The sequence below is a fragment of the Anaerosinus sp. genome (assembly GCF_965318445.1).
Genome location: NZ_CBDNNH010000002.1, coordinates 288,358 through 369,569, shown reverse-complemented (window position 1 = coordinate 369,569; position 81,212 = coordinate 288,358). Strand labels below are relative to the sequence as shown.

Annotated in this window: 87 protein-coding genes and 1 other annotated feature; of the genes, 14 read left to right on the top strand and 73 right to left on the bottom strand. The window is 35.1% G+C overall.

What is annotated here, in order from left to right; all coding sequences use genetic code 11:
* Positions 1-299 precede the first annotated feature (299 nt).
* Together ACWZFG_RS02140 and ACWZFG_RS02135 are read right to left on the bottom strand one after the other, a co-directional pair.
* Entirely contained in the window at positions 300-1,244 is a 945-nt protein-coding gene (locus ACWZFG_RS02140; RefSeq protein WP_455576957.1) for a TIGR01212 family radical SAM protein, read from the bottom strand.
* Complete coding sequence (locus tag ACWZFG_RS02135; RefSeq protein ID WP_455576956.1) at positions 1,234-2,985, bottom strand: DUF4080 domain-containing protein; 1,752 nt, start codon at positions 2,983-2,985, stop codon at positions 1,234-1,236. The genes ACWZFG_RS02140 and ACWZFG_RS02135 overlap by 11 nt, the downstream gene beginning before the upstream one ends.
* 278 nt (positions 2,986-3,263) lie before the next feature.
* Between ACWZFG_RS02135 and ACWZFG_RS02130 the strand changes: the two genes are divergently transcribed.
* The 3 genes from ACWZFG_RS02130 (at position 3,264) to ACWZFG_RS02120 (ending at position 6,435) form a co-directional block, all read left to right on the top strand.
* Complete coding sequence (locus ACWZFG_RS02130; RefSeq protein WP_147668169.1) at positions 3,264-4,043, top strand: N-acetylmuramoyl-L-alanine amidase family protein; 780 nt, start codon at positions 3,264-3,266, stop codon at positions 4,041-4,043.
* 93 nt (positions 4,044-4,136) lie between these two features.
* Complete coding sequence (pepF, locus tag ACWZFG_RS02125; RefSeq protein ID WP_455576955.1) at positions 4,137-5,999, top strand: oligoendopeptidase F; 1,863 nt, start codon at positions 4,137-4,139, stop codon at positions 5,997-5,999.
* Positions 6,000-6,132: 133 nt separating this feature from the next.
* The gene (locus ACWZFG_RS02120) at positions 6,133-6,435 is read left to right on the top strand and encodes a zinc-ribbon domain containing protein (RefSeq protein WP_147668165.1); all 303 of its coding nucleotides are present in this window, start codon (positions 6,133-6,135) and stop codon (positions 6,433-6,435) included.
* Between the two features lie 136 nt (positions 6,436-6,571).
* Here the strand turns inward: ACWZFG_RS02120 and thrC are convergent, their stop codons facing one another.
* The 3 genes from thrC to pepD all read right to left on the bottom strand — a co-directional run bounded on the left by thrC (position 6,572) and on the right by pepD (position 10,257).
* Positions 6,572-8,065 (bottom strand): threonine synthase, encoded by a 1,494-nt coding sequence (gene thrC / locus ACWZFG_RS02115; protein ID WP_177505429.1) that lies wholly within the window; start codon positions 8,063-8,065, stop codon positions 6,572-6,574.
* 11 nt (positions 8,066-8,076) lie between these two features.
* Positions 8,077-8,559, bottom strand: a complete 483-nt coding sequence (gene ybaK, locus ACWZFG_RS02110) for a Cys-tRNA(Pro) deacylase (protein WP_455576954.1) — start codon at positions 8,557-8,559, stop codon at positions 8,077-8,079.
* Positions 8,560-8,784: 225 nt separating this feature from the next.
* Positions 8,785-10,257, bottom strand: coding sequence for a beta-Ala-His dipeptidase (pepD, locus tag ACWZFG_RS02105; RefSeq protein WP_455576953.1), 1,473 nt, complete (start codon positions 10,255-10,257; stop codon positions 8,785-8,787).
* Between the two features lie 236 nt (positions 10,258-10,493).
* On the opposite strand from pepD, the gene ACWZFG_RS02100 reads away from it, so the two are divergent.
* Positions 10,494-11,399, top strand: a complete 906-nt coding sequence (locus tag ACWZFG_RS02100; RefSeq protein WP_177505426.1) for an RluA family pseudouridine synthase — start codon at positions 10,494-10,496, stop codon at positions 11,397-11,399.
* Positions 11,400-11,444: 45 nt separating this feature from the next.
* Here the strand turns inward: ACWZFG_RS02100 and ACWZFG_RS02095 are convergent, their stop codons facing one another.
* From ACWZFG_RS02095 to ilvD, 7 genes are all read right to left on the bottom strand, one after another.
* Positions 11,445-11,855, bottom strand: coding sequence for a cell division protein SepF (locus ACWZFG_RS02095; protein WP_147668154.1), 411 nt, complete (start codon positions 11,853-11,855; stop codon positions 11,445-11,447).
* Positions 11,856-12,023: 168 nt separating this feature from the next.
* A complete protein-coding gene (gene typA, locus ACWZFG_RS02090) occupies positions 12,024-13,838 on the bottom strand; it encodes a translational GTPase TypA (RefSeq protein WP_177505425.1) in 1,815 nt (604 codons plus the stop codon).
* Positions 13,839-14,061: 223 nt separating this feature from the next.
* The gene (locus tag ACWZFG_RS02085; protein ID WP_418626837.1) at positions 14,062-15,666 is read right to left on the bottom strand and encodes an MBL fold metallo-hydrolase RNA specificity domain-containing protein; all 1,605 of its coding nucleotides are present in this window, start codon (positions 15,664-15,666) and stop codon (positions 14,062-14,064) included.
* A 227-nt stretch (positions 15,667-15,893) separates the two neighbouring features.
* Positions 15,894-16,811: a UDP-N-acetylmuramate dehydrogenase gene (gene murB / locus ACWZFG_RS02080; RefSeq protein WP_177505423.1), complete on the bottom strand. Its 918-nt coding sequence runs from the start codon at positions 16,809-16,811 to the stop codon at positions 15,894-15,896.
* Positions 16,812-16,919: 108 nt separating this feature from the next.
* Complete coding sequence (trmL, locus tag ACWZFG_RS02075; protein WP_177505422.1) at positions 16,920-17,378, bottom strand: tRNA (uridine(34)/cytosine(34)/5-carboxymethylaminomethyluridine(34)-2'-O)-methyltransferase TrmL; 459 nt, start codon at positions 17,376-17,378, stop codon at positions 16,920-16,922.
* Positions 17,379-17,531: 153 nt separating this feature from the next.
* Positions 17,532-19,055: a phosphomannomutase/phosphoglucomutase gene (locus ACWZFG_RS02070; RefSeq protein ID WP_177505421.1), complete on the bottom strand. Its 1,524-nt coding sequence runs from the start codon at positions 19,053-19,055 to the stop codon at positions 17,532-17,534.
* Positions 19,056-19,210: 155 nt separating this feature from the next.
* Positions 19,211-20,863, bottom strand: coding sequence for a dihydroxy-acid dehydratase (gene ilvD, locus ACWZFG_RS02065; protein ID WP_455576952.1), 1,653 nt, complete (start codon positions 20,861-20,863; stop codon positions 19,211-19,213).
* Between the two features lie 342 nt (positions 20,864-21,205).
* On the opposite strand from ilvD, the gene ACWZFG_RS02060 reads away from it, so the two are divergent.
* Complete coding sequence (locus ACWZFG_RS02060) at positions 21,206-21,481, top strand: TM1266 family iron-only hydrogenase system putative regulator (RefSeq protein ID WP_177505419.1); 276 nt, start codon at positions 21,206-21,208, stop codon at positions 21,479-21,481.
* Complete coding sequence (gene hydG, locus ACWZFG_RS02055) at positions 21,474-22,901, top strand: [FeFe] hydrogenase H-cluster radical SAM maturase HydG (RefSeq protein WP_177505418.1); 1,428 nt, start codon at positions 21,474-21,476, stop codon at positions 22,899-22,901. The genes ACWZFG_RS02060 and hydG overlap by 8 nt, the downstream gene beginning before the upstream one ends.
* A 189-nt stretch (positions 22,902-23,090) precedes the next feature.
* Here hydG and ACWZFG_RS02050 read toward each other — a convergent pair whose 3' ends face one another.
* From ACWZFG_RS02050 to cobO, 4 genes are all read right to left on the bottom strand, one after another.
* Positions 23,091-23,198, bottom strand: a complete 108-nt coding sequence (locus tag ACWZFG_RS02050; protein WP_147668137.1) for a flagellin — start codon at positions 23,196-23,198, stop codon at positions 23,091-23,093.
* Positions 23,199-23,255: 57 nt separating this feature from the next.
* Positions 23,256-23,408 carry a hypothetical protein gene (locus ACWZFG_RS02045; RefSeq protein ID WP_455576951.1) on the bottom strand — a complete coding sequence of 51 codons (153 nt, stop codon included), beginning with the start codon at positions 23,406-23,408 and terminating at the stop codon, positions 23,256-23,258.
* Positions 23,409-23,471: 63 nt separating this feature from the next.
* The gene (locus ACWZFG_RS02040) at positions 23,472-24,824 is read right to left on the bottom strand and encodes an amino acid permease (protein WP_177505416.1); all 1,353 of its coding nucleotides are present in this window, start codon (positions 24,822-24,824) and stop codon (positions 23,472-23,474) included.
* Positions 24,825-24,899: 75 nt separating this feature from the next.
* Positions 24,900-25,436, bottom strand: a complete 537-nt coding sequence (gene cobO, locus ACWZFG_RS02035) for a cob(I)yrinic acid a,c-diamide adenosyltransferase (RefSeq protein WP_177505415.1) — start codon at positions 25,434-25,436, stop codon at positions 24,900-24,902.
* A gap of 152 nt (positions 25,437-25,588) precedes the next feature.
* Here cobO and ACWZFG_RS02030 point away from each other — a divergent pair, with 152 nt between their 5' ends.
* From ACWZFG_RS02030 to ACWZFG_RS02015, 4 genes are all read left to right on the top strand, one after another.
* Positions 25,589-26,149 (top strand): TetR/AcrR family transcriptional regulator, encoded by a 561-nt coding sequence (locus ACWZFG_RS02030; protein ID WP_177505414.1) that lies wholly within the window; start codon positions 25,589-25,591, stop codon positions 26,147-26,149.
* A gap of 108 nt (positions 26,150-26,257) precedes the next feature.
* Positions 26,258-27,280, top strand: a complete 1,023-nt coding sequence (locus ACWZFG_RS02025; RefSeq protein WP_177505413.1) for an HlyD family efflux transporter periplasmic adaptor subunit — start codon at positions 26,258-26,260, stop codon at positions 27,278-27,280.
* Entirely contained in the window at positions 27,267-28,403 is a 1,137-nt protein-coding gene (locus tag ACWZFG_RS02020; RefSeq protein WP_455576950.1) for an ABC transporter permease, read from the top strand. The genes ACWZFG_RS02025 and ACWZFG_RS02020 overlap by 14 nt, the downstream gene beginning before the upstream one ends.
* Positions 28,400-29,533, top strand: a complete 1,134-nt coding sequence (locus ACWZFG_RS02015) for an ABC transporter permease (RefSeq protein ID WP_455576949.1) — start codon at positions 28,400-28,402, stop codon at positions 29,531-29,533. Before ACWZFG_RS02020 ends, ACWZFG_RS02015 begins: the two co-directional genes overlap by 4 nt.
* Positions 29,534-29,580: 47 nt before the next feature.
* Here the strand turns inward: ACWZFG_RS02015 and ACWZFG_RS02010 are convergent, their stop codons facing one another.
* Positions 29,581-30,072: a YajQ family cyclic di-GMP-binding protein gene (locus ACWZFG_RS02010; protein WP_147668122.1), complete on the bottom strand. Its 492-nt coding sequence runs from the start codon at positions 30,070-30,072 to the stop codon at positions 29,581-29,583.
* 11 nt (positions 30,073-30,083) lie between these two features.
* Positions 30,084-30,344, bottom strand: coding sequence for a hypothetical protein (locus tag ACWZFG_RS02005; RefSeq protein ID WP_147668119.1), 261 nt, complete (start codon positions 30,342-30,344; stop codon positions 30,084-30,086).
* Between the two features lie 442 nt (positions 30,345-30,786).
* Here ACWZFG_RS02005 and ACWZFG_RS02000 point away from each other — a divergent pair, with 442 nt between their 5' ends.
* The 4 genes from ACWZFG_RS02000 to fba all read left to right on the top strand — a co-directional run bounded on the left by ACWZFG_RS02000 (position 30,787) and on the right by fba (position 33,756).
* Positions 30,787-31,101: a hypothetical protein gene (locus ACWZFG_RS02000; RefSeq protein ID WP_147668117.1), complete on the top strand. Its 315-nt coding sequence runs from the start codon at positions 30,787-30,789 to the stop codon at positions 31,099-31,101.
* Positions 31,102-31,113: 12 nt separating this feature from the next.
* Positions 31,114-31,578: a hypothetical protein gene (locus ACWZFG_RS01995; RefSeq protein ID WP_177505410.1), complete on the top strand. Its 465-nt coding sequence runs from the start codon at positions 31,114-31,116 to the stop codon at positions 31,576-31,578.
* Positions 31,579-31,667: 89 nt separating this feature from the next.
* On the top strand, positions 31,668-32,558 hold the full coding sequence (locus ACWZFG_RS01990; protein ID WP_177505409.1) for an RluA family pseudouridine synthase: 891 nt from the start codon (positions 31,668-31,670) through the stop codon (positions 32,556-32,558).
* Between the two features lie 262 nt (positions 32,559-32,820).
* Positions 32,821-33,756, top strand: a complete 936-nt coding sequence (fba, locus tag ACWZFG_RS01985) for a class II fructose-1,6-bisphosphate aldolase (RefSeq protein ID WP_177505408.1) — start codon at positions 32,821-32,823, stop codon at positions 33,754-33,756.
* A gap of 90 nt (positions 33,757-33,846) precedes the next feature.
* Here fba and ACWZFG_RS01980 read toward each other — a convergent pair whose 3' ends face one another.
* From ACWZFG_RS01980 to flgC, 55 genes are all read right to left on the bottom strand, one after another.
* The gene (locus tag ACWZFG_RS01980; protein WP_177505407.1) at positions 33,847-34,734 is read right to left on the bottom strand and encodes a prephenate dehydrogenase; all 888 of its coding nucleotides are present in this window, start codon (positions 34,732-34,734) and stop codon (positions 33,847-33,849) included.
* Positions 34,731-35,747, bottom strand: coding sequence for a 3-deoxy-7-phosphoheptulonate synthase (aroF, locus tag ACWZFG_RS01975; protein ID WP_177505406.1), 1,017 nt, complete (start codon positions 35,745-35,747; stop codon positions 34,731-34,733). The genes ACWZFG_RS01980 and aroF overlap by 4 nt, the downstream gene beginning before the upstream one ends.
* A gap of 51 nt (positions 35,748-35,798) precedes the next feature.
* Positions 35,799-36,036, bottom strand: a binding site (T-box leader).
* Positions 36,037-36,088: 52 nt separating this feature from the next.
* Positions 36,089-36,541, bottom strand: a complete 453-nt coding sequence (locus tag ACWZFG_RS01970; RefSeq protein ID WP_147668105.1) for an N-acetyltransferase — start codon at positions 36,539-36,541, stop codon at positions 36,089-36,091.
* Positions 36,542-36,802: 261 nt separating this feature from the next.
* Positions 36,803-37,438 (bottom strand): endonuclease III, encoded by a 636-nt coding sequence (gene nth / locus ACWZFG_RS01965; protein WP_418627509.1) that lies wholly within the window; start codon positions 37,436-37,438, stop codon positions 36,803-36,805.
* A gap of 75 nt (positions 37,439-37,513) precedes the next feature.
* Positions 37,514-38,872, bottom strand: a complete 1,359-nt coding sequence (locus tag ACWZFG_RS01960; RefSeq protein ID WP_147668101.1) for a PFL family protein — start codon at positions 38,870-38,872, stop codon at positions 37,514-37,516.
* 32 nt (positions 38,873-38,904) lie between these two features.
* Complete coding sequence (locus tag ACWZFG_RS01955; protein WP_147668099.1) at positions 38,905-39,174, bottom strand: ACT domain-containing protein; 270 nt, start codon at positions 39,172-39,174, stop codon at positions 38,905-38,907.
* Positions 39,175-39,472: 298 nt separating this feature from the next.
* Positions 39,473-41,176: a proline--tRNA ligase gene (locus tag ACWZFG_RS01950; protein WP_177505404.1), complete on the bottom strand. Its 1,704-nt coding sequence runs from the start codon at positions 41,174-41,176 to the stop codon at positions 39,473-39,475.
* Between the two features lie 7 nt (positions 41,177-41,183).
* Complete coding sequence (gene ispG / locus ACWZFG_RS01945; protein ID WP_177505403.1) at positions 41,184-42,245, bottom strand: flavodoxin-dependent (E)-4-hydroxy-3-methylbut-2-enyl-diphosphate synthase; 1,062 nt, start codon at positions 42,243-42,245, stop codon at positions 41,184-41,186.
* Between the two features lie 29 nt (positions 42,246-42,274).
* Positions 42,275-43,306 (bottom strand): RIP metalloprotease RseP, encoded by a 1,032-nt coding sequence (rseP, locus tag ACWZFG_RS01940; protein ID WP_147668092.1) that lies wholly within the window; start codon positions 43,304-43,306, stop codon positions 42,275-42,277.
* A gap of 22 nt (positions 43,307-43,328) precedes the next feature.
* Positions 43,329-44,498, bottom strand: coding sequence for a 1-deoxy-D-xylulose-5-phosphate reductoisomerase (locus ACWZFG_RS01935; protein ID WP_177505401.1), 1,170 nt, complete (start codon positions 44,496-44,498; stop codon positions 43,329-43,331).
* A 14-nt stretch (positions 44,499-44,512) separates the two neighbouring features.
* Positions 44,513-45,346, bottom strand: a complete 834-nt coding sequence (locus tag ACWZFG_RS01930; RefSeq protein WP_177505400.1) for a phosphatidate cytidylyltransferase — start codon at positions 45,344-45,346, stop codon at positions 44,513-44,515.
* Positions 45,347-45,375: 29 nt separating this feature from the next.
* Positions 45,376-46,149, bottom strand: coding sequence for an isoprenyl transferase (locus ACWZFG_RS01925; RefSeq protein ID WP_177505399.1), 774 nt, complete (start codon positions 46,147-46,149; stop codon positions 45,376-45,378).
* 60 nt (positions 46,150-46,209) lie between these two features.
* Positions 46,210-46,377, bottom strand: coding sequence for a DUF362 domain-containing protein (locus ACWZFG_RS01920; protein WP_147668084.1), 168 nt, complete (start codon positions 46,375-46,377; stop codon positions 46,210-46,212).
* A 2-nt stretch (positions 46,378-46,379) separates the two neighbouring features.
* Positions 46,380-46,583: a hypothetical protein gene (locus ACWZFG_RS01915; protein WP_177505398.1), complete on the bottom strand. Its 204-nt coding sequence runs from the start codon at positions 46,581-46,583 to the stop codon at positions 46,380-46,382.
* Positions 46,584-46,588: 5 nt separating this feature from the next.
* Positions 46,589-47,146 carry a ribosome recycling factor gene (frr, locus tag ACWZFG_RS01910; protein WP_177505397.1) on the bottom strand — a complete coding sequence of 186 codons (558 nt, stop codon included), beginning with the start codon at positions 47,144-47,146 and terminating at the stop codon, positions 46,589-46,591.
* On the bottom strand, positions 47,146-47,871 hold the full coding sequence (gene pyrH / locus ACWZFG_RS01905) for a UMP kinase (RefSeq protein WP_177505396.1): 726 nt from the start codon (positions 47,869-47,871) through the stop codon (positions 47,146-47,148). The genes frr and pyrH overlap by 1 nt, the downstream gene beginning before the upstream one ends.
* Positions 47,872-47,976: 105 nt before the next feature.
* On the bottom strand, positions 47,977-48,627 hold the full coding sequence (gene tsf, locus ACWZFG_RS01900) for a translation elongation factor Ts (RefSeq protein ID WP_147668076.1): 651 nt from the start codon (positions 48,625-48,627) through the stop codon (positions 47,977-47,979).
* Positions 48,628-48,705: 78 nt separating this feature from the next.
* A complete protein-coding gene (rpsB, locus tag ACWZFG_RS01895) occupies positions 48,706-49,419 on the bottom strand; it encodes a 30S ribosomal protein S2 (RefSeq protein ID WP_177505395.1) in 714 nt (237 codons plus the stop codon).
* A gap of 175 nt (positions 49,420-49,594) precedes the next feature.
* Positions 49,595-50,068, bottom strand: a complete 474-nt coding sequence (locus ACWZFG_RS01890) for a DUF6115 domain-containing protein (protein ID WP_177505394.1) — start codon at positions 50,066-50,068, stop codon at positions 49,595-49,597.
* Between the two features lie 42 nt (positions 50,069-50,110).
* Positions 50,111-50,434 (bottom strand): hypothetical protein, encoded by a 324-nt coding sequence (locus ACWZFG_RS01885; RefSeq protein WP_177505393.1) that lies wholly within the window; start codon positions 50,432-50,434, stop codon positions 50,111-50,113.
* 38 nt (positions 50,435-50,472) lie between these two features.
* The gene (locus ACWZFG_RS01880; RefSeq protein ID WP_177505392.1) at positions 50,473-52,131 is read right to left on the bottom strand and encodes a DUF342 domain-containing protein; all 1,659 of its coding nucleotides are present in this window, start codon (positions 52,129-52,131) and stop codon (positions 50,473-50,475) included.
* A gap of 219 nt (positions 52,132-52,350) precedes the next feature.
* The gene (locus ACWZFG_RS01875; protein ID WP_177505391.1) at positions 52,351-53,103 is read right to left on the bottom strand and encodes a FliA/WhiG family RNA polymerase sigma factor; all 753 of its coding nucleotides are present in this window, start codon (positions 53,101-53,103) and stop codon (positions 52,351-52,353) included.
* A 23-nt stretch (positions 53,104-53,126) separates the two neighbouring features.
* Positions 53,127-53,489: a hypothetical protein gene (locus ACWZFG_RS01870; protein WP_177505390.1), complete on the bottom strand. Its 363-nt coding sequence runs from the start codon at positions 53,487-53,489 to the stop codon at positions 53,127-53,129.
* Between the two features lie 16 nt (positions 53,490-53,505).
* The gene (locus ACWZFG_RS01865; protein WP_177505389.1) at positions 53,506-53,991 is read right to left on the bottom strand and encodes a chemotaxis protein CheD; all 486 of its coding nucleotides are present in this window, start codon (positions 53,989-53,991) and stop codon (positions 53,506-53,508) included.
* A gap of 1 nt (position 53,992) precedes the next feature.
* The gene (locus tag ACWZFG_RS01860; protein ID WP_418627508.1) at positions 53,993-54,628 is read right to left on the bottom strand and encodes a chemotaxis protein CheC; all 636 of its coding nucleotides are present in this window, start codon (positions 54,626-54,628) and stop codon (positions 53,993-53,995) included.
* A 9-nt stretch (positions 54,629-54,637) separates the two neighbouring features.
* Positions 54,638-55,096, bottom strand: coding sequence for a chemotaxis protein CheW (locus tag ACWZFG_RS01855; protein WP_177505388.1), 459 nt, complete (start codon positions 55,094-55,096; stop codon positions 54,638-54,640).
* A 16-nt stretch (positions 55,097-55,112) separates the two neighbouring features.
* Positions 55,113-57,155, bottom strand: coding sequence for a chemotaxis protein CheW (locus tag ACWZFG_RS01850; protein ID WP_177505387.1), 2,043 nt, complete (start codon positions 57,153-57,155; stop codon positions 55,113-55,115).
* Between the two features lie 28 nt (positions 57,156-57,183).
* Positions 57,184-58,257 (bottom strand): protein-glutamate methylesterase/protein-glutamine glutaminase, encoded by a 1,074-nt coding sequence (locus tag ACWZFG_RS01845; RefSeq protein WP_177505386.1) that lies wholly within the window; start codon positions 58,255-58,257, stop codon positions 57,184-57,186.
* 6 nt (positions 58,258-58,263) lie between these two features.
* Positions 58,264-58,950 (bottom strand): flagellar brake protein, encoded by a 687-nt coding sequence (locus tag ACWZFG_RS01840; protein WP_147668052.1) that lies wholly within the window; start codon positions 58,948-58,950, stop codon positions 58,264-58,266.
* Positions 58,951-58,976: 26 nt separating this feature from the next.
* A complete protein-coding gene (locus ACWZFG_RS01835; protein WP_455576948.1) occupies positions 58,977-59,846 on the bottom strand; it encodes a MinD/ParA family protein in 870 nt (289 codons plus the stop codon).
* Positions 59,847-59,870: 24 nt separating this feature from the next.
* Positions 59,871-61,046 carry a flagellar biosynthesis protein FlhF gene (gene flhF / locus ACWZFG_RS01830; protein ID WP_177505384.1) on the bottom strand — a complete coding sequence of 392 codons (1,176 nt, stop codon included), beginning with the start codon at positions 61,044-61,046 and terminating at the stop codon, positions 59,871-59,873.
* Complete coding sequence (gene flhA / locus ACWZFG_RS01825) at positions 61,047-63,116, bottom strand: flagellar biosynthesis protein FlhA (protein ID WP_147668046.1); 2,070 nt, start codon at positions 63,114-63,116, stop codon at positions 61,047-61,049.
* Positions 63,117-63,142: 26 nt separating this feature from the next.
* Positions 63,143-64,294: a flagellar biosynthesis protein FlhB gene (flhB, locus tag ACWZFG_RS01820; protein ID WP_418627507.1), complete on the bottom strand. Its 1,152-nt coding sequence runs from the start codon at positions 64,292-64,294 to the stop codon at positions 63,143-63,145.
* Positions 64,248-65,033, bottom strand: a complete 786-nt coding sequence (gene fliR / locus ACWZFG_RS01815; protein ID WP_177505381.1) for a flagellar biosynthetic protein FliR — start codon at positions 65,031-65,033, stop codon at positions 64,248-64,250. Before fliR ends, flhB begins: the two co-directional genes overlap by 47 nt.
* 16 nt (positions 65,034-65,049) lie before the next feature.
* Positions 65,050-65,319, bottom strand: coding sequence for a flagellar biosynthesis protein FliQ (gene fliQ / locus ACWZFG_RS01810; protein ID WP_147668040.1), 270 nt, complete (start codon positions 65,317-65,319; stop codon positions 65,050-65,052).
* 14 nt (positions 65,320-65,333) lie between these two features.
* Positions 65,334-66,050 carry a flagellar type III secretion system pore protein FliP gene (gene fliP, locus ACWZFG_RS01805; protein WP_147668251.1) on the bottom strand — a complete coding sequence of 239 codons (717 nt, stop codon included), beginning with the start codon at positions 66,048-66,050 and terminating at the stop codon, positions 65,334-65,336.
* 65 nt (positions 66,051-66,115) lie between these two features.
* Positions 66,116-66,655, bottom strand: coding sequence for a flagellar biosynthetic protein FliO (fliO, locus tag ACWZFG_RS01800; protein WP_418627506.1), 540 nt, complete (start codon positions 66,653-66,655; stop codon positions 66,116-66,118).
* Between the two features lie 5 nt (positions 66,656-66,660).
* Positions 66,661-67,023 carry a response regulator gene (locus ACWZFG_RS01795; RefSeq protein ID WP_147668036.1) on the bottom strand — a complete coding sequence of 121 codons (363 nt, stop codon included), beginning with the start codon at positions 67,021-67,023 and terminating at the stop codon, positions 66,661-66,663.
* 41 nt (positions 67,024-67,064) lie between these two features.
* Positions 67,065-68,294: a flagellar motor switch phosphatase FliY gene (fliY, locus tag ACWZFG_RS01790; RefSeq protein ID WP_455576947.1), complete on the bottom strand. Its 1,230-nt coding sequence runs from the start codon at positions 68,292-68,294 to the stop codon at positions 67,065-67,067.
* Complete coding sequence (gene fliM / locus ACWZFG_RS01785; RefSeq protein ID WP_147668032.1) at positions 68,287-69,291, bottom strand: flagellar motor switch protein FliM; 1,005 nt, start codon at positions 69,289-69,291, stop codon at positions 68,287-68,289. The genes fliY and fliM overlap by 8 nt, the downstream gene beginning before the upstream one ends.
* A 47-nt stretch (positions 69,292-69,338) precedes the next feature.
* Positions 69,339-69,824 carry a flagellar basal body-associated FliL family protein gene (locus ACWZFG_RS01780; protein WP_418627326.1) on the bottom strand — a complete coding sequence of 162 codons (486 nt, stop codon included), beginning with the start codon at positions 69,822-69,824 and terminating at the stop codon, positions 69,339-69,341.
* 162 nt (positions 69,825-69,986) lie between these two features.
* Entirely contained in the window at positions 69,987-70,187 is a 201-nt protein-coding gene (locus tag ACWZFG_RS01775) for a flagellar FlbD family protein (RefSeq protein WP_147668030.1), read from the bottom strand.
* Between the two features lie 52 nt (positions 70,188-70,239).
* Complete coding sequence (locus ACWZFG_RS01770; protein ID WP_177505378.1) at positions 70,240-71,634, bottom strand: flagellar hook protein FlgE; 1,395 nt, start codon at positions 71,632-71,634, stop codon at positions 70,240-70,242.
* 79 nt (positions 71,635-71,713) lie between these two features.
* Positions 71,714-72,097: a TIGR02530 family flagellar biosynthesis protein gene (locus tag ACWZFG_RS01765; RefSeq protein WP_177505377.1), complete on the bottom strand. Its 384-nt coding sequence runs from the start codon at positions 72,095-72,097 to the stop codon at positions 71,714-71,716.
* A gap of 15 nt (positions 72,098-72,112) precedes the next feature.
* Positions 72,113-72,607, bottom strand: coding sequence for a flagellar hook capping FlgD N-terminal domain-containing protein (locus ACWZFG_RS01760; RefSeq protein ID WP_177505376.1), 495 nt, complete (start codon positions 72,605-72,607; stop codon positions 72,113-72,115).
* Between the two features lie 15 nt (positions 72,608-72,622).
* A complete protein-coding gene (locus ACWZFG_RS01755; protein WP_455576946.1) occupies positions 72,623-73,978 on the bottom strand; it encodes a flagellar hook-length control protein FliK in 1,356 nt (451 codons plus the stop codon).
* Positions 73,979-74,006: 28 nt separating this feature from the next.
* Positions 74,007-74,642, bottom strand: a complete 636-nt coding sequence (locus tag ACWZFG_RS01750; protein ID WP_177505374.1) for a MotE family protein — start codon at positions 74,640-74,642, stop codon at positions 74,007-74,009.
* Positions 74,643-74,679: 37 nt separating this feature from the next.
* Positions 74,680-75,198, bottom strand: a complete 519-nt coding sequence (locus ACWZFG_RS01745; RefSeq protein ID WP_177505373.1) for a lytic transglycosylase domain-containing protein — start codon at positions 75,196-75,198, stop codon at positions 74,680-74,682.
* Between the two features lie 4 nt (positions 75,199-75,202).
* Positions 75,203-75,649, bottom strand: a complete 447-nt coding sequence (fliJ, locus tag ACWZFG_RS01740; protein WP_177505372.1) for a flagellar export protein FliJ — start codon at positions 75,647-75,649, stop codon at positions 75,203-75,205.
* Between the two features lie 18 nt (positions 75,650-75,667).
* Complete coding sequence (fliI, locus tag ACWZFG_RS01735; protein ID WP_147668014.1) at positions 75,668-76,984, bottom strand: flagellar protein export ATPase FliI; 1,317 nt, start codon at positions 76,982-76,984, stop codon at positions 75,668-75,670.
* Complete coding sequence (locus ACWZFG_RS01730) at positions 76,984-77,769, bottom strand: FliH/SctL family protein (protein WP_455576961.1); 786 nt, start codon at positions 77,767-77,769, stop codon at positions 76,984-76,986. Before ACWZFG_RS01730 ends, fliI begins: the two co-directional genes overlap by 1 nt.
* Before the next feature lies 1 nt (position 77,770).
* A complete protein-coding gene (gene fliG / locus ACWZFG_RS01725) occupies positions 77,771-78,784 on the bottom strand; it encodes a flagellar motor switch protein FliG (protein WP_147668248.1) in 1,014 nt (337 codons plus the stop codon).
* A gap of 22 nt (positions 78,785-78,806) precedes the next feature.
* Positions 78,807-80,378, bottom strand: a complete 1,572-nt coding sequence (gene fliF / locus ACWZFG_RS01720) for a flagellar basal-body MS-ring/collar protein FliF (RefSeq protein ID WP_418627323.1) — start codon at positions 80,376-80,378, stop codon at positions 78,807-78,809.
* A 43-nt stretch (positions 80,379-80,421) separates the two neighbouring features.
* Entirely contained in the window at positions 80,422-80,721 is a 300-nt protein-coding gene (fliE, locus tag ACWZFG_RS01715; RefSeq protein WP_177505370.1) for a flagellar hook-basal body complex protein FliE, read from the bottom strand.
* A gap of 17 nt (positions 80,722-80,738) precedes the next feature.
* Entirely contained in the window at positions 80,739-81,179 is a 441-nt protein-coding gene (gene flgC, locus ACWZFG_RS01710) for a flagellar basal body rod protein FlgC (protein ID WP_177505369.1), read from the bottom strand.
* Positions 81,180-81,212 lie beyond the last annotated feature (33 nt).

Here is an 81,212-nt window from a genome sequence, read left to right as displayed (position 1 = left end):
AACCCGCACATCTGGCATAATTGAATCAAGTAATACATTACTTAATATCTACATTGTTTAGTTTTCAAGGAACACTTGATTGCTGGCGTAACCAGCTCATTTATATTATCAGAAGCGATTTGCTTTGTCAACATCTTTTTTAAAGATGATTGGTAAAGTTCACTTCCCGTGCCGCTCGTTAGCGACTTGTATTATATTACACGCTTCACTCTTTTTTGTCAATATTTTTTATGAAAAAATACGAGATTTTTTTATCCTCGTATTTTTGCTTAATCTTTTAACTATTTATATTTTACTTCCTATTTAACAAATCTTCTTACGGCACTACCATTTAAATAATTACAAAGTCTCCCTTGATAAGTACCACGCTCTTGCATGGTCTTTAGAATCGTATCGCGAATTTTCCACCAGCCAGTCTGCCAATTGCTAAATAAAGTATTACTTTCAGGCGCTCGTCCAATTAGACGCTGGACAACAATCTTATCATCTAAGTATTCGAGAAACGTGATAACTCGTTCCATGTATTCTTCTTTACTAATTAATTGTATACCTCCAGCTTCGTATTCCCTTGCCATTTTCGTCTCTTTAACAATATATAGAGCATGTAACTTGACTTGATTCATCTGCAATGCTGACATCATTTTTGCATTTTCTATTACATCCGTCATATCATCCCATGGCAAGTTTAAAATTAAATGGGTACAAATCGCTAAATCATATTTTTTAATCCGCATAACCGCATCAATATATTCTGCTAAGGTATGTCCACGATTCACTTTGATTAAAGAATGATAGTTCACGCTTTGTAAACCTAATTCAATAGAAATATCAATCTGATGTTTTTCTTTTACCTCTTTCATCATCGCCAGATAATCATCATGAATACAATCTGGTCGAGTGGCAATTGCAATTCCTACAATATCATCTTGACAGGCTTCCTCTAAATAACAGCGTAATTTTTCTACCGGCAAATACGTATTGCTAAAATTTTGAAAATACGCAATAAATTTTTCAGCTTTATATTTGGGCGAAATATGCGCACGATTGGCATTAATTTGCTCTGTTACCGTCATATCAGCTGGCAAATTTTCATAACCTGCACCAATTTCCCCACAAAAAGTGCATCCTGAAACTCCACATACCCCATCTCGGTTTGGACAAGTAAGTGGCAAACCAACGGGTAGTTTATAAACCTTTTCTCCATAACGTTTCTTTAAATCATCTGAATAAACATTATAAATCATGACAATCCCCTTGCAAAAAATCTTTTACCTCTAATTTTTGATATTGAATTTCTTCTTGCTCCAGCGAAAATAAAACAGCTGTCTTCTCTTCAATGATAACACCTGATTTGATTAAAGTAAAAATGTCAGTAGAGAAAAACTCAATATGATATTTTTTCTTAATGTCGCGCCATGTTGTAAATTTATAATTTTTAATATATTTTTCCGCCCAATTTTTTCGCCAAAAATCAGCATTCGCTTCATAATATAAATCTTCATTCCAATTAAGAAAAGCTGGACGTATGCTACCTTTATCAGTAGTTAACGCATCAAATTTCATCAATTCTTTTATTATCTTTATTTCCTTTGGCTCATACACTTCACAAAAATCATATAAATATTGATAAAGAACCTTTGTCGTATGGGCCACTAAATGTAGTTTTCTCATTATCCAATACTGTGTTAATTTTTCATAGAAATGAAAAGCATCATTATTCTCTAATCGAATAAGATACTCCGTCACATTTCTAAACCGCCCTGCATTATAATACAGCTCAAAAACCTCTTCGAATATCTGTAAAAATCTTATTTTTTCATAAGAAATATAACGATTTGCCAATACTTGATACGGTGCACTATCCATGAAGATATATTCATCCACTTGATGATTTTGTGCAATTCCCGATCCTTTTAACATTTTTAAAAATCCAAGTTGCAGCATATGAGGCTTTAATGCATACACATCATTAAAAGACTTTGCAAAAGAACGATAATCCTCTTTTGGCAATCCAATAATCAAATCTAAGTGCATATGAATATTATGAAAAGATAGAATCTTTCCCACATTCCCTACGATTTTCTCCCATTGATTCTTTCTTTGGATACTCTCTAAAGTTTCTAAGTTAGTTGATTGAATTCCAATTTCTAATTGTACCCTCCCCTTTGGCATTTTGGACAAAATATCTAAAACTTCTTCATCTAATAAATCAACCGCGACCTCAAAATGAAAATTGGTTCGACACTCCTGTTTAAGTAAAAATTTTAAAATCGGAATATAGTGACTTTTCTTTGCATTGAAAGTTCGATCAACAAATTTCACCTGGCGAACATTATGCTGAATAAAAAATTCTAATTCCTTTAATACACGTTCTATTGAAAAGAACCGTACGCCCTTTGTCGCACTAGATAGACAATATTGACAAGAAAATGGGCAACCACGAGAGCTTTCATAATAAATAATTTTATCTTTCAATCCATCCATATCTTGTTCTTGATATGGAAAAGGTATTGTATTCAGATCCTCGACAACGACCGCCCGTTTACCATCTACTTTTTTATTTTGTTCTATAACCCCTACAATATCTTTAATTTCCTGCTTACTTTGTAATCGTGCTAATAATTGATAAAAAGTTTCTTCCCCTTCACCAAGCACAATATAATCTACCGCTTGATGCTTTTTTAAAAATTCAATGCCATCATAAGAAACTTCCGGTCCACCACAAATGATTTTTGTTTCTGGCAATACCTTTCTTAGCAAACCAATAATTTTAATCGTCATTTCGATATTCCAAATATAGCAGGCAAAGCCAATGACATTTGGACGTTTTTCATAAATTTGTCCAACAATATCTAATAAATGATTATTAATCGTAAACTCTACAATTTCTATAGGCATAAGATCTTTACAATATTTTTTTAAATATCGCAAAGCCAATGAAGAATGTATATATTTTGCATTTAATGTTGTTAAAACTACTTTCATATAAATCACCTCGTATATCTTTCAATAGTGTATCATAAACACGTTCGTTGTCAAAAGAAGTTTTGCCCTTTTATTATCCATGTTTACTTTTGCCGACACGGAAGTATTAAAAGCAGATAAACAAACTCTTTGCTTTTGCGAGAATCGTTTATTTCGCTAGATATTCTCGTTAATTATAAAATAAAAAAACGTTGAAAACAAAAGACCCACATGATAATCACATTTTACTAAAAAGTAATCATAGAATACACCAAAACTACTAAAGGTGGTGCAACTCTATGCGAATTGTATTCGATGGACAAAAATTAGCTGATAATCTCCGAGCCAGCAAGGACTTATTAGTTACAGTCAAAAGTTTAGCCAAAGCATTAAATTGGCGAACTTCTTATAATCCTACGAAAGAAACGATTTACGTTTCTACAAATTTTAATGAGCAAATCCCAATAAATTATGATGAAAATTCAATAGAATGTGGAGAATTAGAAAGCTTACGATTACAAGATAAAATTATCTGTGTTGATGCAGGTCATGGCGGCGAAGATTATGGTGCCATGGGACCACAAAAAACAATGGAAAAAAACAACAATTTAGCAATTGCATTAAAACTACAGCAAAAACTTGAAGCCAATGGTGCTACCGTGGTCATGACTAGAACATCCGATCAAGCTGTATCTTATAATAATTTAAGCAAAAGAGAAGAGCTCTGCCAAAGAGTTATGTTAGCAAATGATACGAATGCAGATATCTTTATCAGCATTCATAATGACTCTTTTTCTAATAGCACAAATGCAGGCACTTCTACTTTTTATTATGACGAAAAATCTTATGTATTAGCATCTTGTATTCAGAATTCTTTAATACAAGAAATTCATACAAAAAATCTTGGGGTAAGATTTGCTAGTTTTTACGTTATCCGCTATACATCTATGCCAGCAGTTTTAGTAGAAGCAGCTTTTATCTCAAATCCAGAAGAAGAATTATTTTTAGCTAGTGAAGATGGTAGAGAAAAAATTGCTGATGGGATTTACCAAGGTATTGTTCGATATTTTAAGGTATAATCTCTGTGTTTTAAAAGAATAAGTTGGTATAATATTCATAGAACTATAATATAATAAAACTATTTCAATAATTCAAAGGAGCTAAAAACTTATATGTATTTATACAAAAACTGTTTTTTTCAAAATTTAACACCTGCTTCATCAATAAAAAAGTTACACGAAGTCCCGCTTCGCAGTGAAATTAGCAGTAAGGATCAATGGAAATTAAATCATATCTACCAAACCAAAGATGACTTTTTTAAAGATATTACAGAAATCAAAACTCTGTTAAAGCAAATGCTTAAATTTAAAGGAACGCTTGATGAAAATGCCAAGCAACTATTTGATTGTTTAAAAAACGCTGATAAGATCAATATCATTTTAGGTAAATTATATGGGTATGCACGTATGCATAGAGATATTGATGCCAAAAATTCAGATTATCAATCTATGACTTCTCAAATAGAATCACTTTTATCACAAGCATCCTCCGTTCTAGCTTTCATTGAGCCAGAATTGCTTGCTATGCCAGAAAATAAGCTTCGCCAAATGCTCTTAAGCAAAGCAAGTCTAAGAGAATATAAATTTTTCATCCAGGATTTATTGCGACTTAATAAACACGTTTTATCTCCACTAGAAGAAGAACTTTTAGCCAAAACAAGCGAACTTTTAAAAGCTCCTAACAATATTTTCAGTATGTTAACAAATGCAGATTTAAAATTTCCTAAAACACCTACAGAATCTGGTGAAATGGTAGCCCTTAGCGAAGGGCGCTATAATTCTTTAATTCGTTCAACTGATCGCGAAGTGAGGGAAACAGCGTTTAAAAACCTTTTTGATACTTATGCCGCCTATCGCAATACTTTGGCTACCACTTATGCCAGCTGTATTAAAAACAAAATTTTTTATACTAAAGCAAAAAACTATCCTTCTACGCTTGAAGCTGCATTAGAAATAGACAATGTACCAACTGATATTTATACAAAAGTTATTGATACAGTGCATAAATATTTTTCAAAACTTCATCAGTATATTAATCTTAAAAAACGCTTTTTAAATTTATCAGAGATTCATATGTACGATTTATATGTGCCTCTAGTAGAAAATGCAAATAGTAACTATCCTTATGATACTGGTCTAAAACTTGTAGTGGATAGCTTAAAACCATTGGGTGAAAAATACATTAACGATTTATTACAAGGCGTACAAAACGGCTGGGTAGATATCTATGAAAACCAAGGAAAACGTACAGGTGCTTATTCTTGGGGCATATATGATGTTCACCCATTTGTATTATTAAACTATGATAATAAATACGGCGCTGTTTCAACATTAGCACATGAACTGGGGCACGCAATGCATAGTTATTATAGTAACGAAGCACAACCTTATAATACGTCTTCTTATACAATTTTTTGTGCTGAAGTCGCCTCAACAACGAATGAAATTTTATTGCTTGATTATATGTTAGAAAATGAAAAAGATCCTAAAAAACGCATTTATTTTATCAATCAATATTTAGAACAAATTCGAACCACTGTTTATCGCCAAACCATGTTCGCCGAATTTGAAATGATTGTTCATCACAAAGCAGAAGCCGATGAATCTCTCACCGCAGATAGTTTTGAAAAAATTTGGTTAGATTTAAATAAATCTTACTACGGAAATGAAATCATTATCGATGATGAAATCAAAATTGAATGGGCTCGTATTCCCCATTTCTATCGTCCGTTTTATGTATACAAATATGTAACTGGTTATGCTGCCGCTACTACATTAGCGAATAATTTGCAGACCCAAGGACAATCCGCACAAAAAAAATATCTTGACTATTTAAAAAGCGGAGGATCCGATTATTCTATTAATTTATTAAAGGTAGCAGGCGTAGACATGACGGCATCTACACCGTTAGAAATTACTTTAGAAAAATTCTCCTCAAGACTTAAAGAATTGGAAGAATTACTAATAAACTCTTGACAAGACTAATATTTCACAGTATAGTAGACTACAGTAACTAATTAAATTGCTCTGGATAACTTGCGAGGCCTAACCAATCAACTTACCAGCTCAATTCGTTGGCGACTAATATTTTTAAGGAGGTTGGTTAACAATGACCTACCAAGACAAACAACTTACATGTAAAGAATGTGGAGCTGAATTCAGCTTTACTGCATCAGAGCAAGCTTTTTACGCTGAGAAAGGATTCCAAAATGAACCTTCTCGTTGTCCAGAATGTCGTTCTGCTAGAAAAGCACAAAATAACAGAGGCGGTAATGGCGGTTTCCGTCAACAACGCGAAATGTTCGATACAGTATGTAGCGAATGTGGTAAAGATACACAAGTTCCTTTCAAACCAACAGAAGGTAAACCTGTTTTCTGTCGCGATTGCTTCCAAGCACATAAAAGTTATTAATTATTATGGAGACCTATTAGGTCTCCTTTTTAATTGCAAAAACAAAAGCTGTTACACGATACAAATAGCTTTTGGGTTATAAATAAATAGGCTGTTACTAACCAATAAAGTTAGTAACAGCCTATTTATTTATAACCTACTTTACTAAAGACATAACAACCTTTTTCATATCTTCTTTTTCACATTGTTGTTTATGCAATATTTTAATTGTTCTTAAGGAATCCAATCCCTCAGGCACTTTCATCCCACTTATTTTTTCCAATGCATCTAGCATAGCAAATTCGTTGCCTTCGGTAACTTTTGATTTATCTAATGCGGCCAAAACACTTGCATTAAACTTGTACGGACTCGCTGTAGATACAATAACATTTACAGTTGTATCACCTGTAACTTTTTTATAACGATCCGCTACTTCCCACGCTACTGCAGTATGTGTATCTGCAACATATTGATGTTTTTCATAAACAGATTTAATTTTTCCTGCTGTTTTTGTATCATCTGCCCAGTCAGCCCAAAATACCTCTTTGATTTTTGCTAAATAATCAGCACCAACTGTATACTCACCATTTTTATTTAGTGATTCCATCCACGCTTTAACTTGCACTTTATCTCCTCCACCAATATGGAACAATAATCGTTCAAGGTTACTTGAAATCAAAATATCCATGGACGGCGAAGCTGTTTTATGGAATGCTCTATTTCTATTGTATGTACCAGTTTGTAAAAAATCAGTCAACACATTATTTGCATTTGATGCACAAATCAATTTATGTACCGGCAAGCCCATCTGTTTTGCATAATATCCAGCTAGAATATTGCCAAAGTTTCCTGTAGGCACAACAAAGTTAACTTTGTCCCCCATTTTTAATTTATTTTCTTTTACTAAATCAGCATATGCACTAAAGTAATAGACGATTTGTGGTACAAGACGCCCCCAGTTAATTGAATTTGCCGAAGACAACTGGAAGCCTGCTTCATTCAGCTTTTTATTAAACTCTTCATCATTGAAAATATTTTTCACACCGGTTTGAGCATCATCAAAATTTCCATGAACAGCAATAACAGAAACATTGTTTCCTTTTTGGCTGACCATTTGTAATCGTTGCATTTGACTAACGCCTTCTTGTGGATAAAAAACCATAATACGAATTTGATCTACATCTTTAAATCCTTCTAAAGCAGCCTTCCCCGTATCGCCAGAAGTTGCGACAAGGATAATAATCTCAGCTTTTTCACCTGTCTTTTTTAATGCTGTAGACATTAATTGAGGCAACAATTGCAATGCCATATCCTTGAATGCACTCGTCGGTCCATGCCATAATTCCAATACATTTGTATCCTCTGATAAATTAACTACTGGTGCAATTAAATCAATATCAAACTTTTGATTTCCATAGGCACGCTCTACACAAGCTGAAACTTCAGCTTCCGTATAATCTGTTAAAAATTCAGCTAAAATTTTCTTAGCACGATTTTGATAAGATAAGTTAATGAGACTTTCAATAAAATTATTTTCCAATACCGGTATATGATTCGGAACAAATAATCCTCCATCATCAGCAATCCCTGCAATAATCGCCCCTGCCGCTGTTAATTCTTTTTCGTTTCCCCGCGTACTTATATATCTCATATTTTTCTCCTTTACCTAATAGATTGCCGGATTAAATTAGCCATCATACCGTTTACAGCCTTTTTCAAATCATCTGGAGCAATTATAATTTGACATCCGCGTACACCCGCACTAACTGCTATAGTTTCAAAATTATCCATGCTTTGATCTAGATATACAGGATAAGCTTTTTTAGCTCCAAGAGGTGAAACTCCACCGCGAATATATCCAGTTAACCCTTGCACTTCCTTCAAGTGCACCATTTCAGCCTTTTTATTGTTACTAACAGCTGCCAAAGCTTTCAAGTTCAGCTCTGCACCACCTGGAATACAGGCCATCAAAACCCCATTTTTATCCCCGCGTGCTACTAACGTTTTAAAGACTCGTTCTAAAGGCATTCCTACTTTTTTAGCAACATTTGGTGCGCTTAAGTCTTCCAAGTCAACTTCATATTCTTTAAGTTCATATTGAATGTTAAGACCATCTAAGATCCTAGCTACATTTGTCTTTTTCATCCATTATGGCTCCTCTGTTAAAATATATCTGTATTCCCTCGCAAGTACATAGATACATTTTATCCTATTTTTCTTTCTATAATAGTCCACATTGTATACCAACATGAATCATTATAACGTATGATGTATCTTTTAGCAATCTTTAGATAAATAAAGTTAAATTTATGAATTATTAGTTTTAGATTTTTATTTGCTGATGGGGATTCACCTAGATTACTGCTTACTTTATAATTCTTTTACTCGCTTTAAAATCTCTATGATTAATTTTACATGTGGCACTAAAGTACACAATTCTAAATGCTCTTGTGGTGAGTGAATATCTTTTACATTTGGTCCGATTGAAATAATATCCAGATCAGGATTTTTAGCACTAAACCAACCTGCTTCTAAACCTGCATGAATCGATTCTTTTTTCATAGGAATTTTATTTTGTTCTTCAAATATTTTTACTGTTAAAGGAATAAGCTTAGAATTTTCATTTACTGGCCATCCTGGCGATTTTCCCGAAAAATTCATATGAAAATCACATAAACTTGCTATTTTCCCAAAAACCTCTTGAAAGTAATTAAAATATTTATCCACCGAAGTACGTGGGAAAATATTAAATTTAATCTGATCATTGTTTATTTCAACCAATCCCATATTGGATGAGCTTTCAACTAATCCATCTACTGCTGAAGACATTGTATGTACACCATCTTGCGCCATACAAATAAAATTTATTATTTTATCCGCTATTTTTTCCTCAATTACTTTCGTTGGCATATCGACTTTTTCTACTTGAATTTCAAAACCTATCTCTTTTGAGAAATGTTCTAATACATACTGTTTAACGTTAACAATCACTTCTCTAGCACGTCCAAAATATTCTTCATCCAAAACTAAAATAGTTTCACAAGTAGATGGGATAGCATTTCTTGCTGTGCCTCCGCTTAAATCTGCAATCTCAAATGCCACCTCTGCCTTTTTTAACTGATATAGAAAGTATCCCATAATTTTAATCGCGTTAGCACGATTATCATGAATCATTACACCTGAATGTCCGCCAAGCATTCCAGTCAAGGTAAATTTTAGCGCATTCTGATATATTGCCTTTTTCCATTGAATATCACCTGTAACATCAATATTAACACTGCCTGCCGAACTCATCGTCACTTTATCCCAATCTTCTGAGTCGCAGTTAATTAAATATGCACCATCTAAATATTTAGACTCTAAGTTTGATGCTCCACTCATTCCGGCTTCTTCATCCGTTGTAATAATAACTCTAAGCTCTCCATGTTGAATTGTGTCACTTGCTAGAATATAAAGTGCTGCAGCAACGCCGATTCCATCATCTGCCCCCAATGAAGTTCCTTTGGCTTTAAGTACATTGCCGTCATTGATTAACTCTATTGCATCCTGCAATGGATTATAGTCCTTACCAGGTTCAGCCACACATACCATATCCATATGCCCTTGCAAAATTACCCGTGGCAAATCTTCATATCCGGGAGTTGCTGGCTTATCAATAATAATGTTATTTGTATCATCTTGAATAACTTTTAATTCCTGCTGCTGTGCCCAATGATATAAATAATCACTTACAGCTTTTTCATGACCAGATTTACGAGGAATAGCAGCTAATTTTTCAAATTGTTTAAGCACCCCATTTAAAATTTTTCTATCTTTATCGTTTAATGTATCAACATAACTCATTTATTTTTCCTCCTTTTTTTGATTCAGTACTTATAAAAACCACTTATTTAACATAATTCATCTAGATGGTCAATTGTAAAGACTCGAATTTGCATGTGACAAATAAAAATTTACATTGCTATTGAATCATTATACTTCCATTATTTTTAAAATAAAATTCTTTTTCATGTAAAAATCGTATTATTTTTGTTATAATACTTGATGCAAAATAAATAAAATAAATCATTGAGGTAAAAATGAATACAAAAAAATCTTTTTCAACTTATGTAATAAATTTAGACTCTGCGAATCTTACAGTAGAAGAATACTTAAAAAATATTCTTCATTATTCTTCACGTAAACGCCAATTACTTACTCGAAATAAGGGAATTTATTTAAATCGAAAAACAACCTTTATGAAGCGTCAACTAAAAGAAAATGACATATTACGAGTCATGGACTTTCCAGATATAAGTTATGGCGTAACACCACAAAATCAAAAAATTGATATTCTGTATGAAGATGAACATGTAATCGTACTTAATAAACCACCAAAACTATTAACACATCCAACAGGACAAACAACTAGTAATACTTTAGCGAATTATTTAGCGTACTATTTTCAATCCAAACAAATTTTATCAACTATCCGACCTATGCATCGCCTTGATCGCGATACCTCAGGATGTATTGTATTCGCCAAAAGCGCACATAGCCAAACTCTGCTAACAAAGCAACTTGAACACCAGATTTTAAAACGTTTCTATCTTGCAATAACCGAAGGATGCCCGAAAGAAAAAAAGGCCACCATCAACCGCCCTATTGCCATACATCCGTCATTCCCTAATCAACGAATAACTTCGTCTACTGGAGAGACAGCAATTACTCATTATGAAGTAATCGAAAATTTAGCAGAGACCCATAGTCTTCTATCATTATCTTTAGAAACAGGTAGGACGCACCAAATACGCGTTCATTTAGCTTCTGTTGGTCTACCGATCTTAGGGGACTCCATGTATGGAAAAAAATCCAATTTAATTTCACATCAATCTCTGCATGCAGCAAAAGTTCAATTTAACCACATTGAAAGCAACCGAAAAATTTTAGTTCAAGCACCAATGCCAAAAGATATGAATGAGTTACTCATCCAGTTACGCAAATAAATTACAGGCAGTCAATCTGACTGCCTGTGTATTTCACTCAATATATTACCCTTGTGCATATGTAGGAATACTATAGCTGCATAATTCTTTATCAATATCAACATTTTTAGGAGTATACAATACGCTATATTCCGAAACTCTCTGTATAGATCCCTCTAAAATATAGCACACCCCATTTACAAAATCACACAATCGCTGCTGTTCAGAAACATCTATAAATTCATAGTTCACGAAAACAGCTTCCTTAGCTTTTAAATGGTCAGCAATTATATTCCCTTGATTAAAACTAGACGGTTCAAACACAAGCACCTTTAAAGCTGGTGCTTCATTCATATATACCTTCAGTGCCGGCCGTTCAGTCTTAGTCATTTCAGGTATATCTTCTTTTTCAATTGGCGCATCATCTTCAGGCATTAGTACATTTGCAATTTTATCAATCAGGTTGTTAGAAGACATCCCCACCGCCTCCTCTAATAACAAAATAATTAACTATCATTATGTCAGTATTCTTCATTTAATTCAAGTTTCCTGCAAAAAAGAATTTTTTCTGCAAAATTTAACAATAATTATTTTTTATTTAGTAAAAAGCACTTATTTCCTACGAAAATAAGTGCTTTTATTATTTTATTTTTGCGAATTTTTACGCTCACGACCACGTTGCAAGCGATCAAGGACAGCTTTACGTAAACGGATGCTTTTTGGTGTAACTTCAACCAATTCATCTTTATTAATATATTCCAACGCTTGTTCCAAACTTAAAATACGCGGAGGAACAAGTCGAATTGCTTCATCAGAAGAGCTTGTTCTCATATTAGAAACATGCTTTTTCTTACATGGATTAATATCCATATCCATTTCACGAGAATTTTCCCCAATAATCATACCTTCATATACTGGTTGATTTGGCGATACAAACATCGTACCACGATCTTGTACGCTATAAATACCATATCCAGTTGTTTCACCTTGCTCAAAGGCAACCAAAGCGCCACGTGTACGACCTGGAATATCACCTTTGTAAGGAACATACCCATGGAATAAATGATGCATAATGCCATTTCCTTTTGTATTCGTTAAAAATTCAGAACGAAAACCAATTAACCCGCGTGCTGGAATGACAAATTCCATACGAAGATATCCAGATAACTCATTCATATTCGCAAGTTCGGCTTTGCGTGTTCCCAATGCTTCCATAACAGTTCCCATAAATTCTTGCGGAACATCAATTGTTAGGTATTCCATTGGCTCACAAAGCTGACCGTTAATTTCTTTGTAAATTACTTCTGGTTTACCAACTTGTAATTCAAAGCCTTCACGACGCATTGTTTCAATTAATATAGATAAATGAAGTTCACCACGTCCAGAAACTTTAAATGTATCAGCATTATCTGTTTCTTCCACTCGTAAGCTTACATTTGTTTCAATTTCTTTAAATAAACGATCGCGCAAATGACGAGAAGTAACAAATTCCCCTTCTTTACCTGCAAACGGACTCGTATTAACTCCAAAAGTCATTGCTAAAGTAGGCTCATCAATATTAATGCTTGGTAAAGCCTCTGGCTGTTCAGCATCAGCAATTGTTTGTCCAATGCTAACATCGCCAAGACCAGTTAATGCAACAATATCACCCAAACCCGCTTCTTGCACTTCAACACGTTTTAACCCTTGATAAGTATATAGTTTACCAATACGTGATCTTGTTTCAACATCACCATTAATGATTACAACACTTTGGTTATATTTCGCACTACCACGAATAATACGACCAATCGCCACACGTCCAACGTATTCATCATTATCTAATGTAGTTACCATAATTTGAAGAGGACCTTCTGCATCGCCTGTTGGTGCAGGAATTTCTCTTAATAATAAATCCATTAATGGATTTAAGTTTTCACTTTCCTCATCCATTTCCATTTTAGCAATACCAGCACGCGCGGCTGCATAAACAACTGGGAAATCCAATTGATCATCATCTGCGCCAAGTTCCATAAACAATTCTAGGACTTCGTCATAAACATCATCCACACGTTGGTCAGGACGGTCAATTTTATTAATCACAACGATAGGTTTTAATTTTTGCTCTAAAGCTTTACGCAATACATATTTTGTTTGTGGCATAGGTCCTTCAAAAGCATCAACCAATAACAATACCCCATCGACCATATTAAGTACACGTTCTACTTCTCCACCAAAATCAGCATGACCTGGTGTATCTACGATATTAATTTTTACATCTTTATACATAACAGCTGTATTTTTTGAAAGAATAGTAATTCCACGTTCACGCTCAAGATCATTCGAGTCCATTACGCGTTCTGCAATTTGCTCATTCGCACGAAACGTTCCATTTTGTTTTAACATCGCATCTACTAATGTAGTTTTACCGTGGTCAACGTGTGCAATAATTGCTATATTTCTTATATCTTGTTTTTCCATTCATTAGCCTCCTAAGTTTTTGAAAAGCCTTGTTTTATCTATCACAATTATTTTTGTAATTTTTTCAACAGCATATGCAATTTTATCACTTTTCCTATACCATATCAACTATCTTCATAAAATTATTTCATCTTAATAAATAATAAAATTAAAAATGCATCCTTAAATAGTTGACAAAATCAAACTATTCAAGATGCATTTTTATCTCTTCATCTCTTCAATATTATAAATCGTTCATGACTTTTTTCAAATATTTAAGTACTTTTTCTAGCCGAACAACGACTTCGCGTAATTTATTTGGTTCACGTGAAACAATAGTAAATACTTTTCTTCTTATTTGACGATAATCAGCTTGTGCCAAACTTAAGAATTCTTCTAATTCTTTTACTGCTGGTTCAATTACAATATCAGTCTCTTTAACCTGCCATTTATCATAATGAATAGTTGCTGTATCACCATACTTCGGAATATATGTGCTATGCCCTAATTTTTCTCCAATATATTCACCCAAAGCCTCAGTTGCATCTGGCTCTCCATGAACTAAAAATACATTATGAGGTCTAGGCCCATCAATACTCGCAAGCCAATCTACAATTTGGGCTCGGTCCGCATGAGCAGAAAATCCATCAAGATTATAAATTTTTGCTTTTACGCTAACTTCTTCCCCAATAATCTTTACTCGTTTAACACCTTCTATCAAGCGACGTCCCATACTGCCCTCAGCTTGATATCCTACAAATAATACACTAGTTTCAGGTTTCCATAAATTGTGTTTTAAATGATGCAGGATTCTTCCCGCATCCGCCATTCCACTAGCAGAAATAATAATTTTCGCACCTTTTGTTTCATTTAGTGCTTTTGATTCTTCCGCTGTCTTTGCAATAACTAAATGAGGCATTTCCGGCAGGCTTCCACCCGCAATTAACATTTTAGTAGAATCCTCATCAAACTCTTGTGTATTCTTCGCAAAAATCTGTGTAGCAGCAATTGCCAACGGACTATCTAAAACTACTGGAACATTAGGAATCTTATCTTCCTTCCATAGCTTATATAAATAATACAACAACGTCTGCGTCCGCCCTACTGCAAAAGAAGGAATAATTACATTTCCATCCCTATCGATTGTATCATTTATAATCTCTGCTAATTTTTCCTCTCTATTATAATACTGATGCATGCGATTACCATATGTAGATTCAATAATTACATAATCAGCACCATGAATTAATGTCGGATCTTTTATAATCGGTTGGTCCGGTTGCCCCAAATCACCAGAAAATAAAAGTTTCGTCGTATGCCCTTCTTCCCGTACATATATTTCTAAAATTGCTGAACCAATAATATGACCAGCATCTCTAAAAACAACTCTAACTTCAGGAGTTATTTGTAAATCAACATCATATGAAACAGGTGCAAACTGCGACAACGCTTCAAAGGCCTCATCCACAGTATATAATGGTTCCACTGTTTTTTTACCAACACGCTGTCCTTTTCTATTTGCAATCTCAGCATCTGACTCTTGAATATGCGCACTATCAGGCAACATGATTTTGCATAAATCCACAGTTGCTTTCGTTGCATAAATTGCCCCTTTAAATCCTTGTTTGCAAAGCTTCGGTATTAACCCACAATGATCAATATGCGCATGCGTTAATAATACACAATCAATACTGCTGGGCTCATAAAGAAAATCTCGATAATTCAAATTTCTAACTGCCTTAGCTCCTTGAAACATCCCACAATCAATCAATATTTTTCGATTTGCAACTTCTAACAAAAAAGATGAACCTGTAACCACTTGCGCGGCACCTAAAAATTGTAGTCTCATAACATTGACCTTCTTTCTCTAAGAAGTGATAACTAATCTACTCTTTCTTGTAATTTATTATACTATATTCCCCCTTTTTTCGCCATTACATTGTCTGCCATTTAAACCCTATCCATAATAAAAAATGATTTCATTCTCAGATTATAGCTATAATTCATACAGCCTATCCAGAATAAAATCATTTTATAAACAAACACCATCTTAAATATAATACTTTTTAAATCTATTTATTTTTCCCCTAAAGTCCGCACCTCTGGGTACAATTTCACACCATGTTTTTCATAAACTAATCTCTGTACTTCATTAATTAAGTCAAGAACATCTTGTGCTTTTGCATCTCCTGCATTAATAACAAACCCCGCGTGTTTCGGAGATACCTGCGCACCGCCTATTCTAAACCCTTTTAACCCACTTTGCTCTATTAATGTCCCTGCAAAATGACCAACTGGACGCTTAAAGGTACTACCAGCACTCGGCATTTCAAGTGGTTGCCTACTTTCACGTCTTTGTGTTAAATCGCCCATTTTATCATGAATTTCTGTATGAATTCCTGCCATTAATGATAATTCTATCTCACAAATAATATCACCATTTTCTTGAAAAATACTATGACGATACCCAAAGTCCAATTCATTACGCTCAAATCTTTTTACTTCTCCATCGCGGCTTACAGCTGTAACCGCAGAAACAATATGACTAATTTCTCCATCATAAGCACCAGCATTCATAAATACTGCCCCACCAATACTTCCAGGAATTCCTACGGCAAACTCCATTCCAGTTAACCCGCATCTCGCCGCAAATTTCGAAACATCTTTAAGGAGGGCTCCCGCTCCAGCAATCACACTATCTTCTTTTTGTTTTAAGTAGGCAAAACTTTTATCAAACTTTATTACAACACCACGAATTCCACGATCAAGAACTAATACATTAGAGCCATTTCCTAAAATCGTAAGCGGCATATCATATGATTTAACAGCTACCAAAACTTCAGTTAATTCATCAAGTGATGCAGGCAATAGCAAATAATCTGCCGGTCCACCAATTTTAAAAGTCGTATGATATTTCATTGGTTCATTAAGCAAAATTTGTTTAGGCTCTAAAACCTTCTGTATTGCTAAAATAAATTCATTTTCTTTGTGCAAAATAAATTCATTCCTTCTCTTTTTATTTTTATGTTTTACATTTTATATTATCGTATCTTTATGCTAATTTTATTGCAAATAGAATTGTTTAGCTATTTTATTATAAAATTAACATAGTTCTTTGAAGCCACATTGTTTTAATGCCTCATATGCAACAATTGCCACTGAATTAGAAAGATTAAGTGATCTTGCATCATGAATCATCGGTATTCGAATACAGTTTTCCCAATTTGCCTTTAAAATATCTTCCGGGATTCCTGCTGTTTCTTTGCCAAAAACTAAAAAATCATTCACTTTAAAACTTATTTCACTATATGCTTTTTTTGCCTTTGTTGTATTGTAATAAAACGTTGCTTCAGGATATTTCCCTTGCACTTCAGCGAAATTTTCATGATAATGAATTTTAACCAAATTCCAATAGTCTAATCCTGCTCTTTTTAGATATTTGTCGTCTACAGAAAACCCAAGTGGTTTGACCAAGTGAAGCTCACATCCTGTAGCTGCACATAACCTTGCAATATTCCCCGTATTTCCTGGTATTTCTGGTTCAATTAGTACAATATGCATTTCCTACACCTCTATAAAAATAATGAATAAATTCTTTAATCCGTTAAATATATATCATTCCACAAAGTCAGATAAAATCCTATCACATATTTTAACAATATGCAATTATAAGAAAAATAAGTTGAAGATCTTCAAAATCTTCAACTTATTTTCCTAACTTATTTTATTAATCGAATCTATATTCAGCTCTTTATATTGCTCTAAAAATTTACTTAATTTGTTAACTATCATTTGAATACCCCCAGCTACGTCAGATTCTACATTTAACGCCAGTACAGGTTCATGCAATGACATACGAAGTAAGAACCAACCATCACCACAATTTTCACCTACATTAACTCTTACACCTTCATAATTATTGGGTACTAAACTCCATCCTTCTACCTTTGTAACAAAAGTAACTAATTCATCTAGAATCATAAATCCATAAGGTTTAAACTCTGTCTTTTTGATACCAATTCTAAAATCCAAACTTTCGACCGGAGTTTTTAGTTTCGCAATTAGACTTTGAATAGATTTTCCCGCTTCATTTAATAATGCCATTTTAATTAAAATTTTTGCAATTAAATAAGCACCATCATCTAGAAAATAATTTTCTTTTAACGCTGCATGTCCAGAGGTTTCAATCGCTAAATAAGATGCAATCCCTTCTTGATTCAATCTTTTTGATTCATTGATAACATTTTTATAACCGCGTTTAAAGCGATGATGTATGCCGCCTAAACTATCAATAAATTCAGCTAAACCAATAGAAGTAACAGAATCTGTAACAATTGTAGATTTTGGATGTTCTTCTAATATAATAGACGAAATCAACGCAATAAGAGCGTTTTTATTAATTTCAACACCATCAGAGCTCACCACAGCAGCCCTATCAACATCAGTATCAAAAATAATACCCAAATCAGCCTTATTATCCAATACAGCTTCTTTTATTGATTCAATGGCCTCTTTATTTTCTGGATTTGGTACATGATTTGGAAAAGTTCCATCAGGATCTAAGAATTGACTTCCTTCTGTATTTGCACCTAACTTTTCTAAAACCTGCGCTGCAAAAAAACCACCAGCACCATTTCCAGCATCAACAATAATTTTACATCCGAATAAAGGCTGCATATAATTTGATTTAGAATTTACACCTTTACGGATTAGATGCACAAGCAAATTTGCATAATCACCAATTAAATTCACCTTTTTTACTCTAGCTTTTTCATCGTCTTGACCAACTTCTACTTTTGATGTCAATGCAAGAATCGCTTTAATATCTTCTTTTTCGCATCCGCCTATCTTTGTAAAAAACTTCAATCCATTATAGAAATACGGTAAATGACTTGCTGTAATCATAACCGAACCATCACATTGATACTCTTCCATAATTGTACTCATAAACATTGCAGGAGTTGTCGCCATATTACAATCATAAATTGTGCAACCTTGACTTTTTACCCCTTCAATAAAAGCAGATTTTATTTCCGGACCAGATAATCTAGAGTCCATCCCCACTGCAATCTTCAATTGAGCAATATCTTTTCCTATTGTTTGACTTACCCAATGTACAAAACCTATTGCAATGTATTTTGCCTTTTCTGACGTTAAGTTTACTGTTTTTTCTGGCGCTTCAATTGCAACACCGCGAATATCCGTACCATTTTGTAACTCTGACCATATTTCTCTCATGATTTTCCACCAACCTAAATTCAATATATAAGTAAGATATAATCTATCTAAATGACCATTTAAATTCTACCCTATTTTTTTTCAACTGACAAATACTAATTATTTACGCACAAGAAAAGAGCATTGCAATTTGCAACGCTCTTTATTAATCAAAACTATTCTAAAACTGCACCAATACTAGCAGAACCTGCAAGACGTGCATAACGCGATAAATAACCTTTTGTAATTTTACGTGGTGGTTGTACCCATGCAGCTTTACGTTTAGCCATTTCCTCGTCACTAATCATTAAATCCAATTTACGATTTGGAATATCAATATCTATTTTATCTCCATCTTGGACAAGAGCAATTGGGCCACCAACCATTGCTTCTGGCGATACGTGACCAATACAAGCTCCACGTGTGGCCCCACTAAAGCGACCATCTGTAATTAAAGCAACCTTTAATCCCATTCCCGTTATTATCGCAGTTGGATTTAGCATTTCTCTCATTCCTGGACCGCCTTGTGGTCCTTCATAACGAATTACAACGACATCTCCGTCTTTAATTTTCCCACCGACAATTGCATCAATTGCTGCTTCTTCCGAATCAAAACATTTTGCAGCTCCTTGATACACTAACATATCTTCTGTAACAGCACTTTCTTTTACTACAGCACAATCCGGTGCAAGATTCCCTTGTAAAATTGCAATACCACCTTTATCACGATACGGTGCTTCTACTGTTTTAATGACATCTTGACGAACAATTTCTGCATCTTTTATTCTTTCTTCCATTGTTCCCGTAACTGTAAGTGCATCTAAATGAATAATATTGCGTTTTGATAACTCTTTTAAAACAGCATTAATTCCACCTGCCTCATTCAAATCCTGCATATGATGCGTTCCTCCAGGACTTAATTTGGTAATATAAGGTGTTTTAGCGCTGATTTCATCAAATAAAGATAATGGAAGATCTATTCCCGCTTCATGTGCAATCGCTGTTAGATGAAGTACCGTATTGGAAGAGCCACCAATCCCCATATCAACTGCAATGGCATTTTCAAATGCTTTTTTTGTTAATATATCTTTAGGTTTTATATCTTCTTTTACTAAATGAAGAATTGTTTCTCCAGCTTTTTTCGCAAGCATTCTACGTTGTCCAAAATATGCCGCTGGAATTGTTCCATTGCCAGGAAGCCCTAACCCAAGTGCTTCAGTTAATGAGTTCATTGTATTTGCTGTAAATAATCCAGCACAAGATCCACATCCAGGACAAACACTTTTTTCTAAATCAGCAAGTTCATCTTCACTCATTTTTCCAGCTTCAAATTTTCCTGCTGCTTCAAACGCATTACTTACGCTTGCATCTTTTCCTTGATAACGTCCGGCTAACATCGGACCACCACTAACAACTATACAAGGAATGTTAAGTCTAGCTGCTGCCATAATCATTCCTGGTACAACTTTATCGCAGTTCGGAATCAATACTAAACCATCAAATGCATGTGCTTTTGTTACAGCCTCTATTGAATCAGCAATTAACTCACGACTTGCCAAAGAATATTTCATCCCTTCATGTCCCATTGCAATCCCATCGCAAACACCTATCGCAGGGAACTCTATCGGTGTTCCGCCTGCTGCTGCAACACCAAGTTTCACCGCTTCAGCAATTGTTCTCAAATGAATATGTCCAGGAATAATTTCATTAAAAGAATTCACTACACCAATTAATGGCTTATTTAGATCTTCCGGACCATATCCCATTGCATAAAATAACGACCGATGCGCCGACCGTGTTGACCCTTTTTTTACTGCATCACTTTTCATAAATTCTCTCCTATTCTATATGTTCTATCTCATGAATTGTAAGAATTACTTAACAACCATTGCAATTTTAACTACTCTCTAAAAAGAATAGTTCAGTATCAGTTTACAACATTACAATCGTTTAACATTTTATATTTCTCTATAAATTTTTATAATCCTGCCACTCCATAAAATATAATCGCCTACTTCTTTAACTTAACAAAAAATTTTTTGTGCTGTATAATAAAGTTATCTGATAAACGACAATTATTCAGCAATAATAATTATCGTTTTAAGGATTTGTTTAGCATTCTGACGCAAGGGTATACAACCTGCGCATTAGGAAAGATTTTAGGAGGCACTATGAAAAGATTTGGAGTCATAGGAATCGTACTTGAAAACCCTAACGAAACTGCATATGATGTCAATCAAATTATTAGCCAATACAGCTATTTAATTATTGGCCGGTTAGGGGTCCCAAAACACGAAGAAAAAATAGGCTTAATCGCTCTCATCATTGAGGGAACTACCGATGAAGTAGGTGCCATTACTGGGAAACTAGGAAATCTCTCCGGTGTCACAGTCAAGTCTGCCCTCACCAAGAAACAACATTTCAAGGAGGGATTATCAAATGATTGATAACACGCAAAGAACCAGTGATGCATTTATTGATGACCAGTTAATTTTTCAGTTGCTTGCTGATGGGAAAAGCAAAGCTTCTGATGCAAGTCTCGTAAAACAAATTATTGAGAAAGCCAGAACAAAACACGGATTAACTTCCGCTGAAGTAGCAATCTTATTACAAGTAGAAAATCAAGAATTAATAAAGAAGATGTTTTCCACAGCTGCAGAAATTAAAGAAGCTATTTATGGAAAACGAATTGTCCTTTTTGCACCTTTATATATTTCCAGCTATTGTGTAAACAACTGTGTCTATTGTGGCTATTGCGCATCAAACGAGAAACAGCTTCGCCGCCGTCTAAGCATGGAAGATGTCGCACAAGAAGTCAAAATCCTTGAAGCTTTGGGACATAAGCGTTTAGCTGTAGAAGCAGGTGAAGATCCTATCAATTGCCCAATTGAATATGTAACCGATGTATTAAAACAAATTTATAGTTTAAAATTTGACAACGGCAGTATTCGACGTGCCAATGTAAATATTGCCGCTACTACAATTGAAGATTATGCAAAATTAAAAGCTGCCGGCATCGGCACTTATATTCTCTTCCAAGAAACTTATCATCGCGAAACGTATGCCCGCCTTCATCCATCAGGGCCAAAACACGATTACAACTGGCACACAACGGCAATGGATAGAGCAATGAAAGGCGGCATTGATGATGTTGGCATTGGTACATTATATGGATTATATGATTTTAAATACGATACTGTAGCAATGTTTCTACACGCCGAGCATTTAGAAAAAGAATTCGGTGTTGGACCACATACAATTTCCGTGCCACGCATTCGTCCAGCATCAGATGTCGATTTATCGACTATGCCACATCTCGTAAGTGATGAAGATTTTGCAAAAATCATTGCAATCATCCGCATGGCGGTTCCATATACAGGAATGATTTTATCAACACGCGAAGATCCAGACTATCGAGATACTCTTATTGATTATGGAATTTCACAAATTAGCGCTGCTTCTGGTACAGGTGTTGGTGCATATAAAGAAACTTATAGCGACCATCCTGATCATCAAAACAGTATGCAATTTGAGACCAGTGATCTGCGTTCACCTGATGAAATTATTCAAATGCTTTGTAAAAAAGGGTACGTACCGAGCTACTGTACTGCTTGCTACCGCCAAGGTCGCACTGGCGACCGCTTTATGAGCCTTGCTAAAACTGGTGAAATACAAAATGTTTGCTTACCAAATGCTCTTTTAACCTTTAAAGAATATCTTCTTGACTATGCCAATGAGGAAACAAAAAAAATCGGTGAAGAGTTGATTAACGCTCAAATCAAAACAATAGAAAACGAAAAGATTCGCCAAACGACAATCGAACGCCTCCAATTAATCGAAGAGGGAATTCGAGATTTATTTTTCTAATAATAAAAGGACTATTATAAGCAAGTACACTTATAACAGTCCTTTTTATTTGTCTAAAACTCGGGAAATCTATATTTATTTATATATCCTTTATTATTAGATTTATTTACTTTATGAAATATTCGACTATAATCCTTTTAACATATCTAAAATGAAATCATCTTTATGATTTGATTGTGCTAACATAGCCTACGCAGCTTGTGTTAAGAGTTGATACCTCGTATATTCCACAATTTCTTTTGCCATGTCTGCACCACGAATTGTACTTTCCGCATCTGTTAAATTCTCATTGCGCATCTGGCTCTTAGTGCATCATTTCAATTTAAAATATTAACAATTGATACAGCTAATATATTATTCCGTATACTCGTCCCTGTTGTGTTCCTCCTCCATGAATTCATACTTTTGTGGAGCTACATTCACTATTTCTTCGATTATTAATAAAATTGTATATACAATAACAACTTCAATAATTCTGATAAAATCCATTTCTTGTATTTTATCCATTTTTTCTTAAAAAATAAAAAATTACCCCCGATTTTATTTCACCTAAAAAGTCGGGGGTAATTTTTATTTATTCTTCCTTATTTTATAACCAATCCATAAACAGCCAATCCAAATCGGCAATATTCCCACGGCGAGCTGCATATCTTCAATTTGTGTCATAAGTAAGACAATCATAATTAAAAATGCCAAACAAAGATAATTGATATACGGATACCCTATAGATTTAAAATGTAACTGTTCCACTTGATTCTCTCTTATTTTTAACTTACGGAATTTTAAATGTGTTATCGTAATAATCACCCAGCTAACAACAACTGCTGCAACAGCAATTGAAATCAAATACATAAAGACTTTTCCTGGAATAAAATAATTAAGCGCAACTACAATTAATGTAATTCCTGAAGAGACGAAAATTCCTATATAAGGTACACCATTTTTTGCTAACTTCGTAAAAATTTTCGGCGCATCCCCTTGTTTTGCCAAACCATAAAGCATCCGAGAATTACTATAAATTGCACTATTATACACAGATAATGCAGCTGTTAAAACAACGATATTCAATAAGTTTGCTGCTGCTGGAATCCCGATATTAGAAAATATCTGTACAAACGGACTTGCTTCTAATCCAACTTCATTCCATGGATATAATGTCATTAACACAACTAAAGTACCAATATAAAAAATAAGTACACGCCAAATTACCTGATTAATTGCTTTCGGAATTGTTTTATTAGGGTTATCTGCTTCACCTGCTGTAATCCCAATAAGCTCAATTCCTCCAAAAGAAAACATAACAATAACTAAAGATAATGCTAAGCCCCAAATACCATTCGGCATAAAACCACCATGTTGCCATAGGTTAGCAAAACAATCTGGAAAGGCTCCCATCTGCGTAAAAATTAAGTATGTACCAAAAATAATCATACCAATAATTGCAACAACTTTAATAATTGCTGTAAAAAATTCAAACTCACCGTACATTCTTACATTAATCAAATTAATCAAAGTAATAATAATTAAACAAGCTAAAGCAGATACCCACTGCGGAATATCCGGGTACCAATAATTCATATAAATCCCAACGGCGGTTAACTCTGCCATACTCACCACTACATAATTAAACCAATAATTCCATCCAGACAAAAAACCTATAAATTCGTGCCAATAGCTTTTTGCATAAAAACTAAATGAGCCTGAGACAGGATTGTCTACAGCCATTTCCCCAAGCATTCGCATAATAAAGAAAATAATCGTTCCGCCAATAAAATATGACAATGCGATTGCCGGGCCAGCAAGTTGAATCGTCGAAGCCGAACCATAAAAAAGTCCAGTTCCAATTGCCCCCCCTAAAGCAATCATCTGCATATGACGATTCTTTAGTCCCCTTTTCATCTTCTCTTCGGGTACATTTTCCATATACAGTTATCCCCTCCTTAAAACTACATACTTTACTATGATACCATATTATAAGATAAAACTATAGCAAGCTGATTAAAATTCAACCCCGCGTTGCGCTTTTATTCCTTTCTTATATGGATGCTTCACTTCCTTCATTTCAGTTACCAAATCAGCCACTTCAATTAATTCAGGTATTGCATCTCGACCTGTAATTACTAAGTGTAAACTTTCCGGCTTCGTTTTTACTAATTCTAATACAGCTTCTTTTTCAATCAAACCAAATTTAACAGCATAATTTAATTCATCAAGAATAACCATATCCCACTCTGCTGATGCAACTTCTTTTTTAGCTCGCCAAAAAGTATTTTGTGCAACTTCTATATGCTTTGATTTTTCTTCACCTTCTGCTTGTTTTACAAAACCTTCTCCCGCCTGTTCAATCATAAGATTAGGAGCAAATTTTTCTAAAGCTTTTAATTCTCCATATTTCCAATTGCCTTTGATAAATTGTAAAATTAATATTTTCAGACCTTGTCCCCAGGCACGGACTGCTAACCCAAGCGCAGCTGTCGTTTTCCCTTTTCCATTTCCCGTATGAACAATAAGTAGCCCTTGTTTTTTCTTGTTCATTTATTCATCCTCCTTACAAATTACTTTGAACTCAATTATACATATATAAGAAATACTAAACAACTATATTTTATCATTGACATTTTCTTATCAGGAAATTATACTAATGGTACCGAAATATTTTTTTTAGTACCGTTAGTGGAGGTGAAGCAATGAAAGAACGGATTATGGCTGCGACTATGGAAGAAGTAAATATTCATGGATTAAAGTTTACAATGAATGATTTGGCCAAGCGCTTAAAAATCAGCAAACGTTCTTTATATGAAAACTTTCCATCAAAACAAGACTTGATTGATTCTATTTTGACTATATTATTATCTAATTTAGAAAAACAAGAAGAGGAAATTTATCAAACCCAAATGCCTATCATCGATAAACTTAAAGCATTGCTTAGCATCCTTCCATATGAAGCAGAAACTTTTGATAAACACATTTATGAAGATTTAAAAACAACGTTTCCTGAGCAATGGAAAAAAGTAGAGCTTTCACGAAAAATTCGTATGGAGCGTATTGAAAAAGTATTAAAAGTCGGAATTGATGCTGGGATCATTCGAAATATTAACATTTATGTTTTACAAGAAATTTTAAAAACTTCTTTTGATGCTTTTACCACCTATCGATTCTTAAACTCTAATAATCTTACTTATAAAGATGCCATCAATGCAATGTTAGATATTTTGATTCATGGATTATTAACAGGTAACAAAAAATAATAATAAAAATACAACAATTTTAAGCATTTGTTGTATTTTTATTTGCTACCTTGGTACTTAAAATATTTTTTCAGTACCAACAGTTTAATATTAGGAGGAAATTTACACATGTTTATAAATCTATCTAAAAAAAATATTTATATCTTCCCTATTTTATTTCTTTTCGCGTTATCAATTTTTACTTCAGGTTGCTCAACCTCTAGTAATGCACAAAATGTAGAATGGGGTCGCAGTGAAGCTAAAGAAATCGATTTAACTTCCAAAATCCCTGGTCGTGTAGTTTCTCTATATGTTAAGGAAGGTGATACTGTTGAAAAAGGGCAAGTCATTGCCAGAATAGATACACGCGATTTAGAAGCACAATTAAATCAAAATCTCGCGAATATCTCAGCAATTCAAGCGCAACAAAACCAAGCATCCACTGTTACAAAGTTAAATGATGCAGTATCAAATTCTAATGTAGATACTGCAAGCGCAGGGTTAAGTAAAGCAAGCGCGGACTTAACGATGGCAGAAAACGATTTTTTACGTTTCCAAGAATTATTAAACTCTGGTGCAGTTTCTCAACAAGTATTTGATTCTTATCAAACGAAATATCAAGTAGCACAATCTAATTATAAACAAGCCGAAACAGCCTTAGCTGCGGCAAAAGCACGTCTTTTACAAGTCGATGTTGATACTGCTAATGAAAAAAATATTGCCAGTAAAATTGAACAAGCGAATGCTGCGATTGAGCAAATAAAAATTGCTTTAGATGAAGCTGAAATCAAAGCACCGTTTAGTGGAATTATCACAGCAAAATACATTGAAGAAGGTTCAATTATCTCTCAAGGCATGCCAGTTGTTGCTATTCAAGACCCACTGGACAATTGGGTAAATATTAAAGTTCCCGAAACAGAATTAAATCGTTATAAACTAAATCAAACCATTTCTTTAATTGGACGTAATGAAGATTTAAAAATCAATGGAACCATCATTGATATTAGTAAAAAGCCGGAATTTGCAACGTATCGTGGTTCTGATGAAAGAAATAATACCGATATTGTAACCTTTAATGTAAAAATTCAAGTAAACTCCCCAGATATCCGCCCGGGGATGCGATTCAAATTAGCAGGAAGTGAGAATAATTAACATTTTAGCTTTTTATGAAAATAACAAAAAATCTTTATTATTCCTTTGGTTAGTGCCGATTGTTTATTTATTACTATTTGGTTCAACGTATAAAAGCGAAGTAGTTGAACATATCCCAACTGTTATCTACGATCAAGATCAATCTAGCAATAGTCGTGTGTTAATCAGCTGCATAAACGATGTAGAAAAATATAAAATTGTTGCATACGCACAAAATGAAGCAACAATGAATGAGATTCTTGCCTCGGGTGATGCTTTATTAGCAGTAGAAATTCCTACAGGATTCAGTCAAAATTTAAAAAATGGGAAATCACCTTCGGTTATGGTAATTACCGATGCTTCTAATTTGATGTTTCACAATGCTGTTATGTCATCTATGGGGCAAATTGTGCAAACTTTTAGCGCAGCGGCAGGACAAAAGCTACTTGAAGCAGGAAATCAACTGCCTACGCAATCCCTTCACACTGTTGCGCCTCTTACGCTTAGTGTCCGTATTATCAATAATCCCGAAATAAGTTACAATAATTTCATGTTGCTTGGTTTGGGCTTAAACGGTCTACAGATCGCGCTTATCATTTTACTAACTCCAATTTTTATGCCTTATTTGCATAATAAAAATAAAATTTCATTTATTTTTAAAAACTCTTTTCGCAAAATGATTCTCCCTTATTGGCTTTGTTCCATTCTGATATTTTTATCATTGCCTTATTTAGCACATATATTTTACAATGTGCATTGCATCGCAAAGCCCTTCGATATCATGCTATTAGGTAGTGCTTTTTGTCTTGCCCTTATCGCAATTAGTTCATTCTTTTCCGCAATCAGCCCAAATGCAGTGAATGCCTTACAAACACCGTTGCTATATATCATGCCTGGTCTTTTATTTAGTGGATTAAGTTGGCCATCCTACGCGATGAATGACACCAGTCTACTTCTCGCAAAAGCAATGCCGCTCTATTATACCGGTGATGAGCTTCGCAAATTAATTTTAGCAGGCTCGAGCAGTAATTTATTGCATAATGTGATCGCACTTTATATCATGGCAACAATATTTTTTATTCTTGCTTTCATTATTTTGAAAATACGTCTCACGATGATAAAAAGGAAGGAGGTCACTTCATGACTTGGTGGCAAATTTTTAGGCAAGAATGTACTCTATTGATAAAAAAAGATCCGCGACGAATCATTTTTATCATTGGAGCACCGATCGCTTATTTATTTTTATTTGGACTCTTATACAGTCCCCAAATTGTAAATCACATTCCTATTGCTATATGTGATGAAGACCAAACTCCGCTGAGTCGTGCAATCATTCAGCAATTATCCGATAGTGAACGATTAAATCTTGTCGCTGTGACAAATAATGAATTTACAACCCAAGATTTATTTAATCAAAATATAACTACGGCTACCGTCTATATCCCACAAAATTTTTCGCAGCAAATTAAAACTGGCATCAGTTCCAAAATCCTGTTAACGGTTGACGGTAGTAATCTGATTAGCACAAATACACTTTTAACAACAATTCAGCCAATCATCGCGGACACAACGGCAAATGTATCCGCCCAATTATTAAATACAAATTTAAAAGCACCTACGAATGCCCTTGGTAAAGTTATGCCTGTTCAATTGCAATACCGCGTACTGCATAATCAAAATGAAAGTTATCTGTATTTCTTTCTAATCGGTCTTGCAATGGCGGCATTTCAACAGGGAATATTTCTTTCTACTGGGGCATCTTTTCTCGCACAGCCGCTTAATATTCCAGACAATCGTTATCGCAATCTTCTCTATCACTTTTCCGCAAAGTTAACGCCATATTTTCTTAGTTCCATTTTTGCTTTCGCACTTACAATCTATACAGCAATTCATTATTTTAACTTACCAAACTTATTTTCTTTCATTGAATTAAGTGCATTGGGCGTTGCCTTTACTTGTGCGGCAATCGCATTTACACTTCTGCTATCTTCCTTTATAAAAAGCGAATTAATTTTCACTAGATGCTCTATTATCTATACTGTTCCCGCCTTTATCTTATCAGGGTATATATGGCCCTATCAATCCATGAGTCTAGTTAGCAAACTTCTTTCCTACCTATTTCCGATTACGTATTTATCTAGTACTTGCCGTGAAATCATCCTAACAGGTACTTCCCCCAATACATGGAATGATGTATTAGTTTTAAACTTAATTTGCCTTATCTGCACCTGTATTGGTTTATTCCGATACAAAAAAACACTCGCTCAAGCATAGAAAAAAGCGAAAGAATCTCGTTATGAATTCTTTCGCTTTTTCACTCTTTATCTAAAATTAATAAATTGAAGATCAATCTCTAAATCAGCTTGTCTTAATTTTGCAATGACTTGCTGTAAATCATCTTTATTCTTCCCTGATACACGGACTTGATCATCTTGAATCTGCGCTTGCACTTTGAGTTTCGACTCTTTAATCAGATTGATGATTTTTTTTGCATTTTCCTTGCTGATGCCGCTTTTTATCTTTATCATTTGGCGAACAGTCCCTTTTGCCGCCGGTTCTACTTTCCCGTAATCAAAACACTTAACTGACACATTGCGTTTAATCGCTTTTGAGCGGAAAATATCGAGTACATTCTCCAGCTTAAATTCATCATCGGATATCACTTTAAGGTCATTACCTTCTAAAGTGATATCCGATTTACTGTTTCGAAAATCAAATCTTTGTCCGATTTCTTTCATCGCTTGACTAATCGCATTATTAACTTCTTGCATATCTGTTTCTGATACAATATCAAAAGACGAGTCCTTTGCCATAATAAGCCTCCTTATTCATTTCCTATTTTTATAATAATCTGTATTGTGCGTGTAAACAAAACATAGAAAAAAGCGAACACACCACCTACAGTAAAAAAGAATGCTATCGGTTTTATGATAATTAAATCGGCTGTTCCCACAAGGGTTAATGCCATCGTCATTGTATACGCGGCAAACAGGTTTCCATAATTTTTACATCTAGCCTTTGGCGCAATACAAAACCAAACTAGAAAACCTGCGAAAAGTGCATATAGATTAGGGCTAATTTCCATTTTTAGTACAAAGATCCTCCTTTATTATGTAATCTATTTATATAATGCATTATATCATATTTTATTTTTAAAGTACGCTAAAAATCATATATAAAAAATATATTAAAGCTCTCACGTCAAATTCAATACAAAACAATAAAGTAACCATGTGAAAATTCATAAGATTTTGTATCACTCTTACCTCCAAATTCATAGGATACGGTAAATTAAGACTTGATTCAGATGGAGTTTTACTTCCTCTGATTCTTAGCCGACCTTATCCAGTAACTTAACCGTTCTACCTGCGTCCTATGGTTATAATGCCCATATGTAAAATGTGGAAGCCTAAAAGCCACGAACCAAAATCTCCGATTTTGTGTGACGTATATTTCGTCAGATGAGCGGATTAGTATCGGATAAATAATAAACATATTTTAGCGTTAAAAAGGAGGCTTGTTATCCTATGGATTGTCATTATCCTCATTGGTATAAAAATAACGATTCTAGTGATTCATGTAAAGATATGCAAGACTGTAATCATTATGATCCGAGATTATATGCAATGCCAGATGCATCTTTTAAAGATCGATTACTAGGCATGCTCGGAAATAAAATTATTTTCTCAGTAGACGCAAGAGTTTGCGGCAAAGAGACTTTATGCGGCTCGCTTTGTTACGTTGGCTGCGATTTTATTATTGTGAATATTTGCCTAAAACGTAAACCAATTTCTATGTATGTCCCTATTTGTAAGATTCGTTTTCTTGCTTTAGATCAATAGGAGGTGAATAAGTTGAGTGTATTTCGCCCTCGCAAAGCAGCAGCGATTGACTATGATCACGTAAAATACTTACATGATGAATGTATTGAACAACTAGAATTAATGAAAATTTCTTTAGAATCTGCCCAGCTTTCTAATGATGAAATTCGGGATCAATTAGACTATATGGCCCAAAATCATTGGCAGTTCTATTTAGATACATTACATCTTTTATCAATGCATGACAATGATTTAAAAGACTCTTTATTAAAAGTTGGTCTAAACGCTCGTAATACAGAATCTAATCAAGAAAAAGAATACCAAGTTAAAAGAGTTCTTCTTTTAACTCTAACTACAAGTCTTATTAAAAGACATCGTCGCATGGAGTATGTATTTTCTAATCAAAATAATCCTGCAAAAGATTTTCTTTCTCTTGCAGCACCAATTGAGCGTGATTACCTAGTAACTACAATTACAATCATTCATAATCTAATTTAATCAGCAAGGGAATGATAATATTTCATTCCCTATTAATTTTTGAATCTATATATTATAATACATTCATATCTAAAAAAGAAGGAGTTTTCATGACTACATTTATTGTACCCGAAAATACACCCGCTCAACCGCTGAAAGATTTTTTAAGGAAAATTTGTGGAATATCTTTGACTGGCTGGCGTAAAATAAAACAGAGTGATTCTTTAAAAATTAATGGAATCATAGCCAGCCCTGGACAAGCTGTCATTTATCCAAAAGATATCATAACGTATGAATTATGTTTAAAAAAGAAGAATTCTATGCAACCAATGCCTATTCCTATAGACATTATTTTTGAGGATGAATATTTATTAGTGATTAATAAACCTGCAAATATGCTTGTTCATCCAACGACTAAAGAACATCATCATACGTTAGCCAATGCAGTATTATTTCATTATCAAAAAAATAACTTATCATTAAATTATCATCCAGTGCACAGGCTTGATAAAAATACGTCTGGTCTCGTTCTTATCGCCAAATATCCACATATTCAGCATCAATTTTCTCATGCGCTAGAAAACAAATTGCTTGCACGTAATTATATCGCAATTATACAAGGAAATATTGCTAATGAAAATGGAATTATAAATCTGCCAATTGCTAGGCATCCTAATAGTATTATTGAACGTATTGTTTCTTCTGCTGGGCAAGAAGCAATTACGCATTACCAAGTAATCGAAAGGTATCTTAATGCTTGTCAAATAAAATTATCATTAAAAACTGGTAGAACCCATCAAATTCGAGTACATTTATCATATTTAGGGCATCCTATTATTGGTGATGATTTATATGGGGGGGACATATCTTTATTACAGCGTCAAGCCTTACACGCTTTTAATTTAACTTTTACTCATCCAGTTACTAAACAAACCTTAAGCTTTAATAGTCCACTACCAAATGATATAGAAAGATTACTCATACAGCTAAAAACTCTGTAGACAATCTGCTAATAAAATATAATTCAATTGTTTTAAAGTTTTTAATTTTTTTATTGCCTACAATCTTTATTTTTCAATGTATTTTTACATCTATACTTTTTATTTTTCTTTTGTAGAATAAAAACTTTTCCTTAAAAGTTAAATAAATCTTCACATCTTATAAAAATTTCTAAATAAATAAAAAACTTTTACTACCATTACCTATAAGTTATGGTATAATTACTACGTAAAGAAAATAAAACTAAATTCAGGAGGTAATATTATGCCATTAGTTACATCTACGGAAATGTTTAAAAAAGCTTATGAAGGCCATTATGCGATTGGTGCATTTAATGTTAATAATATGGAGATCATTCAAGGGATTGTATCTGCTGCTAAAGAAGTACAAGCACCTCTTATTTTGCAAGTTTCCGCTGGTGCTCGTAAATATGCAAATCATGTTTACTTAACAAAATTAGTTGAAGCTGCTATTGAAGATAGTGGTCTTCCAATATGTCTACATTTAGATCATGGCGCTGATTTTGAGATTTGCAAATCTTGTATTGATGGCGGATTTACTTCCGTTATGATTGATGGATCTCACCATAGTTTTGAAGATAACATTGAGTTAACAAAACGTGTAGTTGACTATGCACATAGCAAAGGTGTCGTTGTTGAAGGGGAATTAGGACAGCTTGCAGGTATTGAAGATGACGTAAATGTATCTGCAGAAAATGCTTCTTACACGCAACCGGATCAAGTTGAAGAATTCGTTTCAAAAACAGGTGTTGATTCTCTTGCTATTGCTATCGGAACAAGCCATGGTGCTTTTAAATTTAAACCTGGACAAAAACCACAGCTACGTTTTGATATTTTGAAAGAAGTAGAAAAGCGTTTGCCTAATTTTCCAATTGTTTTACATGGTGCTTCTTCTGTTGTTCCTAAATATGTTAATATCATTAATGAATATGGTGGAAATCTTGATAATGCAATTGGCATTCCAGAAGATATGTTACGTGAAGCTTCGAAGATGGCAGTTTGTAAAATCAACATTGATTCCGATTTGCGTTTAGCAATGACTGCCGGAGTCAGAGAATACCTAGCTTTACATCCTGAACATTTCGATCCTAGACAATATTTAAAACCAGCGAGAGAAAATATTAAAGATGTAGTAAAACATAAATTAGTTCATGTTTTAGGCTGCGACGGCAAAGCTTAATACAAAAAAGGCGAAGGTATAGCACGCCTTCATCTTTTTATATAATAAATGCAAAAATACTGCTCAACCATAATGGTCAAGCAGTATTTTTTAAATTTCAAATAAATTATGCGTTTTATCAAGAAATTTATCTCGTCGCTCTTTTGCCTCATAAAAATAATCATAAATGTTTTCTCTATTTTTATTCTTTATATCAATAATCACAGTATCAATGATTTCTTTTAACTCTTCTAAATGAGCTATAATTGCTTCTGGATTTGACATACAAATATCCGCCCACATATCCGCATTAGAAGAGGCAATTCGCGTTGTATCCTTAAATCCACCACCCGCAAGCTTTAAATTCGCCTCAATGTCATTTTTATTATGATTTAATAGCGTAACTAACGCCGCTGCAGTTACATGTGGCACATGGCTGATAATCGAGGCGCAACGATCATGTTTAGCTATATCCAGTGTTGTAATGTTCGCACCAGTAAGTTTCAGAATAGAACATACCTTGTTAACAACTTTACGTGGTGCCCCGGTATCCTCAACAATCACATAACATTTATTTTTAAATAAATCTGCATCAGCTGCTTTTATTCCACTATGTTCTTTTCCTGCCATAGGATGTCCAGCAACATAATAAATATCAGGCGGTAAAATTTTTTTTAATTGTTGCCATATAAATTGTTTTGTACTTCCTGTATCCGTAATTACCGCTCCTGATTTTATAAATGGCAATATCTTTTCAACCATTGGCCCAATCTGTAATACCGGAGTACTAAGAAAAATGATATCTGCATCTTTTACCGCTTGTGCATAATCACTAGTCGCCATATCTACAGCACCACGTTCGACAGCAATACGTAAAGTTTCGCGATTTTTATCCAAACCTGAAATACAAACTTTATCCCGCAATTCTTTTTTTAGTGCTAAGCCAATTGAGCCGCCAATTAATCCAATCCCAACAATGCAAATTTTTAATTCGCTCATCTTAATTTTTTCCCCATAAGTTGAGCGAATTTTTCAACCTCGTTCATTACTTCATTAAAGTTGCTAGGAGTTAACGATTGCTTCCCATCGCACAAAGCAATCTCCGGATTTGGATGTACTTCAATCATTAATCCATCCGCGCCAGCAGCAATTGCGGCTCTTGCCATTGGACGAACCATTTGCCAACGCCCAGTACCATGACTAGGATCAACAATAACTGGTAAATGCGATAATTCTTTTACAATAGCTACTGCGCCTAAATCTAAAGTATTTCTTGTGTAAGTTTCATAAGTACGAATTCCACGTTCACAAAGAATAACATTGTAATTTCCCTCTGCCATAATGTATTCAGCTGCATTTAACCATTCACTAATTGTCGCAGATAGACCTCGTTTTAGTAAAACTGGTTTATTAGCTTTTCCAACTACTTTTAATAATTGGAAATTTTGCATGTTGCGTGCACCAACTTGTAATACATCAGCGTATTCACAATGTATGTCAATGGCATTTACATCAACAATTTCTGTAACTACTTTTAGTCCAGTTTCTTGTCCAACCTCAGCGAGCATTTTTAATCCTTTTTCAGCTAAACCTTGAAAATCATACGGAGATGTGCGTGGCTTAAATGCTCCCCCACGTAAGAAATGAGCTCCTGCAACTTTCACTGCTGTAGCAGCTTCTAGAAGTTGTTCTCTACTTTCAACTGCACAAGGGCCAGCCATAACGCCTAATTGTCCTCCACCAATTTTTACACCGCCAATGTCAACTATGCTATCTTCGCGTTTAAATTCACGCCCAACCAATTTATAACTTTCTGTAATAGATACAGCTTTTTCTACCCCTGGGAAAACTTCAACTTGCAATTGAGCAATCGTTTTCTTATCGCCAATTACACCGATTATAGTTCTTGTATGACCTTCAGATAAGTGGACTTGTAATCCAGCTGCGGAAATCTTATTTATTACTTGTTCAATTTGTTCTCTTCCAACTCCTGGTTTCATTACAATAATCATATCTTTTTCCCCCAATAATTTAAATTTAAGTACAAAAAAACCCGCCCCTATATCAGGGACGAGTTAAACTACCCGTGGTACCACCCTGCTTGCCAAAGCAAGCCACTCAATTCAAGTACATACATACTCTAGCCTATGATAACGGTGGCATTCCGACACAGCCTATTTACCAAAAGTGTTCAGCCTGTAGCTTACAAGTGTATTTCAATCAGTGAATTTACTGAGTTCCACCAAACCTCAGCTCTCTAAAAAATACTTCTGATTTACTTCTCTTGATCAATGCTTTTGTGCTTATTGATTGTTACTATAACAAACTAAAATTTGCTTGTCAACCCTATTTATTAAATTTTTCGCATCATCGCAATTTCATCACAATTAGGAAATTTAGGACAATTGATACATTCTTTCCAAACCTTATGTGGTAACTGATCTTTACTGATTTCTTCAAAACCGCATTTACCAAAGAATTCAGGTTGATATGTAAGTGTGAAAACAGTTTCTACCCCCAGCACTTTACCTTCATCGACTAATAATTCAACAATTTTTTTTCCTATGCCAGCGCATTTCATTTGCGGCGATACTGCTAAAGTTCGCACCTCCGCTAATTTGTCCCAAATTAAGTGCAGTGCACCAACACCAACTAATATGCCCTCATTTTCAGCAACAATCATATCACGCAAGCACTCATATAAACTATTGCGCGACCTTGGCAACATTAGACCATCATTTGCATATGCATTAACCAATTCATATATCTTCTCTACATCAGAAAACGTAGGCTTTCTATATTCCATAAACTCATCCCCTTAAAATTCTTTAAACAAGTAAATCAACATCATGAATATTTAATCTTCCTTTTATCTGATGGCTAACGGGGTCATCTATCGAAATAAGCGATTCACACAAAATCAAAGATTTTGGTTCTCTGCTTATAATACCTCCATTCTTAAGCGGAAGTAAAGGCCTCGTCCCCCCTGGATTACGCATCTGATTTCAGTGGGAGTTAAAACTCCCACTGAAACAGCTTTTTTATAATTATACTTGTTAATTTATCTTTATGCAAGTTTAAAACTTGGACACAATTCTTTTAAGGGACATTCTTCGCATAATGGCTTTCTTGATTTACAAACCAATCGCCCATGCCAAATGAGCCAATGATGCGCTGCCGACCACTTTTCCTTTGGAATCGCTTCCATCAAGCCTTGCTCAACTGTTAAAGGATTATCTCCTACTGCCAATTTTAAGCGATTTGATACACGAAATACATGTGTATCTACAGCAATTGCGGGAATATCAAAAATAATACTCACAACAACATTAGCCGTTTTTCGGCCAACGCCGGGAAGCTTCATTAATTCTTCAATTGTCTGCGGAACTTCACCATGATATTCATCGCAAATTTTTTGACAAGCTGCCATTATATTTTTTGCCTTACTGCGAAATAATCCACAATCGCGAATTTCCTCTTCAAGGTCGTGAACACCCATTGCTAAAATCGCCTGTGGTGTATTTGCCCTGGCAAATAATCTCGCTGTTGTTATATTCACCCTGACATCTGTACACTGTGCAGACAAAATTACAGCAATCAAAAGTTCAAATGGAGATGTATAATGCAATGCTGGTTTTACATCCTTATATACTTCACCCAAAATGTCTATCATTTCAGCTTTTATTTTTTTAGTAACACGCATCCTATTCACCTCATGACAGATAAATTCCAAACGATTTTTAAGAAACAGTTTTTTTTGCATATTTATGCGATTATACTAATTTGTTAAACTGCGTACAGGCGCTGGAATACGTCCACCACGCGCAATAAATGCTTCCGAACTATATTTGCTAACTGGAATTACTGGAGAATATCCTAATAAACCGCCAAATTCAACTGTGTCGCCTACTTTTTTCCCCGGTACTGGAATAATGCGAACGGCCGTCGTTTTATTGTTAATCATCCCAATTGCTGCTTCATCAGCAATAATACCAGAAATAGTCGCAGCAGTAGTATCACCAGCTACAGGTATCATATCAAGCCCCACAGAGCAAACGCATGTCATTGCTTCTAACTTTTCTAACGACAATGCGCCAGATTCAACAGCTGCTATCATTCCAGCATCCTCACTTACAGGAATAAATGCGCCACTTAACCCACCAACGTGAGAAGAGGCCATAAGCCCACCTTTTTTCACAGCATCATTTAACAATGCCAAGGCAGCCGTTGTACCTGGAGCTCCACAGCTTTCAAGTCCCATTTCTTCTAAAATATGTGCTACACTATCTCCTACCGCTGGAGTAGGTGCAAGCGATAAGTCGATAATCCCAAATGGAACACCAAGGCGTTTTGATGCTTCTTGCGCTACTAGTTGCCCTACACGAGTAATTTTAAATGCAGTTTTCTTTATTGTTTCAGCAACCTGACTAAAATCCGCCCCTTTTATATCTTCAAGCGCCCGTTTTACTACACCAGGACCACTTACACCAACATTAATTACCTTTTCTGCTTCACTCACGCCATGGAAAGCACCTGCCATGAATGGATTGTCACCAGGAACATTAGAAAAGATAACAAGCTTAGCACAGCCAATCGCATCACGATCGCGTGTAAGTTCAGCAGTACGCTTTACAATTTCGCCCATTTCACGTACACAATCCATATTGATTCCAGCTTTTGTTGAGCCAAGATTTACTGAAGAACAAACACGATCCGTTGTAGCCAAAGCCTGTGGAATTGAATTAATTAAAATTCTATCGCCATTTGTGTAGCCTTTTTCAACTAAAGCTGAAAAACCACCAATAAAATTTACGCCAACTTCTTTTGCCGCTGCATCTAAAGCTTCAGCAACCGGCACATAACTGTCCGTTCGGCACGCTTCTGCTGCAATCGCAATCGGCGTTACAGATATACGTTTATTAATGATTGGAATCCCATATTCCGCCTCAATATCTTCACCCGTTTGTACAAGAAATTCTGCCGATGTTGTGATTTTATCATAGATATTCTGGCAGAATTGCTTAATGTTAGGATGTGCGCAATCCCTTAAACTAATCCCCATTGTAATCGTTCTAACATCTAATTTATTTTCTGTAATCATTCGGTTTGTTTCTAATATATCATGTATCGTTATCACAAATTTTCCCCCTATGTATCATTTTAAAAGATTTAGATTTTATGCATGATGTTAAAAATATCCTGATGTTGTGCTTTAATTTCAAGATTGATTTCTTCACCTTTTTCGCGCAATATTTGCTGTAAATCTTTTAATTTTAATTTACTTTCACTCATTTCAGCAATCATTACCATATTAAAAAAACCATCTAAAATATTTTGATTAATATTTAAAATATTTACATTGTTCTCCGCTAAAATGTTACTTACCATTGCAATAATACCAACTCTATCTTTACCAACGATTGTTACAACTATTTTCATATACATACTCCCCTTATTTTTTTAATTATTCATAAAAGTGTGTAAATCATGAACTTTGTATATGTACAAAATGTCATATAGTATATTATACGCAAAATAAAAAAAAAGCCAAGTTATTTAAACAATTTTTTTACATTCTAAAGAAAAGTTTTCCACTTTTCTTTAATAAAAAAGGGACGCATATTACGTCCCTTAATGTTTTGAATAACTACTGACAATTCTTTACCTTCAGCACTCTAACTTAGAAAAAATATATACTCTTGCTTCTAAACAAGCTAAAGCCCAACCGTCCATTCTATTATAACGTTGCAAGTAATCTCTGTACATTTGCTAAATATTTATCTTGTGTGTAGTCAAACGCTTCGCCCGTACGTCTTACTTTTACCTCTACAGTACCTTCATTTACAGCTTTAGGTCCAACAGTGATACGCAATGGATAGCCAATTAAATCTGCATCTTTAAATTTTACTCCGGCACGTTCTTTACGATCGTCAAGTAAAACTTCTATTTTTGCGGCTTTTAACTCTTCATATAGTTTTTCAGCAATCTCCATTTGCTCTGCATCTTTTGCATTAATCGGTACTATAACTACAGTATATGGTGCAATTGCTGCTGGCCAAATAATACCATGCTCATCAAAATTTTGTTCAATTGCTGCTGCCATTGTACGGCTTACACCAACTCCATAGCATCCCATAACCATTGGCTTTTCACGGCCATTTTCATCCAGATACATCGCCTTTAAAGCTTTACTGTATTTAGTTCCTAGTTTAAATACTTGTCCCGCTTCAATTCCCCGCGCAGTTTTTAACGGTTTGCCACAATGCGGACATGGATCACCAACTTGAATCAAACGAATATCTGTAACGAGTACATCTTTAAAGTCACGCTTGGGATTGATATTTTTATAATGTTTATCTACTTGATTTGCACCAGCGGCTGCATTATACATTTCCATAACCGTTGCATCTACTACAATCGTCGCACCTTTAATCCCGATAGGACTCATAAAACCTGGTACTCCGCCAACTGCCAAAATTGCTTCCTCACTTGCCATACGAAGCACAATAGCACCTACAGCATTTTGTAATTTTACATCATTTACTTCATGATCTCCACGGACAAATGCAAGAATAACTTCATCCTTTTCATTCTGGAAAGCAACTGCTTTTATATTCTTCTTTATATCTACGCCTAAATACTGAGAAACTGCTTCAATTGTTTTAGTATTTGGCGTATCCACAATTTCTAAAGGTAATTCAGCTTCTTTTCCTGCCAAAATAGGTTTTAATTCAGCTTTTTCCACATTTGCAGCGTAATCACACGCTTCACAATATACGATGGCTGCCTCACCAGATTCAGCAATGACCATAAATTCATGCGTATTACTGCCGCCAATTGCCCCACCATCGGCTTCTACAGCACGGAAATTAAGTCCACAACGACTAAATATATTCGTATAGGCATCGTACATTTTTTTATAACTGATATCTAAGCCTTCTTCATCTTTATCAAAAGAATATAAATCTTTCATGATAAATTCACGTCCACGCATAAGTCCGAAGCGAGGACGAATTTCATCACGATATTTATTTTGGATTTGATATAACATCAATGGTAATTGCCGATAAGAGCGCACATCCGAGCGAACAAGCGTTGTAATCATTTCTTCATGAGTTGGGCCTAGACAAAAATCGCGATTGTGACGATCTTTTAAGCGGAACATTTCATCTCCATAAACATCCCAACGCCCAGTCTCATGCCATAATTCCGCAGGTTGCATTATTGGCATAGCAAGTTCTTGTCCACCTGCATTATCCATTTCTTCACGGACAATTTCTTCAATTTTCTTTAAAACACGCCAAGCTAACGGCAAATATGTATAAACACCACCGGCAGCCTTTCTAATCATTCCAGCTCTAAGCATTAATTGATGGCTGATAACTTCCGCCTCAGCTGGTGTTTCTCTAAGTGTAGGTGCATATAATTGTGTAGTACGCATGAAAAACTTACTCCTCCTCTAAAATCGCATCTATTTCTTTAAACAATTCTTCAACCAGACATTCTTCTGGCACTTTCCGAATGATTTCACCTTTACGGAATACTAATCCTTCTTTTTTCCCACCAGCAATCCCCACATCAGCTTCGCGTGCTTCTCCTGGTCCATTTACAACACAGCCCATAACAGCTACGCTAATGGGTCTTGTAATTACTTTTAATTTATCTTCAACTCGGCCTGCAATTTCTGCCAAGTTAATATTACAACGCCCACAAGTCGGACAAGATACTAAAGTCGGACCACATTCCCTTAACTTCAAGGATTTTAGAATTTGATTTGCTACTTTTACTTCTTCTACTGGATCCCCAGTTAAAGAAATTCTAAAGGTATCCCCAATTCCTTGGGCTAACAGTGCCCCTATACCAACAGATGATTTAATAACCCCCGAATGAACAGTTCCAGCTTCTGTAATACCTAAGTGAAGTGGATAATCACTCTTTTCACTCATTAATTGATATGCTGCAATCGTTAAAGGCACGTCATGTGCCTTTAACGAAATTTTTGTATCATAGAAATTCAAACTTTCTAAAATTTTAATATGCTGCATGGCACTCTCAACCATTGCCTCAGGCGTTGGACGGCCATACTTCGCTAACAAAATTTTATCTAATGAACCGGCATTTACACCAATTCGAATTGGAATATGTCTATTTTTTGCTGCTTTGACTACAGCTTCAACACAGTCAGAATCTCCAATATTTCCCGGGTTTAAGCGAAGTCCATCAATCCCACTATCGACTGCAGCAATAGCCAAACGATAATCAAAATGAACATCCGCAACTAAAGGAACATCAACTAAATCCTTTATTTTTCTTAATGCTATCGCCGCTTCCATATCAGGAATCGCTAAGCGTACAATATCACAACCAGCCGCAACTAATCTTTGGATTTGCTCTACACTGCTAGTCACATCTTGTGTCTTTGTATTCGTCATTGACTGAACACTAATTGGAGCACCGCCACCAATAGCAATATCTCCAATCATTATTTTCCGCGTCATCTTCCGCTTCATTCCATCCACACCTCAATTACTACGGCTTATCAGCCAAACCAATTTGTTCTGATAATATCCTTTGATGTCGCAAATACCATTAAAGCTAAGAGTAACATAAAGCCAAACATTTGCGCTTTTTGCACCAATTCTGGGCTCAAAGGTTTTCCTCTTACACCTTCAATCACTAAAGTCACAAAATGACCGCCATCTAAAGCCGGGATTGGCAATAAATTAATAATCCCTAAATTAATGCTCAAAAAAGCAGCAAATTGTAGTAATGGAATAATCCCCATCTGCGCTACTTCACCAGCCATTTGCGCTACACCAATCGGTCCAGCTAATTCAGCATCAATTTTTCCAGCGACCATCTGGATTAATCCATCTACCATCGCTACAGTCACCGAAATTGTATTCTTTATTGCTAACCCAGTAGCTTCAACAAATCCCGGCCGATAATTATCATATTTAGAAAGCACACCAATAATTGCCCTTTTAGATTGTTCATCATAAACAGGAATTAAACTAGCTACTCCAATATTCCCCTCACGTTCATATTGCACTTTTAATATTTTTCCATCACTGACTTGAACAACAGAGACAAATTCTTTCCATGTATGAATATCCTTATCATCAACTTTAATAATTCTATCACCTTGCATTAAACCCGCCTGTGCAGCTGCTTTTCCCTCCATAACTTCACCAAAAATAGGTTCTGGAGAAGGTGTATTGATTCCAGCAGTAAGAAAGATACCTAGAAATATTAATACAGGTAAAATAAAATTCATTGTCGATCCAGCTAGGATTACAATCATTCTCGCCCAAATAGGTTTCGCCGTATAAGCGCGTTCATCCTTTTCCTCATCCGGATCCATCCCTGCAATCTTGTTAAATCCGCCTAAAGGAATAATTCGAAGGGAATATAAAGTTTCACCTTTTTGATAGCTAAAAAGCTTTGGTCCAAATCCTATTGCAAATTCTTCTACACGCATACCTACCATTTTGGCAGTAATAAAATGTCCAAGTTCATGAAATAAAACTAATAAACCAAAGACAAATATAGTTGCTACTAATGTAGTCAATTACGAATCGCCTCCATTCATTCTAATCATTTTTATTATTTTCAAAATTTAAAAGATTCTCTTGCGCGAAATTTCTCGTCCAAGCGTCTATTTGATATAAATCCGCTAAATTTGGTTTTGCAATAACAGTATGGTTATTCATCGCAGATTTTATTACTTTACTAATAGATAAGAAAGATATTTTTCCTTCCAAAAATGCATTGACTGCAATTTCATTTGCCGCATTAAATACACAAGGCATAGAACCTCCTGTTTTTCCTGCTCGATAAGCCAATGCTAAAGCTTCAAATGTCTCAGTATCCGGTTTTTCAAAAGTTAATGTTGCAACTTTGAATAAATCTAGTTTAGGAGAATGCATTACTTCTCGATGCGGATAAGTTAAGGCATATTGAATGGGTAATTTCATATCTGGCACTCCCAATTGTGCCATAACCGCACCATCAACATATTCAATCATTGAGTGAATAATACTTTGTGGATGAACTACTACTTCAATTTGATCATAATCCACATCATAGAGCCATTTTGCCTCAATGACTTCCAAGCCCTTATTCGCCAATGTAGCCGAATCCGTTGTAATTTTTTTTCCCATTGCCCAATTTGGATGATTTAAACAATCTGCAATAGAAACTGACAATAGTTCCTCATGCGTTCTACCACGAAAAGGGCCCCCTGAGCAAGTTAAAATAATTTTTGCGACCTTTTCATGTTCCTCCCCTTGTAAGCATTGAAAAAGTGCACTATGTTCACTATCTACAGGCAAAATTTCTACACCATATTCCTTTGCCAGATTCATAATAATTTCACCAGCAACTACTAGAGTCTCTTTATTTGCCAATGCAATATCTTTTCCTGCTCGAATTGCAGCTACGGTAGGCTCAAGACCAGCAAAACCAACCAAAGAAGTAACTACAACATCAATTGATTCTAAAATCGCAGCGTTTATCAGTGCTTTTTTCCCAGATAAAATAATCGTTTTTCCTTTATATCTAGCTTGCAAACGATTTGCGGCCTCTTCATCTACTAATACAGCCAATTCAGGCTGAAATTCTCGAATCTGTTGCTCTAGTAATTGATCGTTATGGTAAGCGGCCAAGGCTTTTACTGCAAATCGATCTGCATTTTCTCTTACCACTTCCAATGTTTGGGTCCCAATGGAACCAGTAGAACCTAAAATAGCAATATTTTTCATCTTAGAACCCCTCATTACTGATTAAAAATTGAAAAAATATGTACGTAATAATACACTAATGGCACAGTAAACATAATGCTGTCAAAACGATCTAAAACACCACCATGCCCAGGCAAGATATCCCCAGAATCTTTTACCCCTGTAAATCGCTTAATACATGACTCCACCAAATCGCCAATCGTTGCTACACTCGCTAATAATCCCCCTAAGAAAACCATATGATATGGTGAAAAATGAAAAAGCATCCCTAAACCTACTAATGCTAATACTGTTCCTATTAAGCCACCTAAAAAGCCTTCTATTGTTTTCCCAGGACTAATACTAGGACATAATTTATGCTTTCCAATCGAACAGCCAACAAAATAAGCAAAAGTATCACTTGCCCACGTACCAACAAACGCTAACCAAATAAAAGCCGCGCCCGCAGCTATATCCCCTAAAGCAGTTGAAATTACAATATCAGTATAAGCAAAGCGTAATAAAATCAAGTGTGAAAAAGTTAACCCAACATAGAAAATACCACTGATCGTAATCGCTGCACTAGGAATGGAAAATTTAACATGTGCAAAAACAACTCTAGCAAAAATAATTAACACTCCTGCTAATAATAGTCCAATAGTTTCATTTGCATTTCCTAGCCATGCGCATCCCATAATCAATGGAATTAAAATAAAGCCTATAGTTCTCCATATAGAAACATCTATATGATTAAAAACTTTTCCATACTCATAAAATGCAATCACTGCCAACAATGTAATTGCACATACGAAAGCCCAACTTCCATACATTACTACAGCAATTGTAGCAAGCATACCAATAATACCTGTAATTATCCTTTGAATTAACATACTTCACCTACTATACTTATATTACTCGTCTATTTTAATCCACCAAATCTTCGTTCACGTTTTTGATATGATAAAACGGCTTGTAACAAATCGTTCGGCTTAAAGTCCGGCCAATTAATCTCAGTAAACCAAAACTCTGCATATGCCATTTGCCACAATAAAAAATTACTAATTCTCAAATCACCACTTGGTCTAATTACTAAATCGACTTCTGGAATCCCCGCGGTATCTAAATGATTTGTAATGAAATTTTCATTAATTTCCTCTATTTTTATCTCATTATTTTTTACTTTATTCGCTATTATTTTAACAGTACGCGTAATCTCATCTCTACTTCCATAGTTTACTGCCAAGTTCAAAATAAGACCTGTATTATTTGCTGTACGCAACTGAGCTCTTTCTATTTTAGTTTGCAACAAATTAGACAATTCTTCTATTCTACCAATAAATCTAATCTTCACATTATTTTCATGTAACTCATCTATTTCACGATCAAGATATTCCGAAAATAAATCCATTAAAAACTTAACTTCCGAATCTGGTCTTTTCCAATTTTCAGTTGAAAATGCATATGCAGTAAGTGCCTGAATTCCAAGTCCAGAAGCTGCCTTAACCACTTCTCTCAGCGTCTCAACACCAGCACGATGTCCAAGCGTTCTCATTAATCCTTGCTTCTGCGCCCATCTTCCATTTCCATCCATAATAATTGCTATATGCTTAGGCAATTTATCAAAATCAATAATTTTATATGCTTCTAGCTTGGTAACATCTTCATTTGTTTTGCCAAACCATCTTTTCCACATAAATTAACCTCCAAAAGAATATAGTAAGACTAAACCCCCTCTGGCAAGAGGGGGTCTTTATCATGGCGCTGAAATAGCTCCAACTGGACAAACCGCCGCACAGGCACCGCATTCAACGCATTCTTCTGAAATCACATATTGAGTATCTCCTTCGGAGATAGCACCAACTGGACAAGTAGCTGCACAAGAACCGCAGGAAATGCATTCTTCACTAATATTATATGCCATAATCACAACACCTCCTTTCGCATCTTTGCTGCAACAATCAACTCATATGTCTTATCATCCAGAAGCTTTTGTCTGACAACATACAAAGTTTTATCATCAACCGAAAAGAAATCTCGTGTTGGATAAGTACGAATCACTGTATATTTTATATTGAGATTCTGAAGTTCTGCCTCAACCTCACCTAAAATCCTACCAACAGCGTTCACGACAATTACACTTCCATAATTTCTTTTTCTTTTACTGCCATTACGGAATCGATTTCTTTAATATATTTATCCGTAATTTTTTGCATATCATCTTGTGCTTTTTTGCTTTCGTCTTCTGTAATTAATTTATCTTTTTCCAATTTTTTCACCGCATCAATAGCATCACGGCGAATATTTCGTACACCGACTTTCGCTTCTTCGGCTTTTTTATGAATTGTCTTTGCAATTTCACTCCGTCTTTCATTTGTCAATTGCGGAATCGACAAGCGAATCATTGTTCCATCACTATTTGGCGTAAGCCCTAAATCAGATTTTAAAATTGCTTTTTCAATTGCTCCAAGCATAGTTTTTTCCCATGGTTGAATCGTAATCATCCGTGGTTCTGGTACACTTACATTCGCCACTTGATTTACTGGCGTAGGCGCACCATAATAATCTACCATAACTTTATCTAATAACGCCGGAGTTGCTCTTCCAGCACGAATTGAAGCATATTCTCTTTTTAAAGCTTCAACCGTTTTTTTCATTCTTTCTTCTTGCGCTAAAAAAATCTCTTTTACCATTAAGGTTTACCTCCCACAACAGTACCAATATTTTGCCCTAATGCCACTTTCAAAATATTACTGTGATCATCAATATTAAATACGATAAGCGGAATTTCATTATCCATACACAAACTCGTTGCTGTAGAATCCATTACCGCTAAACCACGTTGTAAAATCTCGATATATTCTAAAGCATCGAATTTTTTTGCATCCGGATTATATTTAGGATCAGAATCATATACTCCATCTGTATTTTTCTTAGCCATTAATATAACATCTGCTTCTATTTCAGCAGCACGAAGTGCTGCGGTTGTATCCGTTGAAAAATAAGGATTACCTGTTCCAGCACCAAAAATAACAACTCTGCCTTTTTCTAAATGGCGAATTGCTTTACGTCTAATATATACCTCTGCCATTTGACGCATTTCAATCGCACTTTGCACTCTAGTGTCCACACCAGATTTTTCTAAAGCATCTTGTAATGCTAAAGAATTCATTACTGTTGCAAGCATTCCCATATAATCCGCTGTAGCTCTATCCATGCCTTTTGCACTTCCAGCTAGTCCACGCCAAATATTTCCTCCACCAACAACTACAGCTACATCAATATTATGTTCACGAATTTTCTTTATTTCTTGTGCAATAGAATCCACAACAACTGGGTCAATACCAAACCCTTTATCACCAGCTAGTGCTTCACCACTTAGTTTAAGAATTACACGTTTATATTTAGTCGCTTCCAAATACAAAACCCCCAGTCTACGTATATTCTATGTTTATTTCGACAAATTTATAAATATTCCTTTGGACTTTTAAAAAAGAGAACACATCGGTGTTCTCTTTTTTTATTATTTTACAGCAGCCATTACTTCCGCAGCAAAATCATTTTCTTTTTTCTCAATACCTTCACCAAGCTGGTATCTAGCAAATCTTCTAATGGAAATATTTTCACCAATTTTTGCAATAGAACTATTGATTAAATCAGCAATTGTTTGATCTGGATTTTTAATAAAAGTTTGTTCCATTAAACAAATTTCTTTGTAATATTTTTCAATACGACCAACAATCATCTTTTCAACGATTTTTTCTGGTTTGCCTTCATTTAATGCTTGAGCACGTAATACTTCACGTTCATGTTCTAGTACCGCTTCATCAACCTCTTCACGACGAACAAATAGAGGATTTGTAGCAGCAATTTGCATTGCAATATCACGAGCTAGTGCTTTGAAATCATCTGTTTTTGCGACAAAGTCTGTCTCACAGTTAACTTCAACCATAACACCAATTCTTCCGCCACCGTGTATGTAAGCTTCAACTACACCTTCAGCAGCAACACGACCGGCTTTTTTTGCAGCAGCCGCTAGACCTTTTTCACGTAAAAAATCAACCGCTTTCTCGATGTTACCTTCCGTTTCATTCAGTGCCTTTTTACAGTCCATCATTCCAGCACCAGTCATCTCACGTAATTCTTTAACCATTGCAGCAGTTATAGTTGCCATAAAAATCCTCCTATTTATAAAATTAGGGATAAGGGAAAGTTTTCCCCTATCCCTAATTTACATTTATTTTTTTATCTATTATTCAGCGTCTGCAGCTTCTTCAAGTTGCTCCCCTTGACGACCTTCGATAATAGCATCTGCCATTCTAGCTGTAAGAAGTTTAACCGCACGAATCGCATCATCATTACCAGGAATTACATAGTCAATTTCATCTGGATCACAATTTGTATCAACAATACCAACAATAGGAATACCTAGTTTTTTTGCTTCCGCAACAGCAATTCTTTCTTTGCGAGGATCAATCACGAATAAAGCTCCTGGAAGTTTATCCATGTTTTTAATTCCGCCTAAGAATTTTTGTAATCTTTCCATTTCATGACGAAGAGAAAGAACTTCTTTTTTAGTTAATACTTCAAAAGTGCCATTTTCTTCCATGGTTTCCAACTGTTTTAAACGATTAATACGTTTTTGGATAGTTTGGAAGTTTGTTAACATTCCGCCTAACCATCTTTCATTAACATAATACATATCAGATTTAATTGCTTCGTCTTTTACAGCTTCTTGCGCTTGTTTTTTTGTACCAACAAAAAGAATTGTTTCACCTTGGGCTGCAACATCGCGTAAGAAATTATAAGCTTCATCAACTTTTTTTACTGTTTTTTGTAAGTCAATAATGTAAATTCCATTACGTTCTGTGAAGATGTATGTAGCCATTTTAGGATTCCATCTTCTTGTTTGATGTCCAAAATGAACACCAGCTTCTAATAATTGTTTCATTGAAATAACTGCCATTTGGTGCACCTCCTGTTATTTTTCCTCCGCATTTTTCATCTTTTGTTTTCACCTGCTTAAGCAGGCACAGTACAAAATCAAAATGCGTGCGTTTTTTTACACCGTTTTGTATTTTATCATAGATTTCTATAAATCACAAGATATTTTTATAGCTTCACTCTAAATTTTCCCCAAATTATTTTTTCTTATGCATTTGACTAATCAATAAAACCGCACCTTTTCCAATCCCAGTTCTTTTCGCAATTTCATTAGTATCTATCCCTTGACTTATAAGATCATAAACTTGTTGATTTATCTCACTTATATTCATCTCTACTTTTTCTTCGAGTGCAGATGAATTCTCAATTGCTTCTTCAGCAATTACATTTTTTTCAACATCCGTTTGAATTCTATTTAAAGTATCAAATCTTTTCAGTCGTTGATCTAACGCAAAAATCTTTTCATCGGCCTCTTGAATTAAATATTCCAAATGCTCCACATGATTTCTCAACTTTGAAATAATCTGTTCAGCAGACTCTTCTAATTGTAATTGAAAATAATCTGTAGAATCTGCCACTGCATCAATTTTTTTTGTGATTTTCGCATGTTTAAAAAACAGAAAAATTCCACCACATACAATCAACAAAAAAAGAATAACTCCACTAATCATAACTTCCACTCCAAGTAATGAATTAAATTATAAAGCCACATTTCACATTTTAATATCGATATTATGACCCCTAAAAGTATCTACTGCCATTACTACTTCTTCATCGTTTTCTTTCTTTTTATTCTTTTCTCCAAAATTTTGCTGACCTCTGCGTTTTTCCTCTTTAGATTGATTATCATTAATTTTTTTACTTTCAGATTCTTCGGCTTTTTGAACTTGCTTCAAACGTTGATGTGCATTCTGTTGATATTTTTCGGCTCCAAAATCTTGCTGAAATACAGTTTGCTGCTCCCGTTGCTGCTGCCCTTTTCCTACTTCAGTTGCTTTAGGTATAACAACCTGCATATCCATTGGACTTATATTCATACCCAACACCGTCCTTTATTTTCTTATAAGCATATAACTTAGAAAGGACCTATTTTTATTTCATTATCTTCTTCATAAAAACGGCAATGTTGCATTAATGTATTAATATTCCTTATTACTGATCCAACAATAATTTTTACTCCAGGATAAACTTTTTCTGAAACTTTGACTTTTCCCGCTTTTAGTTCTTCAAAAGAATCTTCAATTTCAATTAATCTATCCTTTAATTTTTTCACTTCACCAGCAAGAGGAAATTGTGATTTCGTGAGTTTTAGCAGTAATTCTTTTTTTGCAGGGGACAAAACTGCTGGGTTAATTGCTTTTAGTAAATTTAAAGATTTCTGAGCTTGATCCAACGCATTTTCAGATTTTGATAAATCCTGTTTTACTTTTTTATATTCTTCCTTTAGCATTGGATTAATCCCCACCTCAAGTCGTGTAGCCGTATCCATCTGATTACCTGCACATTTTACAAGAATTTCTTCACCTGCAACTGTGACTCCCCCGGCAATAATTCCTCGTCTTCCTTGTACTACTACCCGCTTTCCTGCACTTACATTTGAGTGTAAAATTGCCTCAGTAATAAAAATATCACGTCCTGCAATTAAATTTGCATTTTCAGCAAAGCTTGATTTTATATCTTCCGCTGCTTTAATATACCCTCTTTGCATGCCTTGAATTCCAGCTTTTATGATGATATTTTTTCCTTCTACCGTACCACCGCTTATCGTGCCATAAATCTCAACATCACCTGTAGCTTTAATTGAAAAACCAGCCTGTACGCTACCTCGAACAATAATACTTCCAATGAAATCAATATTTCCAGTAGATAAATCTACATCCCCTTTTATTTCAATTGTAGGTAATACAGAGAATTTATTTCCATTTAATGTGAGTTGTCCATCAATTAAAGAAATTAATTTATGTTCATCTACAATTTTCGTATTCTTTCCTACAGGCAGCATCGCTGTTTTCCCTGGCTTTGCTGCAACTGTTTGCCCATGAACATCCGTTCCTGGAGTCCCCATTGTATGCGGAATCCGTTCTGCTAGCAAATCTCCTTCATGCACAATAACAAAAAGATTCAAATTTTTAAAATCTACTTTGCCATCCTCTAACTCAACCGGTTTCCCTTTGTTTTCCATATTTTTCGGTTTTATAATTTGTGCATTTTCACCATTTACAGGACGCTGCCCTTTAGCTATAAGAAGTTCGCAACTATCTATGCCTATAGCTTCTTTAATCGCAGATTCATCAATTCCATAAACAATATTTTTTTCTGCTAATTTAGCTTGAATCATTTCTATCGTTGGTTCTTGATCATTTGCTTCTCGCTCAATTTTCAATACTGCTTCCATACGATCTCTACTTACACTAATTGTTATCTTAGGTTCTTTTTTTATCGCTGGAACATCTTTTTCTGCTAAATTATCAGATGATTCAATAGTTTTCTTTTCTTCAACTATCTTTATTAACTCACCTGTACTTTCTCGCATCGCCTTTGCAATGATATCTATAGGATATTCTTTTATTCCTCGTTCCTCCAGATTATTTGTTATATCATTTAATTCAAATAAAACTTCATCATTATCCCTTGGAAATACTTGCAGAAAAACTCCATTTTCAGAAAAATCCAAATTATATCCTTTTTTATTATTACTATCAATTTCGGTCTGTGAATACTTTTCTCCATCCATGAAAATACCTCCTCCGAAACTATATAACGAATTAAATTTTGCACCAATAGATAATCACAAATGACTTTAAAAAATAATCCGCTTTAAATTTTAACTTTATTTAAAAGCGGTATTTTCTCACAAACTATAAAATCATTGTGTTTATTAAAATCCATTTTATTTATCATCATCTATCGATGCAAAGTCTACAAAATTCGTTACTATAAAACTCCGTTTATCTTATTCTATAAAACTCATTTTATTTCTAGCTAAATATCCTCTTAATCGAAAGACAGCTTTCGTATGTAATTGTGAAATTCTAGCCTCCGATAAATTTAAAATAAGACTGATTTCTTTCAAAGTTAATTCTTCATAATAATACAAAGAAATTACAAGTTTCTCTTTCTCCGGTAATTTATCAATTGCTTTTGCTAAATTTTCCTGTACTTCTTTAATTTCAAATTGTTTCGCTGGACCATCAATACTATCTTGTGCAGTCTCATTTTTTACATAAGTTTCCAAAGGGATAATCGTTGCTATATTGAGCTGATTAAGTAAAGAATTCAGATCTTGTATAGATATCTTTAATGCATCTGCAATCTCTTTATCCGTCGCAGCTCTACCTAGCTTACCCTCGAGTGCTTCAACTGTTTTTTCATATTTACGAATTTTTTGTCTAAGAGAAACTGGCAACCAATCCTTAGCTCTTAAAGAATCTAAAATAGCCCCCCTAATCCTTACTCCGGCATATGTTTCAAATTTATTACCGCGTACTGGATCGTAACGCTCAATGGCATCTAGCAATCCGAAAAATCCACAACTAATTAAATCATCACGATCCACATAAGCAGGTAAACTAATCGCAATTCGACCAGCAATTAAATTAACTAAAGATAAATAATGGTTTACGATATGCTCACGAATGATAGGACTTTTTTTTTCTTGGTAAGCTATCCATAACTTTTGAATATCATATTCTTGATTATTTGACATCACAAATTACCTCCACTTACCAATTATTCCTCCGGTGATTTTACACGCCTCAAATTATTTGTAGTAAATGGTGCAAATTCGTCATTCTTAACCTCTTTGTTTTTTTCCGAGTCAACTTCGCCCCCAGATTCTATCATAGAGTCTTCATCAGGCGAACTCTGAATGTCAAGCTTAGACCCAACTTCTTCTTTAAGTAATTTCTTACAATATGGCAATAAATTTTTTTCATAAATAAGTCCCATTATGTAACCACATGTTCCAAAAAGAGCAATTGAAATAACAGTCCGATATAATATTACTATCATCCTGGCATGATTCACAAAGCCCATAATAATTGTAATAATAGCTGCTATTACAGCTAGAGCTATAGCTAACTTTACCTTCAATACAAAACGCCCCTTTCTATAGCTCTTTTTCGCCTTTATCAATTGTTTTTATACGATACACGCCAGTATCCAACCTTAATTCTACCGTACGACCATAATTTCCACCGGTATCTTCAGCGATAATTTTTATTCCAAGTTCTTTTAAGACTTGCTTCACAGCCTCTGCATTCCGCTCACCAACTCGCATAATATCTGTAGCATTCGCAAATTTGAACATTTGAGCTCCACCAGCTATTTTAGCTGTCATACGAGACTTCACAGCTCCTAATCCAATCATTTCTTGCACCATAAGCGGAAGCGCAGTATCAGCAAACTTAGCAGGATTTTCATTAGACCTTGCTTGCTTACTATCAGGTAACATAATATGAGACAATCCACCTACCCTAGTAGCAGAATCATAAATAGCTATACCTATGCATGAGCCAAGACCATAACTAATCAAAGATGATGGTGAACGACCAACTTTATAATCAGCCATCCCAACCCTAATTAAATCAGACATACTATTTCACTCCTACCGCGGCTAAAATCGTATCTAGTGATCCTGGATCAGGAATTAGGAAAAAGTGACCTTTGATGCCATCATCCTCTGATAAAAATTCAGTCTCAATTACCAATGCATGATCTCCCATCTGTCCTAATTGAACTAAAACTACACTCAATATAGCTCCTGCCATATCCATTGCCAACGCTGGAATAGACGGTAAAAGAGTTAATTTTGTAAAATAAGATAATGCATTTAAATACGCTCCTGCTAAAATATTACCAATCTCCATCAAAGCCGATTCATCCATAAAATCTAGGCTTTGTGTTTGCCCACGCTCTTTCCCCATTAACATATCAATAAGATAAAAAGCACTTTCTTTAGGCAATAAAAACAAAACACTGCCTGGAGCCAGTCCATATACTCTTAAAAATACCCCTACAACCATTACATCAGGTCCACCAACTACATCAGGAACTTCATCTAGTGGCATAATAGCAACGTCTGGAACCGACATATCAATTTTACGATTAATAATTTGTGATAAAGCTGTCGCAGAATTACCTGCTCCGACATTTCCAATTTCTCTTAGGGCATCTAATTGCATTGGCGATAGCTTTAACATTTCATCTGACAAAATTGCCACCTCATTCATTTAACAAATCTACTTAGTCTCTCCCGTCAAACCAATAATTTCATTAAGATTTAACATAATAACTAAACGATTATCCAGATTTCCAACTCCACTAATAAAATTATTACCATTGCCATCCACAACTGCTTCTGGTTCCTCAATATGTTCTGGCGCAATAGACAATACTTCAGTTACCGCATCAACAATCATTCCAATTGATATATCATCTACTTTTACAATGATAATACGAGTATCTTCAGAATATGGTTCTTCAAAAAGACCTAAACGTTTTTTTAAATCAATCACTGGCAACACACTACCACGTAAATTCATAACGCCTTTAATAAAGCCAGGAGTATATGGAACACGTGTTATATCCGTCAAACGTTTAATCTCTTGCACATGCAAAATACTAACCCCATATTCTTCTTTCCCCAATTTAAAAGCAACTAATTGAACTTCATCATTAGAATACGTTTTTTCTGACATGATCCTCACTCCTCACTTACTGCATTAAAGTGCCAACATCTAAAATTAATGCAACTTGACCATTTCCTAGAATCGTCGCACCAGCAATTACTTTTATTCCAGCTAACAATTTTCCCAACGTTTTAATTACAATTTCTTGTTGCCCAATTAAATTGTCAACAATAATCCCCGCTTTTTGATCCCCCATATGTACAACAACAACAAATAAATCCTTATCGTTATTTTCCTCTACTTTTGGTACCTGTAAGACATCATTTAATCTTATAATTGGAATAATCTGTCCACGAAGTAAAATAACTTCTCTATTTTGAATTGTTTTGATATTATCAGTCGTTATATTAATTGTACTATCAATAGAGCCCAAAGGAATAGCATAAATTTCTTCCTGTACCTTTACTAGTAAAGCCTGGATAATCGCTAATGTTAAAGGTAGGCGAATTTTAAATTTACTTCCTTCGTCCAACTTTGTTTCAACATCAATTAATCCACCAAGCGATTCAATTTTATTTTTTACAACATCCATACCTACGCCGCGTCCAGATACATCAGTGATGACATCAGCTGTAGAAAATCCTGCTAAAAACACTAATCGTACTGCTTCGTTATCATCCATTTTATCGGCATCTTCTTGTGTAATTAAGTCTTTTTCTACCGCTTTAGATTTAATTATTTCCGGATTAATACCCTTACCATCATCTTCAACCATGATAATAACGTTATTCCCTTCATGACGCGCAATCAATCGAACCTCACCAGTCGGTTCTTTACCTTTCGCAAGACGCTCATCCGGATGTTCAATTCCATGATCAAGAGAATTTCGAATTAAATGAACTAAAGGATCACCAATTTCATCAATAACTGTTCTATCAAGTTCAGTCTCTTCACCCTCAATGGTCAAATTAATTTCCTTGTTTAATTCACGTGATAAATCTCGAACCATCCGCGGGAAGCGATTAAATACTTGCCCCACTGGAACCATTCTAACTTTCATCACTACAGATTGCAAATCAGTCGTTACTCTATCCATTTGTTCAATCGTTTCAACTAATTCAGTTAATCTATGTGTTATCCCAATTTGCTCCAAGCGAGTTTTATTGATGACTAGCTCACCAACAAGATTTAATAAAGAATCAAGCTTTTCGATGTCAACTCTTACCGATTGCCCACTCTTTAATTTCTTCTCAATACTGCCACTCGACGATGGCGCTATCGGTGCCTTTGTTTTTTCCTGACTTCTTTTTGCTGATGAAGCTTCCTGCATTTTTTTATTATCCTCAGTAACCACTGCTTCCGCTTTAGGTAGCTCTAAAGATTCAACTATAACTTCTGTAATTTCAGAAATTGACGATAGAAGTTGTTGTACTCTTGTTTGTTCCGTTGCTGTTGCAACAATAAGTTCAAAACTTGATTCAAAATTTTCCTGTTCTAAATCTTCTGAAGATGGAATTGATTTCAAAACATCACCAATTTCATCTAATGCATTCATCACCATATAAACTCTTGCAGATTTCAATAAACAATTTGGACTTAATGATACTTTTATATCAAAAACTTGCAATCCTGATTCCATTGCCTTCTTTATAATTGTTGTCTCAGTATCATTTAGCTCCACTACAACCTCAGATACTACAGGTTCTTTTTCTTTTGTCTCTTCTTGGGGAGGAGCAGTAGGAATTGATTCACCTTTTGCTATAGCAACGAGTTTTGCTACTAATTCTGTTACATCAATATTGTTAGCAGACTCACTAGAAATATTTTCCACCATTTGTTCTAAAGTATCCACACACTTAAAAATCGTATCAACAATATCCTCATTTGCCTTTAATTGGTTTTTACGTAGTAAATCAAGAACATTTTCCATTTCATGTGTCAGCTCAGCAATTTCGGTAAATCCCATTGTAGCTGACATACCTTTTATTGTGTGCGCACTCCGAAAAATCTCATTTAATACATCTGGATCTTCTGGACTATGCTCTAACTCAAGTAGACAGCTATTCAGTGTTTGTAAATGTTCACGTGATTCTTCTAAAAACATTCCCATATACTGGTTGGTGTCCATATTAATTCCCCCAATTATTTTATATCTGCTATTTTTTAACGATTTGAACTAATTCATCAGCAATTGCATCAATCGGTATAACTCTATCAGCTAATCCAAGCTCAACAACTGCTTTTGGCATGCCATATACTACTGCAGTAGATTCATCTTCTGCTATTGCAAATCCACCATGTTCTTTAATACACTTCATTCCTTTTGCCCCATCACTTCCCATTCCAGTAAGAATAGCCGCAACTACTCTATCTCTGAATTTCGCAAGAGATGAAAATAAAATATCAACTGCAGGTCTATGACTTGCTAGTGGTGGATCTTGATTTAAATGTATAACTCTTTTATCGCCTTGACTCTCGACGGTCATATGATAATTCCCTGGGGCTATAAAAATTTTCCCAGGACTAATAACATCATTGTGTTCTGCCTCTTTCACAGTAACTTTTGAAAGTGAATTTAAACGTTCCGCTAATGATTTTGTGAAACCAGGTGGCATATGTTGTACAACTACCACACCACAAGGTAAATCTTCTGGCAACTTCGTTATCACCTGTTGCAAAGCCCTAGGACCACCCGTTGACGTCCCAATAGCAATGATTTTTTCATCCATTTTTTTAGATGCCACCTTAAAGTCTTTTTGAAAGCTATTAAAAGAAGTAAAGCTTTTTTTAGGATACTCAAGCTTTGGAAAGCTTTCAATAAAAGTTGTTTTTTTCAAATTAACTTTGACAGCAGCTCTACATTTATCTAAAATTTCACGTTTTATCATATCTACTCGGCAAATCGTACCAGAAACTTTTTGTATAAAATCAACAGCTCCTAAAGATAATGCTTTTATTGTAGCATCAGCTCCAGCCTTTGTTAAACTACTAATCATTATCACAGATGTTGGACATTCCTTCATAATAATTTCGAGTGCATCAATACCATCCATTATTGGCATGTTGATATCCATAGTTACTAAGTCTGGCTTAAGAACTTTAATTTTCTCAACTGCTTCTCTTCCATTGCTAGCAGTTCCTATAACCTGAAAATCTGCCTCTTTCGAAAACAAGTCCGATAATAGAGTTCTCATTAGGGCTGAATCATCTGCAATAAAAATCTTAATCATAACCTATCACCCCCTGCCAGAAATAAATGCCTTTTGTATAATCTCCCTCTGCCGCTTAAAAATAAAGCGAATTAACTTACTTCGTGTAATATTCGGTAAGTCAATAAAGCGCGTGCCAATCCAAAAAATTTTTTCATCTTTAATTGGTTGGAACGATCTTACCACCTCGCAATAGGTTGTTAATAATCCAACCTCTGGTAACTCAATTTCTATATAAAGCTTTTCACCTTTTTTCAAACTTTTATCTAAAATAATTCTCATCCCGCCGCCACTAATATCGCGAACATATGTAGTAATAGGTGAAAGTAATGTATTATCTTCTTTATTTAGCAGTTGAACTTTCAATGGGACACTAGTTTCTACACGAACAAATTCACGTTGTTGAAATTTTTCTACAAACCTTGGTAATGAAGTAATCCATACAGGAACTGCTCCCATCCGTTTTTCCATAAATACCGCCGAAAAACGAAAAGCGGATGCCTCTGTTACAAATTTTGCTTCAAATACGCTACCCCGCATAGGAATAATTGGATATCCTTGTTCCATTGGTAAAGCTAAAATTAATTTGTTATCCTCAATATCTTCAATTCTACTGCTATATCTATTCTGATTTTCATCTTGTAAAAGTGTAACTTCTATACGTTGACCAATTTTTAAAGCTTTACTGGTCTCCACCTTCTCTATCTTTGCCACGCTATCCCTCCTGTTTCAAGCATAAACTATCTTAAAAACGAAAAAACTTTTTTAAGAAAGCCCCCCAGTCCTTTGGTTCTTACTTGATCTGTATCGTCGCTTATCAATACAGAGGCAATCTTTTTGATACACTTGGCTACATCAGAATTAGGATATGACAAAACAACTGGCTTTTGCGCTTTTACAGCGCGAACCAAATTTCTATCTTCCTTTATTTCACCTAATGTAGTAACATTCAAATTCAAGAATCTCAATGCAGTTTTTTCTAGTTTTGCCTGAACATCTATTCCCTCATTTGGCTCTGTTACTCGATTCACAACTAGTTTTACCTCTGAGCAATCTGGCTGATTGCTGTAGGCTTTCATTATCGCGTAAACATCTGTCATCGCTGTAGGTTCAGGAGTTGTAACCAAAATAACATCATCAGCAGCCATTAAAAAATTTAATACACTTTTACTCAATCCAGCACCAGTATCAATTAAAATAATATCCGCTAAATTTTCACATAAATTCAATTTAGATATGATTCGTTCTAAATCAAAAGCTGTTAAATTCGCAAGCTCTTCAATTCCAGATCCCCCAGACAAAAACTTTACTCCGCAAGGTCCCTCAGCAAGAATATCTTCAACATTAACATTATCTCTAATGAGATTTAATAAATTATACTTAGCACTAGCACCTAAAACAATATTTACATTTGCCATACCCAAATCAGCATCAATGATGAGAACACGATATCCCATCTGCGATAAAGCAATTGCTAAATTCACAGACAAATTCGTCTTGCCTACTCCCCCTTTACCACTGCTGACAGCAATAACTCTAGACTTATGAGCAGGTTCTTTTTCAACACCTAAATTTAAACTTTGCTTGTTTTGTACTAGCTTTCTTAACATATATGCTTGATCCATTGCCTATACCTATTCTTTCAATACTAATTCTGCTAGTTTATGGGGATCAGCAATAATAATATCATCAGGAACACTCTGACCTGTTGTTAAATAAGATAAGTGCATTGGAAATTCATGCAAAACACTAATAACAGTACCAATTCCACTAGTCTCATCTACTTTTGTGAATAAAACTCGGTCCGGAGAGCATTGAGAAAATTGTTTTATAATATCCACAGCATCTTTGTATTTTGTGGTTGAACTAAGTACGAGATGTTTTTCGATATCTTCTGATGCTGTTAAAAGACTTCTCAACTCATCTAACTGTTCGCTATTATACTGACTTCTTCCTGCTGTATCAATTAAAACAAGTTGCTTATCCATATGTTTTGTTATTGCCGTCTGAAGTTCTAAGGCCGAATATACAATTTCTAGAGGTACCCCAATAATATCGGAGTATGTCTTCAATTGCTCTACCGCTGAAATTCTATATGTATCAGCGGTAATTAAGGCTACACTACATCCCTTTTCTAAGACGAAACTCGCTGCAATTTTCGCAATCGTCGTTGTTTTTCCAACTCCAGTTGCCCCAATTAACGCAACAATTTTTGTCTTCTCAGTTCCCTCTTTAATTTGAATCGTTGGCTCAAACTTTTTTGAAAAATAATCTGCTAATAGAGGTAAGTAATCTTTTCCTTCTGCATCATATTTTTGAATCGCGTTTACAATAGATGTAGCCACTTTAGGGTTTACATCATTTTCGACCAAAATGTCGAATAAAGATTCTTTATTGAAATTATTCTGCAAATTATCATCTATCACCTGCTGTGATTTTGTATTTTCCTCGCTTTTTTCCAATGTTTTTTCATCTAGTTTTATATTTTTTAAAGACTCTTGCGCTTTATAAGCATTAATTGAAGTTTGATTTGGAATATGAATGTTATTATCTGTTTTTTCATTTTGAAGAACAATTTTTTTCTTTTTAATTGGTTCTCTACTTTCATTTCCAGCTATTTTAGATTTTGCTACTTCTTGAACATCTTCAATTGCCGCCATAATTTCTACAACTTCTTTCGCAAAAAAACCTAAAAATCCACCTTTTTTTACTTTTCGAGTATGTAAAATTACAGCCTCCGCACCTAATTCATTTTTTACTTGGCTCATCGCATCTTGAACAGTCATCGCTGTAAAAGCTTTTATTCGCATCTATATCTTCACCACCCCTAGAACTTGTATCTCAACACTTTGTTCTATTTCTGCATGTGATAAAACGATTAATCCGGGTATTGATCGCTCAATTAATTTTCGAAAATATAACCTCACTGCTGGACTCGTAAGTACAATTGGTTGATATCCTAAATTCGTCAATTTTGGCAATTCAATATTTAAACTATCTAATAATCTTTTCATTTGCTCAGGTTCTAACGATACATAAGACCCATGCTCAGTCCGCTGTACTGCAGATGAAATAATATTCTCAGTTTCCGGATTGACTGTAACACAAGGTAAAATATTATTCTGGACATTTTGGCTACTAATTTGTCTAGAAAGAGCATGCCTTACATATTCCGTTAAAATTTCTGGATCTTTCGTCAATCTAGCATAATCTGCTAAAACTTCTAAAATTGTAACCATGTCACGAATGGATATACGCTCACGCAATAAATTTGCTAAAACTTTTTGAATCTCACCAATAGATAGTAGATTTGGCACTAATTCTTCTACTACGCTCGCATTATTATCTTTAATACTATCAACCAAATTCTGTGTTTCTTGTCTACCTAAAATTTCAGAAGCATGTGCTTTTATTACTTCTGTAATATGTGTAGCTAAAACCGAAACAGCATCGACTACAGTGTATCCGTTTAACTCAGCTTGTTCTCTATCAGATTCAGGAATCCAGATTGCTGGTAATCCAAAGGCAGGTTCAACTGTGTCAATTCCCGACATTTCTTCAAAAACCGTTCCAGAATTCATAGCTAAGTAATGATCTAGCAAGAGTTCACCCCTTGCAATTTCAATTCCTTTTAATTTTACAATATAGGCATTGGGTTTAATTTGAATGTTGTCACGGATACGAATTGTCGGTACAACCAGGCCCATTTCCAGCGCACATTGTCGCCTAATCATGACAATCCGCTCTAATAAATCTCCACCTTGACCAGTATCAACCAACGGAATCAAGCTATAACCAATTTCCAGTTCCATTGGATCCACTTGCAGTAAAGATATAATATTCTCTGGTTTTCTGATTTCTTCTTTTTCCTTTTCTTCTTGCTGCACTTGCGTTTTTTCCGTCGTCGTTTTTACAGCTTTATGTAGATTATAGCCAATCAAACCTAATGCAATAGATAATGTCATAAATGGAAGTCCCGGTAAACCTGGAACAATTGCCAAAAGCATTAATACTCCTGATACAATAAAAAATACTCTTGAATTACTAAATAACTGATTACTAATATCATGCCCTAAGTCGGAATCAGAAGCAGCTCTTGTTACAACGATACCTGTAGCTGTAGAAATAAGAAGTGCAGGAATTTGATTTACCAAACCTTCGCCTACCGTTAACAATGTGTATGTTTGTAATGCATGAACAACATCAAGATTACGCTGTACCATTCCGATGATAAATCCACCAATAATATTGATAATAATAATGATAATTGCAGCAATAGCATCTCCCTTAACAAACTTACTCGCACCATCCATTGCTCCATAAAAATCTGCTTCTTTTTGAATTTTTTCCCGCCTGCGGCTTGCTTCCGCATCAGAAATTGCCCCCGTGTTCAAATCCGCATCAATACTCATTTGCTTGCCTGGCATAGCATCTAACGTAAAACGAGCCGCAACTTCAGCAACACGTTCGGAACCTTTAGTAATAACAATAAATTGAATGATAATTAAAATAACAAAGATAATAAATCCAATAACAGCATTACCACCAACAACGAAATTACCGAAGGATAAAATAACCTCTCCAGCATATCCCTCCAACAAAATTAACCGAGTTGAAGAAACATTTAGTGCTAATCGGAACAATGTTGTAATTAACAATAGTGAAGGAAATACTGAGAAATCTAATGGTTCGACATTATATACAGCTACCATAACAATAACCAAGGCCATGGTTATATTCAAGCATAATAATAAATCCAACAAAATAGTTGGAAGCGGAATAATCATCATAATAACTATCGTAATAATAGCTAGAGCAATAATAATGTCACTATATTTTTTTAAAAACCCTATCGTAGATAGCGATGTTTGACTAGCCAAATTTTTTCGCTCCCCATAAAATTATCTTATGACAATTTTTTCTTTAATCTATAAACATAAGCCAATACTTCAGCAACTGATTTATATAACTCTTCCGGCACTACATCCCCTACCTCTGTAGTTGCATATAATGCTCTGGCAAGAGGCTTATTTTCGACAATAACAACTTTTGCCTCACGGGCAATATCTTTTATGCGTTTTGCAATTAAATCCTGCCCTTTTGCAACGATGACTGGAGCCATCATTCCTTGTTCATATTTTAATGCAACAGCAAAATGGGTCGGATTGGTAATAATAACATCTGCTTTAGGTACTTCTTGCATCATTCTCTGCATCGCAATCGCTCGCTGCTTTTGCTTGATTTTCCCTTTAATCTTCGGGTCTCCTTCTTGTTGCTTAAATTCATCTTTGACTTCTTGCTTACTCATTTTTAAGCTTTTTTTATGTTGCCATTTTTGATACAAAAAGTCTAAAATAGCCAAAATAACAAGTACAAGACCTATTTTTAATACTAAAGCAAAAATCAAGGATGCAACAACCACCATAGATTCATTCAAACTAGCATAAATTAGCTTAGGCAGATGACCTATTTCTTCTTCTAAAAATCCCCATAAAAAATAACCAACAATAAAAATTTTCAAAACGGATTTTACTAACTCCACCAAAGAACGTAAAGAAAACATTCTTTTTGCGCCACTAATAGGATCTAATTTTTCTAATTTTGGCATAATTGGTTCTGTAGTAAAATTAAGTCCAACTTGATACAAATTCGCCGCTACAGCAAAAACTAAAATCGTCATCATAATTGGCAATGCTGTCTTTGCTAAAAGAACGACCATTCCTAAAAAAATACTCATTACTTTTTCTATCGTTAATGCATCTTGCATATTAGAAAAATTAAAGACCATGTATTGAGATATTTGCTCAAAAATAAAAGTACCTAGAATCTTTAAAGCTACAAATGCAACTAAAATAATAACTGCTGAATTAATTTCCTGACTCTTACCGACCTGACCTTTTTTTCTTGCATCTGATTTGCGTTTAGAAGTAGGATCTTCTGTCTTTTCCCCATTAAAAAGCTGTAAATCAAAAATAAAGTCCTTTTGATCTAACAAATTTTTCTTCGAGGGCCTAACTGATAAATCGTAAAACAACATATATGTTTCCAAACATCTCATTAAACAGCACATCCAAAAATATGATATAAAACGGTAAAGCAAAAGATAATACAAAAAGACCGACAAAAATCTTAGCCGGTATACCTACAACGAAAATATTCATTTGCGGCATCGTTCTCGCTAAAATTCCTAATCCTACATCAGTTAAAATAATAGCTACTAGAATAGGTATACTAATCTTAATTGCTATTACAAAGACTGCCCATATCATGTCAACAATTAAAGTTACTATTTCTGGCTTAATATGAGCCCCCATTACAGGAATTAAATGAAAACTATCAAATAGCGAACTCAGTAACATGTGATGACTATTGGAAACTAAAAATACAATAGTTGCTAAATTATATTTAAAACTACCAACAATCGGAACTTGCTGCCCTGATGTTGGATCTAACACGTTAACTACCCCAAAACCAATTTGCATATCTAAAAGCTGCCCCGCCATATGAATGGCTGAAAAAGCTAACGATGCAACAAATCCAATGATCCATCCTACAAATAATTCTGAAAATATAACCAATGTATAAATAATCAAATTTTGTGGTAGTACAATAGACTGTGATTCTTGCGAAAGTACAGGGAAAAGAACTAAGGATATTGCCAAAGCACAACCAACACGAATTACCATTGGGATATTTCGGCTCCCTAAAAAAGGAGACATAATAAAAATCCCACTGATTCGCGTTAAAACCAATAAAAATATTCCCATCTGATTTTGTATTATTTCAAAAATATCCAAAAAGCTCTCCTACCTATCAGCCGATAAATCCTGGTAAATTAATAAATAAGTTTTGTATATACGAAATCATCATCCGAAGCATCCAAGGTCCAAAAATCAGAATTGATACGAAAACTGCAATAATTTTGGGAATAAAGGCTAATGTTTGTTCTTGAATCTGCGTTGTAGCTTGAAAAATACTTACCATAATACCAACCATTAATCCTAAGCCAAGCATTGGTGCTGATATAATCATAACCATCATTAGAGCTTCTTGCCCCAGTTGAATTACTAAATCATTTGACATTGTTCACCCAGCTCCTATTTAAAACTAACAATTAGCGATTTAATCAACAAATGCCATCCATCTACCATAACAAACAACAATATTTTAAATGGCAACGAAATCATAACTGGCGGTAACATCATCATCCCCATTGACATAAGTGTACTTGCCACAATCATATCAATAACAATGAATGGAATATAAATCATGAAACCAATCTGGAAAGCTGTCTTTAATTCACTAATAACAAATGCAGGTATTAATGTAAAAGTAGACACATCATCTTGTGATTCTGGTCGTGGTGATTGTGACAAATTCACAAACAAAGCCAAATCAGATTCTCTCGTCTGCTTAAACATAAATTCCCGCATCGGTTTTACCACTTCCGTCAAAGCTTGCTCTTGTGTAATGGTTCCCGCTAGATAAGGTTGCAAACCACTCTGATTTGCTGCATCAATATATGGTGACATAATAAAAAAGGTTAAAAACATTGATAAAGCAATTACAACCTGATTAGGTGGCATATTTTGCGTGCTTAATGCATTACGCAAAAAAGATAAAACTACAACGATTCGAATAAAAGAGGTTGTCATAATTAAAATAGAGGGTGCGATAGATAGGATAGTTAATAAAGCTAAAACCTGTAGGCTAGTTGCTACCTCCTGTGGATTATTAGCCGACTCAACACCAATATTAATATTAGGAATTAAAGGCGCAGCCATAGCAACATCTATTGGCACAATTAAAAACATAAAAAATATGCCAATAATTAAAAAATTTATATTCTGGCGTTTAATCACAAATTTTACCCCTTCTCTTACTTATGATCCTTCTTTTTTAGCATAGCAGGAATTCGCCTTGACAATTCCTCTAAAGAAATGAGTTGTTTTTCAAAAATATGATTAAAATCACTTTGCCCTTTTAATTCCTCAGCTTGGGCACGTAATTTAACAATTTCCATTTCGTCAGTAATCTCTTTTAATAAAGTAATGTTATGATCTGAAACTCCAATAAGCATTACTTTACCAGCCATTTCAACGATACATAAAGATTTATTTGCGCCAAGTGGCAAGCTTTCTAAAACTCTACTTGATTTAGAAAGCCCCACTCCCCCTAGTTTCTGTCCTATTAACTTAGAAACAAAATAAGCCATTCCGGCAACAAATAAAAAGACCACTAATAAGCTAAATAAATAGGCAATTGTCGACACCCATGAAGATTGTGACGATTGCGTCGTTGGCTCTTCATATGTCAAATAGCCGCTTTGCACAGCCTCTGCATACCCAATCGTATGTACAAATGTTAACAACATGACTGCTGCTAAAAGCCAAACTATTGTATATGTTTTTTTCTTCATCGAATTTAACCTACTGCTTTACGAACAGCTTCTAAAACACGATCAGGTTGGAATGGTTTTACAATAAAATCTCTTGCCCCAGCCTGAATTGCTTCTATCACCATTGCTTGTTGCCCCATTGCGCTACACATGATAACTTTTGCATTTGGGTCAATTTTTTTGATTTCTTTAACTGCACTAATCCCATCCATTTCAGGCATTGTAATATCCATAGTAGTTAAGTCCGGTTTTAATTCTTGATATTTTTCTAAAGCTTTTAACCCATTTTCAGCTTCTCCAACAATCTCATAACCATTTTTTGATAAAATATCCTTAACCATCATTCTCATAAAAGCCGCATCATCAACAACTAAAACTCTAATCGCCATATTTTAATCTCTCCTTAATTATCATTCTCGTACACTAAACTTTATTGCAAATTTCTCATACGTTCCATGCTACTTACAATATCAGTAACACGAACACCAAAATTTTCATCTATAACTACAACTTCTCCCTTAGCTAACAACTTACCATTAACTAAAATATCGACAGGTTCCCCAGCCAATCTATCTAATTCAATAACCGAGCCTGTAGATAATTCTAAAACATCTTTTATTAACTTCTTAGTTCTTCCTAATTCAACAGTAACCTGAAGAGGCACATCCAAGATTAAGCCAATATTACCATCATTTATAGGTACAGCTGATTGTGTTAATGGGGAAAACTGAGCTGGCTGTACAGGAACATTTGGTGAAACTCTAGCTTCCATCGGTGCCGTAACATACATTGGTTGTTGTGCATAAGCTACTGGCGTTGGTTGTGGTGCAGGCGCCGCAACAGACGGTGCCGCAGCAGCAGCAACAGGTACTGTTTGTGTTGGCGCTGTAGCAGCTGGGGATTGTGGAGACATTGCTTTAGCAACTGGAGCTGCCGGTATCTCTTCAGCTTGCATTCCACCAGACATTAAATTATCAACCATCTCTTTCGCAATATTAAGGGGAAGAATTTGCATTATTTCACTATCTATTAGTCCCTCTACTTCCATTCTAAATGCAACTTTTACAATTTCTTCACTCTCATTGACTACCTCACTAATTTTTGTCTCGCTTGCCAAGTCTATTAAGTTTACAAGTGGTGGAGAAATATCAATTTTTTTGCTAAACATAGTTGATAGGGACGTAGCAACAGCTCCCATCATTTGGTTCATACATTCTCCAACAGCACTCATATACAATTCATTCAATTCAGTTGGAGGATTCGTTCCTTCTCCCCCCATCATCAAGTCAGCAATAATTAAAGCATCTTGTTCTTGAATTGCTAAAATATTATCACCACTAATGCCTTGGGTATAACCTACTTGCACAATTAAATATGGTAATGGATAATGATTTTTTATTGCCCCTAAAGTATCTACTGAAACTCTTGGCGTAGTAATTGAAACGCGTCGACCTAAAAGTACGGATAATGTCGTAGCCGCACTTCCCATGGAAATATTTCCAATTTCACCTAAAGCATCCTTCTCCATATCTGAAATATCTTCCGTAATGCCCACAGACACACTTTCAGATGTTTCCGGTTCTGGTTGCGATTCTGGTGTACTTCCACCACCATTAAGCAAAGCATCTATTTCTTCTTGTGAAAGAAAACCATCATTCATCCTCATCATCCCCTTCTGTATTTACCCTTGCTATTTGTACAGCAACCTTATTACTTGAGGTACCTGGTCTACACCAAAACTTAGACTTTCTACCTACAATTACGTTTAATTCATTGCCAACTTTCGCATCTAGCTGTAAAACATCACCTACTGCCAAATCTAAAAACTCTTGAACAGTAATATCAATTTTCCCAAGTTCAACAATAAGCGGCACATACGTTTTTTCAATCTTCCGTTGTAAAACTTTAACCTGTTCAGGATGATCTTCTTTCGCCACTGAGGAAGCTACCCAATACGTGGTCGTTAATTTTGACATAACTGGCTCCAGTACAAGATAAGGAATACAGATATTCATTAAACCTTCTATATCCCCAATTTTCACCTGCAAGGTAATAATAACCACCATATCATTAGGTGGAACAATCTGGGTGAATTGCGGATTGGTTTCAATCGCCTCTAATTTAGGCGTTATTTCAATCACATTATGCCATGCTTCCTTAAAGCTCTCCAAAGCTTTATTAAATACTCTACGAATAATTACTTCTTCAATATCAGTCAAAGCCCTTATTTTTGACAAACTTTCGCCCAAACCACCAAAAAGACGATCTATAATAACGAAAGCAATATTAGGATTCATTTCAAAAATAATGTTTCCCTTTAAAGGTTCCATGTTTAATACCCCAATAACACTTGGGTTAGATAAAGACCTTACAAATTCCTCATATGTCAACTGATCAACGGAAGCAACATTTACATTAACGATAGCCCTAAGATGTGTAGATAAATATGTATTCAATAAACGTGCGAAGTTTTCATGTAACATATATAAAGTTCTAATTTGGTCTTTTGAAAATTTATCAGGTCGTTTAAAATCATATACTTTTATTTTCTTTTGTTTCTCTTCATCTTTTATTTCTTCTGCAGAAACAACACCAGTAGACAAAGCTGATAACAACTGATCAATTTCTGACTGCGATAAGACATCAGACGCGGCCAATGTTCACCCTCCTTTCATTTAAGCTTAAGTGAACATCAGTTATATCATTACTGCAACACAAAGCTGGTAATATAAACCTCATAAACACAATCCTCACCAAGCACTTTATTTGCTTCATTTTTTATTTGTGTTTTTAACTCTTCTTGCTTTACTGGATCAAAATCCTCTATTTTTTGTGACCGTAACAATTGTAAGACGGAATCTAATAATTTAGTTTCTGTAACTGAACTTAGTTTTCCTTCTTCTGCTTTTTCACTTTTCGGTGCACGCATCTCTAAGACAACACCAACTTTAAGAAAACGCCCACTCTTTACACCGCCAACATTAACAATCATTCCATCTTTGTCACCAAGTTTCAAAAATATTCCTGGGTCTCGCTTTTCTATTTTGGTAGCAGAATCAGCCATTACCTTTGTCGCAATAAAGTACGATACAGCTCCAGCTAACAATAATCCTACCACAACCAGCCCTACAACCATAAGCATAGGGAATTTTTTAGCTGGTTGTTCTTTTGTTTTTTCTTCTTCAGCCAATCATCCACACCTCCATGTAAAGGATAAAACATCACTTGATTATTATTTCTTTCATCAAGTAATATACAACTTTTCATAAGTTGTATAACCTTCTGCCCTTTTGTAATTATAATAAAAATGTATCTTTTTTATAGAAAAGATTACATTGGACATTCAATTTTATTAACGAAAATTTCCCCCTAAAGCTCTTCGATAAGTCATAACTCTTCTTACGACCTCTTCCATTTTTTCCTCAACAATTAGTTTCTTACCATTTGTAAGCGTAATTACAGTATCCGGCGTTTGTTCTATCATTTCAATAATTTCCGCATTTAAAATTATTTCACCTTCACCGTCAGAATTAAAACGTGTTACTTTAATCACAATATCTTCCCCTTTTTATAGGAAAGGGGAAGATCCCCTTTCCATATTTAAATTATCGTTTTAAGTTTGCTAAAGTTTCAAGCATTTCATCAGAAACTGTAATAATCTTTGAATTTGCCTGGAAACCACGTTGCGTAATAATCATATTACTAAATTCTTCTGATAAATCAACATTAGACATTTCAAGATTACTTGGAGTAATCGTTCCTGCACCGCCATTGCCGGATGTAGAAATCTGAACAACACCAGAGTTGTTGGATTCCGAAAAAGTATTAGAGCCAAGCTTAGTTAAGCCTGCAGGATTATTGAATGTAGCAATCGCTACCTGTGCAAGGCTTTTTGTTAATCCATTACTAAATTTCCCCGTAATAACTCCTGATGAATCGATACTTACACTCTCTAAATCACCCGCCGGATATCCATCTCTACTCGTTACTGTAGCTGTCGATTCTCCAGAGTACTGTGTCATTTTTGAAAAATCCGGTGTTACTGTCATTGCATTTGCTTGTGTAGGTTGAAAAGTCATCGGAGTTCCAGAAACAGATTTAAAAGTACCGTCTGTATTAAATTCTATATCATAGACTCCTCCTGTAATTGCAAACCCAGTATCAGTTTGATATGGTGCTGTAGAGCCTGGAGTATATTGCCATTTATTGTCACCAGTTTTTGTGAAAACACCTGTAATTTTATGTTCTACACCCTCACTATCATAAACAGTAACTGGTGCAATTACCTTTGTTGGGGGAGTAGTTGTTTCAGTTTTTGTAATCTTTTGGGTTCCAGTATACTCTATCGTCGTTACAATAACTGTTCCATCAGTAAGAGTATTCGTAGTAGATGTTGGTCCTGAAGCAGGTGTAGTATCAGCTACAGTATCTGTAGTAGTTGTCGTTTGACTCGCTTTACCTTCAGCAGATAAATTTTTCGTATACCCTATACTTTGGGTAGCTTGTGCTGCCATTGTCTGTCCTTTTGGAATTGTAATACCAGTTACATCGCCACCCGCATTAATCTTTCCACTTGCATCAGCCATCCAGCCTTGCACTAACAAACCACTACCTGGTACCGTATAATTACCATCCGAATCAAATTCAAATGCACCCGAACGCGTATAAATTTTATTTGCACCATCACCCAAAATGAAGAATCCATTTCCCGAAAGTGCAAGATCTGTATTTTTCCCTGTCGATTGCAATGAACCGTCACCAAAATTTGTATCTACTGACGCCATTCCCATACCAAGACCAATTTGTTTAGGGTTTGTTCCCCCCTTATTTCCTTGTGCGGATGCCGCACCAGCGATATTTTGACTTAAAATATCTTGGAAAGTTACACGGCTTCCTTTAAAGCCTGTAGTATTTACATTGGCAATATTATTACCAATAACATCCATTCGCGTCTGATGATTTTTTAAGCCAGACACACCGGAAAATAATGAACGCATCATAATAAATCATCCTTCCTTAAGATACTGCAGTGCGACTATATCAATCATTCTATAGTCAAAACTCTCCTAAGGTCCAAGCTTATAAAATCACTGCACTATCAATATTTGTAATTATTTTATCTTCTGCACCATTGCCATCCATGGCTGTAATAACCGTCCGATTTTTTACACTTACAACAAGCGCAATATCATTCATCATGACCAATGATTCTTTTGCACCTTTTTGCGCCGCTTTATCTACAGCTTGGCTCAACCTTTTCAAATCAGCTTCACTTAACTGCAAATTTCTGCTTTGCAAACGATCTAAAGCATGTTGTGAAAACTTTAAACAATCAAGTTTCTCATTAAGTAGCTTATCAAAATCATTACCTGCACTTTTATACTTTGCTACATTGTTTGCCCTAAGACGATTATCAATCGGCAAGAGTGGCTGTGCTTGAAAATAAATTTTATTTTCAGCCATTCACTAATCCTCCTCTTACGATTTATCTCCTGTTCCCTCTTCAGCTGGCATTGTACCAATTCCATGAATTTGTGAAATAGAAACTATAATATTACCAACTAAAACATATGGTTGTCCATCCACAATTTTAATACCTGTAACTGTACCAGTTTGCATTTCCTTTTTATCATTTTGCCATTCAATTTCTTTGCCAATGAAATTACTTGTTTGGCCTACTAATAAAGAAGTGTCCATATTACCTATCAAAGTATTCATTTTTTCTAATGTAGAGTTAACATTTGTCATTTGCTCTAACGAAGAAAATTGTGCTAACTGCGCAATATATTCAGCATTATCTTGTGGGTCCAATGGATCTTGATACTGCATTTGTGTAACTAAAAGCTTTAAAAATGATTCTTTACCAAGCTCTCCGCCAGCCTGTGTTGTCGTTGTCGTTTTTATCGTACTATTTACTACTCCATTTGTAGTGTTTAAAGATGTACCATCTGTGATTGTTGTACTATCTGCCATATGTATAAACCTCCTTTAAATTCGATAATCCACGCCATCATCTGTAACCTTTGAAATAGGTACATTGGTTTTATCAACTTCTTCTTCAAAATCAGCTAAATCAATTTTTTGATTCTTAAACTTTGAGGACTTCTGTTGATTATATTGAGCCTGTTCCCCATTAGACATTAAGTCGCCAAGTCCAGCATACACACTTACATTATCAACTTTAATCCCCTGACTTGCCAGTTCCTGTTTCAGTTGAATTAATGAAGATTCTAACATTGTCCTCACCTGTGCATTCTCACTATGGAACGAAGCACTTACCACACCTTTTTCAACGATAACTTTTAACGTCAAATCTCCAAGATGTTCTGGTTTAAGCTTAATGATCATCTGTGTATCTTCGTTATTTTTTATTAATTTTGCTTTGTCAATAATTTGTGTATGAATATCATAATCAGTTACTGTTTCCTCTGGTTGACTCAAGGCATTCGTTTGTTGAACAACATTGGTATCTATACGGTTATTCATCATAACCGCAAATTGATTAATTGGTGTAGAAGTATCCAGCGTTGTTTGTGGCTCAGCATTTTGTAACGGTTGACTAATCTTTTGCCTAGCATTATCAGAAACAAATAAAACATTTAGATTACTTTTTAAATTTTCCTGAGGTTGCTGATTTGACTTAAGTAAATCCACTTTTGTAGGATTTGTATTTTGCAAGTTCTCACCAGCTAACGGAATGACATTTTCACTTACTAATGGCTTACCTACAGTTTCCGATTTATTTACATCTGTTGAATACGCTTGCAAAGAATCTTTCTTACCATCAGTTTTCAACTTAGTCAGTGCTGGATCTATTTGTGGTAGAATAGACTCCACTACCTCTTGAGTTGCTACAGCTGCTTCTATCGGTTGCTGAATAGTGTTACTCACATCGCCTACTTGTTTTTGACTCCACTGTTGCAATTGCATATTTTGCAATTTACTTGCAAAATCATTAGCTAGATTTTGCCCAAGAACATCATTTGGATTTTTATCAAGAACTTCATTTGATACTTCCAAAGCATTTTCTTTTATCTCAGCAAAATTTATCGAAGTTTCAGTCTGATTATCCACTACTGTCAGTTTCGGATTCAATACTGCTGTTGCCATAGCATTTAACACATCATTTGTTCCTGCCTGAACAGCGTTTTCTTCTACATTCTGATTTTCATTTGTCGCATTAGTTAAAACATCATTGAAATTCTTTCCATCTTTCCCTTTGCTATTGGTAGACACTTTAGAAGTATTTTGATTCGATATTTTTTCAGTAGATATATTCGTTGCTACTTGTCCTTTTACAGGCTCTTTTACTGGAACATTCACCATGTTTAGCATCATATTCATCTTTCTCACCTCCTTTCATTCATAAAAATCATCTTACCTCCGTAACAACCGGAGGTTTTCCATTATACATAATACGCGTTAAATTCGCTCCACGTGCAGTATTAAAAAGCGGTAAAATCTGGACAACCTGATCATCTTCCATTTTCCCCATAATAGCTAATACCATATTATCATCAAGTTGTTCTAGTAATTTAACGGCATCTTCCGGCTTCATCTCATTATAAAGCCTTGCTAGCTTTGAAATACGTTTTTTTTCTTCTGCCTGTCGAAGTTTCATTTGTTTTTCAATCTCTTCTTTTGTTAGGACAACAGCACTGTTAGGGTTCGTCCTACCATTTGCATTATTATTCTTCAACAGGTCTTGTTTTACCTCTGATTTAGCTGCTGGCTTAGACTTTAGTTCAATATTATCACTGTGTTCTTTTTCATCGATATTCTCGGGCTGCTCAAAGTACTGTCCAATCACAGGGTATTTATATAGCTCTAGTTTCTCATTCATTGCATTTACATCAAAAACACGTAAATACACCCCTAAAAAGAACCCCCCTATAATCAAACAAAGAAATAATAAGATAAAAGCTAGAATTTTTATTAAGCGTAAAAAACGATTCGGTTTTTTAGTTGCTTCTGTTGTCTGTTCGTTATTTTTTCGCCAAATCGCCATCTGCTTACCTACTTTCTAAATAATATACAAAATCATCTTAACGATATAAATCTAAAACTTTACTTACATAATTTTGTGTTTCTGTATATGGAGGAACTCCATTATAATTTTTTACAGCTTGTGCACCAGCATTATATGCAGCAACAGCTTTCTTTACATCACCATCAAAAGTATTTAGGAGTTGTTTTATATACTTAACGCCACCTTCAATATTTTCTTTTGGGTCATAAATATTATTTACCCCTAAGGAAGACGCTGTATCCGGCATTAACTGCATGATCCCGACTGCTCCAACTTCAGAAACTGCTGTAGGAGAATAATTGGACTCAGTTTTTGCTACCGCATCTACTAATTTAGCATCTACTCCATATTTATGAGCAGCCTGACGAATCAAATCTGAAAAATCATTTTCAGATTTCAATGCACCTTCATTGTGGAATTCACTAGCATTCGCCTTTGCGCTATTCATTTTTACTCCAGTATAACTAGCCCCTGAAATACCAAATCTAGTTTCAATTTCTTTTATTCGTTGAAAGACAAGATTTACTCCATTCATCATTTCACCTCATCGCTCGAGCATGTATCTGCAAACCGATTTCATCTAATTCTTTCTGTTCTTCTATTAATTGTTCCGCTTTAAATTCTTTTAACCGTTTTTCTTTTAATTGTTCAATAGTTTTCAATTTATTTAAAGCTTCTTGAAATTCGTCCAACCGTTCTTGTCTTTTTTTTTCTGCTTCATTAATTACATGTTTTTGTTGTTCAATTTGCGTGCGCAAACGGAAAAAATATGTATTATAACTTGTGAGTAATCCAATTGTAATTTTTTGATTTTCTATTTCTTCATACGACTTAAGACCTGCTTCTAGCTCTAACTCAAAAACTTTCAGGCTTTCCTTTTCCTTTATCAAGGCATTTGTCGCTTCTGCAAAAGCAATTTCAGCCCGTTCTTTCTTTATTTGGGCAACTTTTAATACTGCGGTTAAACGAAACTTAAATTTTTTCATTTAGAAAAGCCTCCACAGTTATGAAGATAATTTCAATAAACGTTCAACCGTTTCTTCAAATGTATCCACTTCATACACATCTTGTTGCAAAAACGCTTTTATTTCACCAATGACCCGAATTGCCTTATCAATATTTTCATTACTGCCTGCAACATATGCACCAATATTAATCAAATCTTCAGCCTCTCGATATACAGCCATCGCCGAACGCAACTTTTGTGAGGCTTGATAATGTTTCTTTTCAACAATCTCTAACATTACCCTGCTTACACTATTTAAAATATCAATTGCTGGATAATGATTTTGCGCCGCAATAGCTCTAGATAAAACAATATGCCCATCAAGAATACTTCGAACCGCATCGGCAATAGGTTCATTCATATCATCACCATCGACAAGAACTGTATAAATGCCCGTAATAGAACCTTTGTCATTCGTTCCTGCACGTTCTAACAAACGTGGTAACATTGCAAATACAGATGGAGTGTAACCACGTGTAGCTGGAGGCTCTCCAACTGTCAGCCCAACCTCACGTTGTGCCATTGCAAACCGAGTAACTGAATCCATCATTAAAATTACATTCATGCCTTGATCACGAAAATATTCAGCAATTGCTGTAGCGGTCATCGCACCTTTTATTCTTACCAATGCCGGTTGGTCGGATGTAGCGACAACTACTACCGAACGTTTCAAACCTTCTTCCCCCAAATCACGTTCGATAAATTCTCGTACTTCACGACCACGTTCACCAACTAAAGCAATTACGCTAATGTCTGCCTCGGTATTTCGGGCAATCATTCCAAGTAATGTACTTTTTCCGACACCACTTCCTGCCATAATTCCAATACGCTGCCCACATCCCATTGTAATCACCCCATCAATAGCCCTTACCCCTACAGATAGAGACTTCTGAATTCTCGGTCTTGACAACGGATGTGGCGGCATTGCATTTAGCGGATATTCTGTTCCCGTAATCAACGGGCCTTTTCCATCTATAGGATTACCAAGTCCATCAAGAATTCGACCTAGTAACTGCCTGCCGACATTGACCTTGAGCATTTTTTGTGCAGCAATAACTTCACACCCTGGACCAATCCCTTGCATCTCACCAATTGGCATCAATAAAACGCTGCCTTGACGAAAACCAACAACTTCGGCTGGAATCGGCTCAACATCATCTAATCTTGAACATACATAGCAGAGTTCACCAAGGCTAACATTAGGGCCTTGAGACTCTATAACCAAACCAATAACCTGTGTAATCTTCCCATTCAACTTAATGGGTTCACAAGCATCTATTGCATTTATATATTTTGAAAAATCAATTTCCATCATTATATAACATCCTGAACAGCTTTTTTTATTGCATCCAATTGAGTTTCCAATCTTGCATCAACCGTACCATTCTCACTTTCAATTATACACCCACCGTTAGCAATAAGCTTATCAGGTATAATTGAAAGTTCAAAATCACTATCAAGCATAGATTCAAAAATCAACTTAGATTGCAATACGAACTCATAATCATCCATCGAAACCCTAATATTGATTTTTCTCTGGTTTTTAACCTTTTCTAAAGCCTTTTTTATTACTTCAACAACGAGTGTATGATTTTCTGCAAATTTCTCTTTTACAATTTTTTCTGCTACTGCTGTAACAATTGCTAAAATCTCGCGTTCAGCCTTTAATATCGTTTCTTTTTTTTCACATTCCGCTACTTCAATGATGCGCTTTGCTTTTATATTCGCCTCTTCAATAGCTGTTTCCATTTCTTTTTTCACTTGTTCTAAAGCAGTTGCATACCCCTCATCATATCCTAAACGATATCCCTCTTCTTTAGCTGCTGTTTTTAACTCTTCAGCTTCAACCTTTGCTTGGTTGAGAAACTCATCATACTTACTCTGTGCTTCTACTAAAATCTTGCTTGCCTGCGTCTGAGCATCACTTAAACACACTTCTGCTTTTTTTTGTTGTTCTGCCATAAAAACTTCACACGCAGCAGCAAATTTTCTGTCTTCTTCACTTATCACATCATCATTTAACATGGTACTTGAAACTATAATTCGCGGAATATCTACTACTTTTGGATTATCATCTTGTAACACAGCACCTTTTATCACTCTAGACAATCATTTCGTCTCCCTTACCACGTGCTACAACAATTTCACCAGACTCTTCAAGGCGTCTAATTACATTAACAACCTTTTGTTGAGATTCTTCAACATCGCGAATTTTAACAGGTCCCATGTACTCAATTTCTTCACGTAACATATCCGCAGCGCGTTTTGACATATTTTTGTATATTTTTTCGCCAACCTCTGGAGATGTTGCTTTTAATGCAAGTGCCAAATCTTTGGAATCGATTTCGCGTAGTACCATCTGTAGTGAACGATCATCAAGCATAACAATATCTTCAAATACAAACATAAGCCGTTTAATTTCTTCAGCCAATTCCGGATTTTCAACTTCTAAGTTTTCTATAATTGTACGCTCCGTACTCCGATCAACACGATTTAATACTTCTACGATTGATTGAATTCCCCCAGCTGCTGTGAAATCTTGTGATACAAGCGAAGATAATTTTCTTTCTAAAACACGTTCCACATCTCTAAGTACATCTGGAGAGGTACGATCCATTGTTGCAATTCTTTTTGCAACTTCAACTTGTCGTTCCGCTGGCAATCCAGATAAAATCGCTGCGGATTGTTCTGGCTGTAAATACGCCATAATTAGAGCAATCGTTTGCGGATGTTCACTTTGAATAAAGTTCAACAATTGACCTGGATCAGTTTTTCTTGCAAAATCGAAAGGGCGTATTTGCAAGCTGGAAGTTAGGCGGTTTATAATATTGACCGCCTTTTCCGTTCCAAGCGCTTTTTCCAACACTTCTCTTGCATAATCCAAACCACCAGAGGATATATATTCTTTCGCAACTAGCATTTGATAAAACTCACTAATTACTTTATCTTTATCCTCTTGACTCACTTGTCTTTGATTTGCAATTTCTAAAGTAAGTTTTTCTATTTCATCTTCGCGCAAATGCTTAAATAGTTGGGCTGAACATTCGGGCCCCATTGCAATGAAAAATATTGCTGCCTTTTGTTTCGTCGACATCTCTTTACTAGCGCCATACATATCCATTCATCACAACCTCCTTTTATTCATCAGCCAACCAAGTTTTTACGATTTGAGCAACATCCTCTGGACGCGTTCTAATCATATCCTCAATTACTTTACGTTCATTTAATTTTGTTTGTTCTTCTGGACTTAATTCTGGTTCATTATCAATATTCGTATCTATAAACGTAGCTGCTTGTTCTTTCGCAGCCAATGCTTCCATAGCAAGACGTTCTTGTTCTTCTCGTTCCAGACGTTCTTTACGGCGTTTATTAATAAAGTATGCAGCGATTGCCCCTAAAATCAATGCAAGCAAGCCGATTTGTAACCAGAACATTTGTTGTTCTTTTGCTGCTGCATCCTGTTCAGCGCGGGCCTGTCTATCAAATGCATCCGTACTAAATGGTAAAGCCTCTACAGAAATCATATCGCCTCGTTCCGTATTTAAACCAATTGACGAAGCAACCGCTCTTTGTAAACTTTCCTGTTGGGTTGGTGTTACTTGTTCATCCACTAATACTGCAACAGTTAATCGTTTAATAGACCCAGGAGCTGCTACAACTTTTTCTTTTGTTTCATTTATTTCATAATTTTTCGTTACTTCTTTTTTTGTATAATCAGATTTATTATTTCCATTTGCTGTAACGTATCCTGGAATGTTAGAAGCTGTCCCTGCTGGACCTCCCGGCGTTTCCGATGAACCACTATAAGTTTCATTTGTTTGTTGTGAACTGCGAATAATTCCTGAATCATCAACAACCGGTTCAAAAACCTGTTTATCCATCGTCCTTTGATCGAAGCTCAATTCTACATTAACTCTGGCAACAGCTTTTCCCTCACCAATTACTTGATCTAATAAGGACTGTACGTCTCTTTGCAATCTTTCTTGAATTTTTTTCGTCATATCTAATTGCGTTAACGTAACATTTCCCACTGATTTTTCATCATCTTCCGGATCATTTAAAACCTTACCCATATTATCAACAATTGTTACATTTTCCGGTAATAAGCTCTGTACACTATGCGATGCTAAATTAACAATCCCTTTTACCTGCTGCTTTGTCAATTGAGCATTGGGTCTTAATTTAAGCATAATAGAAGCAGTTGCCGGCTTCTCATTCTTTTTGTATAAGCTATCTTCCGGAAGTACAATATGTACACGTGCTTTTTCTACTTCCTCAAGTTCTTCAATTGTTCTTGTAAGTTCGCCTTGTAAAGCTTGCAGATAATTCACTTTATTTTGAAATTCAGTTACACCTAACTTGCTATCATCAAAAATTTCAAAGCCTTTTTTCCCTCGTGGAAGTCCTTGCGTTGCAAGTTCTAACCGCGCACTATGAACATCTTTTGCCTGTACCAATATAGAAGTACCACTTGATGTTTCCTGAGGTTCATAAGTAATTTTCATTTCTTTTAGTTTTGCTGCAACTTCACCTGCGTCTTTGGCTTCCATACCGGTAAACAATGGAACCATATCGGGCTTTCCACCCCACCAATAACTCCACCCTAAAATAGCAATCATTAAACATATTGCCGATCCAATAATCGTATAACGTTCTTTTTTACCTAGTTTTCGCCAAACACGTAGAGACTGTTCCTTCCAGTCTGCCATCGTCTCAATCCTTTCGCCTAAACACAGATACTAAAAATTATAATCACACTTGCATACGCATAACTTCTTGATATGCTTCTACTACCTTATTACGTATCTGCATAGTTAACTGTAAAGCAACTCCTGCTTTTTCACCTGCAATTACAACTTGCGATATATCATTCACTTTTCCAGCCGCTAAATTAATAGATGCATCACGACTTTTTAATTGCAAATCATTCACTTCATTTAACGATTCCTTAAAAAAGTCTCCGAAGCTTTTCCCCTCTACCTCCGCAGCTTGATTTATATTATTTATCGCACTACTTCTAACTGGCGTTAACTGTAATTTTTCAACTTGCATAAATTGCACCTACCTTGTTATTTTCCAATATCCAACGCTTTCATCGCCATACTTTTAGCCGTATTTACCGCAGTAACATTTGCTTCATAGGCCCTTGATGCTGTAATCATATCAACCATTTCATTTACAACATTTACATTTGGCATTTCAACATATCCATCTTTATTCGCATCAGGATGATTTGGGTCATAAATTGTATTTCCCGGCGTATCATCTGAAATAATCCCTACCGCTCGCACACCTTCACCTGACTGTTGCATTTCACCTGACAATGTCTTTGCAAAAGACAGGCCTTGTTGAGCTCTCGGTTCAAATACAACTAATTTTCGCTTATATGCTCCACCTTCTGGAGTTCTCGTTGTATTTACATTTGCCAAGTTATTTGAGATAACATCCATTCGTAACCTTTCAGCTGTAAGTCCCGATGCTGCAGAATCAATCGCATCAAACATTCCCATTTTAACCTCTCCTTATCTCAATTCAAAACAAGC

Excerpts from the sequence above, each read along its gene's own strand:
- ACWZFG_RS02140 (WP_455576957.1), bottom strand. The coding sequence starts at position 1,244 with ATGATTTATAATGTTTATTCAGATGATTTAAAGAAACGTTATGGAGAA.
- ACWZFG_RS02135 (WP_455576956.1), bottom strand. The coding sequence starts at position 2,985 with ATGAAAGTAGTTTTAACAACATTAAATGCAAAATATATACATTCTTCA.
- ACWZFG_RS02130 (WP_147668169.1), top strand. The coding sequence starts at position 3,264 with ATGCGAATTGTATTCGATGGACAAAAATTAGCTGATAATCTCCGAGCC.
- pepF (WP_455576955.1), top strand. The coding sequence starts at position 4,137 with ATGTATTTATACAAAAACTGTTTTTTTCAAAATTTAACACCTGCTTCA.
- ACWZFG_RS02120 (WP_147668165.1), top strand. The coding sequence starts at position 6,133 with ATGACCTACCAAGACAAACAACTTACATGTAAAGAATGTGGAGCTGAA.
- thrC (WP_177505429.1), bottom strand. The coding sequence starts at position 8,065 with ATGAGATATATAAGTACGCGGGGAAACGAAAAAGAATTAACAGCGGCA.
- ybaK (WP_455576954.1), bottom strand. The coding sequence starts at position 8,559 with ATGAAAAAGACAAATGTAGCTAGGATCTTAGATGGTCTTAACATTCAA.
- pepD (WP_455576953.1), bottom strand. The coding sequence starts at position 10,257 with ATGAGTTATGTTGATACATTAAACGATAAAGATAGAAAAATTTTAAAT.
- ACWZFG_RS02100 (WP_177505426.1), top strand. The coding sequence starts at position 10,494 with ATGAATACAAAAAAATCTTTTTCAACTTATGTAATAAATTTAGACTCT.
- ACWZFG_RS02095 (WP_147668154.1), bottom strand. The coding sequence starts at position 11,855 with ATGTCTTCTAACAACCTGATTGATAAAATTGCAAATGTACTAATGCCT.
- typA (WP_177505425.1), bottom strand. The coding sequence starts at position 13,838 with ATGGAAAAACAAGATATAAGAAATATAGCAATTATTGCACACGTTGAC.
- ACWZFG_RS02085 (WP_418626837.1), bottom strand. The coding sequence starts at position 15,666 with ATGAGACTACAATTTTTAGGTGCCGCGCAAGTGGTTACAGGTTCATCT.
- trmL (WP_177505422.1), bottom strand. The coding sequence starts at position 17,378 with ATGCATATTGTACTAATTGAACCAGAAATACCAGGAAATACGGGGAAT.
- ACWZFG_RS02070 (WP_177505421.1), bottom strand. The coding sequence starts at position 19,055 with ATGAGAGAAATATGGTCAGAGTTACAAAATGGTACGGATATTCGCGGT.
- ilvD (WP_455576952.1), bottom strand. The coding sequence starts at position 20,863 with ATGAAAAGTGATGCAGTAAAAAAAGGGTCAACACGGTCGGCGCATCGG.
- ACWZFG_RS02060 (WP_177505419.1), top strand. The coding sequence starts at position 21,206 with ATGAAAAGATTTGGAGTCATAGGAATCGTACTTGAAAACCCTAACGAA.
- hydG (WP_177505418.1), top strand. The coding sequence starts at position 21,474 with ATGATTGATAACACGCAAAGAACCAGTGATGCATTTATTGATGACCAG.
- ACWZFG_RS02050 (WP_147668137.1), bottom strand. The coding sequence starts at position 23,198 with ATGCGCAATGAGAATTTAACAGATGCGGAAAGTACAATTCGTGGTGCA.
- ACWZFG_RS02045 (WP_455576951.1), bottom strand. The coding sequence starts at position 23,408 with ATGGATAAAATACAAGAAATGGATTTTATCAGAATTATTGAAGTTGTT.
- ACWZFG_RS02040 (WP_177505416.1), bottom strand. The coding sequence starts at position 24,824 with ATGGAAAATGTACCCGAAGAGAAGATGAAAAGGGGACTAAAGAATCGT.
- cobO (WP_177505415.1), bottom strand. The coding sequence starts at position 25,436 with ATGAACAAGAAAAAACAAGGGCTACTTATTGTTCATACGGGAAATGGA.
- ACWZFG_RS02030 (WP_177505414.1), top strand. The coding sequence starts at position 25,589 with ATGAAAGAACGGATTATGGCTGCGACTATGGAAGAAGTAAATATTCAT.
- ACWZFG_RS02025 (WP_177505413.1), top strand. The coding sequence starts at position 26,258 with ATGTTTATAAATCTATCTAAAAAAAATATTTATATCTTCCCTATTTTA.
- ACWZFG_RS02015 (WP_455576949.1), top strand. The coding sequence starts at position 28,400 with ATGACTTGGTGGCAAATTTTTAGGCAAGAATGTACTCTATTGATAAAA.
- ACWZFG_RS02010 (WP_147668122.1), bottom strand. The coding sequence starts at position 30,072 with ATGGCAAAGGACTCGTCTTTTGATATTGTATCAGAAACAGATATGCAA.
- ACWZFG_RS02005 (WP_147668119.1), bottom strand. The coding sequence starts at position 30,344 with ATGGAAATTAGCCCTAATCTATATGCACTTTTCGCAGGTTTTCTAGTT.
- ACWZFG_RS02000 (WP_147668117.1), top strand. The coding sequence starts at position 30,787 with ATGGATTGTCATTATCCTCATTGGTATAAAAATAACGATTCTAGTGAT.
- ACWZFG_RS01990 (WP_177505409.1), top strand. The coding sequence starts at position 31,668 with ATGACTACATTTATTGTACCCGAAAATACACCCGCTCAACCGCTGAAA.
- fba (WP_177505408.1), top strand. The coding sequence starts at position 32,821 with ATGCCATTAGTTACATCTACGGAAATGTTTAAAAAAGCTTATGAAGGC.
- ACWZFG_RS01980 (WP_177505407.1), bottom strand. The coding sequence starts at position 34,734 with ATGAGCGAATTAAAAATTTGCATTGTTGGGATTGGATTAATTGGCGGC.
- aroF (WP_177505406.1), bottom strand. The coding sequence starts at position 35,747 with ATGATTATTGTAATGAAACCAGGAGTTGGAAGAGAACAAATTGAACAA.
- ACWZFG_RS01970 (WP_147668105.1), bottom strand. The coding sequence starts at position 36,541 with ATGGAATATAGAAAGCCTACGTTTTCTGATGTAGAGAAGATATATGAA.
- nth (WP_418627509.1), bottom strand. The coding sequence starts at position 37,438 with ATGCGTGTTACTAAAAAAATAAAAGCTGAAATGATAGACATTTTGGGT.
- ACWZFG_RS01955 (WP_147668099.1), bottom strand. The coding sequence starts at position 39,174 with ATGAAAATAGTTGTAACAATCGTTGGTAAAGATAGAGTTGGTATTATT.
- ACWZFG_RS01950 (WP_177505404.1), bottom strand. The coding sequence starts at position 41,176 with ATGCGTACTACACAATTATATGCACCTACACTTAGAGAAACACCAGCT.
- ispG (WP_177505403.1), bottom strand. The coding sequence starts at position 42,245 with ATGAAGCGGAAGATGACGCGGAAAATAATGATTGGAGATATTGCTATT.
- ACWZFG_RS01935 (WP_177505401.1), bottom strand. The coding sequence starts at position 44,498 with ATGAAAAATATTGCTATTTTAGGTTCTACTGGTTCCATTGGGACCCAA.
- ACWZFG_RS01930 (WP_177505400.1), bottom strand. The coding sequence starts at position 45,346 with ATGTTAATTCAAAGGATAATTACAGGTATTATTGGTATGCTTGCTACA.
- ACWZFG_RS01925 (WP_177505399.1), bottom strand. The coding sequence starts at position 46,149 with ATGTGGAAAAGATGGTTTGGCAAAACAAATGAAGATGTTACCAAGCTA.
- ACWZFG_RS01920 (WP_147668084.1), bottom strand. The coding sequence starts at position 46,377 with ATGGCATATAATATTAGTGAAGAATGCATTTCCTGCGGTTCTTGTGCA.
- frr (WP_177505397.1), bottom strand. The coding sequence starts at position 47,146 with ATGGTAAAAGAGATTTTTTTAGCGCAAGAAGAAAGAATGAAAAAAACG.
- tsf (WP_147668076.1), bottom strand. The coding sequence starts at position 48,627 with ATGGCAACTATAACTGCTGCAATGGTTAAAGAATTACGTGAGATGACT.
- rpsB (WP_177505395.1), bottom strand. The coding sequence starts at position 49,419 with ATGGCAGTTATTTCAATGAAACAATTATTAGAAGCTGGTGTTCATTTT.
- ACWZFG_RS01890 (WP_177505394.1), bottom strand. The coding sequence starts at position 50,068 with ATGATTAGTGGAGTTATTCTTTTTTTGTTGATTGTATGTGGTGGAATT.
- ACWZFG_RS01885 (WP_177505393.1), bottom strand. The coding sequence starts at position 50,434 with ATGAATATAAGTCCAATGGATATGCAGGTTGTTATACCTAAAGCAACT.
- ACWZFG_RS01880 (WP_177505392.1), bottom strand. The coding sequence starts at position 52,131 with ATGGATGGAGAAAAGTATTCACAGACCGAAATTGATAGTAATAATAAA.
- ACWZFG_RS01875 (WP_177505391.1), bottom strand. The coding sequence starts at position 53,103 with ATGTCAAATAATCAAGAATATGATATTCAAAAGTTATGGATAGCTTAC.
- ACWZFG_RS01865 (WP_177505389.1), bottom strand. The coding sequence starts at position 53,991 with ATGTCTGATTTAATTAGGGTTGGGATGGCTGATTATAAAGTTGGTCGT.
- ACWZFG_RS01860 (WP_418627508.1), bottom strand. The coding sequence starts at position 54,628 with ATGAATGAGGTGGCAATTTTGTCAGATGAAATGTTAAAGCTATCGCCA.
- ACWZFG_RS01855 (WP_177505388.1), bottom strand. The coding sequence starts at position 55,096 with ATGTCAGAAAAAACGTATTCTAATGATGAAGTTCAATTAGTTGCTTTT.
- ACWZFG_RS01850 (WP_177505387.1), bottom strand. The coding sequence starts at position 57,155 with ATGGACACCAACCAGTATATGGGAATGTTTTTAGAAGAATCACGTGAA.
- ACWZFG_RS01845 (WP_177505386.1), bottom strand. The coding sequence starts at position 58,257 with ATGATTAAGATTTTTATTGCAGATGATTCAGCCCTAATGAGAACTCTA.
- ACWZFG_RS01835 (WP_455576948.1), bottom strand. The coding sequence starts at position 59,846 with ATGTTAAGAAAGCTAGTACAAAACAAGCAAAGTTTAAATTTAGGTGTT.
- flhF (WP_177505384.1), bottom strand. The coding sequence starts at position 61,046 with ATGCGAATAAAAGCTTTTACAGCGATGACTGTTCAAGATGCGATGAGC.
- flhB (WP_418627507.1), bottom strand. The coding sequence starts at position 64,294 with ATGAGATGTTTGGAAACATATATGTTGTTTTACGATTTATCAGTTAGG.
- fliQ (WP_147668040.1), bottom strand. The coding sequence starts at position 65,319 with ATGTCAAATGATTTAGTAATTCAACTGGGGCAAGAAGCTCTAATGATG.
- fliP (WP_147668251.1), bottom strand. The coding sequence starts at position 66,050 with ATGTTTTTAATTGTGCCAATAGATGTTGCTATGGCTGCGCCTTTAATT.
- fliO (WP_418627506.1), bottom strand. The coding sequence starts at position 66,655 with ATGAAGAAAAAAACATATACAATAGTTTGGCTTTTAGCAGCAGTCATG.
- ACWZFG_RS01795 (WP_147668036.1), bottom strand. The coding sequence starts at position 67,023 with ATGGCGATTAGAGTTTTAGTTGTTGATGATGCGGCTTTTATGAGAATG.
- fliY (WP_455576947.1), bottom strand. The coding sequence starts at position 68,294 with ATGAATGATGGTTTTCTTTCACAAGAAGAAATAGATGCTTTGCTTAAT.
- ACWZFG_RS01770 (WP_177505378.1), bottom strand. The coding sequence starts at position 71,634 with ATGATGCGTTCATTATTTTCCGGTGTGTCTGGCTTAAAAAATCATCAG.
- ACWZFG_RS01765 (WP_177505377.1), bottom strand. The coding sequence starts at position 72,097 with ATGGCTGAAAATAAAATTTATTTTCAAGCACAGCCACTCTTGCCGATT.
- ACWZFG_RS01760 (WP_177505376.1), bottom strand. The coding sequence starts at position 72,607 with ATGGCAGATAGTACAACAATCACAGATGGTACATCTTTAAACACTACA.
- ACWZFG_RS01755 (WP_455576946.1), bottom strand. The coding sequence starts at position 73,978 with ATGAATATGATGCTAAACATGGTGAATGTTCCAGTAAAAGAGCCTGTA.
- ACWZFG_RS01750 (WP_177505374.1), bottom strand. The coding sequence starts at position 74,642 with ATGGCGATTTGGCGAAAAAATAACGAACAGACAACAGAAGCAACTAAA.
- ACWZFG_RS01745 (WP_177505373.1), bottom strand. The coding sequence starts at position 75,198 with ATGAATGGAGTAAATCTTGTCTTTCAACGAATAAAAGAAATTGAAACT.
- fliJ (WP_177505372.1), bottom strand. The coding sequence starts at position 75,649 with ATGAAAAAATTTAAGTTTCGTTTAACCGCAGTATTAAAAGTTGCCCAA.
- fliI (WP_147668014.1), bottom strand. The coding sequence starts at position 76,984 with ATGATGGAAATTGATTTTTCAAAATATATAAATGCAATAGATGCTTGT.
- fliG (WP_147668248.1), bottom strand. The coding sequence starts at position 78,784 with ATGTATGGCGCTAGTAAAGAGATGTCGACGAAACAAAAGGCAGCAATA.
- fliF (WP_418627323.1), bottom strand. The coding sequence starts at position 80,378 with ATGGCAGACTGGAAGGAACAGTCTCTACGTGTTTGGCGAAAACTAGGT.
- fliE (WP_177505370.1), bottom strand. The coding sequence starts at position 80,721 with ATGCAAGTTGAAAAATTACAGTTAACGCCAGTTAGAAGTAGTGCGATA.
- flgC (WP_177505369.1), bottom strand. The coding sequence starts at position 81,179 with ATGGGAATGTTTGATGCGATTGATTCTGCAGCATCGGGACTTACAGCT.